This is a genomic window from Ruegeria marina (assembly GCF_900101475.1).
In the GTDB taxonomy this organism is placed as follows: Bacteria; Pseudomonadota; Alphaproteobacteria; order Rhodobacterales; family Rhodobacteraceae; genus Ruegeria_B; species Ruegeria_B marina.
In genome coordinates this window covers 1-113,136 of record NZ_FMZV01000009.1, presented here as the reverse complement: position 1 = coordinate 113,136, position 113,136 = coordinate 1, and the positions used below count along the sequence as shown (strand labels likewise).

The window sequence follows — 113,136 nt, the reverse complement described above, 5'->3', positions numbered from 1 at the left end:
GCACCAGAAGGCAGTTGAGCGGGGTGGCGACCAGCGTACCCACGCGTTTCAGGGGCAGCCCCTCGTGGATTTGCAAGTGCAGTTGCGGCTGATAGCTGACCGCCAGATCGGCCTGACCGGCCGCCACCAGGCGCGGCGGGGCCGATGGGTCGGCCGGGGCGACGACCTCGACCTCCAGACCCTGTTCCGCAAAATATCCCTTTTCCTGCGCGATGATGATAGGGCCGTGATCGGGGTTGACGAACCAGTCCAGCAGCAGGGTCATCTTGTCCTGCGCCAAGGCGGGCGTCGCGGTCAGCAGCGCCAATGCGGTTACCAGGTGTTTCATGTCGCGTTTCCTTTCATGATGTGGCGGCCGCGACGAGGACGATCTCACCGGGCCAATCCGGTTGCAACCGCTCTGCCATGCGCCAGGCCCGAAGGCCGGTGGCGCAACACAGAGCCAGTCTTTTTCCTTTGTTAGTGTCTGATATCGTGATCTCGGGCGTTGTCATCCGCAGGGCGGATGGGTGCGCAGGACGTGGCGCTTCGTCCTCGGATCGCAACTCAATAATGAGGTCCTCGGTCGTCAGCTCCGAGGGCGCGACAAAGCGGAAGGCGGTCACGGGTTCTGGCGCGTCGTCGAAACGGAACGCGCTGTTCCGCCAGGTTTGCGCGTCGACCTGCACTATCTGGCCCAGCGGCGAAGGTGCCAGCCCCATAAGCACCGAGAGCGCCATTTGTGCCTGTATAGAGCCTAATATGGAAACAACCGGCCCCAACACGCCAGCCGTTGCGCAACTGGCCGTACCATCTGGCGCGTCGGGAAAAACCGCGCGCAAGCTGGGTGCCCCGCCGCAGAAGCCGCCGGCATAACCGCCGAGCCCCAGAACCGAGGCGCTGATCAGCGGTTTGCCCAGCGCAAGACAGGTGTCGCTGAGCAGATAGCTGGCGGCGTAGCTGTCGGCGCAATCCAGCACCAGATCGGCGTTTTGACCGTTTTGCACCACGTTTTCCGGGGTGATTGACCGTTTTGTACCGGTCAGGACACTTTCCGAATTGAGCGCGCGACAGCGTTCGGCGGCGACCTCGGCCTTGGCCCGGCCAACATCCGCCTCGGTGAACAGCGTCTGGCGGTGCAGGTTCGACAGCTCGATCCGGTCGCCGTCGAAGATGTCGATCCGCCCCACCCCGGCGGCGGCGAGCAAGGGCAGCGCCGAGGCCGCGAGACCACCGGCGCCGACCACCAGCACGCGGGCGGCGGCAAGCCGGGCCTGCCCCTCGGTCCCGACCTGCGGCAGCATCATCTGGCGGGTATAGCGATTCATCGGGTGACCTCGATCCACTGGCGCACCCGTGCCTCGGGGTCGGGGTTGAGGGTAATGTCGGTGACGACCGAGACGATATCGGCCCCGACGGCCAACACGCCCGGCGCACGCTCGACGCTCATCCCGCCAATGCCGACCAGCGGGATCGCTCCCACGCGGGCCTTCCACTCGGTGACACGCGGCAGGCCCTGCTGGTGCCATTTCATCTGTTTCAGGATGGTCGGATAGACCGGACCCAGCGCGACATAGTCGGGATCCATGCCCAGAACTCGCTCCAACTCGTCATCGTCATGGGTGGAGACGCCCAGTTTCAACCCTGCCTTGCGGATCGCGCGCAGGTCGGCCTGATCCAGATCCTCTTGCCCCAGGTGCAGCCAGTCGCAGCCCGCGTCGATGGCCGCCTCCCAATAGTCGTTGACCACCAGCACCGCCCCATGCGCGCGGCAGAGGTCGCGCGCGATGGCAATCTCGGCGCGGATCAGCGCGTCGGGCTGGTCCTTGATCCTAAGCTGCACCAGCCGGACCCCCAGCGGCAGCATCCGGCGCAGCCAGTCGGTACGGTCGAAGATCGGATAGAACCGGTCGAGCGTCATGACAGGAAAGCCTTTCCGATAACAGGGGTCGAAGCGCTGGCCATATCGCGCGCTTCGATCGGGTCGGCGCGATGGGCCAGTTGCCCGGCCTCGATGGCCAGCGCCATGGCGCGCGCCATATCCACCGGGTCGCCCGCGCGGGCCACGGCGGTGTTGAGCAGAACCGCGTCATAGCCAAGCTCCATGGCGCGGGCGGCATGACTGGGCAGACCGATGCCCGCATCGACCACCAGCGGCACATCGGGAAATTCGGCCCGCATCGCGCGCAGCGCATATTCGTTGTTCAGCCCCCGGCCCGAACCGATGGGCGCGCCCCAGGGCATCAGCACCTCGCACCCCGCCGCCAGCAGCCGTTCGCCGACGATCAGGTCGTCGGTGGTATAGGGGAACACCTGGAACCCGTCGTCGGTCAGGATGCGCGCGGCCTCGACCAGTTGGAACACGTCGGGTTGCAGGCTGTCGGTATGGCCGATCAGTTCTAGCTTGATCCAGGGCGTGCCGAACACCTCGCGCGCCATATGGGCGGTGGTCACCGCCTCTTTCACCGTGTGGCAGCCGGCGGTGTTGGGCAGGATCAGCACGCCCAGATCACGAATCATCGACCAGAAGGTCTGTCCCGCCCCGGATTCCCGTCGCAGCGACACGGTGGCCACACCCGCCCCGCTGACGCGGAACGCCTGTTCCAAGATGGCGGGGCTGGGATATTGCGCGGTGCCCAGCATCAGCGGGTTCGGCAATTCAGTTCCGTAGAATGCACGCATGTCTCAGCCTCCCTGCATCGGGGCGAGAACCTCGACCCGGTCGCCATCGTTCAGCTGGTGACCCGCGCGCAGGGATGAGGGCACGAAACTTTCGTTCACGGCAGTAGCCACCCGACCCGTCAGGCCGCATTCCAACAGCAGCGCGGCCAGGGTTTCGGCCTCGACCTCGCGCGATTCTCCGTTAAGCACGATCTTCATCGACCAACTCCGTATGTGTGTTGCTGAGCGCCAGGTCGGCCACCCCTTGCGCCAGCGCAGGCGCTAGCAGGTAGCCGTGGCGATAAAGGCCATTGGCATAGATCGTCCGCCCCAGCCGCCGGATGCGCGGCAGGTTGTCGGGAAAGGCCGGGCGCAGATCGACGCCGATTTCCAGCACCTCGGCCTCGCCAAAAGCGGGGTTCAGCGCATAGGCGGCGCTAAGAAGTTCCAGCATCGAGCGCGCCGTGATGCGGCCGCTGTCCTCACTCTCGATCATCGTTGCGCCCAGCATGTAGACATGATCGCTGCGCGGCACGACATAAAGCGGCATGCGTGGGTGCAACAGGCGAACTGGCCTTGTTAGAGCCACATCTGGCGCGCGGATCACCAGCATCTCGCCCTTGACGCCGCGCAGGTCATGCAGCACCTCGCGCGCGTGCAGGCCACGGCAGTCGATGGCGTTCTCCAGCCCGGTGGGGGCAGGTTTGCAGTGAAAGGTGACGCCCTTGTCAATGAGGCCGCGATAAAGGTCCGAGAGCGCGCGGCGCGGATCCAGATGCGCTTCGTCCGGGAAAAACAGGCCTTTGGAGAAGAACGCAAGATCAGGCTCTAACTGAGCAATTTCCGCGTGATTGACCTCGGCAAACCCTTCGGTCCGGCGGGCAAAGCGGCGCAGGTCCGGCAAGTCGCGCGGGTTGGCCACCACCAGTGTGCCGCACCGGGTGACGGTAGTGTGTTGCGCCCACCATGCGATGGCCTGCTGGCCCAGGCGCAAAACCGGCTCCTCGGCGTTTTCATACTCGCACCAGGGGGCAAGCATGCCGCCTGCCCACCAACTGCACCCATGCGGGCCGGGCGGTCCGGAGGGATCGAACACCTGCACCTGTGCGCCGCGCGCGACCAGCTCGGTCGCGACCGCCAGGCCGGCAACCCCCGCACCTATGACCGACCAGAGCATCATGCCGGCCAGACCCGGTGGAAATGATGCACCGGGCCGTGACCCTGCCCCACACCCAACCCATCCGCCGCCACGATGGCACCTTGCAGATAGGTATGCGCCTCTTGCACCGCGCTCTTCAGGGACAGACCTTTGGCCAGACCGGCGGCAATCGCCGAACTGAGCGTACAGCCGGTGCCATGGGTGTTCTTCGTTGCCCGGCGCGGTGCGGTGAACTCGGCCAGTACTCCGGCCGGTGTCACCAACAAATCATGACACACCGTGCCCCGGCCGTGCCCGCCCTTCATCAGCACGGCCCCCGCCCCCAGGGCAAGCAACGCCTGCGCCTGAGTGGCCATATCCTCTGGCGTGTCGGCATCTGTCTCCTGCAACAGGCGCGCGGCCTCGGGCAGGTTCGGCGTCAACAGGGTCGCGCGCGGCAAGAGCCGGTCGCCCAGGCTGGCCACTGCCGCCTCGGCCAAAAGCGCATCACCCGATTTCGCCACCATCACCGGGTCCAGCACGATGGGCCCGTCAAACCCGGCAATGGCATCGGCCACGGCCCCGATGATCTCGGGCGTCGCCAGCATGCCGATTTTGATCGCCTTTACGTCAAGATCATCCAGAACCGCATCGATCTGTGCCCGGATAACCTGCGTTGGGATGCCGTGTACCGCCGTCACCGCGCATGTGTTCTGCGCGGTCACCGCCGTGATCACCGAGGCGCCATAGACACCCAGCGCCGACATCGCCTTCAGGTCGGCCTGGATACCGGCGCCACCGCCACTGTCGGACCCCGCAATCGTCAGGGCAATCGCCGCCATATCCGCTACTCCGGTTCAGGGGCAACGGGGGCATGGAAAACGTCCGAAAGTGCGAGACCGTTCCCTACGCCGGTATTGCCCGGATCAGGTTCGATGGGTTGACGCATCCGCGCCTCTCAGCCCCACACGGGGCACCCCAACGGTTGGCGCGCACAATCTCAGGTGACGCAATGACAATCAAGAGGAAATCTCAAACAAAAACGGCAGACGCCCGCGCGCCTGCCGTCTTCATCTTATCAAAAATACTCCAGGGGAGTCGCCGCCCCGCGGCGACGAGGGCAGCGCCACCTACCCTTTCATCCCGTCCCAGAACGACTTGACCGAGGAGAAGAAGCTCTTGGTCTCGGGATTGTTGTCCTCGCTCAGCTCCTCGAACTCGCGCAGCAGGTCCTTTTGCCTGCTGGTCAGGTTGACCGGGGTTTCCACCGCCAGTTCGATGAACATGTCGCCGATACCGCCGCCTCGCAGCGCCGGCATACCCTTGCCGCGCAGGCGCATCTGCCGGCCCGACTGGCTGCCGGCGGGCACCTGCACCCGGCCCCGGCCGCCGTCGATGGTCGGCACCTCGATGGCGCCGCCCAGCGCCGCCTTGGCCATGCTGACCGGCACCCGGCAATAGAGGTTCACACCGTCGCGTTCGAACAGATCGTGCTTGGTCACCTCGACAAAGATATAGAGATCGCCCGGCGGGCCGCCACGCATCCCCGCCTCGCCCTCGCCAGCCAGGCGGATGCGGGTGCCGGTCTCGACACCGGCGGGAATGTTCACGCTGAGCGAGCGGTCTTTTTCGACCCGGCCCGCGCCGCGGCAGGATTTGCACGGGTTCTTGATGATCTGACCGAGGCCCGAGCAGGTGGGACAGGTCCGTTCGACGGTAAAGAACCCCTGTTGCGCGCGCACCTTGCCCATGCCCGAACAGGTCGGGCAGGTGGTGGGTTCGACCCCGCCCTCGGCGCCGGTGCCTTCGCAGGCCGAACAACTGACGGCGGTGGGCACATTGATCGTCTTTTGCATGCCCGAGAAGGAATCCTCGAGCGTGACCCGCAGGTTATAGCGCAGGTCCGACCCGCGCGCGGCGCGCCGGCCACCGCCGCCGCCGCGCTGGCCCATGAAATCACCGAACAGATCCTCGAACACGTCCGAGAACGCGCTGGAGAAATCGCCGGACCCGAAGCCGCCGCCCGGCCGCGCGCCCGCGCCGGTGCCGTTTTCAAACGCGGCATGGCCGTACCGGTCATAGGCCGCCTTTTTGTCGGCGTCCTTGAGAATGTCGTAAGCCTCGTTCGCTTCCTTGAACCTGGCCTCGGCGTCCGGATTGTCCTTGTTCCGGTCGGGGTGCAATTCCTTGGCCTTGGTGCGGAAGGCCTTCTTGATCTCGTCCGCCGACGCGCCCTTGGACACCCCGAGCACGTCGTAATAGTCGCGTTTTGACATCCGATTTTCCTTCTGCCTCAACGAATGCGGGCCGGTCCGGTGAACGGACCGGCCCGTTCTGGCCCGGATGACCGGTTACTTGCGCTTGTCTTCGCCCAGATCTTCGAACTCGGCATCGACGATATCGTCATCACGACCTTCGGCATCGGCCGCAGTCGGCTCGTCATCGCCGCCTTCGCTCTGCGCCTTGTAGATCGCTTCGCCCAGCTTCATGGCCGCTTCGGTCACGTTCTGGATGCCCGACTTGATCTTTTCGGCGCTGACGCCATCCTTTTCGAGATCATCCTTGAGCGCGGCAATAGCCAGTTCGATCGCCTCGACGGTGGTCGGGTCGACCTTGTCGCCGTGCTCCTCGATCGACTTCTCGGTCGAGTGGATGAGGCTTTCGGCCTGGTTGCGCGCCTCGACCAGCGACTTGCGCGCCTTGTCGGCTTCGGCGTTTTCCTCGGCGTCCTTGACCATCTTTTCGATGTCCTCGTCCGAGAGACCGCCCGAGGCCTGGATGGTGATCTTCTGTTCCTTGCCGGTGCCCTTGTCCTTGGCCGAAACCGACACGATGCCGTTGGCGTCGATGTCGAAGGTCACCTCGATCTGGGGCATGCCGCGCGGTGCGGGCGGGATGTCTTCCAGATTGAACTGGCCCAGGATCTTGTTGTCGGCGGCCATTTCACGTTCGCCCTGGAACACGCGGATGGTCACCGCGTTCTGATTGTCCTCGGCGGTCGAGAAGACCTGAGACTTCTTGGTCGGGATCGTGGTGTTGCGGTCGATCAGGCGGGTGAACACGCCACCCAGGGTTTCGATGCCCAGCGACAGCGGGGTCACGTCGAGCAGGACCACATCCTTGACATCGCCCTGCAGAACGCCGGCCTGGATGGCGGCACCCATGGCGACCACCTCGTCGGGGTTCACACCCTTGTGCGGCTCCTTGCCGAAGAACTTGGTCACTTCCTCGATGACCTTGGGCATGCGGGTCATGCCGCCGACCAGAACCACCTCGTCAACGTCCGCAGCCGAGATGCCGGCATCCTTGAGCGCGGCCTTGCACGGGTCCATCGACTTCTTGATCAGGTCGCCCACCAGGCTTTCCAGCTTGGCGCGGGTCAGTTTCATGACCATGTGCAGCGGCTGGCCGTTGGCGCCCATCGAGATGAACGGCTGGTTGATCTCGGTCTGGGTGGTCGAGCTGAGCTCGATCTTGGCCTTTTCGGCGGCTTCCTTCAGGCGCTGGAGCGCCATCTTGTCCTTGCTGAGATCGACGCCATGCTCTTTCTTGAACTCCTCGGCGAGGTAGTTGACGATCCGCATGTCGAAGTCTTCGCCACCCAGGAAAGTGTCGCCGTTGGTCGACTTGACCTCGAACAGACCGTCGTCGATTTCCAGGATGGTAACGTCGAAGGTACCGCCGCCAAGGTCATAGACCGCGATGGTCTGGCTGTTCTTCTTGTCGAGCCCGTAGGCCAGCGCGGCGGCGGTCGGTTCGTTGATGATCCGCAACACTTCAAGTCCGGCGATCTTGCCGGCGTCCTTGGTAGCCTGCCGCTGGGCGTCGTTGAAATAGGCGGGCACGGTGATCACGGCCTGGGTCACGTCCTCACCCAGGTAGGATTCCGCAGTTTCCTTCATCTTACCCAAGATGAAGGCCGAGATTTGCGACGGCGAAAACTTCTCGCCACGGGCTTCGACCCAGGCGTCGCCATTGCCGCCGTTCACGATGGTGAAGGGCACCATCTTCTTGTCCTTGGTGACCTCGGCGTCGTCGACCCGGCGGCCGATCAGACGCTTGACGCCAAAAATGGTGTTCGAAGGGTTGGTGACCGCCTGGCGTTTTGCCGGCTGCCCGACCAGTCGCTCGTCTTCGGTGAAGGCGACGATCGAGGGCGTGGTCCGCGCCCCTTCGGAGTTTTCGATGACCTTCGGCTGGGCGCCGTCCATGATGGCAACGCAGGAGTTGGTGGTGCCGAGGTCAATACCGATTACTTTTCCCATTGTTCGATCCCTTTCTGTTCAAGGCGATGGCTCGAGACCCGAACCCGTTTTGGCATTCCGGCCCCGATCTGTTTGCGCAATGGCACTACTCCACGGCGCGTCCCGGCGTATATAGGGGGCGAAAACAGGGCCTGCAAGCATGCTGAATTGCAGGTTTTCGGGAATCTGCGTGGATTGTGGCAAGGGTTCATCAACCAAGGGATGCGGATGGAATGACCAGGCTGATGGTGAGAGGGGTCGAGATCCGCAAGGGCGTGCTGGATGGCGCGGCCCAGGCCCGGCTGATCGAGGCGCTGCGTCCTGTGCTGAAGGCAGCGCCGCTGTTTTCTCCGGTCACCGCCAGCGGCAAGGCGATGTCGGTGCGGATGACTTCGGCCGGGGAGCTGGGCTGGGTGTCGGACAAGCGCGGCTATCGCTATCAGCCGATGCATCCGCGCGGCAGCGCATGGCCGGCGATCCCCGACCCGATCCTGGCCATCTGGCACGAGGTGACCGGGCATGACCGCGCGCCTGATTGCTGCCTGATCAACTATTATGGCGAGGGTGCGAAGATGGGCCTGCACCAGGACCGCGACGAGGCGGATTTTTCCTGGCCGGTGGTGTCGGTGTCCCTGGGCGACGACGCGCTGTTCCGCATCGGCGACACGATGCGTGGCGGCAAGACGGAATCGGTCTGGCTGAGTTCCGGCGACGTGGTGGTGATGGGGGGTCCGGCGCGGCTGGTCTATCACGGGATCGACCGAATCCGGTTCGGCTCGTCCCGGCTGCTTCCCAAGGGAGGGCGGATCAACCTGACGCTGCGGGTCGCCGTCTAGTCTGCCACCAGCGAACAGCAACCGGAATAGAGCGTTCCGTCCAGCACAAGGGAAATGTCCAGCCCAAAAGCGCGGTCCGACATGCCGTCGTGACATTGCTCCTGTCGGATGACGGCGAGGTTGTCGCCCAGCGCGATCATGAACCGGTTGATGACGCCGACCCCCGGTTGCAGGGTTCCGGCCGGAACGGTCCGGGGTTGATCAGCCAACGGCTCGAACCGGGCGGAATCGCCCTGGTCGATGGTCAAGGACCAGAACGGTTCGGTCCCGAAACACGCCAGCCGGGGAGTCATCCAAAGCGTCGGGTGATCCGGCCGCCGGGCAAGATAGCGCATCGCGACCCAACCGCTGCCCTCGCCCGCATTTACCCGGCCCCATGTGCCGTCAAGGGTGAGGTCCACAACCTCGACCCCGGTCGCATCATGCGCGAGTTCGCCCAGTTTTTCAGAACTGCCGGACGGTTCGGCGCGCATGTTCAGGACATCATTGAAGGCAACACCCGTCACGTCATAGAGCGCGGGCACCGGATCGGCGCGCAGGACGGAGCCTGCCCCCAAAAGAAACGCGAGGATCAGTAACCGGATCATCGCCGCGCGTACCAGCTGGCCGAGACATGGCGCCGGGTGTAGAATTCGCCCATCAGCCCGATCATGATCAACACGATCCCGACCCACAGCGCATAGTGCCAGTCGCTGTTGTGCGGAAAGTAGTTCTTGAACACAAATCCGCGGCACTGGTCGATCGCATGAAACAGCGGGTTCCAGTCGAACATCGCCAGCATATAACCCGGCAGGGTGTTGGCCACGAACATCTTGCCCGAGGCGATCATGTTGGCCCGCTGGTAGATCGTGGTCATCACCCCGACAACCGTGGGCGCCCAGGGCTTGATCGACAGAAAGACCAGCCCCACGGCAAAGCCCGTGAACCAGGACAGCATCAGCATGGCAAAGGCGCCACCCCAATCGTCGATATAGACCGGGTTGAAGGCGACATGATAGCCGAACAGGATCAGGATCAGGGTCAAAAGCTGGGTATAAAGCGAGGCCAGCGCCGCCGACAGGATGGCGACGATCGTGTTCATCGGCGCGTGTTTCATCATCGCGCTGTTCGGCCCCTCGGCCCCTGCGACGGCGCCGACCGTCTTGATATGGACCATGAACAGGAAGATGCCCGACATGATGTAGAGCAGGAAATCGCCCCGGATCGCAGAGCCGCGCAGGCCGAGGATCGAGAACATCATGTAAAAGACCAGCACGAAGACCAGCACCTGCATCATGTTCTTGGCCAAGGCCACAAAGGCGTTTGAATGGCCCTGGCGCACGCTTCGGACCACGTTGTGAAAGATGAGCTCGGCCATGGTGAAGGCGCCGCTCAGAAGTGAATTGTGCTGCCTGAATTTGAACACGCTGCCAGTTCCTGTCGCTCTGCCTTTGAAAATTCCATGGAATTCTTGCCGATCCCTTGCCATCACAGCATAAGGGCAGCTGCATCGCGGATCAACAAATCACGAAATAGGAGCAAATTTGTGACCTATACCGACCTTATTCCAGTCATTAGGCGCCTTGCGTTGGAGGCAGGTGACAGGATCATGGAAATCTACAACGCCGATGATTTCGACGTGAAGGTGAAGTCGGACGCCAGCCCGGTGACCGAGGCCGACGAGGCTGCGGATGCGCTGATTTCGGCCGGATTGCGGGTGGCATTCCCCGATATCCTGCTGGTGACCGAGGAGCAGGCGGCCTCGCACAGCGAGACGGGCGATACGTTCCTGATCGTCGATCCGCTGGACGGGACCAAGGAATTCATCAACCGGCGCGGTGATTTCACGGTGAACATCGCGCTGGTGGAGAACGGCACGCCGACGCGCGGGGTGGTCTATGCCCCGGCCAAGGGGCGGATGTTCTACACGCTGGCCGACGGCACGTCGGTCGAGGAGACCGGTGCGCTGGACAAGGAAACCCCCGGTGATCTCTCTCCGATCCGGGTGGCCGAAGCGGACAATGCGGCGCTGATGGTGGTCGCGTCGAAATCGCACCGGGATCAGGCAACCGAGGATTACATCGGCAAATACAGCGTCAAGGACAGCAAGAGCGCAGGGTCCTCGCTGAAATTCTGCCTTGTGGCCACGGGCGAGGCGGACCTGTACCCGCGTGTCGGCCGCACGATGGAATGGGACACCGCCGCCGGGCACGCGGTTCTGGCCGGGGCCGGCGGCAAGGTGGTACGGTTCGACAATCACCAGCCGCTGACCTATGGCAAGGAAGGCTATGCCAACCCGTTCTTCATTGCCTACGCCCCCAGCGTTGATCTCAAGGAAGCCTGAATGTCCGTCCTGATCGCCATTCCCGCCCGCTATGCCTCGACCCGCTATCCGGGCAAGCCACTGGTGCCGCTGACCGGCGCGACCGGCGTGTCGATGACCCTGATCGAACGGTCCTGGCGGGCGGCGATGGCGGTTGCTGGGGCCGACCGGGTTGTCGTCGCTACCGATGAAGACCGCATCCGCGAAGTGGCCGAAGGGTTCGGCGCCGAGGTGGTCATGACCTCGTCCAGCTGCGTCAACGGCACCGAGCGATGCGCCGAGGCGCATCAGGCGCTGGGCGGTGGTTTCGACATTGTGGTGAACCTGCAAGGCGATGCGCCGCTGACGCCGCATTGGTTTGTCGAGGGCCTGATCACGGGGCTGCGTGCGGCGCCCGAGGCCGATATCGCCACGCCGGTCTTGCGCTGTGACGGGATGGCGCTGAACGGGTTTCTGAACGACCGCAAACATGGCCGGGTCGGCGGCACCACGGCGGTGTTCGCCGCCGACCGCAGCGCGCTTTATTTCTCGAAAGAGGTGATCCCCTATACCTCGGAGACCTATGCCGACGATGACCCGACCCCGGTGTTTCACCATGTCGGTGTCTATGCCTACCGTCCCGGCGCGCTGGCGGACTATCCGGGCTGGCCGGTCGGGCCACTGGAAACGCTGGAGGGGCTGGAACAGCTCAGGTTCATGGAGAACGGGCGCAAGGTCCTGTGCGTCGAGGTCGAGGCGCGCGGGCGGCAGTTCTGGGAGCTGAACAATCCCGCCGACGTGCCCCGGATCGAAGGCATGATGGCCGCCATGGGGCTGGAATAACCCGAGACGCCGATGACCGACAGCCCAGCGCCCCCGTTGCAGCCGATCGGATGGACCGATGCCTATCGGCTACGGTGGAAACGGCGGCGGCTGCTTTGGCGGTCATTTCGCAGCCGCCATGCGCTGCGGTCGCTGGCGGATCGGACCGCGGCGATCCGGCCGGGACATGTGCTGGCTTTCACCACGCTCAGGAACGAGGCGCTGCGCCTGCCCGGCTTCCTGGACCATTACCGGCGGCTGGGGGTCGACCACTTTCTGATGGTCGATAATGGCAGCGATGACGGCAGCTTGGAGATGCTGGCCGCGAAGCCGGATGTGTCGCTCTGGCAAACCGCTGCCAGCTATCGGACCGCACGCTTCGGGCTGGACTGGCTGACCTGGCTGCAGATGCGTCACGGGCATGGGCACTGGTGCCTGATGGTGGATGCCGACGAATTGCTGGTCTATGCCCATCACGACACCAGCGACCTGCACGCGCTGACCGGTTGGCTGGAGGGACAGGGCCGCACTGCTTTTGGTGCGCATATGCTGGACCTTTACCCCAAGGGCCCGGTTGGCGCACAGTCTTTCCTGCCCGGGGACGATCCGCTGGACCTGCTCGGCTGGTTCGACGCCGGCCCCTATCGCGCCCGGCGCCAGCAGCCGCTGGGCAATCTTTGGGTGCAGGGCGGCGCGCGCGAACGGATGTTCTTTGCCGATGATCCCCGCCGGTCGCCCACATTGAACAAGATCCCGCTGATGCGCTGGAACCGGCGCTATGCCTATGTGAATTCCTGCCATTCGGCCCTGCCCCGGCACCTGAACGGCGCCTATGACGGGCCGGGCGGCACATCCCCGTCGGGGGTGCTGCTGCACACCAAGTTCCTGCCCGATATTGTTTCCCGTTCAGAAATAGAAAAATCTCGTCAGCAGCATTTCCACAGCCCGTCGGAATTCGACCGCTACTATGACGATCTGGTGGCCTCTCCCGATTTCTGGACCTCGTCCTCGGTCCGGCTGAGCGGGTGGCGGCAGTTGCAGGAACTTGGACTGATCACACCCGGTGGTTGGTCCGGCTAGGCGGCCAACAACCGACTGCAGGGAAATTCGTGGCAGATATGTCAACCCTGGCGTAACCATTTCTAAATTCGTTGCCCTCAAGGATGTTTCGGTGACATAACCGGTCTGTACCACTTGGTTTTCCGGTGTTGTGGTGTTTGACGTGCTCGCGTCGCTTGATGGTTGGATGACAGCGTGAGCCTATGGGAATCGTATAAGATGCGAGTGCGGCGCAAGCGCCGTCTTTTGCGTTGCATGCGAAAGTCGCGCGAGTTGCAGTCGGTGCAGAACAATACCGCGGCCATCCGGCCAGGTGACGTCCTGTTGGTCAGTACAGTACGCAACGAGCGCATTCGCCTTCCCTATTTTCTGAACTACTATCGCGATCTTGGGATTGACCATTTCCTGTTCGTCGACAACGACAGCAGCGACGGCACGCTCGATTTTCTTTCAGGGCAGCGTGACATTTCCGTCTGGCACACCAGCAAAAGTTACAAGTCGGCCACCTTCGGCGTCGACTGGATGAACTGGCTGAAACGGACCTATGCCCATGGGCATTGGGTGCTGGTGGTGGACCCGGACGAGTTCTTCATCTACCCGTTCTGCGACACCCGCCCGATACAGGCGCTGACCGACTGGCTCGACAACTCCTCGATCCGGTCGTTCAGCGCCATGCTGATCGACCTCTACCCCAAGGGCAAGATCGACGAGATCCCGTATGTCGAGGGGCAGAACCCGTTGGAAATCGCCAACTGGTTCGACAGCGGCAACTACACGATCAAGAAGAACCCCGAATACGGTAACCTGTGGATTCAGGGTGGCCCGCGCAGCCGGGTGTTTTTTGCGGACCAGCCCAAGAAGGCCCCGGCGCTGAACAAGATTCCACTGGTCAAGTGGAACCGGCGCTATGCCTATGTCAGCTCGACCCATACATTGCTGCCACGTGGCCTGAACCAGGTCTACGAGGAATGGGGGGGCGAAAAGGCTAGCGGCGCGCTGTTGCACACCAAGTTCCTCGATACCTTTACCCAGAAGGCCGCCGAGGAACTGACACGCAAACAGCACTATGCGAACTCCATCGAATACAAGGCCTATGCCGAAACGGTGAAATCGCAGCCAGACCTGTGGTGCAAATGGTCCGAGAAGTACATCAACTGGCGCCAGCTCGAGATCCTGGGCCTGATGTCCAAGGGGAACTGGGCATGAGCACGGTCGGCATCGTCATGCTGGTGCACACGGCGCTGGACCGGGCGCAGCAGGTGGCGCATCACTGGACGGCCTCGGGATGCCCGGTTGTCATTCATGTCGACAAGAAGGTGCCGCGCCGCACCTATCGCGCCTTTCACGACGCCTGCATGAAGGACCCGCTGATCCGGTTCAGCAGCCGCCATCGCTGCGACTGGGGCACATGGGGGATCGTCGCCGCATCGCAATCGGCCTCCGAACTCCTTCTGTCCGAGTTTCCCGACATACGGCATGTCTACCTTGCCTCGGGATCGTGCCTGCCTCTGCGGCCGGTACAGGAGTTGATCGACTACCTCGCCAGCCGCCCGCGCACCGATTTCATCGAAAGCGCCACCACGGCGGACGTTCCCTGGACCGTGGGCGGTCTGGATCACGAGCGGTTTACCCTGCGGTTCCCGTTCTCGTGGAAAAAGCAGCGCTGGCTGTTCGACAGATACGTGAACCTGCAACGGCGGCTGGGGATCAAGCGCAAGATTCCCGCCGGCATCGTCCCTCACATGGGCAGCCAGTGGTGGTGCCTGACCCGGCAGACACTTTCGGCGATCCTGCAAGACCCCGAGCGCCCGATGTTCGACCGCTATTTCAGCAAGGTCTGGATTCCCGACGAAAGCTATTTCCAGACCCTGGCGCGGCAATATTCGACGAATATCGAAAGCCGGTCCCTGACCCTGTCCAAGTTCGATTTCCAGGGCAAGCCACATATATTCTACGACGACCATCTACAGTTGCTTCGGCGGTCGGACTGTTTTGTGGCGCGCAAGATCTGGCCGCGCGCGCATCGTCTGTATGACGCGTTTCTGACCGACAAGGCCGGCGCCATGAAGCGCACGGAACCCAATCCGGGCAAGATCGACCGGATCTTTGCCAAGGCGGTCGAGCGCCGGACGCGCGGGCGCGACGGGCTCTACATGCAAAGCCGTTTTCCCCGACACGGCAACGAGAACGGGCTGACCTCGAATCCCTATTCGATGTTCCAGGGATTCACCGAACTGTTCGAGAATTTCGAACCCTGGCTGGCGCGCGCCACAGGCGCACGGGTACACGGCCACCTGTTTGGCCCGGATCGGGTGGAATTCGCCGGCGGACAGACAATGATCAACGGCGCGCTCAGCGACAGCGCGGCGATCCGTGACTATAACCCGACCAGTTTCCTGACCTCGCTGATCTGGAATACGCGGGGCGAACGGCAATGTTTTCAGTTCGGTCCCGCCGACAACCAGGAAATCAACTGGCTACTGGCGCGCGACCCGAATGCGCAGGTCTCGGTGATCACCGGGGCCTGGGCGGTGCCGCTGTTCCGGTCGAACCGGAATTTCGCCGATCTGCGCAAGGAAGCAGCCCGACTGCAACAGATCGAAAGCAAGCATCTTGAAATCCTGCGCTCGGTCTGGACCAAGGCGCGCGTACGCATCTGGACGATGGCCGAATTCGTCGAGGCGCCGATGGAGCCGATCCAGACCATTGTGGACGAGATCGGCCCCGCCAACCCGCGCCGCCTGACCGAGGTGCCGACCATGGTCGACCTGACCGGGTTCGGCCAGTTCCTGCAGAACCTGAAGAACCAGGGGATGCACCCCTATCTGATGGGCGATTTCCCGGTCGAGCAGGCGCCAGTCAATGCGCCGAAAGAAAAACGTAAACCCTATCTGGTCCGATAAGCCCGAATGAGCAGTTCCTTTGATTACTTCGTCGTGTTCGCTGAAATGCGGACCGGCTCGAATTTTCTCGAAACCAACCTGAACGCGCTTGAAGGCATCAGTTGTTTCGGGGAGGCATTCAACCCGCATTTCATTGGTTATCCGAACAAGACCGAGATTCTGGAAATCAGCCAGGCGATGCGCGACGCCGATCCACAATGCCTGCTGGACGCGATCAGAAACGCGCGCGGCATCCTGGGGGGATTCCGGTACTTCCACGACCATGATCCGCGCATTCTGGAAACGGTCATGACCGATCCGCGCTGCGCCAAGATCATCCTGACCCGCAACCCGCTGGACAGCTATGTCTCGTGGAAGATCGCCAAGGAAACCGGTCAGTGGAAACTTACCAACATCAAGAAACGGAAAGAGGCGCAGGCAAGGTTCGATGCCGAGGAGTTTGCCCGCCATGTCGAGGAATTGCAGGATTTCCAGGTATTCCTGCTGAACAGCCTACAACGCAGCGGGCAGACACCGTTCTACATTGCCTATGAGGATCTTCAGGATCTGAGAGTCCTGAACGGGTTGGCGAAGTGGCTGGGCGTGACTGCAAGGCTGGAGGGCCTGGACGACAGCCTGAAGCGGCAGAACCCCAGCCCGGTGACATCGAAGGTGATCAACGCACAGGAGATGATCGAGGCGCTGAGCGGCCTGGACCGTTTCAACCTGACCCGTACTCCGAATTTCGAACCCCGCCGGGGTCCGGCGGTGCCGACCTATGTCATCGGCGCGGTGACACCGCTGATGTACCTGCCGACCCGAGGTGGACCCGAGGACCAGGTGATCCGCTGGATGGCCGATCTGGATGGGGTGATCGAGGCGGCGCTGGGCACCGGGCTGAACCAGAAACAGGTCCGCCAATGGCTCAAGGGCAACGAGGGGCACCGCTGTTTTACCGTGGTGCGGCACCCGCTGGCCCGTGCGCATTCGGCCTTTTGCCACCGGATCCTTAACAAGGGACCGGGGTGCTACACCAAGATCCGCAATACCCTGCGGCGACAGTTCAGCCTGCCCATCCCCGAGGATACGCCCGGCGTCGATTACGGCCGTGCGGATCACCGCGCCGCGTTCGAGGCATTTCTTGAGTTTCTGCGGATGAACCTGGCCGGGCAGACCGCGATCCGCATCGACGGATCATGGTGCAGCCAGGCGCAGGCAATCGCCAGTTTCTCGGATTTCGTCAGTCCTGACGTCATCTTGCGCGAGAATGAGATGGCTGAAGCCCTGCCCGCACTGGCCAAGCGGTTCGGACATGCCGAACCGCCGGTTCCGGCAATGGCGGCGCCGGACACGCCATTTGCCCTGGCCGATATCTACGACGACGCGCTGGAAGCGCTGGCCGCCGATATCTACCAGCGCGACTATGTGGTCTTCGGTTTCGGCCCCTGGCGCAAGGCCTGACCGGTCAAATCAGGCGCGCAGCGTAATCACGGTGCCGTCGCGCACCATGGCATAGATCTCTTCGATCTCTTCGTTCTTCACGGCAATACAGCCCGCGGTCCAGTCCTGTGTCTTTTTCGCCCGCTTGCGTTCACGCAGCTGGTTCGGCTCGCCATGAATGAAGATCTCGCCACCCGGTTTCTTGCCCAGCGACCGGGCATAGGCGATGTCTTGCGAATTCGGGTACGAGATGCCGAGCGACAGGTGATAGCTGCTGTTGGGGTTGCGCCGGTCGATCAGGTAAGTGCCTTCGGGCGTCTTGCCATCACCTTCGAACTGCTTGTGGCCGCTCGGGGCAAAGCCGAGATCCACCCTGAATTCCTTGAGTACATTCTGGTCGTTCAGAAGGTACATCTTGCGCGCACCCTTATTGACCACGATCGACGTGACCGCGGGCCCGTAGTACCGGCGAAACTTGCTGTCCCCGCCGCTACCGCAGGCCGACAATCCCAAGGTGGCGATTGCGGTCAGACCGAAATGCCGACGATCCATTTTTCACTGCCCTATGTCTGTTTTAAGACGATCAGATACCGGCGAATCCGCCAATTGCAAAATCACTTTTTGGTTTCGCCGAGCATCTTTATTCGATTTTCGATCTGTTCCAAACGGGTAAGCACCTCGTCGCGATAGGCGTCGGTGCGCACGCCGTCCTCGGCATGGTGGGCGTCCTGCATGGAATTGACGATGAGACCCACCAGCAGGTTCACCACTGCGAAGGTGGTGATCATGATGAAGGGAACGAAAAACATCCATGCGTAAGGGTAAACCTCCATCACCGGGCGGACGATGCCCATCGACCAGCTTTCCAGCGTCATGATCTGGAACAGGGTGTAGGCGGACAGGCCGAGGTTGCCGAACCAGTCGGGAAAACTGCTGGCAAACAGCTTTGTGGCGATCACCGCACCGATGTAGAAGATGATGGTCATAAGCAGAAAGACGCTGGCCATGCCCGGCAGCGCGGTGATGAATCCTTCGACCACGCGCCGCAGGCGGGGCGCCACCGAGATCACCCGGAGCACCCGCAATATGCGCAGCGCCCGCAACACCGAGAGCCCGCCGGTGCTGGGCACCAGGGCAATGGCGACAACGGTGAAATCGAAGAGGTTCCAGCCGTTGGTAAAGAACCGCCGCCCCTGCACCGCCAGCTTCAAGACAATCTCGATGATGAAGATCGTGAGGCAGGCATTGTCGATTGCCAGGATCAAGTCGCCCCAGCGCTGCATCAGATAGGGCGAGGTTTCCATCCCCAGCACCACGGCATTGACCATGATGACAAAGGTGATGAACTGCCCGAATCCGGGCCGGTCGATGACTGCCTGCAATTGCTGGCGAACCTGCATGCCAAGTGCTCCTTTTCCTCAGCCGCCCATATGGGTTAGCGAGAGGGAGGCTGCAAGCTCCACATGCGCCGACCAGCGGAACTGATCGACCACCTGCACCCAATTGAGGCGATACCCGGCCTGGATGAGGATTCTGGCATCGCGCGCAAAGGTGACCGGATTGCAGCTGACATAGGCGATGACCGGCGGTTTCGCGCGGGCCAGCTCGGTCACCTGCGCCTCGGCCCCGGCGCGGGGCGGGTCGAGCACCACGGCGTCGAACCGCTTCAACTCGTCCGGCAGCAGCGGGCGGCGGAACAGGTCGCGCGCCTCGGTGGTCAGGCGTTTCAGCCCCTGCGCCCTGCGCCAACCCTGGTCGAGCGCTGCGGTCATCGTGGCCTCGCCTTCAACGGCGTGCACCTCGGCAGTTTCGGCCAGCGGCAGCGAGAAGGTGCCACAACCGGCAAAGAGGTCAGCCACACGTTTCGCATCGCCCACGATTTCGCGCACGGCCGAGAGGAGCGCCGCCTCGCCGTCTTTCGTCGCCTGAAGAAAGGCGCCGGGCGGTGGCACGACCGCCGCCTTGCCGAACCGCTGCACCGGGGCGTGGCGGCTGGCGATCACCTCGCCCTCCCATGCCAGGCGGGCAAGCCCGTACTGTTCGGCAGCCTGGGCCAGTGTCGCCTCGAACGGGCCGTCAAGTGGCTTGCCGCCGCTGACCAACACGTCGAGCCCGGCCTCGGACAGGGTCAACGTGACCGCCAGCACTCCCTTGCGGCTGCCCCCCAAAAGGGCCAGCGCCTGGGCCACCGGGATGGCGGCGAGCAGTGCGGGGTCGAGCAGCTGGCAACCGGGGATTTCGGTGATCACATCCGAGGCACGGCCATGGAACCCGGCCAGCGTTCCCTTTTTCGTGCGGCGCACGGCGATGGTGGCGCGGCGGCGGGACTGCGGTGGCGAGGTGTGGATCGGGCGCAGCGGGGCCTCGACCCCCTGCGCGCTGAGCGCGGCGCGCACCACCTCCTGTTTCCAGCCGGCCACAAAACCGTCCGAGGCATGTTGCAACTGGCATCCGCCGCAGGCGCGGTAATGGCGGCAGGGCGGCGCCACCCGGTGCGGCGAGGGGGTGACAACCCGCATCTCGGCCAGCGTGTCGCCCTCGAGCGTGCCGCTGACCACCTCGCCGGGCAGGGCGCGCGGCACATACAGCGGTCCGGGGGCGATGCCGTCGCCCTGATAGCCCAACCGGGTGATGGTGATTTCCTGTGTCATGGCTGCCTGATACAGGGGCGCGCGGTGCCGGGAAAGCCCCTACTCGGCCGCCTCGGTCCGGATGAACCCGCCCGACTGGCGATGCCAGAACCGGGCGTAGAGCCCATCCCTGGCCAACAGCGCATCGTGACTGCCGCTTTCGACGATGCGGCCCTGATCCAAAACCACGATCCGGTCCATTTCCGACAGGGTCGACAGGCGATGCGCGATGGCCAGAACCGTCTTGCCCTCCATCACACGGTGCAACGCCGTCTGGATCGACGCCTCGACCTCGCTGTCAAGCGCACTGGTCGCCTCGTCCAGAACCAGGATCGGCGCGTCCTTGAGGATGGCGCGGGCCAGGGCGATCCGCTGCCGCTGGCCGCCGCTGAGCTTGACCCCCCGTTCGCCCAGATGCGCGTCATAACCGGTGCGTCCGCGTGCATCCTCCAGCGACAGGATAAACTCATGCGCCTCGGCCTTTTCAGCGGCGGCGATCATCTGCTCTTCGGTCGCGTCGGGGCGGCCATAGAGGATGTTGTCGCGGGCCGAGCGGTTGAACATCGCGGTTTCCTGCGTGACCGTGCCGATCTGGCGGCGCAGGCTGTCTTGCGTCACCTGCGCGATATCCTGACCGTCGATGCGGATGACACCGGTTTCAGCGTCATAGAGCCTGAGCAGCAGCGACACGAGTGTCGATTTGCCCGCGCCCGAAGCGCCGACGATGCCCAGTTTCTCGCCCGGCGCGATGGTCAGTTGCAGCCCCTCGACCCCGCCGGTTTCCCGGCCATAGGCAAAGCCGACATCGTCGAACACGATCTCGCCACGGGACACATTCAGATCGGTCGCGCCTGCGGCATCCTCGATCCGCACCACCTTGGCCAGTGTGTGCATGCCGTTCTCGATCTCGCCCACATTGGCGTAGAGCCCCATCAGCGTGAAGCTGACCCAGCCGGTCATCTGCGCGATCCGGACCGAGACAGAGCCCGCCGCCACGATATCGCCCGCGCTGGCCTCTCCACCCTGCCACAGGAACAGCGTCGCCCCGATCAGCAATACTGGCAGGACGCCCGCCAGGAACATCAGGATGAACCGGAACCCGGCAGAGAGCCGCCCGAAATCCAGCGAGCGTTCGCGCAGCTCGACCATGGTTTCACGGGCGGCGCTGTCTTCTTGTGTGGCATGGGCGAACAGCTTGACCGTCTTGATATTGGTGATCGTGTCCACCACCTGCCCCGACACCATCGCCCGCGCCCCCGCCCGTGCCGACGACCGCTTGCGGATACGCGGCAGATACCAGCAGACCAGGGTGAAATAGACCCCCAGCCACAGGACAAAAGGCAACATGACCAAAGGATGGATCGCCCCCAAGAGTGCAAGGCTGCCCGCCAGAGAGGCAAGGGCAAAGACGACGGCGCTGATGGTTTCCGACACCACCGAGGCCAGGGCATTGGCCGTCTGCATCTGTTTCTGGGCGATGCGGCCAGCGAAATCGTCGTCGAAATAGCTGACCGACTGGCCCAGCGTCCAGCGGTTCAGCCGCGCCAGCACCAGCGGCGTGATATTCGGCATGACGATGTAGTTGTTCGACAGGGCCGAGAGGCCAAAGGCTGCCGGGCGTATCAGCATGAAGAATGCCGCCGCCCACAGGACCGGACCAAGGTTTTCGGCACTGAAGAATCCTCCAGGCCCGCTGTCGACGGCAGTGTCGATGACCCGGCCCAGAATCCAGGCCGTGCCCGCCTCGAACATGCCAGCCAGGGCCGAGAAGGTGGCCGCGGCAAACAGCGCGGGCCAGGCCCCGGTCAGGCACCAGCGGATGAACGCCCCGAGCCGCTGCGGCGGGGGCGTGTCCATTTCGTGGAACGGGTCGATGACGTCCGCCAGCCTCATTCCGCGGCCTCGGTGTTGAGGAACCCGCCCGACTGACGCGCCCAGAACTGCGCATAGACCCCGCCGCGCGCCAACAGGTCGGCATGGGTGCCTTCCTCGACGATGTGGCCCTGATCCAGCACCAGGATACGGTCCATCTGCGCGATGGTGCTGAGCCGGTGCGCGATTGCGATCACCGTCTTGCCCTGCATCATGCCATAGAGCGTGTCCTGAATGGCGGCTTCGACCTCGGAATCGAGCGCACTGGTCGCTTCGTCCAACAGGAGGATCGGCGCGTCCTTGAGGATCACCCGCGCCAGCGTCACCCGCTGCCGCTGCCCACCGCTCAACTTCACGCCCCGCTCGCCGACGTGCGCGTCATATCCGCGCCTGCCCTGCGGGTCCTCAAGATCGAGGATGAACTCATGCGCCTCGGCCTGTTTGGCGGCGGCAAGCATTTCCTCCTCGGTCGCGTCGGGGCGGCCATAGAGGATGTTGTCGCGCACCGACCGGTGCAACAGCGCGCTGTCCTGCTGCACCATGCCGATATGGCTACGCAAACTGTCCTGTGTCACTTGGGAGATATCCTGACCGTCGATCAGGATCCGGCCGCTGTCAGGGTCGTAAAACCTGAGCAGCAGCTTGACCAGCGTCGACTTGCCCGCGCCCGACCGGCCGATCAACCCGATCTTTTCGCCCGGCGCGATGGTCAGGTCGATCCGGTCGAGACCGCCCGCGCCGCGCCCATAGTGGTGCGAAAGCTGCTGCAACTCGATCCGGCCCTCGGTCAGCCGCAACGGCGCCGCGTCGGGCGCATCGACCAGGTCGATCGGTTGGGCAATGGTCTGCATCCCTTCGGCCACCACGCCCAACTGCCGGAAAAAGCTGGTGAGCGCCCACATGATCCAGCCGGTCATCGCATTCAGCCGCAGGGTCAGCGCCGAAGCGGCGGCGACCACGCCGACGCTCGCCTGTCCCTGCATCCAGAGCGTGATGGCCCAGCCGACGACGCCGACGATCAAGAGCCCGTTCAGCGTGACCAGCACCACGTCCATTATGGTAAAGATCCGCATTTCCACCTGGAAGGTGCGGCGGGTTTCCTCGATCGCCTCGCGGGCATAGACGAGTTCATGATCGCTGTGGGCGAACATCTTGACCGAGTGGATGTTGGTATAGCTGTCCACCACCCGCCCGGTCACGGTCGAGCGCGCGTCCGATGCCGCCTGCGATGCAGGCCCCACACGCCGGATGGTCCAGCGCACCAGCAGCGCATAAAGCGCGAACCAGATGAGCAGCGGCAGCAACAGCCGGATGTCGGCAGCCATCAGCAAGATGGCCGCACCCAGAAGATAGGCCAGCGAAAAGGAGATGGCGTCGAACACCTGAAAGATCACCTCGCCCGCCGCTGGCGGGGTCTGCATGATCCGGTTGGCGATGCGCCCGGCAAAATCATTCTCGAACCAGCCGACCGACTGGCGCAACACGTGCTTGTGCGCGCGCCACCGGATCAGGGTTCCAAAATTGGGCAGGATCGCGTTGTTCAACAGCAGCACGTCAGCCACGTGCAGCGCGGGCCGGATCAACAGCACGAACAGCGCGAGCACGATGAACTCGGTGCCGTACTGGGCCCAGACCTCGGCCGGTTCACCTTTCAGCACATCGACCACGCGGCCCATGTAATAGATCAGCGCGATCTCGACCCCGGCCACGATAACGGACAAGAGCGCGGTCCAGAAAAAGACGCGCATGAACGGGCGGGAGTAGTCCAGCAGAAATGGCCACAGACGGGTGGGCGGTGTGTCGGTCTCGTCATAGGCGACAAAGGGGTCGACGAGGTTCTCGAAATAGCGAAACATGACGATGCTCCAACTGAGCGGCAACGGTCTAAAATGCGAAGCAGGCGGCGTGCGGAACACCAACCTGAACGGGTCGGTTATTCCGGCTTAGCCGAACCAGAGCCCGTAATTCATTCGCACCCCTCCTGTCAGGTTTCCGGTTTGACCCTAGTTGGAACTGGGCCGGTCTGTCACGAGGGAAAGTATTGACCTTACGTCAACCATGCTCGGACAATAGCGCCGCCCGGTCCAGAGTGAAGCCCGAAACGATCCAACGTCTCTTGAGTTGCGCCAGTTTTTCGCCCAGCGCCTTGCCGCTATAGGCGGGCATCAGGTCTTTGGCGGATATCGGGAAAACGGCACGCGCGCCGTGTTCCACCTCGGTCAGGCAGGCGGGATCGAAGGGCATTTCCAGAAGGGCCGCCCGCAGCAGCAGCGCATCGCGGGCGGCATCGAACCCCAACTCGTGACCGAGTTCGCCGGGGCCAGCAGTGCCCGAGGCGGCCGCCCGCAGGCGGGCCAGCATGGTCATCTGCGCCTTGCTGAGGCGCAAGTTTTCCATCAGTTCGGGTTCGCCCAGCGCGGCAAGACGGCGGATCGGATCGGGGGACAGGTCGCCCTCGAGATGCATCAGAGGGGCGAGCGCCCGGTCATCCGCGCCCGGAAGGATCCGCGCCAGCACCCCGATCGTTCGCATCGTCGCCACGGCGGACGCCGGATCCGGCGCGGCCAAGAGCTTCAGCAACTCGGCCCCGACCCGTTCGCGCGACAGGCGGCTCAGCCCTTCGAGGTTGGCGGTAATCGCGGCCAGCGCTTCCGCATCGAACCCGGCCCCTTCATCGCCATACCATGCATGAAACCGGAAATAGCGCAGCGAGCGCAGGTAATCCTCGCGGATACGGTCCGTGGCATTACCGATGAACCGGACCCGGCGCGCGTGCAGGTCGGGCAAACCGCCGAGCGGATCCAGAATGGTGCCATCCGGCCGGGCATAAAGCGCGTTCATGGTAAAGTCGCGCCGGGCCGCGTCCTCGTGCAGCGAGTCCGAAAACGCGACCACCGCGCGACGGCCATCGGTTTCCACATCGCGGCGAAAGGTCGTGACCTCGTGCGGGATGCCGCCTTCGACCAGTGTCACTGTGCCATGTTCGATACCGGTCGGAACCGCCTTGATCCCGGCGGTCTCGGCCAATTCGATCACCCGTTCGGGCCGGGCGTCAGTGGTGATGTCGATGTCGCTGACCGGCGCGCCCAGCAGTGCATTGCGCACGCAGCCGCCGACGAACAGAGCCTGCGCGCCGGCATCGGTCAGCGCCCGGCAGACCGCCTGCGTCGCCTTGTGCGTCAGCCACGGGTCGGTGATCCGCATCAGCCCTGCATCCTTGCCGCCAGCCCGCGCAACATCCGCGCGGTCGCGCCCCAGATGTAATAGGGTCCCCAGGGGACCGTGTAATAACGCCGCCATTGTCCGCGCCAGCGGCGCGACTGGACCGAGTAGTTGGCCGGTATCATCAGATGAGACAGGGGCACCGAAAATACCTCTTCCACCTCGCCCGGCTCAGGGCGGATGTCGAACCCGCGTTCGATCACCGCCACCACCGGCGTCACCATGAAGGACGTGACGGTTTCATGTGCGGGCAGGGTTCCGAGAACCTGCGGCAAGTCGGACGGCAGGCCGATTTCCTCCTGCGCCTCGCGCAGGGCGGCGGCGATGACGTCGGCATCGCCCTCGTCCTGCTTGCCGCCGGGAAAGGCGATCTGGCCGGGATGGTGCTTCAAGGCCGACGACCGTTTTGTCAGAATGACCCGTGGCACGCCATATGCCAGCGTGACAGGCACCAATACCCCGGCAGGTCGCAACTTGCGTCCTTCCGGCAGGACGATGCCGGGGTTCAGGTCGAAATCGCTCGACCCGGGTCCCGGCCGCAAAAGGGCCGCCCGCAGAGAGGCGACCGTTTCACTCACTCTTGTTGGCCTCGAAGCCGAGGCTCTCCGGGTCCATCACGTAATGGGCACCGCAGAACTGGCAATCGGCGGTGACCATGCCGTCTTCGGTGGTCATGTGGCCGATATCCTTTTGCGAATAGATCGACAGGCTCTGGCGCACCCGGTCCTCGGAACAGGTGCAGCCAAAACGGACCGGTTGCGAGTCGTAAACGCGCGGCTGTTCCTCGTGGAACAGACGCACCAGCAGGTCGGTCGGCGGCAGCGCCGGCCCGATCAGTTCCAGTTCCTCGACCGTATCGAGCAGGATGTTGACCCGGTTCCAGTTCTCTCCCTCTTCGCCGTCGACCAGATCGGCGGCGGTCAGGATGTCGCCGGTTCCCTGCCCGCTGGCGGCAAAGGGCGATGCCTTGGGCATGTGTTGCAACATGATACCCCCGGCGCGCCAGTGTTCCGGGACGCCCGGTTCGATGGACTTGCCAAAGCGCAGGACGAACCGCGTGGGCAATTGCTCGGACTGGGCGAAATAGGCCTCGGCGCAGGTGCTGAGCGACCCGCCCGCCAGCGGCGTGATGCCCTGGTAGGGCTGGGTGCCCTTGCCCTGGTCGATCAGGATCGCGAAATAACCCTTGCCGATCTGTGCGAAGGGCGGTGCGTCGGTCAGGCGGTCCCGGTCGAAACTGGCATAGGCGCGGATGCGCGCCGGTTCGCCCTCGACCTTGGGCGCGTAGTAATCGGTCGCGATCATCCGCACAGGACCATTGGACTGCACCTGAAGCGACAGTTTCCAGCGCAGCTTGATGGTCTGGCCGATCAGCGCGGTCAAGAGGGCCATCTCGGCCACCAGCGCCTCGACCACGGGTGGGTAGTCGTGCTGTTTCAGGACGCCTTCGAGAACCCCGTCGAGTCGGGCGATACGGCCGCGCATCTGGGGCAAATCCAGTTGGAAGGGCAGGACCGTGTCGTCCCACGCGATTTTGGTTCCGATGGTCATGGGGTTTCCTTGTCCGCCAGGTCTTGGCATATCGCGACCATATAAGGTCGGACAAGCCGCGTTGAAAGGGGCCTTACATGATCAGACGTTTCGGCGAAACCCCGGAACCGGGCCGGAAATATGTCCGTCGGGTTGGCGCCTATGCGCTTTTGCCACGCGGCGATGCGCTATTGTTGACCTGTCAGGCCGAGCCGGGCCCCGACCTGCAATTGCCAGGCGGCGGGATCGATCCGGGCGAATCGCCGATCACCGCCCTGCACCGCGAGGTGTACGAAGAAACCGGTTGGCTGATCGCGGCACCGCGGCGGCTCGGAACCTTCCGGCGCTTCACCTACATGCCCGAATACGACCTCTGGGCGGAAAAGGTCTGTCTGATCTACTCCGCCCGTCCCGTCCGCCGCCTGGGACCGCCGACCGAAACAGGTCATACGGCGCTGTGGTTGCGCGCCGAAATGGCGGCTGAGGAACTCGGCAACGCCGGCGACCGGCATTTCGCCACCCTGCACCTGAAGCGGCTCAAGGACCGTTGAACTCGAAAAATGCGGCCGAAACGTCGTCTTCCAGCCCGAATTCAGGCGAAATGACCTGTGTCAGCCGCCAGAACAGGTCATCCAGAAACTCCTGCCCTGCCTGCCGCGGGTCGCAGTCGCGCACAAGCCGCAACAACCCCTCGGGTTCCAGCATGTCGCCGTTTTCGAGACGGCATTCGGTGAAACCATCGGAATAGAGCAGCAGCCGGTCGCCCGGATACAACTGCGCCTGGTACTGCGTATAGGGAATGTCCGGCAACAGACCGATCGGAACGCCACCGTCGCCGATGAATTCAGTGCTACCGTCCGCGCGTATCAACAGCGGATGCGGGTGGCCGGCCTGCACCATCCTCAAAAGCCCGCTGCGCAGGTCCATGATGACGTAGACCATGGTGAAGTATTCTTCGATCCCGGTATCGGCGATCAGGCGAGAGTTCAGCGTGCTGGCCACCTCCTGTGGCGGGCGCAGGGCATAGAACTTGCCGAACCTCTTTTCCATCGCGACGTTCTGATCGAAATATCGGCTCGACAGATAGCCGCCAAGCCGCGCGGTCATCATTGCCGAGGTGATACCATGACCGGACACGTCGATACTGTAGAACCCCAGCCGGTTGTCCCCGGGCGAGAACATGCCCACCAGGTCGCCACCGATATGTCCACAAGGTTTCAAGAGCAGGCTGACCCGCGAACGACCAAAGTCGCGGCTGAATTCCGGCACCAGGGATTCCTGTATCTTGCGGGCCTGGATCAGATCCTTGTCTATGGCATCATGAGCAACCTTGAGCTCGTCGAGCGCGCGGGCGATCATCTTGTTCTTGCTCGACAATTCCCGCTGCATGCCCAATATCCGCGCGCCCGCCGATATCCGCGCCCGCAGTTCGTCGGAATCGACCGGCTTGATCAGGAAATCGTCGGCACCCGCATCCAGGCCCTGCGCCACTTCGTTCTTTTCGCTCTTCGACGTCAGAAGGATGAAATAGCAATACTTGTCCGAATTCAGCTGTCTGAACGTGCGGCAGAAATCCAGCCCGGTCATTCCGGGCATGACCCAATCGCTGACAATCAGGTCCGGCATGTCCCTTGCGCAGATCTCCATCGCCTGCTCGCCGCTGTCGGCCTCGATCACTTCAAAGCCCCATTTCTTGAGCGAACTGGACAGAATCCTTCGCTGTAGTCGGCTATCGTCGACAACAAGAACCTTGCGGATCGCCCCCAGTTCCATCTCGGTCTGGGCCTCCATTTCTGTCGCCTGCAACACTTCCCCCGACCCCGAACGCACCTGGATTTCGACGAAAGGCAAATTAGGGACACGCCTCTTAACATCGGATGAAACGAATAATTCGATGAAACCAGCCGGGTTTCTTAACCCTGCGTTTACCGCCGATGTCCTAAGCAAGAGTAAAGGAGAGGCTTGATCGGAGGCACGTGATGATCAATTGGCCCCGCGTTGCACAGTTGAAAGACGAAGTTGGCACCGAGGATTTCGGTGAAGTGGTGCAACTGTTCCTTGAAGAAGTGGACGAAGTCATTGACCGTTTGCGGAACAACTCGGATCCGGCAAGCCTGGCGGGCGATCTGCACTTTCTCAAGGGCAGCGCGCTCAGCCTCGGGTTCGAGTCCTTCTCGGCCATGTGCCAGGACGGCGAAAGGATGGCTGCCGCCGGACAGGCTTCCGAAGTGGACCTGGGAGCGATCATCCGAAATTTCGAACAATCGCGCGACACGTTCCAGGCGGACCTGGCGCAGGTGTGACCGCGATCAGATCACGAATTGCGCCAATGTCTCGTTGCGGGTGATGTCGGTATAGGTGAACCCCGCCTCGTCCAGACGAGCATAGAGCCGTTCGAAATTCTCGGGCTTGCTGGTCTCGATACCGATCAGGACCGATCCGAAGTTGCGCGCCGATTTCTTCATGTATTCGAACCGGGCGATATCGTCATCCGGGCCGAGGATGTTCAGAAACTCCTTCAGCGCGCCGGGTCGCTGCGGCAGACGCAGCAGGAAGTATTTCTTGACCCCTGAGTAGCGCTGGGCGCGTTCCTTGACCTCGGGCAGGCGTTCGAAGTCGAAATTGCCGCCCGAGGTGACACAGACCACCGTCTTGCCCCGGATGAAGCTTTGCACATCGGCCACCGCCTCGACCGAGAGCGCGCCGGCGGGTTCCAGCACGATACCCTCGACATTCAGCATCTCGATGATGGTGGTGCAAATCCGGTCCTCGGACATCACCAACACATCCGACATGTGCCGCGACTTCAGCAGCTCGAACGTCTTTTCCCCGATCCGGCCCACCGCCGCGCCATCGACGAAATTGTCCACATGATCGAGCGTCACAGGATGCCCCGCCGCCAGCGCCGCCCTCAGACACGCGCCGCCCTCGGGTTCGACAAAGATGCAATGGCTGCGGTCGCCGAACCAGGTGGCCACACCCGCCGACATGCCGCCGCCACCCACCGGCAGCACCACGTGATCGGGCACGCCGCCCAACTGCTCCTCGATCTCGACGGCAAGCGAAGCCTGCCCCTCGATCACGTCGGCATCGTCAAAGGGCGACAGGAAATGTCCGCCTTCCTGCGCGCACCAGGCCTGCGCCGCCGCCAGCGTCTGGTCGAAATAGTCGCCGGTCAGGTGGATCTCGACCTGATCGCCGCCGAACATCCGGGTTTTCTGGATCTTCTGCTGCGGCGTGGTCACCGGCATGAAGATCACGCCGCGCACGCCCATGTGCCGGCACATAAAGGCCACGCCCTGGGCATGGTTGCCGGCGCTGGCGCAGACAAACAACCCCTGCTCCGGCTGCTTGCGCATCGCGTTGAAGGCGCCGCGGATCTTGTAAGACCGCACCGGGCTCAGATCCTCGCGCTTGAGCCAGATATCGGCACCATAACGCGCCGACAGGTGGTCGTTGCGCTGCAACGGGGTGGCGGGAAAGACATCGCGCATCGCCTGTTCGGCGGCGCGGGCACGGGACATGAAATCGGTCATGTCCGCCTGACTGCCGCAACCCCGCGCCCGAGGCAAGGAATACATTGGTGTGCCGCGATCGGCCCTCCGATTTCGTCGCACATCCGACGCCGCAACTTGCCCCCAACCGCAAAACCCGCTAGGCCGCTTGCGTCATGCGTTTAAGGGGAATTCCGATGTCCGCGCCCAAGAAAGTTGTCCTGGCCTATTCCGGTGGCCTCGATACCTCGATCATCCTGAAATGGTTGCAGACCGAATATGGCTGCGAGGTTGTCACCTTTACCGCCGATCTCGGCCAGGGAGAGGAACTGGAACCCGCCCGCAAGAAGGCCGAACTGCTGGGTATCAAGCCCGAGAACATCTATATCGAGGACGTGCGCGAGGAATTCGTCCGCGACTTCGTCTTCCCGATGTTCCGCGCCAACGCGGTGTACGAAGGGCTGTATCTGCTGGGCACTTCGATCGCGCGGCCGCTGATTTCCAAGCGTCTGGTCGAGATCGCCGCCGAAACCGGCGCCGATGCGGTGGCCCATGGCGCCACCGGCAAGGGCAACGACCAGGTGCGGTTCGAACTTTCCGCCTATGCGCTGAACCCCGAGATCAAGGTGATCGCGCCCTGGCGCCTGTGGGACCTGACCAGCCGCACCCGCCTGTTGCAATTCGCAGAACAGAACCAGATCCCGATCGCCAAGGACAAGCGCGGCGAGGCGCCGTTCTCGGTCGATGCGAACCTGCTGCACACCTCGTCCGAGGGCAAGGTGCTGGAGGATCCGGGCGTCGAGGCGCCCGATTACGTCGCACAGCGCATCGTGGCGGTAGAAGACGCCCCCAATACGCCCGAGTTCGTCGAAATTACCTTTGAAAAGGGCGACGCGGTGGCAATCAACGGCGAGGCGATGTCGCCCGCGACCATCCTGACCAAGCTCAACGAGTTGGGCGGCAAGCATGGCATCGGCCTCCTGGACTTCGTCGAAAACCGTTTTGTCGGGATGAAATCGCGCGGCGTCTACGAAACCCCCGGCGGCACCATCCTGCTCGAGGCGCATCGCGGCATCGAACAGATCACGCTGGACAGTGGCGCGGGTCACCTGAAGGATTCGATCATGCCGCGCTATGCCGAGCTGATCTATAACGGTTTCTGGTTCAGCCCCGAGCGCGAGATGCTGCAAGCCCTGATCGACAAGAGCCAGGAGCATGTCACCGGCACTGTCCGGCTCAAGCTCTACAAAGGGTCGGCGCGCACCGTCGCCCGTTGGTCGGATCACTCGCTCTATTCCGAAAAGCACGTGACGTTCGAAGAGGACGCGGGCGCCTATGACCAGCAGGATGCCAAGGGTTTCATCCAGCTGAACGCGCTGCGGCTGAAACTGATCGCCACCCGCAACCGCCGCGTTGCGGACAAGTGAGCGGCGAAGACGACTTTGACGAAGACGACGAACTGGAGATGTTCGTCGAGGCGCAGGACACCGTTTGGCCGGATGTCCTGCGCGAACTGACATTGGGACAAAAGACGAGCCACTGGATGTGGTTCGTCTTTCCGCAACTGGCCGAACTGGGCCGGTCGCATATGGCGCAGCTTTACGGGATCGGGGATCTGGAAGAGGCTGCTGCCTATCTGGCCCATCCCGAACTGCGCCGTCGTCTGGTCGAGGTCAGCCGCCTGATGCTCGGCCACGTCGGTAAACGGCCCGAGGATATCCTGGGCGGGATCGACGCGAAGAAACTGCGCTCGTCGATGACCCTGTTTGCCGCCGTGCCGGATGCGCCCGAGGAGTTTCGCGCGATTCTGGAGGCGTTTTACGACGGGTCGCCCTGTCCCCTGACCCAACGCGCGATGGGCGGCTGACCCTGCCCCTTGGTCAGGCTTGCTAAGCGCGGGCCTTGACCCTACCGCTTGGGCCAGAAACGAGGGGTGCGGGACATGCTTCAGGACATCGCCGACAGGATGCAGGCCGGGCTGGCGGGCAAGAGCTTTCACGGATCGCTGAAATTCGACTGCGGCCCGGATGGCGTGATCGTCCTGGCCGACAACACCGCCAGCACCCGGGACCGCGACACCGATTGCACCATCCGGCTGAGTCAGGACAATCTGGTAAAGCTGCTGACCGGCAAGCTGAACCCGATGACCGGGGTGATGATGGGCAAGCTCAAGATCAGCGGCAACATGGCGGTAGCGATGAAGCTGGGGCAGCTGCTGGGGTAGAACCGCCTCAGAGCTTCTCCGCACGCATCCGCTCGTAATAGGGCAGCGCCGCATCCAGCACCGGCTGCAACGCCTCCGGCACCTCGGGCAGGTCGCCTTCGGGACCGGCAAACCCGATCGAATTCCACACCGAACCGTACCAGTGCCGCGCCCAGACGCCATCGTCCTTGTGGCCGCCTTTTGGCCAGCTGAGCATATGCGGCGACCAGGGCACGCCGATCCGGTCGCAAAGCCGTTCCAGCATGCGCGCCGGATCCTCGCGAATGTCATGGCTGTCGATCACCACCGGATCGCCGCCCCAACCTGCGACTTCTTCGAACAACTCGGCCTGCTGTCGAAAGCCGATATCCTCGAGCGTCGGGTTTTCACGCTTTTCGACATAGCTGGCGATCACCCGAGCGGGATGGCGGATCAGGAACACGTTGCGTGCCGCCCGCATCCAGTCGCGCGGGATGCCGGGGATCATGTGCTGGGTCATGTGTTTCTGGTACCAGAACGGCCGCGCGCCGGGGTTGGGGCCCACCAGCATCGCGGCCACGCTGTCCGGGTCCTGCGACTGCGCGGCCAGAACCTCTTCGCGCATCGGGTGGTCCAGCCCGGTCATCGCCAGATAGGCCGCATAGAACGGCTCGTCGATCACCGCGCAATCGGTCCGGGCGCCAAAGGCGTACATCATCGCCGTCGACAGGTTGCGCGGTCCCGACCACATGGCGATTTTCATTCCGGCCCCCTTTCACGTGCGCAGTCGCGCGCAAGCTATCGGTCTCGCCATCCGGTTCCAAGGGGTAAACGCCGGATCAACAGAGCGTGACAATCCATGTCGGCGGCTTGCCGTCAGGACAGGATCGCGGCAGCCTATGGATTCAAGTCAGAGGAGGTTCGAAATGTTCCCGATCCAGACGCTCAAACTCTTCATCCTTGTCGCCGCCATGGCACTGGCCTTTGTCCTTCGGCCATCCCAGGTGCAGGCCGCCGGCCCCGAAACCCTGACCGTTGCGGGCGGCTGTTTCTGGTGCGTCGAGGCCGATTTCGAACAAGTGCCCGGCGTTCTGGGCGCGGTTTCCGGCTATACCGGGGGCAAGACCAAGGATCCGACCTACAAACAGGTTACGGGCGGCGGCACCGGTCATTACGAGGCGGTCCAGATCACCTTTGATCCCGCGAAGGTGTCGCGCGAACGCCTGCTCTATCTTTTCTTTCGCTCGATCGACCCAACCGATGCGGGCGGCCAGTTCTGCGACCGGGGCGACAGCTATCGCACCGCGATTTTTGTCTCTGACAAGGAAGAATCCGCGCTTGCGGCTCAGGCGAAAGCCCAGGCTCAGGCAGAACTGGGGCAACCGATCGTGACCCCGATCCTGAACGCCGAAACATTCTATCCGGCCGAAGAGTTTCACCAGGACTATTACAAGGGCGGCAGACTGGTCTTCACCCGTTTCGGGCCGGTGCCCCAGAAAAAGGCCTATAAGCTCTATCGCAAGGGCTGCGACCGGGATGAACGAGTGAAACAGCTTTGGGGCGATGCGGCGCCGTTCACGGACGGCTAGAATCGCGCTTCCAGCACGTCCTTGAGGTCGGGGATGACGTCGGCCGTGCCGTGGCGCATCACCATCAGCGCCGCGGCGCGCATCGCCTGGGCAATCGCCTGCGGCATCGGCAGGCCCCGGTCCATCCCCGACAGGACATAACCGGTAAAGGTATCGCCCGCCCCCGTGGTATCGACCGCCTTCACCTTGTGGGCCGGATATTCTGCCGAATTCCCCTGTTTAGTGTCGAAATGGCGTGCGCCTTTCGACCCCAGGGTCACGATGACATGGCGCACCGGCAACTGCTCGGGCGACAGGCCGGTCGCCTGTTGCAACTGCTCGGCTTCGACCGCATTCAGGATCAGGAAATCGAGCCAGGGCAGCACCGCGCGCACCGTCTGCGCATCAAAGGGCGCGGCCGCATAGCAGACGGTCAGACCCCGTTCCCGGCCCAAACGCGCGGCCTCTACCTGGGCGCTGGTTTCGTTCTGCATCACCAGCAGGTCACCGGGTGCGGTATCCGTCAGCACCTGCGCCACCCGGTCGGGTGAAATCGCCCGGTTGGCGCCGGGCAAAAGGATGATCTGGTTCTCGCCCCCCGGTTCCACCGCGATGATGGCATGACCGGTCGGCGCATCAAGCGTCGCGATATGGCGGGTATCGACGCCATATTCGGTCAGCCGGTCGATGGCCCAGCTCCCGTCCGGCCCCACGGCGCCGATATGGCGCACATACGATCCGGCACGGGCGGCGGCCACCGACATGTTGGCGCCCTTGCCGCCCAGAAACCGCTCCATCCCGGATGCGGCCAGCGTCTCGCCCGGCCCGGGCAGATGCGGCACGGCATAGACCATGTCCGCATTGATCGAGCCGAGGTTCCAGATCGCCATGACCTAGCCGATCTCGGCCGAGGCCAGCACCGCCATGTTCAGGATGTCATTGGCGGTGGATACGGTCGAACAGATCTGGATTGGCTTATCGACGCCGGTCAGGATCGGGCCGATCACCGTTGCCCCCGCCATTTCCTGCATCAGCTTGGTCGAGATCGAGGCCGAGTGCCGCGCCGGCACGATCAGGATATTCGCCGGACCGGTCAGGCGCGAGAAAGGATATGCCTCTTTCGAACGCGGGTTCAGCGCCACGTCGACGGTCATCTCACCCTCGAATTCGAAACTGACCCCGCGTTTTTCCAGGACCTTCGGCGCCAGCGTCAGCTTTTCGGTACGTTCCGACAGCGGATAACCGAAGGTCGAGAAGCTGACAAAGGCCACGCGCGGCTCCAGCCCCATGTGGCGGGCGACATCGGCGGCGCGTTCGGCGATGGTGGCCAGGTCGTGTTCATTCGGCCATTCATGCACCAGCGTATCGCCGATCAGCACGATCTTGCCCTTGTGCAACAAGGCAGTGATCCCCGCCGCGCCATGCGCCGCATCAGCGTCGAACACGTGGTTGATCTGATCCAGAACGTGTGCCGACTTCCGGGTTGCCCCGGTCACCAGCCCGTCGCCATGCCCATGCGCCAGCATCAGCGCCGAGAACACGTGCCGGTCGCGCGCAGCCAGCCGGTGCACGTCCTTCTGGTCGACACCCTTGCGCTGAAGCCTGCGGTACAGGAACTCCTTGTAGGTCTCCAGATGCGTGGTATTGGCGGCATTGACCACCTCGATCTCGCGCACCGCATCCTCCAGACCGGCGGCTTCGAGCTTGTTTCTAACGTCTTCCTGCCGGCCCACCACCAGCGCCTTGCCATACCCCGAGCGCTGGTACATCACCGCCGCGCGCAGCACGCGCGGATCGTCGCCCTCGGCAAAGATCATCCGGCTCTGCGCCTTGCGGGCGCGGGCGTTGATGCCGCGCAGAATGCTGGCGGTCGGATCCATCCGCGATTTAAGGCCCAGTTCGTAGGCGTCCATGTCGATGATCGGACGCCGCGCCGCGCCGGTATCCATGCCTGCGCGCGCCACGGCGGGGGGAATGCGGTGGATCAGGCGCGGGTCGAACGGGGTCGGGATGATGTAATCCCGGCCAAAGGTCAGGCTCTTGCCATAGGCCATGGCAACCTCGTCGGGCACATCCTCTCGCGCCAAGGCGGCCAGCGCATGGGCGCAGGCGATCTTCATCTCGTCATTGATGGCGCGGGCGTGAATGTCCAGCGCCCCGCGGAACAGATAGGGAAAGCCCAGGACGTTGTTGACCTGGTTGGGATAGTCACTGCGCCCGGTGGCGACGATAGCGTCTGGGCGCACCTCGTGCGCCTCTTCGGGCGTGATCTCGGGGTTGGGGTTGGCCATGGCAAAGATGACCGGGTTGTCGGCCATGCTCTGCACCATCTCCTGCGTCACCGCACCCTTGACGCTGACCCCCAGGAACACGTCGGCGCCCTTCATCGCCTCTTCGAGGCTGCGCAACTCGGTCTTGACCGCATGGGCCGATTTCCACTGGTTCATACCCTCGGTGCGGCCCTGGTAAATCACGCCCTTGGTGTCGCAGACGATGCAGTTCTCGTGCCGCGCGCCCATGGTCTTGAGCAGTTCGATACAGGCGATGCCCGCCGCGCCCGCTCCGTTGAGGACGATCCTGACATCCTCGATTTTCTTGCCCGAGATATGCAGCGCGTTGATAAGCCCCGCCGCGCAGATCACCGCCGTGCCGTGCTGGTCGTCGTGAAAGACCGGAATGTCCATCTCTTCCTTGAGCCGCTGCTCGATGATGAAACACTCCGGCGCCTTGATATCCTCAAGGTTGATGCCGCCGAATGTCGGCCCCATCAGCCGCACGGCGCGGCAGAATTCGTCCGGGTCCTCGGTATCCAGTTCGATATCGATCGAGTTAACATCGGCAAAGCGCTTGAACAGCACCGCCTTGCCCTCCATCACCGGCTTACCGCCCAACGCGCCCAGGTTGCCAAGGCCCAGAACCGCCGTCCCGTTCGAGATCACCGCCACCAGGTTGCCCTTGTTAGTATAGTCATAGGCCAGACCGGGATCGGCCGCGATCGCCTCGCAGGGGACCGCCACGCCGGGGGAATAGGCAAGCGACAGATCGCGCTGCGTCGTCATGGGAACGGTTGCCTGCACCTCCCATTTGCCGGGGGTGGGTTCCAGGTGAAAGGCAAGCGCCTCTTCGTTGGTGATCTTCGCTTTGGGCATGGGATGGGTCGTTTCTCTGCTAGTGCGGGCTTTGGTTTCTTAGCGCAGCCTATCGCGCGCCTCAATGACAATGCGTTTTCGCCTTTAACCGAACAGGGCGGATTTGTAAGGTCTCGGCCAATACCGGGGGAGACGTCAGCCTTGACCACAGTCACGCCGATGATGGCGCAATATCTCGACATCAAACAGGCCCATGCCGACGCCCTGCTGTTCTACCGGATGGGCGATTTCTACGAGATGTTCTTTGACGATGCAGTGGCCGCGGCCGAGGCGCTGGATATCGCACTGACCAAGCGCGGCAAGCACGAGGGCGAGGATATCCCGATGTGCGGCGTTCCGGTGCACGCGGCCGAAGGGTATCTGCTGACCCTGATCCGCAAGGGATTCCGGGTTGCTGTCTGCGAACAGATGGAAAGCCCGGCCGAAGCGAAAAAGCGCGGCTCGAAATCCGTGGTCCGGCGCGATGTAGTACGCTTGGTCACTCCCGGCACCCTGACCGAGGACGCGCTGCTCGAGGCACGCCGCCATAACTTCCTCGTAGCCTATGCGGTGGTCCGCAGCGGTGCGGCGCTGGCCTGGGCCGATATCTCGACCGGCGCGTTTCACGTGATGCCGGTGTCCCGCGAACGGCTCAGCCCGGAACTGGCGCGGCTTGCACCGTCGGAACTGTTGGTGGTCGACGAACCGGTGTTCCAGCAACTGCGCCCGCTGGCCGACGACCACCGCATCCCGCTGACGCCGCTGGGCAAGGCCAGTTTCGACAGCATGGCCGCCGAAAAACGCCTGTGCGAACTGTACAAGGTTGGATCGCTCGAGGGGTTCGGCAATTTCAGCCGCGCCGAGCTTTCGGCCATGGGCGCGCTGATCGACTACCTGGAGATCACCCAGAAAGGCAAACTGCCGCTGCTGCAACCGCCCCTTCAGGACGCCGAGGACCGGTTGATGCAGATCGACGCCGCCACCCGGCGGAACCTGGAGCTCACCCGATCGCTGTCGGGCGAGCGTTTCGGGTCGCTCCTGTCGGTGATCGACCGCACGGTCACCCCCGGCGGGGCGCGGCTGCTGGAGCAACGTATCGCCAGCCCATCGCGCAATCTCGATGTGATCCATGGCCGACTCGCCGCGATCGATTTCAGCATCGAGAACGCGTCACTGGCCGGCGAACTGCGCGCAGCCCTGCGCAAGGCGCCCGATCTCGACCGCGCGCTGTCGCGCCTCGCGCTCGACCGGGGTGGCCCACGCGATCTGGCCGCGATCCGAAATGGCCTGGTCCAGGCCGCAGCGATTGCCGATCTCTGCGACGGGCTCGATCTGCCCACCCTGGTCGCGACCGCCACCGCCGACCTGCGCGGGTTCGACGATCTTCTCTCCCTGCTGGATGCGGCTCTGGTGGCGGAACCGCCGCTCCTGACCCGTGACGGCGGTTTCATAGCAGCGGGCTACGACCCCGAACTCGACGACGCGCGCGAGTTACGGGACAAGGGCCGGGGCGTCATCGCCGGGTTCCAGCAGAAATACATCGACCACACCGGCATCGCCTCGCTCAAGATCAAGCACAATAACGTGCTGGGCTATTTCATCGAAACCACCGCCACCCACGCGGCCAGGATGCTGAACCCGCCGCTGAGCGAGACCTATATCCACCGTCAGACCACCGCCAACCAGGTCCGCTTCACCACCGTGGAACTGAGCGAACTGGAAACCCGCATCCTGAACGCCGGAAATCTGGCGCTGGATATCGAAAAGCGGCTCTATTCCAGCCTTTCCGGCGCGGTTTTGAATCAGGCGGCCCGACTCAACCTGGCTGCGCGCGGGCTGGCCGAGCTGGATCTCGCCACCGCGCTGTCAGATCTCGCACGCGGCGAGAACTGGTGTCGGCCCACGGTCGACCAATCCCGCAGCTTCCTGATCGAAGGCGGGCGTCACCCGGTCGTGGAGCACGCGTTGCGCCGGCAGGGGGGCGACCCCTTCGTAGCCAACGATTGCGATCTCTCGGCGGAAAAAGGCGCCGCCATCCGTCTGCTGACCGGTCCGAACATGGCCGGCAAATCGACCTATTTGCGGCAGAATGCCCTGATCGCGCTGCTCGCCCAGATGGGCAGCTATGTGCCCGCCGACCGCGCCCATATCGGCGTTGTCAGCCAGCTGTTCAGCCGAGTCGGCGCCTCCGACGACCTGGCGCGCGGGCGCTCGACCTTCATGGTCGAAATGGTGGAAACCGCCGCCATCCTCAATCAGGCGGACGAGCGCGCGATGGTCATCCTCGACGAGATCGGCCGCGGCACCGCCACCTATGACGGGCTGTCCATCGCCTGGGCAACGCTGGAACACCTGCATGCCGCCAATCGTTGCCGCGCCCTCTTTGCCACTCATTACCATGAACTCACCGCGCTCGCCGGCACGCTCGACGGAGTCGAAAACGCCACGGTCGCCGTGCGGGAGTGGGAAGGCGAAGTAATCTTCCTGCATGAGGTGCGCAAGGGCGCCGCCGACCGCTCCTATGGTGTGCAGGTGGCGCAACTTGCCGGCCTGCCGCCTTCCGTCGTGGCGCGCGCGCGCGCAGTTCTGGACCAGCTCGAAAAATCCGAACGCGAAGGCGGCAAACAAAAAGCGCTGATCGACGACCTGCCGCTGTTCTCCGCTGCGCCTCCGCCGCCCCCTGCGCCGAAAACCTCGGCCGCCGACACGATGCTCAAGGACATCCACCCCGACGAGCTTACGCCGCGCCAGGCGCTGGAAATGCTCTATAAACTGAAAGAGGCGGTCAGATCCTGACCGCCCCTTCATCTTTTCGACAAATACTCCTGCCGAAGGCTTGGCTTCGCCCTGGCGAAGCCAAATCACTTCGCCGGCATCGAGGAAACACCAACCTGCGCGGGTCGAAGCAGACGGTCGTGCAGCATGAAGCCTTCGGCGGAAACCTGGATGATGTCGCCCGCCTTGGTGCCCGGAACCGGCGCCTCGAACATCGCCTCGTGCATCTGCGGGTCAAACCGGTCACCGACCTGCGGCGTGATGATCCGGATGCCGTGTTTGGAAAACACGTCCAGCAACGCCCGCATCGTCAATTCGATCCCTTCGATCAACGCACCCGACACGGCCCGTTGCTCTTCGGTCATCGCTTCGAGCGCGCGCTTCATGTTGTCATAGACCGGCAGCATGTCGCGCGCCAGTTTCGACCCGCCATATTGCTCGGCCTCGCGCCGCGCCCGTTCCCCGCGCTTTCGGATGTTCTCGGCATCCGCCAGCGCGCGCATGAACTTGTCCTTCAACTCGTCCCGCTCGGCCCGCAGCGCGTCGACCTCGGCGTCCTCGCCGCTTATTTCCGCCATGTCCTCGGCATATTCCTCGGCCTCGGCGGTTGCTATATCGTCCAGGAAATCTTCGTTCTTAGGCTCTGCCATACTTCTACCTCTAACTCCGGTCGGAAATCAGCCGCCCGACCAGTTGTGCCGTGTAATCCACGATCGGCACGATCCGTCCATAATTCAGGCGCGTGGGTCCGATGACCCCGACCGCTCCGATGATCTTTCGGTCAGCGTTCATATAAGGAGACACCACCAAAGAGGAACCCGAAAGTGAGAAAAGTTTGTTCTCCGAGCCAATAAAAATGCGCACACCCTCGCCCTGTTCGGTCAATTCCAAGAATTCGGCGATGTCCCGCTTGCGTTCCAGGTCGTCGAACAACGTCCGGATCCGTTCCAATTCTTCTTCCTGACCGGCGCCGCCCAGCAGATTCGCCCGCCCCCTGACAATCAGCCGCGCCGAATCCGCGCCTTGCCCCTCCCAGACGGCAAGCCCGCTTTCGACCATCTCACGCGCCAGTCCGTCGATCTCCTGCTGACGTTCACGGATCTCGGTCTGCATCATCCGCCGCACGTCGCTCAGCGTCTTGCCTTCGATCAGCGCATTCAGGAAATTGGCCGCCTCGCGCATCGAACTGGGCGTCTGTCCCGGCGGCGGCGTGAACAGCCGGTTTTCCACGTGACCGTCGGAAAAGACCAAAACCACCAGCGCGCGGTCATGCCCCAGAGAGACGAACTCGATATGCTTGATCTCGGTTTCGTGCTTGGGTGTCAGCACCAGCGAGGCGCCCTGGCTGACACGGCTGAGCGCCGCACCGATCTTGTCCAGCGCACCCCCGACATCGCCGGCATTCCCGCCCAAGGTGGCGTCCAGCTTTTGCCGGTCATCCATATCAAGGTCGCCGATCTCCAGAAGCCCGTCCACGAACATCCTGAGACCCATCTGGGTCGGGATGCGCCCGGCGCTGACATGCGGGCTGTCCAGCAGGCCCAGATATTCGAGGTCCTGCATCACGTTGCGCACGGTGGCTGCACTGACCTTCTCGCTCAACGTGCGGGTCAAGGTCCGGCTGCCGACCGGCTCGCCGCTGTCGAGATAACTTTCGACGATCAGACGAAACACCTCGCGCGAGCGATCGTTCAGATCGTCCAGGATTTTGCGTGCGTCACTCATCTGTATTCCCTGACTGTCAGGTCATTAAATCCGCTGCCCTGAAAAGGTCAATCGGGCTTGCATCGCCGCCCCTGCGGGCGGTATCCCCTGCGCAACAGCAAAGGATGACCCATGCGACCCTCTGGACGAGATCTAAGCGAAATGCGCCCGGTTTCAATCGAGACCGCCTTCACAAAACATGCCGAAGGCTCATGCCTGATCAAGATGGGCGACACGCATGTCCTGTGCACCGCCACTATCGAGGACCGCGTACCCCCCTTCATCAAGGGCTCGGGCCTGGGTTGGGTCACCGCCGAATACGGCATGCTGCCGCGTGCCACCAACACCCGGATGCGGCGCGAGGCCGCCAGCGGCAAGCAAGGCGGCCGCACGGTCGAGATCCAGCGCCTGATCGGCCGCGCCCTGCGCGCGGGCGTTGACCGGGTAGCCCTGGGCGAACGCCAGATCACCGTCGACTGCGATGTGATTCAGGCCGATGGCGGCACCCGCTGCGCCTCGATCACCGGAGGCTGGGTGGCGCTGCGGCTGGCCGTGAACAAGCTGATGAAGGCGGGCGATGTCATCACCGACCCGCTGGTCGATCCGGTGGCCGCCGTGTCCTGTGGCATCTACGCCGGCCAGCCGGTGCTGGACCTCGATTACCCCGAGGACAGCGAGGCAGGCGTCGACGGCAATTTCATCATGACCGGATCAGGTAAACTGATCGAGGTGCAGATGAGCGCCGAAGGTTCCGTCTTTAACCGCGCGCAGCTCGACCAGCTTCTGGGCCTCGCCGAAAAGGGTGTGGGCGAACTGGTGGCCGCACAAAAGGCCGCCACCGCATGACCCGCAGGTTCGAAGGCGATACGCTGCTGATCGCGACCCACAACAAGGGCAAACTGGAAGAGATGGCGCATCTCCTCCAACCTTTTGGGGTCAAGGTCGTTGGCGCCGCCGAAATGAACCTGCCCGAGCCTGAAGAAACCGAGGACACCTTTGTCGGAAATGCCCGGATCAAGGCCCATGCCGCCACCCGTGCCACCGGCCTGCCGGCCCTGTCCGACGACAGCGGCATCACCATCGACGCGCTGGATGGCGCGCCGGGCGTCTTTACCGCAGACTGGGCCGAAACCGGCAACGGGCGTGATTTCATGATGGCCATGACCCGCGCCCACAACGAACTAGAGGCCAAAGAAGCCCCTCATCCCCGTCTGGCGCAATTCCGTTGCACGCTGGTGCTGGCCTGGCCCGATGGCCATGACGAAGTGTTCGAAGGCGTCGCCCCCGGTCACCTGGTCTGGCCCATCCGCGGTGCGGCCGGGTTCGGCTATGATCCTATGTTTGTACCCGATGGCTACGACCTGACCTTTGCCGAGATGGACCGCTGGGAAAAGAACAAGATCAGCCACCGCGCGCGGGCGGTGGAGAAATTCGTGAAGGGCTGTTTTGGCGGATGACTGGCAACATGGGGGCTTTGGCCTCTACGTGCATTGGCCCTTTTGCCAGGCCAAGTGCCCCTATTGCGACTTCAACAGCCACGTTGCCCTTGAAATCGACCAAAAAGCCTGGGTTAGAGCCTATGTCTCAGAGCTTGAACGCTATGCATCTGAACTTCCCGGAAGAGTTCTGAACACGATATTCTTTGGTGGCGGCACTCCGTCGCTGATGATGCCGGAAACGGTTGCGGCGGTGATCGAAACCGCCCGCCGCCTCTGGCCCACCTCCAATGACATGGAAATCACGCTCGAAGCCAATCCCGGTTCGGTCGAGGCCGGACGTTTTGCAGCCTATCGCGACGGCGGGGTCAATCGCATTTCGATGGGTGTACAAGCGCTGAATGAACGTGACCTGCAGCGGCTGGGCCGTATTCACACCGTCGCCGAGGCCCGCGCGGCATTCGACATTGCGCGGCGCTGTTTCGACCGGGTGAGTTTCGACCTGATCTATGCCCGGCAGGACCAGACGCCCGATGCCTGGCGCGCGGAGTTGAACGACGCACTGGCGATGGCCGTTGATCACCTCTCGCTCTATCAACTGACGATCGAGGACGGCACCGCTTTTGGCGACCGCTACGCGCGCGGCAAGCTGCGCGGCCTTCCAGCCGATGACGACGCCGCCGACATGTACCTGATCACGCAAGAGGTCTGCGCAGCACACGGCCTGCCTGCCTACGAGGTCTCGAACCATGCCCGGCCAGGAGCGGAGTCGCGGCACAACCTGATCTATTGGCGTTACGGCGATTACATCGGGATCGGCCCCGGCGCGCATGGGCGCGTTACGATTGACGGCAAAAGGTTTGCCACCGAAAGTCCGCTCAATCCCGGTGCCTGGCTGTCTGCGGTGACCAAGGGCTCCGGTGAATCGGTCAGAACAGCGCTTGATCTACAAGAACAGGCAGATGAATACCTGATGATGGGGATGCGAATACGCGAGGGTCTAGATATTGACCGCTGGCAAACCCTGTCGTCGCGTCCTTTGTCATCGCATCAAGTTTCTCACCTCGCCGATCTGGGCATGATCACGGTGGAAAACGGACGCCTGCGCGCCACATCCAAGGGGCGGGCCGTCCTGAATGCGGTCATCCTGGAATTGATGGCGGAGTAAGCCGATGCAATACATCTGGGCGGCATTGGGGTTGGTCTGCGTCGGACTGGCTCTTATCGGCATTATCCTGCCGCTTCTCCCGACCGTTCCCTTCCTCTTACTTGCCACATTCTTCTTTGCCCGCTCATCGGAACACCTGCACACTTGGCTTCTGACTCATCGGCTGTTCGGCCCGATGATCAACGACTGGCAGACGTTTGGCGCCATTCGGCCGACGGCAAAAAAGGCGGCAACCTTGTCGGTGGCCGCCGTTTTCGGATTATCGGTCGTCTTTTCCGCGCCATCCCATGTCCTGATCATCCAGGCCGTGGTTTTGGGCTGTGTACTTGTGTTTATCTGGACGCGCCCTAACGGCTGAGTTTTGCGCAAAGGTCATCCAGTTGATCTAGGTTCTCATAGGTCAGGATCACCTGCCCTGTTTCCGTTCCGGGTTTGTGGTTGATCACGACTTTCATTGCAAGGATAGCTGAAAGATCCTTTTCCAGCGCTCGTGTATCGGCATCCTTGTCATCTCTGATGGTCTTCGGGCGTACTGGTGCGGCTGGCTTATCCCCTTCGGCCTGTTTCTTGACCAGTGCTTCGGTTGCGCGCACCGACAACCCATCACGGACGACAATTTTCGCTAGTTCCAACGGATTGTCGCTGGTGATCAGGGCACGGGCATGACCCGCCGATAATTTACCTTCGACCACCATCTGCTGCACGTCATCCGGCAGCGACAGCAACCGCAGCAGGTTCGCGATATGGCTGCGGCTTTTGCCAAGCGCCTCAGCCAGCTTTTCCTGCGTGTGACCGAACCTGTCCATCAACTGCCGGTATCCGGCCGCCTCTTCCACCGCGTTCAGGTCGGCGCGCTGGATATTCTCGATGATGGCGATTTCCAGGACTTCGGTATCATCCAACTCGCGTATCAGTACCGGAATGTCATGCAGTTGCGCCAACTGAGCCGCGCGCCACCGCCGCTCGCCCGCGACGATCTCGTACATTCCACCTTCGACCGGGCGCACGATCAATGGCTGAAGAATCCCTTTTTCCTTGATCGACGCCGCAAGTTCGTCCAACGCCTCCTGAGTGAAACTCCGGCGCGGCTGGTTCGGATTTGCCCGCAGCTTTTCAATCGGAACCGCGCGATCCGGGCGTCGAGGAGAATCCGCCGCCTGCGTTTCGGCAGAGTGAGTGACATCCGCCATCAAGGCCGACAAGCCACGTCCCAATCCCCTAGGTTTGTTGGAAACCATGCGTCGCTCCTCTCTGCCGCTTAGGCGGCAATCTTGTTATGCTTCTTCAACAGTTCAACCGCCAGGTCCCGGTATGCAATAGCGCCCAGAGAATTGGGATCATAGCTCAGAACCGGCATTGCATAAGATGGCGCCTCGCTGACCCGGACATTTCGCGGAATCCGGGTTTCAAACACCAGTTCGCCCAGATTGTCGCGAGCGTCCTTTTCCACCTGTTGGGACAAGTTGTTGCGTTTATCATACATGGTCAACACAACACCTTCGATCCGGAGGTCCGGGTTGGCCGCCTGACGCACTTCTCGGATGGTCAGCATCAATTGTGACAGACCTTCCAGTGCGAAAAATTCGCTTTGCAGGGGCACCAATACCGAATGTGCGGCCACCATGGCATTGACGGTCAGAAGGTTCAGTGACGGTGGGCAATCTATCAGGATGTAGTCCCAGCCAAAGGCATCCATCGCCGTCTGCCGCAGGGCATCGTGCAACAGAAAGCTTCGCTTTTCATTGGCCATCAACTCGATATCCGCCGAACTGAGATCAACGGTTGCCGGCACGATGGAGAGACCGGGAATACTGGTCCGCTGAATTACTGCATTGAGAGGTGCGTCGTCTACCAACAATTCGTATGTCGTCACATCGCGGTCTTCGATACCAAGTCCGGTCGACGCGTTCCCTTGCGGATCAAGATCCACAACCAGCACGCGCAAACCGGTTTCGGCCAGCGCCGCCGCCAGATTTATGGCGGTTGTCGTCTTCCCGACCCCGCCCTTCTGATTTGCGACCGCTATGATCCGGGGGCCTGCAGGACGGGAAAGATCAGACACGCGCGATTCCTTTGAGTTTCAAAACAACGGCTTGAGGCTCGGTCAAACTAGTAACGGGATCGACCTGGAAATTCCATTGCTTCCGCGCATTATCCACTTCTTTTTTCCAGCTTTCACCTTTTGGAAACAAGGCGATGCCGTCAGGTTTCAGATGCCTTTCGGCAAATTCCAGCAATCCGGAAAGATCCGTTAATGCACGGGCAGACAGAACGTCGGCTTGCTGCGGTAGGGCTTGTTCAATTCTTTCATTGATGATGTCGCAGCGAACGTCGCACTCGCGCACTACGGTTCGCAAGAAAGCCGATTTCCTTTGGTCGCTTTCTATACAGACAAACCGGGCTTCGGGCATTTTCTCTCGTCCAAGAATGGCGCAGACCAGTCCCGGAAACCCGCCGCCACTTCCAAGGTCAACCCATTTTTCTACTGGTGCCGCCAGGTCGAACAACTGAACGGAATCAGCAATATGCCTTTCCCAGATCTCATCCAGACTTCGGCGGGATACCAGGTTTATGCGTGGATTCCACTTGCGAACCAACTGCACATACTGATCCAATCGATCGAATGTTTCACGTGAAACATCGAGGGAAAGTGTAGACAATGGCCAGTTCATGCAGAGCGAACCTTGGCGTCCCGCCGGAGGCGAGCCAGAATCAAGGCAAGTGCCGCGGGAGTCACCCCGTCAATTCGGGCAGCCTGAGCAATGTTCTCTGGTCTGGCGCGACCCAATTTCAGCTTCAGTTCGTTTGAAAGGCCATCAAGTTGCTCGAATGGAAAATCACGCGGGATTATATAGGTCTCGTCCCGCTTCATGGCTTCTACATCCCTTTCCTGCCGGGCAATGTAGTTCGTGTAAAGCGCATCACGTTCAACTTGTTGACGGATCTCGAGCTCGGTATCGGCCAAGTCGGGTACAAGGCTGACGATCGTGTCAAAGCTGACATCGGGAAACGCCAGGACTTGCAAACCGGTCCGTCGAGTTCCATCCTGATTCAGCTGAACGCCGGCCGCCAGTATTTCCTTCGGTGTAAATGTCCTGTCTTCCAGTGTGCGCCTTGCCGCAGCGAGTTTTTCCGCCTTTGAACTGAACACCTTACTCCGCTCTTCGCTGACGCAGCCCAGTTCCATACCGATCGGCGTCAGGCGTTGATCGGCATTATCCGCCCGAAGAGACAGGCGGAACTCGGCCCGCGACGTGAACATCCGATAGGGTTCAGAAACACCGCGCGTGGTCAGATCATCGATCATTACGCCAATATAGCTATTGCCGCGACTGAACTGGACTGGATCGCGCCCGAGCACCCGGCAAGCCGCATTCAAACCGGCAACAAGCCCTTGTGCCGCGGCCTCTTCATATCCCGTGGTCCCATTGATCTGGCCGGCAAGATACAGTCCTGGAACATCCGGCAAGCTCAATTGCGAGGTTAAGGCACGCGGGTCGACATAATCGTATTCGATTGCATAACCCGGTTGCAGAATGGTCACGTTTTCCAACCCGAAAATCGAACGGACATAGGCCTCCTGCACATCCACCGGAAGAGAGGTCGAGATTCCATTTGGATATACGGTATGGTCCTCCAAGCCCTCTGGTTCCAGAAAGACCTGATGTGACTCCTTATCGGCAAAACGGACAATCTTGTCCTCGATCGAAGGACAATAGCGTGGACCTACACCTTCGATGTGACCGCCATACATCGCCGATCTGTTTAGGTTCTTTTCGATGATCTCGTGGGTGCGCGAGTTCGTATGCGTAATTCCACAAGCTATCTGCCGGGCGTAAACCGATTTCGACAGAAATGAAAAAAGAACAGGCTCTTCGTCTCCTTCCTGCCTTTCCAGCACATCCCAGTTTATGGTCCGGCCATCCAGTCTCGGCGGCGTACCAGTCTTGAGGCGACCCGTCGGCAAGCCGTAGCCGTCCAACCGTTCCGCCAACTGCACCGACGGGCGATCACCCATTCGCCCACCTGGACGCGATACATCGCCAATATGAATCACCCCACGCAAAAATGTGCCCGAGGTCAGAATCACCGCTTGAGAGCGCAATTCGGAACCGTCCGCCAGAATGACACCGCGCACCGAATCTCCATCCAAAAGGAAATCGACAACTTCTCCCTCGACAAGCTCCAACCCCTTGCGCGCGCGTGTTTCGGCCAGCATGGCAGCGCGATACAAGGCGCGGTCAGCCTGTGCCCTTGGTCCCTGGACGGCCGGCCCTTTCCGGCGATTCAACAAGCGAAACTGGATACCGGCCCTGTCGGCAACCCTCCCCATGACGCCGTCCAGAGCGTCGATCTCACGTACCAGATGCCCCTTACCCAAACCACCAATTGCCGGATTGCACGACATCACGCCAATGTCGCGTTCGGAAAGCGTGACCAATGCTGTACGCACGCCCATTCGCGCCGCAGCATGTGCGGCTTCCGCGCCGGCATGCCCGGCTCCAATCACGACCACATCGAAATCCGAATGTTTCACGTGAAACACTCCTTATTTTCCCAAGCAGAAGGATGCAAAAATCTCATCCAACAGGTTTTCCACATCTATCCGGCCAACCAGAGATTCCAGGGCGCGGATCGCGGTTCGAAGTTCTTCCGATGCAATATCATACAGGTCCGGACCCGATTCCAGAATGCCCTCTGCCCGCATCAGTGCATCCGAAGCAACCATCATAGCCGCACGATGGCGTTCGCGGGTTGCAATTCCGGCGCTGGCCGAACGCGTTTTTAGCACCGCGGCAATCCGATCGACCAACTGGTCGATCCCCTGCCCCGTCACACCCGAGATGGCCCCGTCCGGCGTCTTGCGTTGATCGGCCTTGGGAAGAACATGGATATCGCTCTCCCTTATTTCAATTCCAGTCGCCAAAGGATCATCGGTCAGGAAAACACGCAGATCCGCCGCCTCCGCCCTGCGACGCGCCAGAGCAATTCCCATGCCTTCGACAACATCTCCGGTATCGCGCAGTCCTGCGGTATCCAGCAGGGTGACAGGCAATCCGCCTAGGTCCATTCGAACCTCGATCACATCCCGTGTCGTACCGGCAATTTCGGAAGTCAGGGCCGCCTCGCGCCCTGCCAAAGCATTCAAAAGCGTGGATTTCCCCGCATTCGGTGGACCGATGATCGCAACCTCGAACCCCGTCCGAATACGCTCGGCAATGCGCACCCCCGAGATTTCCCGTTGCAACTGCCCTCGGACACTGGTCAGCAGGTCCCGTACTTCGGGAGATACGTCTGTAGGCACTTCTTCGTCGGCAAAGTCGATCACGGCCTCCAGCAAGGCGGCCGCGCGGATCAGTTTTCGCCGCCAGCTTTCGGCAAGTTGGCCAAGCGCACCGGATAGAACTGCCTGCGCCTGTTTCCGTTGCGCCTCGGTTTCGGCGTCGATCAGGTCGGCAAGACCTTCGACCTGGGCCAAGTCGAGTTTTCCGTTTTCCAAAGCCCGCCGCGTGAATTCCCCCGGTTCAGCCAAACGCAGCCCATCGTACTGCCCCAGGCAGCGCAGGACAGCCTCGGTCGTCGCCAGGCTACCGTGTATCTGGAATTCGACAACATCCTCGCCGGTGAAACTCGCCGGTCCCCGAAAGGACAAGACAACCCCATCATCCAGCCGAAGGCCTTTGGAATCACGCAAGGTGCGCAAAACCATGCCCCTGTCTGGCACGGGGGACCCCGTCAATATTTCGGCAGCCTTGTGCGACAGCGAACCGGACAAGCGGATCACCGCCACGCCTGCCTTTCCCTGCGCGGTGGCCAGGGCGAATATCGTGTCCATCTCCAGCCCCTAACCCCGATGTGAACCGGATCAGGTATTCATTGAATCGAAGAATTCGCCGTTGGTCTTGGTCTGTTTAAGCTTCGACAACAGGAACTCGATCGCATCTGTCGTCCCCATCGGGTTCAGGATGCGGCGCAGAACAAAGGTCTTTTGCAGGTCGCTCTTCTCGACCAACAGGTCCTCTTTCCGGGTGCCGGACTTGAGGATGTCGATGGCCGGGAACACCCGCTTGTCGGCAATCTTGCGGTCCAGCACGATTTCCGAGTTGCCGGTGCCCTTGAACTCTTCAAAGATCACCTCGTCCATCCGGCTGCCGGTGTCGATCAGCGCGGTTGCGATGATGGTCAGCGACCCGCCTTCCTCGATATTCCGTGCGGCGCCAAAGAAGCGCTTGGGTCGTTGCAACGCGTTTGCGTCCACACCACCAGTCAGAACCTTGCCCGAGGACGGCACCACGGTGTTGAATGCCCTACCAAGTCTTGTGATCGAATCGAGAAGGATAACAACATCTCGTTTATGTTCGACTAGGCGCTTGGCCTTTTCGATCACCATTTCCGAAACTGCCACGTGACGCGCCGCCGGTTCGTCAAAGGTCGAGGATACCACCTCGCCCTTGACCGAACGCTGCATGTCGGTGACTTCCTCGGGGCGTTCGTCGATCAACAGAACGATCAGATAGCACTCGGGGTGGTTCTTCTCGATCGAATGCGCGATGTTTTGCAGGATCACCGTCTTGCCGGTCCGCGGCGGCGCCACGATCAGCGACCGCTGCCCCTTGCCGATCGGCGCGACCAGATCGATGACCCGGGCCGAGCGGTCCTTGATGGTCGGATCCTCGATCTCCATCTTCAGTCGCTCATCCGGATAGAGCGGTGTCAGGTTGTCAAAGGCGATCTTGTGACGCGCCTTTTCCGGGTCTTCAAAGTTGATCTTGGTGACATTGGTCAGGGCGAAATACCGCTCGTTGTCGTCGGGCGCCTTGATCTCTCCCTCGACCGTGTCGCCAGTGCGCAGTGAATACTGGCGGATCATATCGGGCGAAACATAGATATCGTCCGGACCCGGCAGATAGTTCGCCTCGGGCGAGCGCAGGAACCCGAAGCCATCCTGAAGGACTTCCAGCACGCCATCCCCGCCGATGGTCCAGCCCTCGTCAGCGCGTTCGCGCAGGATCTGGAACATCATCTCGCCCTTGCGCATGGTCGAGGCGTTTTCGATCTCCAGATCCTCGGCCATGGCCAGAAGGTCCTTGGGGCTCTTGGCTTTGAGGTCGGCAAGATTCAGGGATTCGATCGTCATCGTATACGGTCCTCTGCCGCTTGCAGAAGCGGCTCAAACGGAATTGGCATCGGGAATTGCACGGCTGCCCGGACGGGCGCTTGCGGCCTAGATAAGGCGGCTGGCGGCGAGAGTCAAAGGGGGATCAGAATTTCACGATCACCGCCAGCACGATCACTACCATCAACAACGTCGGCACCTCGTTCATCATCCGGTACTGCCGGCCGGTCAGACGGTTGCGGCCCATCAGGAAATCCTTGCGCCGCAGTCCCAGCCAGTGATGAAACCATGTCATCCCGATCACCGATACGCCCTTGGCCCAGGGCCAGACCGCGCCCCAGTCGATGATACCCGGCGTGACCACCATGATCAGGCCGCAGACCCAGGAAACCACCATCGCCGGGCGCATGATCACCCGGATCAGCTTCTCCTCCATCTCCTGGAATATCACCGGTGCATCCTGCACCTTCCCGGCCTTTTCGACGTGATAGACGAACAGACGAGGCAAGTAGAATAAACCGGCCATCCAGCTGATCACCGCCATGATATGCAGGGACTTGACCCAGGGGTAGATCACGAACAGCAGGTCTTCCATCTCGTCTCGCTCCGGTGTGCCGGGTCGGGTCTAATCATAAATATAGAAAAGAAGAAAGGATGTTGGTTTTGTAGGGAACCCTGATCCCGTGGATAACTGCGCCATCCCGGCCTTTTCCCCAATGTGAAAAACGCGCGACAGGTTTTCATACAGATGTGGAGAAGATAAAAATAATTGAATTTAAACAGATATTTACCTGAAACCTGACAAGGTGGAAAATTACAGGATCATCTGTTGATCCGCTGGGAAAACCCGGTTTATCCCGCAGGCCCGAGTTATCCTTGTCCCGAAAGGATGGATCGCGGGCGACTCCCGCGGGTTTTTCGCGTTCTCCATGGGGTTGCGTGTCAACCCGAAAAGAATGAAAAACCATGCAAGTCAAACCAACGCCTTGCCCACGGGGTTTTCCACATGACTGTCCCCCTGATCCTGGCATCGGGTTCCGAGATACGGGCCCGGTTGCTGGAAAACGCCGCCATTCCGTTTACCCGGATCGTGCCGCGGGTCGATGAAGAAACCGTAAAAGCGGCGCTGCTTGCAGAGGGCGCCCCGCCGCGCGACATCGCCGACGCCCTGGCTGAGCTGAAGGCGCGCAAGGTCAGTGACAAACATCCCGGCGCCCTGGTGATCGGCTGCGATCAGGTGCTCGACTTTAAAGGCAGGATGCTGTCCAAGCCCGACAGCCCGGATACCGCGCTGGGGCAACTCAAGGAGATGCGCGGCCAGTGGCATATGCTGCTCTCCGCGGCGGTCATCTATCAGGACGGCCAGCCGATATGGCGTCACGTCGGGCAAGTGCGTCTGCGAATGCGCGAACTGTCCGACGCCTACCTGACGGGTTACGTCGCCCGTAACTGGAACAGCATCCGCCACGCCGTGGGTGGCTACAAGCTCGAGGAAGAGGGTGTTCGTCTCTTCACCGCCATTGACGGCGACTATTTTAACGTTTTGGGTATCCCCATGTTGGAACTACTCAACTTTCTGGCGTTGCGGGAGGTGATCGAGACATGACGGACAGCCGAATTCCATTGGCCGGGGTGATCGGCCATCCGATCGCCCATTCGAAATCGCCACGCCTGCATGGCCACTGGCTCAAGACCTATGGCATCAATGGCCATTACATCCCGATGGATGTCGCGCCGCAGGATCTGGCGCAGGTGATCCGAACCCTGCCCAAGGCTGGCTTCGTGGGTGTCAATGTCACCATTCCGCACAAGGAAGCGGTGATGTCCTGCGTCGACCAGATCAGCGACAGGGCTACCCTGATCGGAGCGGTGAATACGCTGACTTTTCGCGAGGACGGCCGCATTCTGGGTGATAATACAGACGGATACGGATTCCTCGAAAACCTGCGCAGCGGTGCCCCTGATTGGGATCCCAAGGCAGGTCCGGCCGTCGTGTTCGGCGCTGGCGGCGCGGCGCGGGCGGTGATCTCGGCCCTGGCCGAGGCCGGTGTGCCGGAAATCATCGTGACGAACCGCACCCGCCCGCGCGCCGAGAAACTGCGCGATGATTTCGGCCAGCGTGTGACCGTGGCCGACTGGGTGCAGGCCGGCAACGTGGTCGAAGACGCACGACTGGTGGTCAACACGACCTCGCTCGGCATGGTCGGCAAACCCGAACTGCGCGTGCCGCTGGACGGGTTGCGCCCCGATGCCGTGGTGACAGACCTGGTTTATACCCCGCTCAAGACCCGTCTTCTGGCCACGGCCGAAGAGATGGGATGCACCACCGTCGATGGTTTGGGCATGTTGCTGCACCAGGCGGTCCCTGGTTTTGAACGCTGGTTCGGGGAACGGCCCACGGTCGATGCGGCAACGCGGGCGGCCGCCCTCAGATGACATTTTTACTTGGCCTGACCGGCTCCATCGGCATGGGCAAGTCGACCACGGCGCGCCTTTTTGTCGAAGAGGGATGTGCGCTCTGGGATGCCGACGCCGCAGTGCACCGGCTTTATGCGCCCGGTGGCGCGGCGGTCGAACCCATGCGCGCCGTTTTTCCCGAAGCCATTTTGAATGACGCGGTCAGCCGCGATGCGCTCAAGGCGATCATTGCGGCCGACCCATCGGCGCTGAAACGGATCGAATCCATCGTACATCCCCTTGTGGCGCAGGACCGCGCGCGGTTCCGTGAAACCGCAACCGCCGACATCCTCGTCTTTGACATCCCGCTGTTGTTCGAAACCGGCGGCGATGCGGCGATGGATGCGGTGGCTTGCGTTTCGGTTCCGCCCGAGGTGCAAAAAGACCGCGTGATGGCGCGCGGCACCATGACCGAGGCGCAGTTCGAACAGATCCGCGCCAAGCAGATGCCCAACGACGAAAAATGCGCCCGCGCCGATTTCGTCATCGTCACCGACACGCTGGACCATGCCCGCGCACAGGTGCAGGATGTGGTCAGGCAGATACGGGCAAGGCAAAGCGATGCGTGAGATTGTTCTAGATACGGAAACAACAGGTTTCGATCCGGAAACAGGCGACCGAATTGTCGAGATCGGGGCCATTGAACTGTGGAACCATGTCGCCACCGGCGAAACCTATCACCAGTACATCAACCCCCAACGGATGATGCCGGCTGAGGCATTCGGCGTCCACGGCATCGGCCCCGATCTGCTGGACCCGCCGCAACAGCCGCAGCCCGGACAGGTGACACTCAAGGACAAGCCCGTGTTTTCGTTGATCGGCCAGACCTTTCGCGATTTCATCGGCGATGCGAAACTGGTCATCCATAACGCTGCCTTCGACATGAAGTTCCTCAATGCCGAACTGCGCTGGATTGGCCTGCCGGAAATTCCCTTTGAGCGGGCCATTGACACGCTAGCCATCGCCCGGCGCAATTTTCCCGGTTCACCTGCGACATTGGATGCGCTCTGCCGCCGCTTCGGGATCGACAATTCGAACCGGGTGCTGCACGGCGCGCTGCTCGACTCGGAAATCCTAGCCGAAGTCTATCTGGAACTGATCGGGGGAAAGCAGCCGGATTTCGGCCTGTCCGCCGTCGTCAGCAGCGGTGCAGGTACGATCGAGAGCTGGCGCCCGCATCCGCGGCCGACCGCTTTGCCGCCGCGTATCACCGATGACGAGCGCGCTGCGCATGACGCTTTTGTCGAAAAACTGGGGGAAAAGGCGCTGTGGAAACGCGCCTGACGCAGGTCAGGCGCGTTTACAGGATCAGGCATCGGCCTGCTGTTTTTGCGATTGTGCGGCGGCTTGCTGACGCGCCAGTTCGTTGCGGTAGAGCGCCATGAAATCGATGTTGTCCAGGTTCAGCGGCGGGTAACCGCCGTCACGGGTCACATCGCTGACGATGCGACGCAGGAACGGGAACAGCATCCGCGGGCATTCGATCAGCAGGAAGGGATGCAGTTGCTCGTTCGGTACGCCCTCGACATGGAAGATACCGCAATAATCCAGTTCCAACACGAACAGAACGTCGTCCATGCCTTTTGCCTTCGAGGTGATGTTCAGCTTGATGGAAACGTCGTACTGGTTTTCCGCCGAACGCTTTTTGGCGTCCAGCGAAACCTGAACGCTGACGTCCGGCTGAACATCTCCGGATGCTCCGCGCTGGGCCATGACGTTTTCGAACGACATGTCCCGGATAAATTGGCCCAGAACACGCATCTGGATTTGCGGCGGTTGCTGGGGGGTGGCAGCGTCGGTTTCGGCCATGGAGTTCCTCCAAAATATGGTTTTTCTTTTGCTTAGCAGCTTGGCTGCCCCACCTCAATGGCGGTCCGGCCCTTCGACCCAGCCGGACGGGCCGCTATCGCGCCGGTGCGGTTTCGGCGCTTCTTCCCATTCGCCATCTATCACGTCGCCACTGCCGCCATAGGTGCCTTTGGGGCCACCGAAACCTGCCCCCGGTCCCATCTGGAACTGTGTCACCGTGATGCGCGATCGCAGATAGCGGAATACCGCCACCCGCACGGCCGGAACCAGCAGGGCAAACCCCAGCGCATCGGTAAAGAACCCGGGGGTCAGCAGCAGCGCCCCGGAAAACAGGATCATCGCGCCATGCGCCAAAGGCTCGGTCGGGTCGTCCAGATCAGAAAAGGCGCGCTGCAACTGGGCGAGAGCCATGCGACCTTGTGTCCGCACCAGCCAAGTTCCCAGAACCGCGGTCAGAACCACGATGGCAAGCGTCGGCCACAGCCCGATCAGGCCGCCAATCTGAATAAACAGGGCGATTTCTATGATTGGAACCAGCAGAAATGCCAGAAACAGGTACATTTGCCTTTTCCTTTCCCTTAACCTCGGCTGTGGACTTGACGGGATCGGTTCCCTACATAGTGACCGAACGGGAAACTTACAAAGTTTCTGGCCTGAGATGAGGACATAATGAATTCTCCCCTGATCCAGCTTCTTGTGCTGGCCGGCATCGCGATTTTCCTGATTCTGCGCCTGAAGAGCGTGCTGGGTACACGTGAAGGTTTTGAAAAGCCGCCCGAGGCTCAGAAACCCGAAAACAGGACCCGCCGTGATTTCGAAGTTATCGAGGGCGGACCCGATCGCGACATCACCGATCATGTTCCCGAAGACAGCCCGCAAGCTCAGGAACTGGCTGCAATGAAACGCATCGAACCGGCGTTTTCCGTCGGCGATTTCGTTCAGGGTGCCCGCGGGGCCTACGAGATGATCGTGATGGGTTTCGAACGTGGTAATCTGAAGGAAATCGAACCGTTTCTGGCCGAGGACGTGTTCGAAACCTTCGTCGGCGTTGTCGCCGCCCGCGAAGATCAGGGCCTGACGATCGAGGCTGAATTCGTTGGCGTGCGGGAAACCGCCATTCAGGACGTGCATTTCGACAAGGACAGCAACCGCGCCGAGATCACCATGCGTTTTGTGGGCGAACTGACCTCGGTCGTCCGCGACCGTGGCGGCGACATCGTCGAGGGCAGCCCGACCTCGGTCAAACGTCAAAAGGACGTCTGGACCTTTGCCCGCGTCATGGGCACCGACGATCCCAACTGGTTGCTTGTCGCAACGGACGCATGATTGGCGCGCTCCGGTCGGCAGTTCTGGCAGGCGCCATCCTGACCGCTCACACCGGAGCGGCGGAGACGATGCATACGATTCTCACCTTCGACATGCTGGATGGATGGGCCGCGGACGATCACGCCGCGGCCCTTTCGGTTTTCACCAACACCTGTGACTTGTTCGATGATCCGGACTGGCGAACGCTCTGTGCCGTGGCCCGCGAACAGACACCGGACACGGCGCGGGGCTTCTTTGAACTGTTCTTCCGCCCGGTCCTGATCGAGGACGGTCAGGATTGCCTTTTCACGGGTTATTTCGAGCCGGAACTGACCGGATCCCGGTTTCCTTCAGCGCAGTTCCGTTATCCACTGTACAAGATGCCGCCCGAGGCACTCGAATCGAACCCTTGGCTCGACCGTCGGCAGATCCTGACCTCGGGCGTGATGGACAACCGGGGGCTGGAAATTGCCTGGGTCGACGATCCGGTCGAACTCTTCTTTCTCCAGATCCAGGGTTCGGGCCGGATAAGCCTGCCGGATGGCCAGACCCTGCGCGTCGGATACGGCGGCGCCAACGGTCACCCCTATCGTTCGATCGGGGTGGAACTGGTCCGGCGCGGAATATATTCGGCACACCAGGTCAGTGCCGAAGTGATCAAGAACTGGGTCCGCCGAAATCCCGAGGCCGGTCAGGAACTGTTGTTTCACAACCCTTCCTATGTCTTTTTCCGCGAACTTCGCCATCTGCCTGCCGATCGCGGGCCTCTGGGCGCGATGAACCGCTCCGTCACGCCGCTGCGCTCGATCGCGGTTGACCCGGCCCACACGCCGCTTGGCGCACCGGTCTGGATCGAGAAGGACGGTCAGGGCAAGATGCGCCGCCTGATGGTGGCGCAGGACACCGGGTCGGCGATCAAGGGCTCGCAACGGGCCGATATCTTCTTCGGCACCGGCGATGCGGCCGGACAGGCGGCCGGCACCCTGCGTGATACCGGGCGCATGGTCGTGCTGCTGCCGATTCAACGGGCCTATGCCCTGTTGCCGGACGGGTTCTGATGACCCGGCGGAAACTGACCAGGGAAGAGGTGGACCTCTGGCGCAAGGTGGTCCGGCAGGCTGACAGGCTGCACCCGGAACGCATGGATTCGACACATCCCAAGCCGCTGCCGAAACCGAACCCCGCCAAACCCCTGCCAATGTCGCTGGACCCGTTCGAAATCGGCCAGAGCGCGCGCGCCAGGCCGCAGCGCCACGTCTTGTCGCCATCGATCACCGACCGTCTGGGACATGCGCCGGTCCAGATGGATGCCAAGGTCTATACCCGGATGCGGCGCGGCAAGCTGAAACCCGAAGGCAAGCTCGATCTGCATGGCATGCGGGTCGATACCGCCCACCCCGCGCTGGTGCGATTCATCCTCGCATCGCAGGCGCAGGGCCGGCGGCTGGTGCTGGTGGTGACCGGCAAGGGTAAGGATCGGGACGATCCCGGACCGATTCCCACACCTCGTGGCGTGCTGCGGCATCAGGTGCCGCAATGGCTGTCATTGCCGCCGCTGGCGCAGGCGGTTCTACAGGTCACGCCTGCCCATGTCAGCCACGGCGGCGAAGGGGCTTATTACGTCTATATCCGGCGGGCGCGAAACTAGCGCGCCCCGCCGGCCAGGTCGATGCCTAGATATTCACGCGAATAGCTGACGATGCCCGGAAAGGCCCGTTCCAGCGGCAGCCCGCCGGCTTCGAACAGGTTGGTCATGTTTCGGGCATCGGCGATCATGGCCAGCAGCGTGGGTGACGTCGCGGCCACGAAATGAGCGGACTCCGCCTCGTCCGAGAAGCGGCTTGTATCTATCACCGTCACCGGCAGATCGGCGATCAGCGCGGCCGAGCTGATCTGTCCCAGCCGTTCGCTGCTTTGCAGGCCGCGCAACCGCCGCGACAGGTTCAGCACGTTGTCCTTTTCCGAAGCCATAACGATGAACGGCTGCGGTACTTCCTTCAGTCGTGTCACCTGGCTGCGGAAAATGTCCAGATCGAGATCGGGAGAGATCAGCACGACACCATCGAGATTGCGCGACGTCCAGCCTGGTTGCTGCAGGTCGATCTGGCGCAGCGTTTCCATCAACAGAAACGATCCCATTGAATGCGCCACCACGGTTAGCCGGTCGATTCCGGACGCTCCCAAACGCAACAGCACGTTTTCCAGCCCGTCGCGGGCAAAGACCACGCTGTCACCGTCATAGGCATACCCCAGTGCATGGCCCTTGCTGGGCCATGAATAGATCATCAACACTCCCGGCATCTCGATATCATGCGCCAGTTGCGCCGCGCGATAGGCGGTTTCGGTCTGGGTCGAGTTGAACCCATGGATGAACAGCGTCAGTTCGCGATTGCCTTGAGGCTGGCGCGCCAGCTCCTCGCGCAGCCGTGCGGTGAATGCATCGGGCCGGTTGAACACCTTCTGCCCGGCTAGGATGAACTGCTTCTCCGGGTTGGCCTGACCGTAGCCGAAATCCAGCCGCCCCGGCCGGCGATCCGGCGGGATCGACACGGTCAGTTCCAGCAAGCTCAGCCGTTCCGTGCGTTCGGGGCCGAAAGACCCGTCCTGTTCCTGTTCACGGGTCGTCGCCGCAAACACGGTCGCCGGAGAGCCGATCTCCAGCGCTTCGGGTGTTACCGGCGTAAAAGAGCGATCGGTGCAGCCCGCCAGCAGCGCGACACATGCGAAGATCACGATCCGCAACCGAGTGTCAAAACCTCGACCTGGCAGAACCCCGGCCACTACAACACGTACCTGCTCAGATCCGTCGACCGAACCAATTCCCCCAGGTTCTCTTCGACAAATGCCGCATCGACGGTGACCGCCTCGCCCGACCGGTCCGGCGCGGTAAAGGACAGCTCCTCGAACACGCGCTCCATCACGGTATAGAGCCGCCGTGCGCCGATGTTCTCGACACTGCGGTTCACTTCGGCTGCGATCTGCGCCAGGGCGGCGATTCCGTCGGGGGTAAACGCGACCGTGACCTTCTCGGTGCCCATCAGCGCGGTATATTGCCGGGTCAGCGCATTGTCGGTCTCGGTCAGGATGCGCACGAAATCCTCCTCGGTCAGCGCCCGCAGTTCGACCCGGATCGGCAGGCGTCCCTGCAATTCGGGCAACAGATCGCTGGGCTTGGCGATGTGGAACGCACCGCTGGCGATGAACAGGATGTGGTCGGTCTTGATCGGACCGTATTTGGTGCTGACGGTGGTGCCCTCGATCAGCGGCAGCAGGTCGCGCTGCACACCTTCGCGGCTGACATCGGCGCCGCGTGCGTCCGAGCGGGCGCAGACCTTGTCGATCTCGTCGAGGAAAACGATGCCGTTCTGCTCCACCGCCTCCAGCGCGGTACGGGTGACCACTTCGTCATCCAGAAGCTTGTCGGCTTCTTCCCCGATCAGAACGTCATAGCTTTCGGCAACTGTCATCTTCTTGCGAGTGGTGCGGCCCGCAAATGCTTTTCCGAACAGGTCACCCAGGTTCATCATCCCCATGTTCGCGCCGGGCTGGCCCGGGATCTCGAACATCGACATCGGGTTCGAGCTGTCGGCCAGTTCCAGTTCGATCACCGTGTTGTCCAACTCGCCCGCTTTCAGTTTCTTGCGGAACATCTCGCGCGTGCCCTCGCGGGCGTCGGTCCCGGCGATGGCCTCGATCACACGATCCTCGGCTGCCTTCTGCGCCCGTGTCTTGACCTCGTCGCGCATGTATTCGCGTGTCTGCATGATCGCGGCATCGGCCAGGTCGCGGACGATCTGTTCGACATCACGCCCGACATAGCCCACTTCGGTGAACTTGGTCGCCTCGACCTTGATGAAGGGCGCCCGCGCCAGTTTCGCCAGCCGCCGGCTGATCTCGGTCTTGCCGACGCCGGTGGGGCCGATCATCAGGATGTTCTTGGGATACACCTCGTCGCGCAGGTCATCCGACAACTGCTTGCGCCGCCAGCGGTTGCGCAGCGCCACCGCCACGGCGCGCTTGGCGTCCTTCTGGCCGATGATGAAACGGTCAAGCTCCGAGACGATCTCGCGCGGGGTCAGGTCGGTCATGTGCTCTCAATCTCGTTGTTGCGCCCCGGAACCTAAGCATGAGGATCGAAAACACAAGCGGGTCCCGTGTCGCGGCGGCAGCGCACTGATCACACACGCAGGATCAGAGACCTGTGAAGGCATCTTTTCGCCCAAAGGGATACACAGCATTTCAGACCTGTAACACCGGGCGTCACCACTCACTTTTTCCGCCCACGAGGCCGCGTCTTTATCCGCGGCCTCTGTTCATTTCGCGATTTTCTCCACCGTCAGGTTGCCGTTGGTATAGACGCAGATATCGGCGGCGATCGCCATGGCGGCGCGGGCGATCTCTTCGGCGCTCCTGTCGCTGTCCATCATCGCCCGTGCGGCGGCCAGCGCAAAATTCCCGCCCGAGCCGATGGCGGCCACGTCATGTTCGGGTTCCAGCACATCGCCCGCGCCGGTGATCACGAACATGTCCTGCCCGTCGCTGACGATCAGCATCGCCTCCAGCTTTTGCAGGTATTTGTCGGTGCGCCAGTCCTTGGCCAGTTCGACCGAGGCGCGCGCCAGCTGTCCGGGTGTCGCCTCCAGCTTGGCCTCCAGCCGTTCCAGCAGGGTGAAGGCATCCGCCGTCGACCCGGCAAAGCCCGCAACCACATGGTAACCGCCAGGGCTCAGCCGCCGCACCTTGCGCGCGGTGCCCTTGATAACGGTCTGGCCCAGGCTGACCTGCCCGTCGCCAGCAATCACCACCTCGCCACCCTTCTTGACGCCGATGATCGTGGTTCCGTGCCAGCCGGGAAAATCGCTGCGAGAGTTGCTGTCCGCCATAAGTGCCTCCGTTCTGCCCTGCGTTCCCGTATATGGTCCGGCAAAAGCACAAGAGCAAGTTTTGCATTCTGCGCGTTTGTTATGCACTGGATGCAATTCGGGACTGTAAACCGGGCATTTGTAAGACTCGTACCATTCTCCTAGATGAGCCTCACAACCGACGCAGGGTCGGCTGTTTCAACCCAGGAACGCGCAAATGGCACATACCGCAAGCACCACAGCGCCGCTCGGAGCAGTCACCGTTCTCCGCGTGGTGGACTTTTTCATCTCGGCAAGAAACGCCGTCGTCTCGTGGAACGAGAGCCGCCTGACCCGCAATGCGCTGTCGGCCCTGACCGACACCCAGCTGGACGACATCGGCCTGAACCGTGGCGACATCGCCAATCTCTGATCCAGTCCCATGGCAGACCGATAGAAGAGCCGCTCAAACAGGGCGGCTTTTTCTTTTGCTTGCCCTTCGAAAGGATGCCGGTGAACGCCCGGCGCACATCAGGCCTTGCAGATATAGCTGACGGTCAGTATCCGCCGCTCCTTCAATCCGCGCAGCTGGTTTTGCGTCATTTCCCGAAACTCCGGCCCGAACAATAGCTCTGTCGTAACCGGCAGGGGCTTTGCCGCGCCGGTTTGCGCGGTTCTGGCCTCCAGCCACTGAAGGCTGTCTTCGGTTGAATCGATCACCCGCACAATTTCAAACCCGGCATCGGCAAGCAGAGTTTCCATCTCGTCCGGGGTTGCCAGATGGCTGATCGACGGGTCCCGCGCCCAAGGTACGGGATACAGAATGTCCTCGCCGGCTCCCCGCAGAATGTCGTAGACTGCAAAAGTCCCGCCCGCCGACAAGATCCGGCGGGCTTCCTCGTACATCCGCATCTTGTTTTCGATGTTCATCGCGACATGCACAGTGATCGCTGCATCAAATTCGCAATCGTCAAACGCAAGGTTCAACGCGTCACCTTGCTGAAACTTGGTCTTGTCAGAGAGACCAACCCAGCGTGACAACTCCGTGGCCGCGTCGCAGAATTCGGCGGTCAGATCGACACCGACAACTGACAACCGACCACCTCGGCAATCGTGCGTGACACGCCCCCCAGGTCCGAGCCAATGTCCAGAACCCGCGACTTACACTCAGACCCATGTGGTCGATCAGGTCCAGCGTCGCCGCCCTGCCGCGAAAATGAAACTCATCAACCGACTCCAGATCCGACGGTCGCAAGGCATGCGGCTCCAACCCGTTTCGCCGCAAGCCTTCGGCAATTTTCGCGGCCAGGCCGCCGCCACCGCTGTAGGTGTTGAAATTCGATCCGTCATACCGTGGGCCTCCCTGAAAGGCCCGCACAAAAGGAACGCGCCGAAGTGGGAAATTGTCTCAATACACCCGATCCTGACCTATGACGCGCCGGTTGCCAACGCCAGAACCAGCTATTCGATGGGGCCAATCCCTCTGTACAAAACGGTCAATTTGGGTTCCGGACCGTCTACAAAATGGCCAAAACGAAAGAAGCGCCCGAATGGGGCGCTTCCGAAATCCTGGTCTGGCCGGGCTCAGATCGAGCTGTCGATCCAGTTCTGCAGCGCCGCCTTGGGCGCCGCGCCGGCCCGGTTCGACACCACTTGCCCGTCCTTGAAGATGAACAGCGCCGGAATGCCCCGCACGCCCATCGCGGCGGCCGAGTTCGGGTTGCTGTCCACGTCGACCTTGGCGATCTTCACCTTGCCGGCGTATTCGGCCGCCAGCTCTTCCAGGGCCGGGCCGATCTGCTTGCAGGGGCCGCACCATTCGGCCCAGAAATCCACCACCACGGGGATGTCGGAGTTCTTGACTTCGGCGTCAAAGGTTGCGTCGGTGACGGCTACGGTGGACATGATCTGTCTCCTCAATGGGATGCAATGCGCTTGGGTGTCGAAGTTAGGAGCGCCAACGGGCAAGGTCAAGATATCTGGGTGCGACCCAGTGCAGCCGTCACAAGATCGTGTGGCAACCACATCATCCGAGCCGTTCGTGTCCACAGGAAACCGGTGCGGATCTGATGGGCCGGATATATCTGCGCCAGCGCCTGTGCATAGGCGCCCATCTGTCGCAAAAGCCCTTCCGGACAGGCTTCGGGCGTATCGGGAACCACGGCATTGCTTTTGAAATCAATCACCTGAACCTCTGTCGCGGTGATGACCAGCCGGTCGATCACCCCGTGCATCCGGCGCGCTCCGATGGTTGCGCTCACGGGAACTTCGGCCAGCGTTCCGGCTGCGAATACTGGTGCCAGCTCTGGGCTGGTCAGCACGGCATGCGCCTCTGCCAGCAGCTTACTGCGCTCTGCTTCCTGCATATCCGGCAGAAGCCGCGCGCAGATCTCGGCCCAGGCGGTCTGATCCACCGGCGGAAGGTGTTCCAGCAACAGGTGAAGCCGTGTGCCTCGCAGTTTTGCCGCTTCCTCGTCCAGTCCCGCTTCGCCGGGCAGTGCCTTGGCGCCGCCAAGATCCGAGGGCGAAACAGGCTTTATTTCGATGCGTTCCGGCGCCAGATGGTGGACCCAATCGGGCAATGGCTGCGTGCCTGTGTTCAGGGTTCTGGCCTCGGTCAGCTGCGCGCGTTCCCATTCGCCATGTTCCAGCCGCAGAAAATCCTGACCCTCGACCTGCGCCGCCCCAGCCCGCGCCATCGCATCGGCGACCATGCTGTACCAACTGCTGCCATCCTTGCCGATATCGCCCGCAGCTGCCACGATCAGCCATTTTTCAGCCCGGGTCAGTGCCACGTACAGAAGCCGCAGCCTTTCGTTCGTTTCGCGGGCCTGCGCCGAATCGCGCGCGGCGGACAGAACGGAGGGCGAGTCGTCCCTGGAGACGCGCCACAAAGGCAGATCGCCCGCCTTTATGATCTCGGCGTCGCGCTGCGCCCGGCGCTGGGCGGTATCGGGCAGGATCACGATCGGCGCTTCCAGACCTTTCGAGCCATGCACCGTCATCACCCGCACCATGTTGCCGACGCCGGTCATCTGGCGCTTGATTTCCAGATCGTCTGTCTGCATCCAGACGAGAAATCCGGTCAGGCTTGGGATATCCGAGCGTTCATAGGCAAGCGCCTGGCTGAGCAGCGCGTTGATCCCGTCTTCGGCCTCCGAGCCCAGACGGCCAAGCAGCTTCCGCCGTCCATCGTGGCGAGTCAGGATCCGTTCGATGAGATCGTAGGGCCGCAGGAAGTCGGTCTGCGACCGAAGGTCGTCCAGGACTGCAAGTGTCCGGGGAAACTCGTTTTTGCGGGATCGCAGAGCCGCCCACAGATACCGATCCGTGCGCCTGTGGGCCAAGTCGAACAACTGCTGCTCGCTCCACCCAAAAAGGGGCGATTTCAGCACTGTGGCCAAAGACAGGTCGTCCTCGGGCGTGGCGAGGAAACTCAACAGCGCGGCCAGATCCCTGACGGCAAGTTCCGCGCCGACCTTCAACCGGTCTGCCCCCGCAATGGGCAGGCCGGCGGCCTTGCAGGCCCGAATGATTTCGGCAAACAGGTCGGATCGGCGCTGTACCAGGATCAGGAAATCGCCCGGTTGCACCGGGCGTCGCAAGAAGGTTCCCGGTGTCTCGCCGTCGATGGGGATGGTCTCGCCATTGTCGATCATCGACTTGATCTGGCGGGCCACGCGTTCGGCGAGGATCACGGTGTGGTGGCGCGAGCCGGGCCGGTCCACCGGGTCGGTCCAGTCTCCATCCTCGTCGTCCTCGACCTTTTCCACCACTGGCCAGAGATCCACGCGGCCGGGCATGTCGGACTTGAAGGCGCGGTGCAGCGACTCTTTGCGGAATCCGGCCTCGGCCCGGTTTTCGAACACCAGATCGACAAGGCCAAGAATGGCGCTGGAGGAGCGGAAGGAGTATTCGAGCGTTAAATCTTCCAGATTAGAGCCTGATTCACGCAGCTTGCGGCCGAATTCTTCCTGCATCCGGTCAAAGGCGTCCGGGTCCGCGCCCTGGAAGGAATAGATCGACTGTTTCTTGTCCCCCACGACAAAGATCGTGCGTTCGACCCCTGCCCGCGCGCCCTCGCCGCTGGTGAATTCCTGCGCCAGTTTCTCGATCACGCCCCATTGTTCGGGGCTGGTGTCCTGCGCCTCGTCGACAAGTATATGGTCTATGCCGCCGTCGAGCCGGTAGAGCACCCAGGCCGCGACGCCGGGATCGCTGAGAAGCTGCCGCGCCTTCTGGATCAGGTCGTCAAAATCGAGCCAGCCGCGCAATTGCTTGCGCCGCTCGTATTCCGGCAGAAAGGCCGCGGCGAACCTGTGCAGCGCCAGCGACTTGCGCGCGGCCGTCAGGGCCAGTCTGCGGTCGCGGGCTGCTTCGACCCGCAGCATCAGCGCCTCGAGTTGCGGCATCTGCCCCGCCAAGGCCCCCTGGCGCGGGCCTTTGGTCGGGAAACCGCCGATCTTGGCGGCAAAGGGTTCCTTGGCGGTTGCTCCGGTCAAAAGCACGTCTTCCAGTACGGTCAGACCATCCAGTGTCGGGCCATCGAACCGGGCCAGTTTTGCGCCGGCTTTCTGGTCGTTAGGCCCACTGCCTGCCAGCGCCGGCAGGATCGAGCGGATCAGTTCCATCTCGCCGCCCAGATAGACCTGCTCCAGCAAAGCGCCCTCGTCGAACGCGGGTGGCAGACCGAACGCCTCGGCCAGGTGCTCCCAGTCCATCGGGTGTGCGAAGCCCGCGCGGTGCTGGCAAATGGCGGCGGTCAGGCTGTCGAACCCGGTATCCGTGATATAGCGGGCAACCATTTCGACCAGCGGGGCCTGCGGCCCTTGGGCAAGATCCTCGACGATTTCCTCGCGCAGCAGCGCCGCGGCGCGGTCCTCCATCTCGGCGAATTGCGGGCTGACGCGCGCCTCTAGCGGAAACCGGCGCAGCAATGCCGCGCAAAAGGAGTGGATGGTCTGGATCTTCAGCCCGCCGGGCGTCTCGATCGCGCGGGCGAACAGGGTCCGGGCATGGGCCAGACGTGCGCTGTCGATCGAGCCGTGAACACCCAGGTCCGAGAGTTGCGCCCTGAGCGGCACGTCACCCAGCATCGCCCATTCGCCCAATCGTTTGAACAGGCGGTTCTGCATCTCGCTGGCGGCCGCCTTGGTATAGGTCAGGCACAGAATGTGTTGCGGCTCGACCCCGTTCAGCAGCAGGCGCGCCACGCGGTCGGTCAGCACCTTGGTCTTGCCCGAGCCCGCATTGGCCGCAAGCCAGGTCGAGGCGGCCGGATGCGAGGCGCGAAACTGCGCCTCGGTCGCTTCGTTACGCTGTGTCATGTCAGGTCCTCGGGCTTGGGCGTGGCGGTGCGGTCCCATTCGCCGAACCGGGCAAGGTGGTCATAATCCCCGATATCGCTGTCCTTGTGCAGCATGCGGCGGGCAGTAAACCCTTGATCAGGCTCGAAATAGGCGGCGATCAATTTGTGCAGTTCGGCCCAGACCCGGGCTGGCGGCTCGTCTGTCAGCGGCGCCGGAACCTCCTTGTAGCTGCCACCCATCCCGATGAAGGCCGCCCGCGCGACCGGCGTGGGGTCTATCCCTTCGAACCCGCCCTCTTCGGCCAGCGCGGCCTCGATCAGCAGTTGCTTGTCGAACCTGGCCTGCTGCTTCTCGCTGGGTGGCGCGCCGGTCTTGTAGTCATAGATGCAGAGCGATCCGCGTTCCGTCATGTCGATCCGGTCGGCACGCCCTGTCAGGGTGAAATCAAGCCCGTCGAGCCGACGGTCCATCTTCACTTCGAAGGCGACCGGCCCGCCATCGGCGCGGCGCTCCGCCTCGGCCGCCAGAAACGCATCCGCCACCCGTTCCAGCCGTGCCTGCCACAGCGCGCGGGCGGTCGGCCATGCAACCAGTTCGTCCAGCAGTGTGGCAGAGCGTTTAAGGAAATGGTCACGGGTCAGCAAAGCACTGTCCAACACGCTGTCCTTGACGAAGCTTTCCAGGATCTCGTGGATCACGATACCACGTAGCAGCGCATCCGGAGCCTGTACCAAAGGGTCCAGCGGTTTCAGCCGAAGCACGTGGCGGGCGTAGATGGCATAGGGATCGCGGATCAGTTTCTTGATCTCGGTCACCGAAAGCTGCCTTGGCCGCGCGGCGACCGGCGGCCGGGGCGAGGGGCGTGGCGCAGGATCGGTGTGTGGGGCGTATTCCAGCGCTTGGGCCCAATCCAGCCAGTCGCGGCCCCGTGCACGCATTCCAGCCAGCGCCACACCGCCGCCCTGCTCCGGCAAGCCCTGCAACAGGTTGGTCAACCGGTTCAACCAGCGCGAAGGTACGGTTTCGGCATCGTCCGAGCGTTTCGAGCGGGTCAGCCAGACTTCGGCGGCGCCGATGGCCTGCTGGAAATCATGCGCCGACAGGCCGATCCGGCGTTCCGGCAACAAAAGGCCTGCATCATGGCGCATACGTCGATTCAGCCAGGGATCGGGGGCAGGAGATTCGGGCCAGCTGCCTTCGTTCAGCCCCCCAAGGATCAGCAGGTCTGCGCCCATGACCCTTGCTTCGAGCGTGCCCCAGATCATGATGCCTGTGTGCGGCGCGTCACGGTCACGAACCTCTCCGGTGGACAGGAGACCACCCAGGAGGTCCGTAAAATCCCGGGCGGACATGTCACCGCCATGCGGGGATTCGTTTTCAAGCGCGGTAACGATGGCCAGGGCTTCTTGCCCGGCCTTCTGGTCCCACAAGGTTCCGGTTCCCCCGGCCGATCCGGCGGACAGCGTTTCGGCAAGGTTTCGCAACCGGCCAATCCAGTCTGTCAGCGACAGCGTTCCAGTGACTTGTTGCCCGCAGAAACTGTCGGCAACCCAGCGCGCCCAGTCATCAGGGACATCGCGGCGGATGGCAAAGTTGGCAATATCCTCTGTCTCGGGAAACGGCGGACCGTTGCGGCGAAGATCCAGTTCCAGATCGCGGGTATGCAGCAAATGTTCGTTGCGGCCAGCGCCGGTGTGGCACAGCGGGTGTTTGAGCAAGGTCAGCAGCGCCTCGCCATCCAGCCGGGCCGCGAACAACCCGGCCACGTGGCGCAGGAACCGGCCCGGAGGCGACAGCTGCAACGGCAAGCCGGCGCTGTCGTCCGGCAAAAGGGTCCAGCGGTCGAGCGCGGCACTGACCTGGCGGGTGAGCATACGATCAGGCGTGATCAATGCGGCGGTCTGCCCTTGTTCTGCCGCTTGCCGCAGACGCAGGGCGATGGCCAGCGCTTCATCCCGAGGCGAGGGCGCCTCGACCAGGGTGATGTCGCGCGTCGCGGTATCCAGCCCGGTCAGTTGCGGACCCTCGGACATCCAGGCATCGGTGACGGGTGCCGGTCTGAGAGCGAGCGACACCAGCCGGTTCCTTGCAGGGCAGGGGGCAGGTTCGCTTGTCCAGGGCGTGATCTGATCTGGCGAGAGCGAGAGCTGCTCCATCAACCTGGCAAATCGGAATTGAGGGTGATCCTCGGCGGTCAGAGCATCGCCGAGTTCGGGCCAGACATGGTCCGGCTGGTCGAAATCGAAGCCCGGCAATACAACGGCCCCTTGCGGAAGACGGGCCACGGCCTCCATCAACAGCATGGTGGTGCCGCGCGATCCGGTCGAACCGGCAAGGACGATCGGGTGTTGCGGCGGGTTGGCCTGCCATTCGGCAACCAAGGTCTCGACAATGCGCCGCTGCCGGGCCTGAACGTCCAGCGCATCATCGGTGGCGCCCAGATACCTCGCGGCGATCGAAATGAATTGCTGCGCCCGCGCCCAGTGTCCGGAAAGGTCCGTCACGTCCAGCGCGTGTATCTTCTCGGCCGCGACGCCTTCACCCTGCATTTCGTCGATCAGCGCGGCCAGGCTGTCGGAAAGGTCGAAGATCGAGGCACGTGCCGCCAGATCGGGCTGCTGGTCCAGAAGGCGGGAAATCAGTTGCACCAGTTGCAACCGGCGACGCAGGGGCGGCAAGGCCGGTGGCAGGTGCGCGGACAGGCCCAGAGCGCCCAGGTCGGTGACCAACGAGATTCGGGGCAGGAGGCTGGCCGGTCCAGTATCGAACAGCCCGGCGATGCGTCGCTCCATCCTGCGGGTGTTTACCACCAGATGCACCCGCGCCAGCGCATGCGGAGGCAGATCCGCGCACCTCTGGCGCAGCCCGTCAACCAGCGCACGGGGAAAATCGACGCCAGGGGGCAAGGCAAAGACGCGGGGATGCGAACAGGGGTCAAACATTCGCCAGCATTTCCTCGGCCTGCGCAATCCCGTCAGGATGGCCCACGTCGCACCACCGACCAGGATAGGTCAGACCGAAAAGCCGCCCCGCTTCGCCGATGCGATTCCAAAGACGGTTCAACGAAAAGACATGATCCGGAATGTCCGCCAGCCCATCCATCCTGACGATCTGCACTCCGCCATAGACCAACCCCGCTCCACGGGTGATCTTTCCTTGCGCGTCACGCGAGAAATCGCCCTGACCCGTGTAACCCACGGTCTGGGCCACGGGTATGCACATCAATAGCGCGTCCATCCGCTCGGGCTCCCAGGCCCGGGCAAGGAGCGCCAGGGGATTGGGGCCGGACCAGATCGCATCCGTGTTCATGGTAAACACGGTTTCCGCCCCCAACAGCGGCCACGCCTGCCGCAGGCCACCGCCGGTGTCGAGTATATCGGGCTGCTCGTTGGACAGAAGCACACCCCGTGGCCCGAGGTGGTTGGCCAGTATCGGCGCCAGATAATGGGTATTGGCGACGATCCGCGGCGGCTCGACGGCCTGTGCGAGATCAAGCGCATGGTCGATCAGCGGACGCCCGGCGACCTCGATCATCGGTTTCGGTCTGGATCGGGTCAAATCGCCCATGCGGGTTCCGAAACCGGCAGCAAACAGCATCACGGGAAAACGGGTCTGGTTCATTTGGGGTTCAATCGGTTCAGGTTTTCCGGTGTTGGCGGAGGCAGCGTTTCCCGCAGCAGGTCGGCGACACCGGCAAGTGCGGGGTGTTCCAGATCGCGCATCAAATGCGCCCAGACGGCGGGCATCAGCGCCAGGTAACGCGTCTTTCCCATTTCGCGGGACAATCTTGCAAACACACCGAGAATGCGCAGGTTGCGCTGGACGCCAAGCACCGGATAGGCGGTGCGAAACTCATGATCGTTTGCGCCGGTGGCCTCGATGAACCGGCCGATCATGTGCATTTCGGTCGCAATCGAGACATCGCGCCGGATGTCCTGCAACAGGCTGACCAGATCATAGGCCGGGTGGCCGATCACGGCATCCTGGAAATCGAGGAGGCCGACCCGGGCCAGACCCGAGCGCTCGGGCAGCCAGATCAGGTTTTCGGCATGGTAGTCCCGCAGGATCAGGACCTCTGGTCCCTGCATCGTCTCGAACAGAAGGTTTTCAAACCGCTCCACAAACCGCGCCATCGCCCCTGGTCGGGGGTCGCCGATCATACCGGCAACATAGTGCTCGAAGGCGATCCCGGTTTTTTCGGCCATGGATGTCGGGCCATAACTTTCCAGTCCCGCGGGCAGGGGTGCATCCCGCAAGGAGACCAGCAGATCGGTCGCTGCCTCGTACAACGGGCGCTCCGTATCCGGTTGACGTTCGATCACCCGGGCAAACAGATCGTCGCCCAGGTCTTCGAGCAGCAGGAACCCGTTTTCGGTATCTTCTGCGAGGATTTCGGGCGCGCTCAGGCCGAGCGAACGCAGGTGATGCGCCAGTTCGACAAACCCGCGCACCGTTTCCCCGTGTTCCGGCGGCGCGTCCATCAGGACCGCTGTGCGGCCGGTCTTGCGATCGGTCAGACGCTCGTAACGTCTGGCCGAAGCATCGCCGGCCAGTGGCATGTGCACGGCATCGTCCCACGGGGTTCCCGCAATCAATGCTCGGGCGAGAATGGTGCGCTCCGTCATGTCTGCACCTCGATGCGGGAGGTCCATTTCGGATCTGTCCAGCTGAGCGTCAGGACGCGGCGGGATTCGTGAATGGGATCGGCTACGAAATTCACGGACAACGCATTTTCGGGCGCAAGAGAGCCAAGCCGGTCGGGCCATTCGATCAATGTGATCGCATCCGTGAACGCGTCGGTCAGCCCCAATTCCTCTATCTCTTCGATGGCGGTCAGACGGTAGAGGTCGGAATGCCAGATTTCTCCACGGTCGGTTTCATACACTTGAACCAGCGTGAAGGTGGGCGATGGCACGTCTTCGGGCGAGGGCAGGAGAGACTGGATCAGACTTCGGGCGAAGTGAGTCTTTCCGCAGCCGATTTCACCTGCCAGCAGGATGCAATCTCCGGGCCGGAGAGTTGCTCCTATGGCCACGGCGAGGCGGGCGGTTTCCTCAGGCGATTCAAGGGACAGGATCAGGGGCGAAGCGGTCATGCCGACACAATGGCGACAGGGCTTTCCGGCTGCAAGCCACGATCAGGTTCTGGCCTGCGCGACCGCCTGTTTGGATACCCTTTTGATAATGGTGAAGGAAACCAATGTCGCGCCATTCTGAATGGGGCTGACGGCGCAGTTCAGCATCCTTCCATCCCGCATGTGTACGCGCCCTTCCCAATCGGCGCGATTTTCACGGTTCTCGACAAAGTCGCGGATATCGCCCCAGATAGGTGTGGCGGCGCATGTGTCCTGCCAGACCCGTATCGCGTCCAGAACGGTGACCTGCGCAAAACTGCGGTCCGGGTCACAGTTCCATAGCTGGTGATAGGCTGCGTTCGATAGGGCCAGCGTACCGTCGGCGGAGAATACGGCAATCGCCCTGTCGATCTGATCCAGTGCCGCCTGTCCAAGTTCTAGTTCAGAACGGAACCTGCGCGTCAAGGTGACTTCTGCGGTGATATCCTCGAACAGAAAGGCCACTGCGCCATCCGGATGTGGCCTGCCGCTGACGGAATACACGGAGCCCGACGGCAGGGACCAGGTTTCACGGTAATTGCCATCCGTTGCAGCCTGTACCAGATCGTTCATCTGCTGTCGCCATCCGCCGTAATTCTTCGGCTCGGGCATCATGTTGAGATTGCGCAGGCGATCGAAAAAGCTCGACACCGAAGGTCGGCTGCTCAGGAAATCCACCGGCAGGGACGTCAGATCAACAAGAGCCGGATTGAACAGCGCCAGTTGCCGATTCCTGTCGAATATGGCCAGGCCCGTGGACAACTGGGCAAATGTCTTTGGCAGTGTCTGTACAAAGTTCCGCTGTGCGATTTCGGCATCGACAACGGCATTGATGTCCATGGCGTAGCAGAGACATCCGGCGTCATGCTGCACGAGCAGAACATCGAACCAGAGTTTTGCGCCGCTGGGTTCCATCGAAATCGAGACCCGGTTCTTTTTACCGGGTCCGATTGTCTCGACGGGGTTCGGAAACAGCGGCTTGCACAGGTCGGGGACGCCATCCCGTACCTTGCGGGTCAGTTTGACATAGGCGGCGTTGCACCACCGCAATGCTCCGTCGTTATCCAGAAACCAGACGGGATAGGGAGCCTTGTCCATCGCCGAGCGAAGCGGGTCGGTGCACCCGTCGCAGGAAGATGCAAGCCCGAGGCTCATGCCATTGCGCAATTCCACCCGCACGATACCATCCAGCCATTCGCAAAAGACGTCTCGACCTGTGCGTCCGTCGATCGGGCCAACGATGATTTCACCATTTTTCTCAACCTGTTCGGGGTCGGCGGGAAAGCCGGGAAAGTCGGCCGCCAACCGGTCGCGCAGATCGTTCCAGACGTGAATGCTCCGATCGGCGCCTGAATGAGAGGTCCCCACAAGGTCGTGCCCGTCGAAGAGGAACACATGATTGGGAGCCTTGGCGTGCGCCAGATGACCGTGGCCGACAACTTTCGAAAGCCTGGGACCTGAAAGCATCCACGCTGCAAGCATCGCCGAAGAAAGGCAGATCAAAGCCAATGCCAACCATTCTGCCATGAGTGTTTCCTGACCTGATGAAAAACCGGTCTGGCTAGGTTCCTCTCCAAAAGTTAACGATCATTTAAGTCAAACTCGAAATTGTTCGTTAAGTCCGACAAGCACGGCGTTCTGGCCGGTTTGCGCATCAATCTGGCTGCGCGGCCAGACGACCTGAACGATCGCACCGCGACATTCGGCACGATCGGTCAGGGTTTGATAGGGATCCGAGCCATTGGCGAACTCCAGTTCCGCTCCGCTGCGTTCAAGCAAGGTCTTTGCAATGAACAGACCCAGTCCCATCCCCTCGTATTCGGGGCGCGTGCGGTAATCTGCCTCGACCCGTCTTCGGCGGACAAAGGGGTCTCCGATCCGTCCGATCATATGCGCCGGATAGCCGCGGCCATCGTCCATGATGGTGACCTCGATCTTGTCGGCAGTCCATTCCGCCTCGACCCATACCGTGGACCGTGCGAAATCGACGGCGTTCTGGACCAGGTTGCGCAAGCCGTGAATGATCTCGGGTTTGCGCAGGATCGAAGGTTGCTGCATATCCCCGCCCTCGCCGGGGCCCTCGTGGAAATGGAGCGTCTTTCCCCGGTTGACATGTGGTTCCGCCGCTTCGCGGATGACGGTCGACAACGGTGCCTGACGCAAGTGCAGGTCGTCCTTGCCGGCCCTGCCCATGTTTCTCAGGATATCGCGGCAGCGATCAGCCTGTTCGCGGATCAGAGCCGCGTCCTCGCGTAGGTCGGGCCTGTCGTCCAGCTCTTCGACCAGTTCGGAACTGGCCAGCTTGATTGTTGCAAGCGGGGTTCCGAGTTCATGCGCGGCGGCTGCCACCACACCACCGAGATCGGTCAGCTTCTGTTCCCGCGCCAGTGCCATTTGCGTTGCGGCAAGCGCTTCGGACATGGACTGAACTTCGGAGCTGATGCGGAAGGAGTAGGCGCCAAGGAACACCATGGCGATGACAATCGCGGTCCAGTGGCCGAATACGAAAACATCCGGGATACGCAGGATGAAGCCCATTTCGGTTCTGAGCGGCAGATGATAAAGGCCGAGCAGGGTCACGAGCACAATCGCGGTCGTGCCGATGATCAGTGTCGAGCGCAAACCCATCACGTTTGCGGAAATGATTACCGGACCGACCAGCAACAGGGCGAAGGGATTGTGCAATCCGCCGGTGAGATAGAGAAGTACGCCCAGTTGCAGAAGGTCGAAGAGCACGAGCAGGAAGTTTTCGAACTCGCTGAGGCGCTTGTTGCCCGGAAAGACGAAGATCGCAAGGGTGTTCGCGACCGCTGAAACGCCGATGACCAGATAGCACAGGCCGAGGTTCAGCTGCAGGTGATAGGTCTGTTGCGCCACCGTGATCGCCACGATCTGGCCGGCGATGGCAACCCAGCGCAACAGGATCATGGTGCGCAGACGAATCCAGCTGCTGCGTTCTTGTCCAAGCACGAGGCTCATGTTGGATTCAGGCATCGTGCACTTATGTCCTGTTGCAATGGTCGTGTATCTTGATAGGTCTCCGGCCCGACACGATCAACCACCCTGTCCGCGAGGCCCGTAATGACCCGTATTTATGCCATTCTTGCCGTAACGGTAGCCGCAGCCGCGCTGGGTGCAACCTGGATTGCGACGCGCGGCGGAACTGATGACAGGTTTGCACAGTGCCGGTCCAGTCAGATTGCCGGTGGCGCCGACACGATCGGCGGGCCGTTCGAACTTGTGAACTCCAGGGGCGAGACGGTAACCGACAAGGATGTGATCACCGAACCGTCGCTCCTCTACTTCGGTTACACTTTCTGCCCCGATGTCTGCCCGCTCGACACGTCGCGCAATGCGGACGCTGTGGATATTCTGGAAAGCCGGGGAAAGATGGTGACTCCTGTCTTCATCTCGATCGACCCGGACCGGGACACGCCGGAGGTGGTGGGCGATTTCGCGGCCAACCTGCACGAGCGGATGGTGGGGCTGACGGGCTCACCAGAACAGGTCAAGGCTGCAAGCCAAGCCTACAAGACCTATTATCGCGCGCAGGACAAGAGTGATGAATACTATCTGGTGGATCATTCGACATTCTCCTATCTCGTTCTGCCCGAGCTCGGATTTGTGGAATTCTTCCGCCGTGACGAGACGGCCGAGCAGATGGCGGACAAGATCGGCTGTTTTCTGGATGCGATGTAAGCACGCCAGAGCAGTTTGACCTTGGCGTGGGTGCTGATAATACTTGCGTCCAGGCAAAAGAACGAGAAACAGCGGAAAGACAGAGCATGACGGATAGCCCCCTGCCCGATATCGGCCCCGACAAATCGCTTTTGCTTGTCGATGACGATGAACCGTTTCTGCGCCGTCTCGCGAAAGCCATGGAAAAACGGGGGTTCGAGATCGAGACGGCTGGATCCGTGGTCGCCGGGCGCGCAATTGCCACGGCGCGGCCGCCAGCTTATGCGGTGGTAGATCTGCGGCTTGAGGATGGCAATGGCCTTGACGTCGTCGAAGTGCTGCGCGAACGCCGGCCGGATTGCCGCATTGTCGTGCTGACCGGATATGGCGCGATCGCCACGGCGGTTGCCGCAGTCAAGATCGGAGCAACGGACTATCTCTCCAAACCGGCGGATGCGACAGATATCACCAATGCCTTGCTGGCCAATGGGGATGCGCTTCCGCCCCCGCCGGACAACCCCATGAGCGCGGACCGGGTACGTTGGGAGCATATTCAGCGAGTATACGAGCTGTGCGATCGTAACGTCAGCGAAACGGCTCGGCGGCTAAACATGCATCGCCGAACCCTGCAAAGGATTCTGGCGAAACGAAGCCCGCGCTGAGAGGTTCGCGATGGCGGAAACGCCTGACCTGGATCCTGATGATCCCAATTCGCAGCCGCTGCCCGAAGGGGGGTGGTCCGAAACGATAACGCGGCTGGCAGAAGCGGTTGTCGTTCCTCCGGAAGCAAGCGGTTTCACCCAGGCCGCGGGTGTGCTGTATTTCGACGGCAGCTATTGCCCCGAAGCCGCGCTGTGGCGCAGATATCGCCCACTGACCACGCGGCCCGAAGTACCGAAAGAGATTGGCCAGACATTGCCTGGACGTTGGGTCTGGGGTGGCGTGTTGTGGGCCCATTTTGGCCATTTCCTGGTGGAAAGCACCTCCCGGCTATGGGCTCTGGACCATGTCGGCGGCCCGATCGACGGCGTCCTGTTCATACCGAAACGCCCCAAGGTGGGTGATCAGATCCGTGGGTATCAGCGCGACTTCATCGACCTTATGCGGCCCGGTCTGCCCATTCATGTCGCTACCGAACCGACCCGTGTCGAAGAGCTGATTGTGCCCGGTCAGGGGTTCGGGCTGGGTACGATCACCCAGGGGACGAAAAGGTTTCGGGACGCAATTCACAACAACTTTGCAAAATCGGTCGAACCGGATGGACCGAGCAAGCTCTATATTTCCCGCTCGGCGCTGGGTCTGGGCAAGGGCGGTCTGCTGGGTGAAGAGCGGCTCGAGGATCTGTTGCGTGCTGAAGGGTACGACATTTTTCATCCAGAGAAGTTCTCGCTCGAGACGCAGCTTTCCCGTTACAAGGCCGCAAGCCATGTCGTGGCTGCTGATGGCTCTGCCCTGCATCTCTACGCGATGGTGGGCCGGCCCGATCAGGACGTCGCGATGATCCTGCGGCGCAAGGCGGGACCCAACAACCTGCTGGCCAAGAACGTGGCGCATTTCTGCCGGTCCAAACCGCTTGTCATCGACGCATTGTATACCGAGTGGGTGCGCGGGAAATCCGGAAAGTCGAACCGCCTTTCCTTTGGCGAACTGGATCACGCGGTCATTGGCAGAGGGCTGGTTGCGGGCGGGTTCGTCCGCCGCGACATCGACTGGCAGCGTGCCACTGACGCAGAACGCGCGCAGATGTTCAAGGACAAGGGGCTGGACCAGGCCGGCGATTTTGTAGAGAGCGCCGACTACCAGAAACGTCGTCGTCGAAAGATGCGGCAGGAACGCCGCGCCCGGCGCGCGCAGCGCGAAGAGGTGGATCAGAGCTCGGAAATCAGCGTCAAGTAACGCGCGGTGTAGGCTTTTCGGGTTTCGACCGGCGGTCTTAGCAGAATATCGAGCCCGTCCATCAACGCCGGGTTCGGTCGCCCGAAGAACCGGTTCGCCTCGGTCTCGGAGAACCCGGCGATGCGGGTTGCCTCCATCCAGGCGCTGATCCGGTCGGCGCGCTTGATCTGTTTCTTGATTTCGGTAGGCAGCTGCGCTGGCAAGCCAAAGCGGATGTGGATTGCCGCTGTAAGCCGTGTGTCGAGATGTCCGTAGTCCGACCCGATCGCGGCCTTTACCGGCGAGATCATGTCGCCGATCACGTATTCCGGGGCATCGTGCAACAACGCGGCCAGGCGCCATTTCGGCCCCGCTGTCGGAGCGATGCGGGCAAACAGGGTTTCGACCAGCAGCGAGTGCTCGGCAACCGAATAGGCATAGTCCCCGTGTGTCTGCCCATTCCATCTCGCGACAAAAGCCAGACCATGCGCGATATCCTCGATTTCGATATCCATCGGGGTTGGGTCCAAAAGATCCAGCCGACGTCCCGACAGCATTCTTTGCCAAGCTCTGGGTTGTGTTGCCATTCCGCCACGTCCCTTTTTTCGTGCCTTTTTTCCGCCACATTCCGGGCGCAGCCTGAAGTTCATTCCGAGTACATGCTGCCAGCCGTTACAATTTGCGTCGTGGGTCACACCTGGCGGCATGATCGGGATATCAAGTGTCGGGGGGCGTGTTTTCCTCCCTGCACGCCCCCCCTTCAGCCCTGAATCTCTACCGAAAGGAGCTTGTCGTGATCAAGCATCTGATGGGGATGGGAATAACATTCGGCCTGATCGCATCGGCGAATCCGATGCTTGCACAGTCCTGAGCGGAACGCGAGGCGGTAATCGGCAAGTTGCAGGAGAAATACTCCGAGCAGTTGACCGCTGGCGGCCTGCAACCCACGCGAAGCGGGCAGTCGGTGATCGAGTTCTGGGCTTCGACGGAAACAGGGACGTTCACCGTTCTCCTGACCGATGCCAATGGTGTCAGCTGTATCGTAGCCGCCGGAACCGACTACTTCCAGGCCAGCCCTGTCCCGGTCGTCGGTGACATACCCAGCTGAAGTCGTGACACGAAAACCCGCTCTGCCGGAACGAAGTTGCCACTTGTCGCCATGAATGGTAGGGCGTCTGGCGACCGATTGTACCGGAATGGAGTGAAGAATGGCCGGGGATTATATCGTCAAGGACATTGCACTGGCCGATTACGGCCGCAAGGAACTGGACATTGCCGAAACCGAAATGCCGGGATTGATGGCGCTGCGTGCCGAATATGGTGAAAGCAAGCCCCTCAAGGGCGCGCGGATCGCCGGCTCGCTGCACATGACCATTCAAACCGCAGTTCTGATCGAAACGCTGGTGGCTCTGGGCGCCGACGTGCGCTGGGCGTCCTGCAACATCTTCTCGACACAGGATCACGCCGCCGCCGCGATTGCGGCCAGCGGCACCCCGGTTTTCGCCATCAAGGGTGAGACGCTGGAGGAATATTGGTCCTATACGGACAAGATCTTCCAGTTCCCCGAGGGTGGTGCCAACATGATCCTCGACGATGGCGGCGATGCCACGCTGTACATCCTGATGGGCGCCCGCGTCGAAGAGGGCGAGGAAGACCTGATCGCGGTTCCGACCAGCGAAGAGGAAGAATACCTTTTCGCCCAGATCCGCAAGAGGATCGCCGAAACGCCGGGCTGGTTCGTGAAACAGCGCCACATGATCCAGGGCGTCTCCGAGGAAACCACCACCGGCGTGCACCGGCTCTACAAGATGATGGAAAAGGGCCACCTGCCTTTCCCCGCGATCAACGTCAACGACAGCGTGACCAAGTCCAAATTCGACAATAAGTACGGCTGCAAGGAATCTCTGGTCGACGGCATCCGCCGCGCCACCGACACCATGATGGCCGGCAAGGTCGCGCTGGTTTGCGGCTATGGCGACGTGGGCAAGGGCTCGGCCGCTTCGCTGCGCGGCGCTGGCGCACGGGTGAAGGTGACCGAGGTCGATCCGATCTGCGCGCTTCAGGCGGCGATGGACGGCTACGAGGTCACCACGCTGGAAGATGAGGTCGCGAGCGCCGACATCTTTATCACCACCACCGGCAACAAGGATGTGATCCGCATCGAGCACATGCGCGAGATGAAGAACATGGCCATTGTCGGCAACATCGGCCATTTCGACAACGAGATTCAGGTCGCGGCGCTGAAGAACCACAAGTGGATCAACATCAAGGACCAGGTGGACATGATCGAGATGCCCTCGGGCAACAAGATCATCCTGTTGTCCGAAGGCCGCCTGCTGAACCTCGGCAACGCCACCGGCCACCCGTCGTTTGTGATGTCCGCTTCGTTCACCAACCAGGTTCTGGCGCAGATCGAGCTGTTTACGAAGGGCGATCAGTACCAGAACGAGGTCTATATCCTGCCCAAGCATCTGGACGAGAAGGTGGCGCGCCTGCATCTTGACCGGATCGGTGTAAAACTGACCAAGCTCAGCCCGGAACAGGCCGATTACATCGGGGTCCATCCCGAAGGCCCGTTCAAGCCGGAACACTATCGCTATTGATTTGACACAATGAGCGAAGGCTCATTTGTGAATCGGTGCCGCCCCGTCAACCTCGGGGCGGCTTTTTCATACTGTTCGAAATTGTTTGTATGAAGCTTGTATCGCGATATCATTCAACTACTGATTGTTCATGAAGTGCAAATCGTCATTTAAAGCGTTTTGCGGAGTGGGATATCGTGAAAGAGCCTTTCCTTTTTGGGGGTTTGACGAAACTGCTATTCGCTTTGACCCTGAGCCTTTCCATTGCCGCTATGGCGGTCGAGGCAAAACCCCAGGTTTCGATCGAGCACAAAACCTATTCTGTGGACGCCACCACCGCTAAGGATCTGGTCCGGCAGATGGATCAGCGAGGTCCGAATGAGTTTTGGGCCTATACCGATTGGTACGTGAACTGGACGGGCAGTTGCGACCTGTCGGTCCGGATCACCTATACAATGCCCAAGCACAAGAACGAGGCCAAGCTTGATCCGGCCCTGCGCAAAAGCTGGAAATCCTTTACTGACGCGCTGAAGAAGCACGAAGAGAAGCACGGGGCGCATGGCATTCAGGCCGCTCGGGAAATCGAAGAGACCAACTGTGCCGATGGCAATGCCGTGATCAAGAAGTGGAGCAATCAGGACAATGTTCTCGACAAGCGCACCGACCACGGCAAGAAGGAAGGCGTTGTTCTGAAGTAACCCTCGACAGGATTAAGGGCCTCTTTTTCGTTCGCGCCGTTGCGCTAGAATCTGAGAAGATCACCTTTGGGGGGCATCTAATGCATCGTCTCGCGAAACTGGTATCAAGTATCGTGCTGTCTGGGCTACCGTTCATCGCGTGAGCGCAGGAAGACACGGAACTGGCTCAGCAGCTGGCGAACCCGGTGGCATCGCTTATCAGTCTGCCTTTCCAGTTCAACTACGACAACGGCACTGGGCCAGGCCAGCGCAGCCGCTGGGTGGCCAATGTCCAGCCCGTTGTATCGGTTTCCATCGGTCAGAACTGGAATCTGATCTCGCGGACGATCATTCCCTCCATTGCCAACGACGGTGTCGTTGCCGGAACCTCGCCCTCGGGCGTCGGCAACGTCGTCCAGAGCTTCTTCTTCTCGCCCAAGCAGCCGACTTCGGGAGGGCTTATCTGGGGGCGGGTCCCGTTTTCCAGTTGCCGACCTCGACCGATCCGCAGTTCGGCCCCGACCAGTTCGCCGCAGGGATCACCGGTGTGGTGTTGAAACAGAATGGCCCCTGGACCGTGGGCGCGCTGGCGAACCACCTGTGGAACCTGGGCGGCAGCACCGACATCAGCGACACGTTCTTCCAACCTTTTGTCACCTATACGACGCCTACGGCCTGGACGTTCAGCCTGAACACCGAAACGAACCACAACTGGATTTCCGACGAAGCCTCGGTGCCGATCAACGCCGTGGCTTCGAAACTCGTCCGGATCGGTCGCCAGCCGGTCAGCATCGGTGCCGGCGTGCGATACTGGGCCGATACGCCCGCCGGAGGGCCGGAGGGCTGGGGCCTGCGTCTGACGGTGACCTTGCTCTATCCCAAGTGACCGCTGCCGGATGCGCAAGAATGCCTGGATTTTCCCCTTGCCCGGGCAGGCCGGGCGGGTAATCTTACCAACATAAATCGGACTTGGGAGGAACACCGAATGGGCAAACGCGACGATCTGATCGCAAAATACGCTGATGACCTGAAGAACAAGTGCGGGATGAACCCGGACCTGGATCTGCTAACCAAGGTTACGATCGGCTGTGGCCCGGCGATCTACGATGCCGATGCCTCGACTGTGGCAGCCAGCCAACCAGGCGAACTGGAAACCGTAAAGAACAATTTCCTCATCAAGAAACTCGGTCTGTCCGATGGTCCGGAACTGGATGCGGCCATTGCCACGGCGATGGAAACCTATGGTCAATCCGAGCGCAACAAGTACCGCGCGGTAGTCTATTACATGCTGACCAAGCATTTCGGCAAGGAATCGGTCTACGGCTGATATGCTTCTACGAAAGGAACACGAAGCGCCCGCGGTTTCGCGGGCGCTTCGTGTTTTAGGATAATTCTTTGGGCTTCGTGTTTGTATCGACCGGGTTTCAAGCGCTATAAGGATCACATGACCAGGACGGTCAGAACCTCGGAATTCGTTCGCGTGTGGTGAGTAGGGAGCACGCGGGGTAGGGGAGGGTTCTGAACTGTCAGGGCCTTCCCCGAATTTCCGTTATCCGATCACTAGAATACGGTCAGGATCAGGCCCATTGCGGCGCAGGCCACCGTTGCATATCCGCCGTCGATCAAGCTGAGCCGCAGCGGGCGCATGGCGAAAAGATTGTTGAGTGCGACCCACGGCGAAATGAAGAAAAGTCCGACGCCGATACCAGCGACAAGACCTGCCCCCGGAGACTCGATCCCGGACAGGGCAAAGACATGCCGCATCATTCCGGCGACGATCAGTTGCAGCACGAAACTCATTGCAAGGACGGCCGGCTTCATCCCTCCTTTGGGTTTGCCATCTTCGTCGCGGGGAACGCCCGATGCCTGCATCCACGGCTCTGCCAGGACCATGTACCAAACAAACCCCAAGAAAAAGGCGACCAGGGCCGCTGCGAATACGTTGAGGATTTCCATTCCGTGCCCATCGAAGAGTTGCGACGGGCCAAGGATGCCCGATCAATCCGCAGCTGTCTGCCCCAAAGCGCAGATTATCTTCCATTCATCCACGCTTACCGGTTGTACGGAAAGGCGCGAGTTCTTCACAAGGACCATCTCTGCAAGCCGCGGATCCGACTTGATCTGCTCAAGCGTCACCGGCCGTGCAAACGGGCGCACCGCCTTGATATCGACGCATTCCCAGCGCGGGTCGCCAGCCTTGCTGTCCGGGTGCGCCTCGGCGCAGACCTCGACAATGCCGACAACCGCCTTTTCCGATTGCGAATGGTAGAAGAAACCCCGGTCGCCCAGCTTCATGTCGCGCATGAAATTGCGTGCCTGATAGTTGCGCACGCCGTCCCATTCCTCGCCTTTGTCGCCCTTGGCGATCTGATTGTCCCAGCTCCAGGTCGAAGGCTCGGACTTGAACAGCCAGTAGGCCATCAGATCACCTTTTTCCAGGGGATGAGTTCGACCGACTGGAACAGTCCCGCCTTGGCATAGGGATCATTCGCCGCCCATGCCTCGGCTGCGGCCATGTCTTCTACGTCGAGGATGACAAGCGATCCTATCATCGTCTCGCCATCAAGCAACGGGCCCGCTTGCGATACGACGCCGCCGGTATCCTTGAGATAGGCGATATGCGCGGGGCGATTGTCGAGACGGGTTTGCAGGGCGTCGTTCTTGTCCTTGGCGATCAGGGCTACCAGCATGTCATTCCTCCTTGAGCGGTCGTGCCAGCAATTGAGCCATCGCCTCGTCCAGGGTCAAGCTCTGGTTCAACAGGCCGGTCACGCAGGTCGTGATCGGCATGTCCAGATGCGTGTGATCGGCTTTTTCCGAGACGGCAACTGCGGTTGCGGCGCCTTCAACTGTAATTGACCGGTCAAATGCCTGGCCGCGCCCGATCGACAGGCCCAGCCGAAAATTGCGCGAAAGCTCCGAGGTGCATGTCAGAGCAAGGTCACCGAACCCGCTGAGCCCGGCCAGTGTTTCGGCCCGTGCTCCCAGCGCCAGCGCCAGGCGCTGCATTTCGGCATAGCCGCGAGTCATCAGCGCTGCCCGGGCGCTGTCTCCCAGCCCGGCGCCGATCACGGCGCCGCAGGCGATCGCAATCACGTTCTTGAGTGCGCCGCCAACTTCGGCGCCGATGGTGTCGGTCGTCCGGTAAAGCCGCAGATTGACCGTGGACAGCTCGACCTGAAGCGCCCTCACGATATCCGGGTCCGCACAGGCAAGGGTCAGCGCTGTTGGCAGACCGCGGGCAATGTCCGCAGCAAAACTTGGCCCGGTCAACAACGCCGGAGTCGCATCGGGAAGGACTTGTGAAATCACGCTGACCGGACCCAGCCCGGTACCCAGTTCGATTCCCTTGCAACAGGCGACCAGCCGACGGCCCGACAGAAGGGCTGCATGAGAGTGCAGAGTGGCGCGCAACTGCTGCATGGGAACTGCCAGGAGGATGGTTCCCGATCCGGCCGCGATGCTCAGGTCGGATGTGGTTTCTAGGCGGTCAGGAAACGAGGTGCCGGGCAGGCGCCTGTCATTGCGACGGCTTTCACGCATCTCCTCGGCATGGTCCGGGTCGCGGGACCACAGGGTAACTGGAGTCTGGCGGGCCAGCGAAACTGCCAGCGCGGTGCCAAAGGCCCCTGCACCGAGAACCGCGACGCTCATGCCTTTGCTCCCTTCTTGCCGCTACCCAGCAAAGCGGGACTGTTCTGATCCAATGGCCAGCGCGGCCGGGCCGACAGATCCATACCGTCGACCTTGCCGGAACGGAACCGTTCCAGACCGGCATAAGCGATCATTGCGGCATTGTCGGTACACAAATTCAAAGGCGGGGCGACGAACAGCGCCCCCTGATCGGCACAAACCGACTCCAGGGCAGCTCGAATTGCGGTATTCGCGGCAACGCCTCCGGCAACCGCGACGACAGGGTGTTGCGGCCGTTGTTCCATGTAGATGGCAAGCGCCCGGCGAGTCTTCTCAGCCAGCGTGTCGACCACCGCTGCCTGGAAGCCGGCACAGAGGTCGGCGCGGTCCTGCCTGGTCAGGCCGCCCTGATCCATGACCAACTGGTCGCGCATGCGCATCAGCGCGGTCTTGAGACCGGAAAAGGATAGATTGCAGTCTGGCCGGTCCAGCAGGGGCCGGGGAAAGCGGAAGCGTTTGGGATCGCCCGCCCTCGCCTCGGCCTCGACCGAAGGTCCGCCCGGCTGAGGCAGACCCAGAAGTCGCGCTGTCTTGTCGAACGCTTCTCCCGGCGCATCGTCGATCGTCCCGCCGAGCCGTGTGAAGGTCTCCGGTCCCTGCGTGATCAGGTATTGGCAGTGTCCACCGGAAACCAGAAGCATCAAGTAAGGGTAGTCGATCTGGTCCGTCAGGCGCGGGGTCAGCGCGTGACCTGCCAGGTGGTTCACTCCGATCAGCGGCAGACCGGTTGCCGCCGCGATCCCCTTGGCGCACATCACGCCGGACATCACCCCGCCGATCAAGCCGGGCCCCGCCGTGACGGCGATGGCATCCAGCTCGCTCAGGCTGATGGCGGCAGCGTCCAGAGCTTGACGCACGCACAGATCGAGCTTTTCCGCATGCGCGCGTGCGGCGATTTCCGGCACCACGCCACCATAGGCGCTGTGCAATTCGGTTTGCCCGTGAACGACCGACGACAAGATCTCGGGTACCGAGTCGCCACTCTGCCGCACCACGGCGGCGGCTGTATCATCACAGCTGCTTTCCAAACCGAGAATGGTTAAAGTGGTAGCCATTGCTTACAACCGTTGCATCCTGTTCAGGACGCGGGGTATCACCGCGGGCATTGGCAAACAATCCCAGCCAGCGGGAGACAACCGTGATCCACCTGTTGATGACCCGCCCCGCAGAAGCCTCGGCACGGTTTACAACCCGGCTTTCTCCGGAAATTCGGGCCTCGGTAAGCGTAATTCATTCCCCACTTCTCGAAATCGAGCCATTGGACGCTGCTCTTGATCTTCGAAAGGTACGAGGCCTCATCTTCACGTCGTCCAACGGTGTTGCGGTGGCTTCGGACCTGACTGACTCGCGAGAGTTGCCTTGCTATTGTGTGGGAAGAGCAACCACCGAAGCGGCCCGACGCGAGGGCTGGACTGCAACCATGGCTGGGGAAAACGCCGAAACCCTGACCGCTTTTCTTTTGGTTGCCCGGCCAGCGGCGCCGCTTTTGCACCTGCGCGGAGAGCACAGCCGCGGAAATGTCGCACAAACCCTGTCCAGCGGAGGATTGGTCACAAGCGAACGCGTGATCTACCGGCAGAAGCTCCTGCCGCTGTCGTCCGAAGCGGCCTCGGCTCTGGCGGGAACATCACCCGTCGTCTTGCCCTTGTTTTCGCCCCGAACAGCGCGACAATTTGCCGATATGGCGTTGCCGAACGCCCCGCTGTTCATGGTTGCACTGAGCGATGCTGTCAGGGAACCCGTTGAAAAAATGGTAAATTCCAAAGTGATCACGGCAAGCCGGCCAGATGCGGACGCGATGCGAGAGGCGGTCGAAATGCTTGTGAGGCAGGCTATGCGGGTTGAGGGGCCGTCGCGCGCGCATTAGTCTTCATAGATATCCGGTACTTGAAGAATTTCAGAATCGAAAGGGACACCGCGGTGGCTGGCAAGAAAGACCCAGAGTTGGAACCCGCAGTCGAGGCGAATTCCGAGACCGGAACGGAAACAGGGGTTGGGCCTCGGGTGGACGACAAAAGCGAAGCGGTGATTGACGCCGGACAAGAGGCCGAACAGGTCTTGTCCGAAGCCGAAGCCGAAGCCGAAGCCGAAGCCGAAGCCGAAGCCGTTCCGGCTGCCCCCCAGCGTCGTGGAGGATTCGGCGCTGCCCTTTTGGGCGGCGCGTTGGCGGCTGTTCTCGGATTTTTTGCGGGACGGGCGGAATTTCTCGACTCGTTCCTTCCACCTGCATGGCGTTCGGTGAACGTCGAAGAAGCCTTGGCCGATTTCGATACGCGCCTGTCGGCGCGGGAAAACTCTCTGGCCGAACTGAATTCGGCGCTTGAAAACCTGGAGATCCCCGATGTTTCCGGGTTGGAAAGCCAGATTGCGGACTTGACTCAGGTATTGACGACCGCCTCGGAACGGCAAGCGGCCCTAAACGATGACCAGACTGCGGCTGTTGCCGCATTGACCGAGCGGTTGACCGAGCTGGAAAAACGACCTGTTACCGAAGCTGCTTCGCCTCAGGCAGTGGCGGCATACGAGGCCGAACTGACCCGTATGCGTAATGCATTGGCAGAGCAGAGGGCAGAAGTCGAAAAAATGGTCGCGGACGCTCAGGCGCTGAAAGCCAGCGCAGCGGCGGATGCCCGGGCTGCGGCAGTTCGGGGATTGATGACCCGGCTGCGTACCGAACTGGAGGGTGGCGCACCATATGGCGACATTCTCGAACAGCTGGACCTGTCAGGCGTCGAGGCGCCTGAGCAGTTGACCGCGCCCGCGGCAGATGGAGTGGCCACGCTGGCGGAACTCAGGGCGGCCTTTCCCGCCGCCGCCCGCACCGCCTTGGCGGATCTGCGCGAAACAAGCAAGGGAACGGGTTTCCTGGCATTCCTTGAGCGCCAGACCGGAGCCCGGTCGGTCGTCCCGAAGGAAGGTGATGACCCCGACGCGGTTTTGTCCCGCGCCGAGGCTGCAGTTACTGCCGGGGATCTTTCAACTGCGCTTGCCCTTCTGGCCTCCCTGCCGGAACCGGCCCAGAGCGCCATGGCGGATTGGATGGCGCAGGCCCGCACAAGGCACGAGGCTCTATCGGCCGCGGACTCGCTTGCACAAAGTCTGAACACGAACTGAAGGACAGCCCATGCTGTGGTCATTGCTCAAGATCCTGGTTTTTGTCGCGATTGTAGCCCTGCTGGCATTGGGTGCGGGGTTCCTCATGGAAACCAGCGGTGGTGTTCAGATCACGGTGTCGGGAATGGAATACACCCTTGGCCCGCTGCAATCGGTTATCGGGTTTGCTGTTCTGGTTTGCTTGGTATGGCTGTTCTTCAAACTGTTGTCATTGCTGGTGGCGACGCTCAAATTCCTCAACGGGGACGAAACCGCCCTGTCCCGGTTTTTCGACAGGGGCCGGGAAAGACGCGGTTACCAGGCGCTGTCCGAAGGGCTCATGGCGCTGGCGTCGGGCGAGGCGCGTCTGGCAATGGCCAAGGCCGCCCGTGCGGAAAAGCTCCTGCAAAAGCCTGAACTGACCGATCTTTTGGTAGCCCAGGCCGCAGAGTTGACCGGCGATACAAGGAAGGCATCCGAGACGTATCGCAAGCTGATCGGGAATCAGTCCACCCGGTTTGTCGGCGTCCGGGGAATCATGAAGCAGAAGATCGCGGAAGGAGACGAGGAGACCGCGCGCAAACTGGCCGAAAAGGCTTTGGCGCTCAGGCCCAAGCACGAAGAAACACAAGACGTCCTGTTGCAACTTCAGACGCGGGCTCAGGATTGGGCCGGCGCGAGAACGACGCTGGGCACCAAGCTCAGGACCGGCACATTGCCTCGCGATGTCTACAAGCGGCGCGATGCTATTCTGGCCCTGTCCGAGGCAAAGGACCTGCTGGCGGACAATGCATCCATGGATCAGCAGGAACGCGCGATCGAGGCCAACCGGCTTTCGCCGGACTTGATTCCCGCCGCAACAATGGCCGCCCGTGCGCATATCGCCAAGGGCAAACCCCGGAATGCCGCCAAGATCCTGACCAAGGCCTGGCAGGTGCGTCCACACCCCGATCTGGCGCATGCCTTTGCCGAGATCGCACCCGACGAGTCGCCCGCCGAACGCGTCAAACGCTTTTCCGCCCTGGCAAAGGTCCATCCGGACCACGCCGAAACCCGGCTGATGATGGCGGAACTCAACATCGTGGCAGAAGATTTCCCCGAAGCCCGTCGGGCGCTGAGCAATTTGCTGGATCGGCAACCGGACGCGCGCGCATACACTTTGATGGCTGCGATCGAGCGCGGAGAAGGCGCTTCGGACGCCGTGGTGCAGGGATGGTTGGCCCGAGCGCTGACCGCACCGCGTGGACCGCAATGGGTCTGTGAGAATTGTCGTCACGTTCATGCAGAATGGGCGCCGATCTGCGAAAACTGCAACGCATTCGATACGCTGACATGGTCAGCGCCCCAGACGCCGGAAATCGCTGCGGTCACGGCGGCCAACCTGCTGCCGCTGATCGTCGGTTCTGCGGGCAGCCGCGAAGACCTGGCCGAGCCCGCAGCGGAAACCGATCCGGAGATGGTCGAATCGGACGATATTCAGGACTCTGCCTCCGAAGCGGGCGAAGACGTCGAGCGCAGGTAGCCTCTGTTGTTCAACGCAACCTGCTTGCCGTGCTGGTTGTGGCAGGAAGGATCCCGGCAAGTGGAATCATCGAGAGTGAAGAACCCGCCGCGATCCAGTTCTGTCTGAAGTTGATGGCGCCGTTCGGGATTGGATCGAACGCAAGTCGTGCCTTCTCCTGCCGGCGCACTCATTCCCACAGTACAGGCAGGTTCAGAACAGGGCCGGTTTTCGTTGAAAATCAGGCAATTTGCTGTTTTTAAGAAGAACTGGTGCCGCTGAAGGGACTCGAACCCCCGACCCCATCATTACGAATTTTGCCGTCCATATGTTGTACGTGACCGGACCAGGCCCGCCTAGGCCCTATAACTCATTACGATTAAATCACTATTTTAACCCGCGCTCTTGGACGGAGCCGGACAGAGCCGGAGAACGTTTGACGTACATTCCCTACTAATCCCCTATTAAACTGCGGTTGTGATCCAGCTGTCCGACAAAGAGCAAAGCGTGGCGTACTGGTATGTGTCTTAGGAAACTCTAGGAGCACCGTATCAAGTGCTACGCGTGGTTTTTTGTGGGCTGCCTTTGCACCAGTCGATCCGACCTTGCCGGATCCAAAAGTGACACCGACATTCGTTCGTCTGCCGGACCGAAGGCGAGATCGTTGGCCGTTTTAGCCAATCCGGGACAGCAGTCCACCTGGGCCTTCGGTTCTTACCGAGGGACAGCTTGATGGTCTCGCCGCACCCACCGGGACATTGGAAACAGGCCCACTTGTCGACGACGTCGCGGACGATAATCATCTCCCCCGGCACGATCTGATCTGGCGTCGGGTGTGTCGGTGTTACCCTGGCGACCAGGTCACTTCGCGGAATGAGACGGAAGAGCTCGAGGCTCTTCCGCATTATGTCGATCATCATAATGCCACTTACCCGATACGATCCAGGAAGGGGTCGACGTCGCCGAGGCCCCAGTATTCCTCGCTGCCACAGACCGGGCAGTCCGGCCGGGGCTGCGCCGCCTGCGAACGCTCGAAGCCCTTGTCGAGCTTGCGATAGCGTTGCCATTCCCATCCACCGCCGCCGCGGAAGTCGACGAGACCAGCAAGGAGTTCGTTCACCGCCATGGTGGCCGCCTCGGAGGTGAAGGTAACCACGGCCGGTGCCGGATTGCCTCCGCCGCGAACGTAGGCCTCGGTCTTTTGCCGTTCATATTCCGTGGGGTCCGATCGCTGGAGATCCTCCTCGCGAGCCCTGACGCGATCGACCGTGCCGCGGCAGCCGTGACACGCCGATGTGGGAAACAGCACGCTGACCCTCGCGGCCATCTCGAGGAGGCCGGACTCACCATCGTCACGTGGCATCAGGACCAGCCCGACATCGATGACCGGGATCAGATAGAACTGCGCGACGCGGTTCAGGTAGAGGCGGCCGGCGTGATCGTCCGTGCATCCGAAGATGACATCGCAGGACTTCAGCGCGTCACGGATATGCGGTGCATCCACCCAGCCGTTCATCGACCGGATCTCGACGTCAAGACCCATCCTTGTCACCTCACGCGCCATGACGTCGACTTTGGGCACCGCGTTGTCGGCATCCTCCCGGGTCGCGCCTTGCAGGCGGTTCAGGTTGGAATGCTCGACCACGTCCTCGTCTATGATAACGAGGCGCCCCACGCCTAGGCGGGCGAGGAGTTGGATTACCGGGCTGCCGGTTCCACCGCACCCGACGACGGCAACGGATAGCTGTTGGAGGAGGCCGTTGACCTCGGGCCCGAAGGCCAGTGCCTGCCGAGCCAAGGCTTCCGACGGAGCCGGCACCTCGGTCGAATGGACCTCGATCCGGGTACCGACGACGGTGACGCGATGACAGGGCAGGGGTACAACGTTGTCTTCCCAGACCCGCGCCCGATAGAGGCTGTCGCCGACCTGCACAACGCTCACCAGGCGCGTCCCGGCACCGTTCCGGTTCCGGGCCATGGTGAAGAGGTCGCGCTCGTTGCGATCGTCCTGGGTCGAGAAACCATCGAAGCCGCCCGGGTGACTGTGAACGATCGCCGGCACCAGGTCTTCTTCCTTCGCCCGGCGGCAGAGCTGGGCGAAGGAGTTGGTGTTCCAGGTGACATGCTTGTCGCTGGCATCGACCCGGTCTTCCTGCGGGATCGCGATGACCTCATAGGAGGTGTAGCGGGTCCGCGGCTCGAGGTCCCAGGGGTCGTGCGCGATCTCGCTCTTGCCGAGCAGCATGTAGGCGGCGCCTTCGTGCCCCCGGGGGTGCGCGAGCAGCGCCTGCAGCTTGTCGCGGTGACGGGCGTGGAGAGTGATGTCGCTGCGCTTCATGCTGCTACCTCCAGGGCCTCTTCGACCCGCTTCAGCATGGTCCAGATGCCGTCAGTGCCGGGACGCCACTGGTTATTGTGGCGAGACCAGCGCTGCCAGGTCTGGCCATCGAACGCCTGGCGTGCCTGCGTGCAGCGGGGCTCACGCTGGCCGGCAACGAGCTTCAGATGCGGCACGGCGTAGAACATGTCGGGCGGGACCTCGGGATACGAGGGTGGCAGCAGGATCAGGATATCCGCCTGGGCGACCTGATACTTGCCTTCCGGCAGCGTGATCCCGGTGAGGATCACGCCCTTGTTTGCGCCTTCGACGACCTCGCGAAAGGCCATGCCGCGACCCTCGAGGTAGCGGCGATCCTGGCGGGGGAGGATGCTCATACCGTATCCCCTTCCGTGGTCTGGTGCACGCCGGTGAAGAAGTGCTCCAAACCTGCATCCGCGAGGCAGATGAGGTCTGTGTCTTCGACCAGGATGTCGTCCTTGCCGGGGATGACCTGCCAGACGGCGAACTTGGCGGGATCGACCCCGGCAAGCTTCTTGAGTACGCGCCCGCTGATGACCTTATGGCCCCACTCGAGGCGCTTACCGTCGATGTCGAAGCGGAAGGACTCCGCGCTCGAAAATACCAGGAACCGCTCGACCTGGCCGGAGCGCAGATCCGTGGTTTCCTCAAGGCGCAGTTCCTCAAGTTCGCCGTTGCGCAGCACCTGAAACACCAGATGTTCTTCAGCTTTGCGGAAACCGGCAGCCTCGATGACCTGACGGCCCGTGGGTTTCGGATCGTCGATGACGGCGTCGATGAAGTTCAGGTTGTTGTCGCCGACCTTCACCTTATAGGGCCCGTGATCGCGGGGCTTGCGGCCCGATTTCAGTGTGGTCATCAGGTCTTCGTATTCGATTTGTTCAGTAGTCATGGCAGCATTCCTTTGCTCGATATTGCCGCAGCGGCTGGTTTCACTTGCATTTCGAGAAATCTGGACTGATAATCCAGAAGAGTCCCGATGTGGACAATCTACATTTGGACTAAACAAGACGTCAAGTCTATTTTTGGACTGGGAGGCCATATCTATGCCACAATCAGGACCCGGGTCGGCTGCGGCCACGGGCGGAGATAGGATTCAAGCCGCCATGGAAGCATTCTCAAAACTGTCGGATGCTTGGGAGCTATCTACAGATGAGCAGATCACCCTGCTTGGAACGCCGGGGCGCTCTACGTTTTTCAAATGGAAGAAGTCCGGAGGAAACTTGCCAAATGATGCCGTCGAAAGGATTTCGCATTTATTGAGCATTTATAAAGCTTTAGAGATACTTTTGCCGGACCCCAAGGCTGCCGATAACTGGATTAAGCGGAAGAACAGGTACTTCGGCGATCAGTCGGCACTGGAAGTTATGCTGGGTGGACAGGTCGCAGATATCTATCGTGTCAGGGAGTATGTGAATGCCCAACGTGGCGGCTGATCTTCCACTTCGTGACATAAATGACGATTTTTTCCTTCTGATACCGTCGCGATTCCCGCCGGTGGAACTCTTTGATCGACTGTCAGTAACCAGTACCCAAGAGGTTGCAGACATTGAAAGCCTTACCAACCCCAGGCTGCGGGCCAAGGAAAGGCTTTCTCATCGGCCTGACGGGTATGTCGACGACCAATCTCCAAAGTTGCAGAACTGGAATTTGGCACCGTTTACGTACCCAAATCCTGAGGGCACTACACTCTTCCCTAGTTCTCTCAGGTGCCTGGAGATGTCGGGAGACATACAAACGGCGCTAGCGGTTGCCGTCGCTAAGCGAGAAGCATTTTTGGGCCGAACTCATGAAGATGCGATTGGGCTGGATATGCGAATGCTTAAGCGGAAAGTGCTTGGCCGGTTTATCGATGCGCGAGGCTTAACACTAGCTCAGGCTGAACTGAATTACCGAGAACTGGGACAACAGATCCTGTCCCTGGAAGAAGAGATCCGTTTCGACGGCGTGTTGTTCCATTCCAATGAAAGACCCTCAGGAACTCGTGTCGTGGTACTCAACGGGGACGTTTTGGATCGCGCCATCCAATGCGAGCATTATAGGTTTCATTGGGACGGTAGTCGCATTTCGAGAATCTACAACTTTGATAGCTCCTTACCGACAGCAAAGAACTCGATCGACCCCTCTGCACTTGTAGGCGAAGAGAATCTATTTTCTGACTAGCTGCTCCAAGAGCTGATCCCTTTTTCGATCCTCGACGTTTGTTGGATCGCAAAAGCGACCAAGATCTTGTCCTTTGTGGTTTTTTTGCTTTACCTTCGTAGTCGAGAGACTGCACTTGTCACATCGCGGCTCATACGGCAATGCCGTACTTCCCACTTGCAAAAGGTGCGGCAATGCCGTATATGACATGACGTACTCACTGCCGCCGCACTGTCTAGCTGCTACTCCAACGTTCGAAGCCCAAGCCCGCAAGGCTGGCATCAGTGAGGACGAGATGAAGGAGATATGTGATCGTATCGCGAGTGATCCGCAAGCCGGAGACATAATTTCTGGGACCGGTGGCGCAAGGAAGTTGAGGCACCCGGCGCCAGGCGGCGGAAAGAGTGGTGGGTGGAGAACAATACATTACTGGGGTGGCAATGATGTTCCAGTATTCTTACTCGCTGTCTACGCGAAGTCGCAGAAAGATAATATTTCGCAGGCTGAAAAGAACGAACTGAAGAAGATTTTGCCACTTGTCGCGGATGCATACCGGAAGAGCACGAAACTGGCGGCCAAACGCAAGTAACTGGCTGTAGCTATCTAGGAGACTAAGATGTCAACGTTTGGCGAAGAGCTGATCAAAAGCGCGCAAGAGGCACTGCAAATTGCAGAGGGCAATGCGAAGCCTGCATTCGTTCACGTTCCTGAAAGAGTTGATGTGGCTGCAATCAGAAAGCGGAAGAAGATGTCGCAAAAGCGCTTCGCTGAGACCTTTGGGCTTGCTCCTTCCGCTGTACGTGATTGGGAACAGGAACGTCGAGCGCCTGACCGTACTGCACGGATATTGCTCACCGTGATTGATAAGAACCCTGAAGCTGTTTCTACTTCCTTAGAAGCGGTAGCGAGTTGAGAAATCACTAAAAAATACGTCTGAAAAAAGATTCTGCCTCCAACTCGGCTAAGTTGAAAAATATCTAACTTTGCTTGCCTACGACGTCAGTGCTCAAGGTCCGTTATGTTAGATGTTGGTTTTGCGCACTGCAGGTGGCCCAACCAAACCCGGCAAACACGGCGCGCCTAGTGCTCTTTAGCCAACGAGACCCTCGACCCAGGCTGAAACTGCCGCGCCCATAGACGTGATGTGATCCGCATGTGTATGGCCTGAGACGCGCTTGCGCGGCTTTAGATCGTGATCGCCGTCTTCAAACCAACGCAACTGGATCGCCGATGACAGCTCGTACTCGCTGAATTCATCCTTCGAGCCAAACTGGTCGCGTGTTCCCTGACAGATCAGTGTTGGGTTTCGCAGGTGTTTTAGGTGCTCAGTGCGAAGTTTTTCAGGTTTCCCAATCGGGTGAAATGGATAGCCCACACAGAGCAACCCGGCGATGCGATGCGCTTCAAACAGCTCATCCGCAATCATACTAGCAACGCGCCCGCCCATGGATTTTCCGCCTATGATCAGCGGACCATCAACTTGCAGCGCTTCGATTGCGGCTAGATACTCTGAGTTCAGCTTTTCAGCGCGTGGCGGGGGTTTCCGGGTGCCTTCAGTTCGGCGGGCAGCCATGTAGGAGAATTCAAAACGAACAACTCTTAGACTCTGTTCAGCCAATGCATCCGCGATTGCTGTCATCACAGAAGAGTCCATTGGCGCACCGGCGCCGTGTGCAAACAGGATGGTTGCGCTTGATGATTTTGGTCCAAGCTCCAGGAATGCGGCCGGCATAGGGTTTCCTATCAACGGCTCAATGGGGCCAAACGGCCGGTCCGGAGTGCTCGCGACGATGGCAGTTTGGGCAAAGCGCAACGGCGTTCTCAACCGTGTCAGCGCCATCCTTTGCAAGTGGTATCTTGTGGTGGACTTCGAGGTAAGGCGTCCCATCAGACAGGCGGTCGAATGGGGCTGGTTCATGACATGCTTCGCAGATGCCATTGGCGCGGAATAGCACCTCCGCGATAACGTCTGGGTTTCGCTTGAATATCGTTGTTGTCGCCTTTTGCTTCTCCGGCTGCCGTGGAGCTGAAGCGAGGCGCTTCCGCCGCGCCTCTGGGTCAAGTTTCATCGACTGTTGAACTTGTTCATCCAGGGATGTTTGCGCCGCACTCATGGCCGGAAGCTCGCCCAAGCCGTTTGACCAATCGACCAGCTCAAACCATTTCGAGCCGTCAGTTTCCGTGTGAATTGCAAACGGGAAGAAGCGACCCCAGTAGGTAAATTTCTCTTTATCTGTATCGCGCACAAAGACGAGAACTGGGTTTTGGGGATTGTTGATGATCGCAGCGTTGTCCTGATAGGTCTCTTTAAAGGTCCCGCTTATTGCCTTCATGAAGTATTTCAGCTTTCGGCCTCGCTCGAGCCATTCATTAGGATAGGTGCCACCACTGAGGGTGGCCTTTATTGCAACGAACTCTGCTTCTCCGTCATTACCGAGTACGGGCAGAATTCCACCACTTCTGAGGTCATAGCTGCCGCATATGGCGTGTATCATATGCGTTGGGTACGTCTCTCCAACTTGCAACCCGTCTGCATCAAGGCGGTCAGCTAGTTCGTTGGCAAATCTCATCTCGAAATCAGAGATCAGTTCAGTAATTGTCTTCAGTCCGAGGCGCGATTGGTTAGAGAACACTACCGTGTCGGAGGCACCTTCCAGGAATTTGAGAAAGTCATACATATTCCCAGTGTGTGTGAATGCACGTGCCCAGGCTCGGTAATTTCTAGCAATGTTCCGTACTTTTTCGTCGCAAGCTGGGTGCTCGATCGTTGGATCGAAGAAGACGTCGCAGACAAATTCGATGGCTTCGGAGACAGACATGAATGACCTTTTCAAGACCCCAGTACACTTCGAGTTCTGACCATGCCCTTCGGCCAGGATCGGGTAAAGTCTCGAACAAGGTCATCTTTCAGCGGTCCGCACCGAAGCATGTTGGCGCTTTTAAACAACTGTTGAGCCAGTGGCACTGGCGTCAAAACTCGGCACACCCAACCCCATGCACGGCTCTTCGGTCCCGGGGCTGATTGCGCGCTCCCGGTCCGCGCTCTCTCGCTGTTGTCTCCGAGCCAGTTAGAAACAGGTGCGATGAATGATCTTAACCCGCTGAAGCTTTCTTTGAGTTCTTCCCAACCCGCGAATCGGTTCGCTGTATGACCGTCTCAGGTCGCTAGTTCGAAGGATCTTGGAACAGCATTCTTCTGTAGCTTTCCCGGACAGAGCCAGCTTAAGCCGGACCATGCTGGACAAGAAAAAATGTTTTTTGTCAGTGACTTGACCAATGCCCCAGTCCGATGTCCGGTGAAAAACACCAAGGTTAAATGGACGCTCGTTGCGAGACACACATCCCGCGGGCGGCCGTTCGCTTCCTGGGTAACGCAGACCTGAAACAGGAAAGGGAAACCAATGTTTCATCTCAATCCAAACGGCCTAGCCATAACTCGACTGGACTCTTCGGCACTTGACGCGGTTGAAGCCCTGCAATTGGTCGATGGCCTTTACGTAGTGTCGGGCGCCGTCCAGGTGATGATCTTCCACGAGCGCATTGGACAGCTCGGTGGCCTCAGCACGGATCGGTGCGGTCAGTACATCCTCGCGTCCGCAGTTGCTGGGCGGATCAGCGTTGAGCGCCTTCGAGAGTTGGGTTTTCGCTACGCGACCCGCAATGACGGCTCTCACTACTGGTATCGTCCTGGTCACGTGGACTTCCACGGCCTGTTCAAGGCCCTGGGAGAAATCACAGGACTCGCCATCTGACACGCGGCTCACCCGCAGGACAGAAGATCGCAAAAGATTACGGGCCGGCATCGACCGGCCCGTTTTCTATTTTCCGGTCAGGAATTCTGGCAGGGCCTCATGAGGCCTCGTAGCTGGCGTCGAACAGCGGTTTAGCTCGCTCGAAATCGGCTTCACTTGAAATCGTTACTTCAAGGTCGCCGGTGCCGAAGTGACCGATCTTTCGAACATCGCGTGTGAACCCGTCCTGCAGGTCTACGGTGTCCGGATTAACCTTCAAGTAGACCAGCACCTTGCCGGTCTGAGGCCGAACCTCGACGCAGGCGAAGTTCTTGATCCGCCGAAACGCAAAATAGAACTTAAGGGTTTTCTCCTGAACGTCGTCCCCTAGTGCCAGGAGATAGGCCCTTACCGCTTCAAAACGGTCCTTCAGCCCCTGGTCGCTCTGCGCCAGATATTCGCTTGCAGTCTTGTACACCGTGTTGCCGGGCTTCGGCTTGCCGTTGTCGGGTAAGGTGGTTTTCGTCGGCTCGGCCGATGCTGCAGTCAGCTGCTCTAGGAGCAAAAGATCGTCGCCAAAGCGCAGGTATCGGATCAGCTCGATGTTGCGGTTCATCTGATTGACGGCATGTGTGTCGTACTTGGTGAAATCCCCGGCGATGCAAATCAAACGCGGCGCTGACCACTCGATCTGATCGGAGACCTCCTTGCCCAGAGTGTCCATCACCAGGATCCGAAAATCGGCCTGATGGTCCATCAACCAGTCGAGGTAGAACAAACCTTGGTTGATGACGTTTTCGTTTGTGCTGCGCTTGTACTCGATGATGACGGGACAGTTGTTTTCGTCGATGCCAAGCGTGTCCATGCGGCCGCGATTGGACGTTCGGTATTCGGACGCCAGAAAGCGGACCCCCAACAGCGGCTCCAAATTTCGCTCAAAGATATCCTGCAGTGACTTTTCGAGTGCCACTGCCCGGCCATCGAGTTCGTCGACCGAATTCGCCCCGAGCTTGAAAAGCTTAATGTCTGCCATCGCCTCAACACGTCCTCAAGAATCTCGTTTCCCGCTTATTCCTTTCGCGGTTCTCTCAAACACCTTAGCCGCGCTTTTCGTTTGAAAAAAGGCGGTTAGGCGGTGACCCCGCCCCATGCACGGCGATGGACGTGAAGGCGCCTCAGGCCTCTCTTGGTCTACCGTCTCTGCCGACCTACTTGGAACCATCTGCACGGGTCTGGAACAGCACCAGCCAGTGTCGGCTCCGAAGACACGTTCGAGGAAGCTAACTCTATACCCGGTGATCCTGCAGGCCTTTGCTCATGCGCGCGCACGTAGGATGGCGCCAGATGATACAAGATAAGTATCTGATAATGATTGTTTTTTCGAGATTTCATGCTTAAGTTGAGTTGAGGCCACAGGAGGTCTCAATGCCATCACTTCGTTTCACCAAACGCGCCGTTGAGGCGCTGCCTCATCCCCACAAGGGCCAAGTCCTTTACCGTGACGAGCTACTCCGCGGGTTCGGAGTCCGTGTCGGAGCTCAGTCAAAGGTCTTCTATGTTGAAGGTCAGGTGGCAGGTCGTACACGCCGCGTAACCATCGGCCGTGCTGACGCCGTACCGGTGGATGAAGCGCGCAAGCGAGCGCTGGGCATCTTAAGCGAGATGGCAGCCGGCGTGGACCCCAATGCTGAAAAGCGGCGGATCGCGCAGGAAAGTCTGACCCTCGGCCAAGCCTTTGATCGCTTCTTTGAAACCCGCAGCAGTCTCGCGGACAGTACCCGCGAAAGCTACCAGCGTACTGCAGACCTGTACTTGAAGGACTGGAAACGCTCGTCGGTCACCAGCATCACCCGTCAGATGGTGCTCAAACGCCATCAGCGCATTGCCAAGGAACACGGCGAAGTCACTGCGAACAATGTCATGCGGCACCTGCGGTCGGTCTATAATGTAACGGCCGCGGCGCATGACGAATTCCCGCCGAACCCGGTCAATATCCTGACCCAGGCACGCGCCTGGTACCCGGAGCGGCGCCGGCGTGGTGCAGTCTCTGCAAATGATCTGCCGGCTTGGTGGGCGGCGGTGATGGAAGAGCCCGACTACGCGCGCGACTTCCTGCTGATCGCGCTGTTTACCGGCATGCGGCGGAATGAGATCGCCGCCTTGCGCTGGGAGCAAGTGAACCTGGAAGAGCGCGCGTTGCATATCCCCAGGACCAAGAACGGTGATCCTCTCGACCTGCCGTTGGCCGACTATCTGGTGACCCTGATGCGCAACCGGAAAAAGCAGGTTGGTCGATCGCCCTGGGTCTTCCCGAGTTCGGGCAAGAAAGGCCATATCGTCGAGACCAAGAAATTCACCGCGCGCGTCACGGAACGGAGTGGCGTCAGTTTCACGCTGCACGACCTGCGCCGAACTTTTATTACTATCGCGGAAAGCCTGGACATTCCGCATTACGCCTTGAAGCGGCTCCTTAACCACCGGCTGTCGGGTGACGTCACGGCTGGTTACATTGTCAGTGATCTTGAACGGTTGCGCGGACCTGTGTCGCTGGTGGCGGCCAAGATACTGAAGAGTGTCGCCGCAGCAGAAGAACATGCAGAGCGCAGAGCTGGCTAGTGGTGCGGCTTGATCCAAGACCTTCCAAGTAAATTAGACGGCTAGAAAGCTTGATTGCCGCTTTGCCCTGATATACTTGAGGAATTGTGGGAGTTGACAGGCCTGCACCCGGGACATCCTGGGACGTGGCGTGCGGGGTACACCTCAAAGAGGTGCCGCAGCATCGGGTGAAACCCCCGGCGAACCCGTCTAGTACCGACGACCGATCAACGACGGCCGATCGCCCTTTTGGCATCCTTTGAAACTCGAGCAGTGGCTTACGGGTAGTGGCGTATCCGTGCATGAGCCGACGCTCAAGAATCAGAAGGAGCGCCGTTATGCGTTCTCATGAAGACGTGCTGCTGAACACAAAAGAAGCAGCAAAGTACCTCGGACTCAGCCCCTACACGTTGGAGAAATGGAGGTCCAAGGGTATTGGACCGGGTTGCGTTCGGATCGGCAGCAAAGCCATCCGTTATTGGCGGTCTGATCTCGACGCCTTCATTCTCGGAGGCGCCAATGGCTGACAAAGAGTATCTGAAGCAGCGCCGGTTTGACCTTGTCGCAGGTATCGTTTCGAAAGTCCGGCAAGACGCGTATGCCGCGTATCAGAAGACGGGCAAGCAGAAGTATCGCCTTGTTGATGAACCGGTAACACCAGAAGTAGTTGTTGGGCACCTTACCGGTGCCCAACCGATTGCCTGCTATGCGGTGTTCGACGATCAGACCTACACAGCGGTTCTTGACTTCGATGATCACGACAAGACGCTCAGTTGGGATGTCTTGGTGGCTGCAGCACAGCCGATAGTTGATGAGCTCCGGCGCCTCGGGCTTAAACCGCTGTGTTGTCGCTCGGGCGGCGGTTCAGGATTGCATATTTGGATCGTCTGGGACGCTTCCCAGTCAGCCAAGCTGGTCAAACAATTCCTGCGCCATCTGCTGGAGACACAGGGCTTTAAGCATGGCACCGGTGGCGTCCAGAAGAAGGAGATCGAAGTTTTTCCTAAGAATGATCGCGTGAAGGAGGGAAGTTACGGCAACGCCGTAGCTCTTCCCTATAGCCGGTCATCGGTTCCTCTCGGCGATGATCTCCAACCTCTTGATTGGTTGGAATTTGAACCGCCGGAATTGGAAGATCTGCTGTCTCCTAACGTTTCGGAAGTATTCACAGCCCCACCGCCCCCGAGACCAGCACGGACGACGCTCCTTCAGACGGGCGCGGGTTCGGGCTTCGGCAACGATGCCCTGCCTGGCGACGAGGAAGAGGTGAAGGCGGCGCTGAAGGTCGTGGGGTCAGATGACTACGAAACGTGGATCAATTTCGGCCTGGCCATGAAACATAGCCTTGGCGATGACGCATTCGACATCTGGGATGATTGGTCGAGCAAGTCTGCCAAGTATGAGGGCAGCGCCGCATGCCGCGAGGTGTGGGATAGCCTCAATCCGGATGGCAGTTTGACCATTGGGACGGTCTTTCACGTGGCGAAGCAGCGGGGCTGGAACGGACCGAGCCATCCCCACATCCGGCGTATGAATGCGCAATTCGCCATATACACCAGCGGCAAGTCGACGATGATCATCGAAAAGAACCTGGCGCCCGACGATCTTGAAGTCGTTCGTATGGTCGGGAAAGGGGCATTCGCGGACCGTTTCGCCTGGGATCGCATAGAGATGCAGGATGCCAACGGGAATCTTACACGGCCCAAGGTCGTCGATCTCTGGATGAACCACCCTCTAGCAGCGCACGTACACCGCTTGGACTTCGACCCCGAGGGCCGTCCGGGACAAACTGCAACGACATGGAACGTATGGAGCGGGTTCGGCGTGGAACCTAGACCGGGTGAATGGGGCTTGATGCAGGCGCACATACGCAACGTCGTGGCGGATGGTGATTCTGAGCTCAGCGACTGGTTCTTCAACTGGATGGCCGTCGGCGTTCAACAGCCTGGTCTCGTCATTGGAACCGCCCCGGTTCTCATGGGATTGCCGGGTGTCGGGAAGGGTATTGTGGCCAACGCCTATGGACGTCTTTGGGGGCGCCATTTCTTGACGGTCACACATGCGACCCATGTTCAAGGCAACTTCAGCGGTCACTTCTTCGGGAAACGGTTTGTGTTTGTCGACGAAGGTATGTTTGGAGGCGATCGGTCTTCGGCCGGCATCATCAAGACGCGCATGACCGAACCCTACACCCTCTTCGAGCGGAAGGGCGTCGATGCCGAGCTGGTGCGTAACCGCCTTATCTTTATGGTCGCCTCCAATGAGGATTCAGTGGTCCCCGCCGACCTTGCAGATCGACGCTGGCAGGTGCTCCGCGTGAATGACACACACAAAGAGGATCGGCCATATTTCCAGGCAATCGTGGAACAGATGGAAAATGGTGGGCACGAAGCGATGCTATTCGACCTTTTGCACCGCGATGTTTCCAAGGGCCCTGATCCGCGGCGCACGATCAAAAACGAAGGCATCTTTGAGCAAGCGCTCCGCGCGGCTGGGCCGGAGGTTCGATACCTGTTTGCACTTCTCGACGAGGGCGAGCTGCCTCAACCATCCGCACCCGGAAATGGGCCCGGAAAGACGACAATCCGGGCGCTCTACGCCGACATGTGTGACCGCGATCAGCGAGCGCGCTACGTCCCGCAGAGTGCGTTTGGGCAGAAAGTTTCCCGGATCTTTCCTACCGTCTCGAAGGTTCAGAGTGGTGTGTTCATGGAGCGAGGCCCATCGGGCTACGAACGTCGGCGCTCGACCCGCTACGAGTTCCCAGAGCTCAGCATATGCCGCCGGCAGTTTGAGGCGTTCGTCGGATTACCTGTGCCGTGGACATTCGAAGAGCTCGAGTGGCAAGAGGTGGAAGACCACAAACTCGACCCGCCATTTTGATGGCCGAATGATATGGGAGAGCTAGGGCATACCGGCGTTTTGGGTCTACTGTTCGGTTCGCCGCGGCTCTCCCTACTTACTTGTACCCCATACACCCCATACACCCCATTTCGGGGTCCAAGTGCACCCAAGTGGCACCAATCAAGCCTTGGAAATGGTGCCGAGTGATCGCAACGTGACGCCAGGGCTAGGCCTCATGCTTGCTTCCAAGCCAAGTTCTTATGGCCGCGAATGTTTCGCCAGTATCCTCGCTCTCGTCGATGTCGGCCATTGCATCGCCGATAGTACGCCCCGCTTGCACGCCTTCGCGGCCGTGCAACCGATTGTGAAGCCAGGTCTCAAGGCTCTGACGAAGCTCGGGCCGTAGCACCTCCGGATGTTCGAGAAACACGATGCGCCGCCCGAGTTCGCGCAGGCGGTCGTCTTCGAGGGTCTCGACTATCTCCGCGCGCTCCGGCCAGGTCGCCGCGTGAAAAGCCTGCATGCGCCCTTCGTCCGCCCGGCTGGGGAACCCTTCATACATCCGCGCCTCGACCACCTCAGCGGCCGGCCAGGGCGGGTAGCGCTGGGCTAGGGCTTGCCCCACCCGCGCGGCAAAAGGGCCGTCCTGGGCGATATCCGAAGCTCTACGGACGACCTCCGAAGAGGTAATACCAAAGTCAGGCCCGAGCGACATCTCCACCACTGCCGGCATCTTGTTCGACGTGACGATCCTTATGGCCCTATCGGGCCCTTGCATCGCCTTCACCAACCCGTCGACATCCAGTCGCAGAATCGGTTCGGGGTCCTTGGTCAGATCGAAGACCCCGAGCATGGTCGGATTGTCGGGGCTCTGGCCGCAGCCCACCACCGGAAGCACGGTCGGACGGCCCATGTGGTACTGGACGAGACATAGCGGCTGACCCGACAGCACCCGCGCCTGCACTTCCGCCTTGTCGACCAGCGGCATCAGGGACGCCCAGACAGCCGGCGCGCGGTCGCGGATCAGACGGGCCATGAAGATGGTCGCCTCAACGTCCGCCAGCGCATCATGGGCGTTCTCATGAGCAAACCCGTTGGCCGGGGCCAACATGTCGAGCTTCAGGGTGGGCCGCTCATTGTGGTTGATGGGCACGGTGATGGCGTTGGGCGCCAGGGCTGCCGTGGCCTGTGCCAGGCGCAGCACATCCGCCCGCTGATTGCCATTCGTGTTGGTCAGGTAGATCGGCTGCAGGGTCTGATAGAATGCTTGCCGCAGCAGCGGTTCGTCGAAGGCGAGGGTATTGTACCCGATGAAGATCGCCGGCGACCACTCTCGCACCTTCTGGGCGATGGTCAGCATAGCCTGGTAATGTGTCGGCAGGCTGGGGTCCATCAGCATCGCTGGCGTCACCCGCGTGGCCAGCAGAGCGCCTGGTGCCGGAACGACATGGGGCAGCAGTCGGCAGCGGATTTCGAAGCGGTCGAGCTCGTTCAGGTCGTCGTCCGTCCGGATCGCTGCAAACTGCAGAATCTGGTCGAACGTGTTGTCCGTGCCGGTGGTTTCGGTGTCGTAGAAGACGCAGGTCATCTTTTTTTCAAATGGTTGTCGCAGTTAAGCCGTTACCAGGTACACGAACCAACGCGACATTTCTGCAGAGCGCAACGCAGCTAGACCTGTCCGCCGACGCCTTTGTATTTCTCTACAAATGATGCGATTTTCTCAAATACTGTCCTCTTCTTAGATCGAAACTTCGGGTTCAGTGGGCTCATCTTCGGTAGAATGGCATTCAGATCCGCACCGTTCTCGCTAGCGAACTCTCTCTTGATAGATGTCGAGATATAGCGCTTTGCTGCTTCCACATTTAGATCCTCGGAATCGATGAGCTCTTTAGCTTCACGACGCTGCTCTTCTTGGGCAAAGACGAAAAAGGCGTCAATTACACTTGCCTTGTCGTCAAGCTCATCGAGATCGGTTTGGTTGATGAAATCAACAATCAGGCCTTCTTTCGCTCGGTTACCTAGGCTAGCGCGGATAATCCGTCTAGTTTCGGAAATCAGGTCCCCCTTATCTGCACCCTTCCTATTTTTTTCAAATATCAGCTCAAGGATATAGTCTAGATTGATCTCCTGAGACTTGAGCAGATCCACCTCGAAGACGATATCGTCCCAATCGATGTTGGTCTGCTCCTTCTCGACCGACGACTTCTCTCGGCGCAACCAATCTCGAATGTCGTTGTAGGTAGATCTGTAGTCTTGAATCTTCCTCTCAGGCGGCAATTTTATTGCCCCCAACTCACGAAGGTCATCGTCACTTAAATAGTGCTCTTCCATAAAGGCTTTGACCTCGTCGGCATTGCTGCGATCAACGTCTTGAAAGGCCTTCAGTGCAGAGAATTCATCATAATTTCGAAGAACGTTTTCGACCCTCAGATACTCTCCAAAGAGTTTGGCAAAATCTTTCTTGTCTTCTTCCCTGAAAATCTCATCTGGATTTGGAAAGCGCTCTTCAAGTTCATTTAGGATACTGATGAACCCGCGACGCGCGTCACCAGTTTCCTGATCCTGAAAGCCTTTCATGTATTCATTGTAGCTTTTCTCTAGCACTACATTTTTTGTATTACTGTCGCCAAACAGCGTAATCGCATCGACGGTGGCTTGTTCGAGATCACGGAATGCTACGATATTCCCAAACGTCTTCGTGGCATCGTAAATTCGGTTGGTCCTGGAAAAGGCCTGCAACAGACCGTGGTAGCGTAGATTCTTGTCAACAAACAATGTGTTGAGCGTCGGGGCGTCAAAACCGGTAAGGAACATTCCAACCACAATCAGCAGATCAACTTCTTTAGATCGAACGCGGTTAGCCAAATCGCGATAGTAATTCTGGAAGCCGTTACCATCCACGCTGAAATTGGACTTGAAAAAGGTATTGTAGTCAGAAATCGCCGCGCTAAGAAACTCCTTCGCGCTACTATTCATAGCAGACACGTCAAAGCTTTCATCCAGAATATCGCCGACTGCGCTCTGCTCCTCGTTCGCTGCAAAAGAGAAGATCGTTGCTATTCTTAATGGCTTGTCACTGCCCGCTTGCAGCGCGTTCAACGTCTCATAATAGAGTTTTGCAGCATCTACACTGCTAACAGCGAACATGGCATTGAAGCCGCTGTTGCCGGCTTGCATCCGGTGTGTCTTTTGACGGTAATTGCGCAGAATGTATTGTGATACTTCCCTGATACGTTCTGGGTGGAGTAGCGCGTACTTATTTTCTGCGGCGCTAAGCTTTCTCTCATCCTGCTCGGTTTCAATGTCCTTAAACATTGGTCGGACATCATTATAATCCACCTTAAACTTCAGAACTTTTTCGTCACGAATAGCATCCGTAATCACATAGGAATGCAGCTCGCGTCCAAACACGCTTGCTGTAGTCTCGGAGCCGAGCGCGTTCTCCGGAAAGATTGGGGTCCCCGTAAAGCCAAACTGGTAATATCGCTTGAACTTCTTCTTAATGTTCTTCTGGGCTTCGCCAAACTGGCTGCGGTGGCACTCGTCGAAAATCAATACAACTTGCCGTTCATAGACGGGCAAGTCCCCTTCGCTTTTCATCAAATTATTGAGCTTCTGGATGGTAGTGACAATGATCTTGTTGTCATCTTTTTCCAAGTTGCGCTTGAGACCAGCTGTACTATCGGAACCGTTGACACTGTCAGGGGAAAACCGCTGATATTCCTTCATTGTTTGGTAGTCGAGATCCTTTCGATCAACGACAAAGAAAACCTTATCGATGAAATCTAGCTCGGTCGCCAAACGGGCAGCCTTGAAACTCGTCAGCGTTTTGCCAGAGCCCGTGGTGTGCCAAATAAAGCCGCCGCTCTCCGGCTTGCTCCAGGTTCTGGCTTCATACGAGCTTTTGATCTTCCACAGGATGCGCTCTGTTGCGGCAATCTGATAGGGCCGCATTATCAACAGCGTATCACTGGCATCGAAAACGGAATATTGTAACAAGACGTTCAACACAGTGCGCTTCTGCAGGAAGGTCGCCGTGAAGTCCTTTAGGTCCTTGATCAGGCTATTGTCTGACTTCGCCCAGTTCATAGTGAAGTCAAAGCTGTTCTTGTTTCGCTTCGTCGTGTTTGCAAAGTAGCGCGTGTCTGTGCCGTTCGAAATCACGAAAAGCTGCAGAAACTTGTACAGTGAGTTTTCGCTGTTGAAGCTCTCCTTGCTGTAGCGGTGAATTTGGTTGAACGCCTCGCGAATGGCCACTCCGCGCCGTTTCAGCTCGATTTGCACCAAGGGCAGACCGTTAACCAAGATCGTCACGTCATAGCGATTGGCATGGGTTCCGGCTTGCTCGAACTGCTTGATCACCTGCAGCTTGTTTCGCGCGATGTTTCCTTTGTCGAACAAGTAGATGTTCTGGATGTGCCCATCATCAAAAACAAAGTCGTGAATGTAGTCATCATGAACCTTGCGGGTCTTGTCGACGATGGTGTCACTGGGTCTGTCCAAGTAGGTTTCGACAAAGCGCTTCCACTCGTCATTCGAGAAGTCGACGCTGTTCAGCTCCTCCAGCTGGCTCCGAACGTTCGCAAGCATCGCATCAGGGTTCGTGAGGTCTGGAAGAAACTCATAACCTTGATTCACGAGGTCCTGAACTAGCTCGCGCTCCAGGTCGTCTTCGCTCTGATATTGTCCAGCGGCGTCCCACTCTTTGGTGTACCTGTCTAGGACGATGAAGTTCTTCGTCTCCGCGATGGTTTTCGTGTGCTCAACCATTCTGTTCGTCCTGCCGCCAATAGCCGTAGTTATCGATCAGATTGTCCAGAAGGAGCTTGACCGTCTGCTTCTCTGGCGCCGTCGGGTCACGCACTTCCTCGGTGGAGAGCCTGGAGTGGCTTGAAAATTGAATAATGCGGTTCAGGTACGCTTGCTTTTCTCCTGGTGCGGTGTCCAGAAGATCGCCCCATTCACGGTGCCCCAAGAAACCGGCTGTTTTTTCATAAAGATTGCGCAAGAGAGTGAAGTGGTAGCGCTCGATCTTATTTTCGGCGATTGCCTCTTCCAACACTCTCTTTAGGTGCAAGTGGTAGGAAAAACTCTTATTTGAGTCGCCGTACTTTACATTCAGGTTGAAAGTTCCGTCTTCAAATCGTTCCAGTAGGTAGCACCCTTCCTTCTTGCCCTGTTTCTTCAGGCCAAGCTCGTTGTGCAACACATTGTAAAATAGGGGGCTATGCGTGGTGATGACAAATTTCAACTGCTGAGGAGCGACCTTAACCAGGGTCGCCAGGTTTACCGCCAGCTCTATCAGGTGGTTTTCGTCCAGCGAACTAACGGGATCATCAATGAATATGTACCGTAGCTGGTTGAATTGATCGGTTGTTCGATCCTCTGGTTCTGCGACGTTCAGTACGGAAATCACCTCTTCCAGTAGCGTATAGAAAACACTCCAGATGAAGTTGCTTTCCTCGCCCTTGGAGATCTTGAAGTTGCCCGCTGGGTCGTCTCCGCCCGTACCAAGCGAGAACGTCACTTCGGAGAATGCCGGAACGACCGTCTCCTTTCCGTCTAAGTCTTGGCGCGTGTACTCTGCGTTGAACCTCGGTGTCAGCTTGTCGTTCGTGTAGCGCTGGAAGTTGGTGATGATGTTAAAATCTTGCCCCTGCTCCTTCAAAATCCAGTCGGTGAAGGAGTTTGGCTGGATCTTTAGTTTGGGCTCACCGCCGCCCAGAAGATCATTGTCCCAATAGAATAGGTCTTCCGTGAAAGCGTTGTAGTACAGGATTTTTTGGCGCGAGGGCTCTCCTTCCTCACCGTTTTCAGGCTTGGGGGCGACGAGATCTCGTAAAGCCCGGGACAGACGAGTTTTCCCCGTACCGTTGAAAGCGTAGATAAGCTGAATCTTGTTGTCGGCCGCGTGCAGCTGCTCTGCGATCTGTTCGAGGGTTTGGCTCATTTACGCCGCCTCGTCGGGCTTGGGGAAGCTCAGGAGAAGGTCGCGGTAATATTCATACTGCTGCTGCCGTAGCTTGATCTCGCGCGGCAGGCCTTCGCTAAGCGAGGTGGTCAGCGTGTCGAACGTGTCGAGGATGGCGACGATGCGGGCCTGCTCTTTCAGAGATTTCTCGGGGTCATTCGGGTAGGGCACCGGCAGCCTGACCTTCCTGATGCCATCAATCAGGAGCCTTTTGATCTTGCCGCTGGAGACGTGTTTCGCCTTCTCATCATGGAAGGCGTCCGTTTGCATTGCATACGCGATGAACTTGGGGTTCATCTTGTGGCGAAAGGCGTAGCTGTCATCATGAATAGCCACCTTTTCGTCTCCGAGCCACGCCACAGCCTTGCCGACGTCTTCGACCGTCTCGCTGACGCCGGCGATGACGACATCGTTCGGTTCGGCGTATCGCAATGAGTCGGCCATATTGCTTCTGACTTTGGACAGCGTTTCATGGGCATAGACACCGTAATGCGTGTAGATCTCACCGTAGTGGATGGCGGGAATTCCATTTTCGACATAGTCGGCCTTCGTGAACCGCTTCCCTCGGACGAACTCGCCAATTTCTTCCAAGGTTCTCCATTCGACATCTCCACTTCCCGGGATAAGAAGTCGATCACGATAATAGTTGTATTGCTTTCTGCGGGCCTTAAGCTCGGTTGTCAGCTCGGAACTAAGTTCGACGTTGAACTCTTTTAAGGCGTCCAGGATACGGACGATTTCTTGTTGAACAGTTATGTGGGGAACAGGAATGAAGTATTCTTCACGTATGACAGACGGGTGGGCCTTTTTTGTATAGTCGAAAGACTTTCTGGACCAAGCATTTGAGAGTGCGTGGAAAACAAAACGTGTAGACAGAATATTCTGATCGGCAACCTTCAACCATCCGCAAACGTTTGTAACCGAGTATCTATGCGGGTGTCGGTAAAAGAAACGCCCACCGCCGTCGATGGACCAACTAATACGCTCATCATCAAACATAAATTCGCCGTAGCGCCCAAACTCTCCGCTACCCACCGCAGAAGAAGAATAGACAGGATATTCGCCTGGAGAATTGGCCAAGTCATATTTGGAGATGACCTTACCTCTACCCAACTTCACTATTCCCGCGTCTTCTAAGTCGCCAAGCTTCTTCCAGTTGATGCCATCGGGGCAATATTGGAAAATCAGTCTGTCGACTTCGTTCATGCCTCAATCTCCGCGATGATCGCGTCGATCTCCGATCGCAATTCATTAATTCTGGATACCGTCGTTTCCAACTGTGAATTTAATGTTGATATGTCGATTTCTTCGCGAGTGTTTTTCGCTTCCACATAGGAAGTTACGGACAAATTATAGTCTCCGTTTACAATCCTGTCGTAAGCTACTGTTTCAGCTACATGAGGTACATTGTCCTTCTTGTCGAACATCTCGACTATCGCAGCGATATGCTCGTCTTGCATGATGTTGATGTTGACGCCTTTCTTGAAAAATTCCGCACCAGTGGCATCGATGAACTGTACCTTGGTGTCGGGCTTGTTCTTAGCCAGCACGAGGATGTTCACCGCAATGGTGGTTCCGAAAAACAGGTTCGGCGCAAGCGCGATTACGGTTTCGACATAGTTGTTGTCCACCAGATATTTGCGGATCTTCTGCTCTGCACCGCCGCGGTAGAAAATACCGGGGAAGCACACGATCGCGGCGCGACCTTTGGCCGACAGATAGTGCAGCGCATGAAGGACAAAGGCGAAATCGGCCTTGGACTTCGGGGCCAGCACACCCGCGGGCGCAAAGCGGTCATCATTGATCAACGTCGGGTCATCTGAGCCCTTCCACCGAACGGAGTAGGGCGGGTTCGACACGATGGCATCGAAGGGCTTCTCATCGGCGAAGTGGGGGTCCTCGAGCGTGTTGCCGTACTGGATATTGAACTTGTCGTAGTTGATGTTGTGCAGGAACATGTTCATGCGTGCGAGGTTGTAGGTTGTGTAGTTGATTTCCTGCCCGAAGAAGCCGTCTTCGATGATGTGCTCGTCGAAGTGTTTTTTCGCTTGTAGAAGCAGCGAGCCGGAGCCTGCGGCCGGATCGTAGATCTTGTTGACGCTGGTCTGCTTGTGCATCGCCAGTTGGGCAATCAGCTTGGACACATGCTGTGGCGTGAAAAATTCGCCACCCGACTTGCCAGCATTCGCTGCGTAGTTCGAGATCAGGAACTCATAGGCATCGCCGAAGAGGTCACCTTCGCTCTCCTCGAATTTCAGGGGGAGGCCCGCTACGCCCTTGAGTACCTTCGCCAGGCGTTCGTTCTTTTGCTTGACCGTGTTGCCAAGTCGATTGCTGGTGGTGTCGAAATCGGCGAAGAGGCCTCGGATGTCATCTTCTGAGGGGTAGCCCCTGGCGGAAGATTCAATGGCAGTGAAAATGGCGGCCAGGTCGGTGTTCAGGCTTTCGTTGGTACTGGCTGATTTCGCCACGTTCACGAACAACTGGCTCGGGTAGATGAAATACCCCTTGGTCTTGATGGCATCGACTTTCACTTCATCTGGTATGTCGGTGTCCGACATGCTCGCATAGTCAACGCTCTCGTCTCCGGCCTCGATATAGCTGGTGAAGTTCTCGCTGATGAAGCGGTAGAAGAGTGCGCCAAGCACGAATTGCTTGAAGTCCCAGCCATCTACGGCCCCCCGCACCTCATTTGCGATGCTCCAGATTTGGCGATGCAATTCGTCCCGTTGCTGCTGACCTGTCATTCTTGACCCCCTTCTTGTTTTTGTTCCTGCTCAGAAATCCAGCGCTCGATCTCGCTTTTTCGAAAGCGCCACGCACTGCCCACCTTAAACCCCGGGACTTTGCCATCGGACGCGAAGCGATACGCCGTTTTCTCCGCGATCTTGAGATACTCGGCGAGCTCTTTCACAGTCAGAATGTCATCGATAGGCATTCCGTATGGTCCTCTCCAATGGAATAGGATTGAACCTAGAGGCAGTGGAGGTAACGAACAAGCTTCGTGCCCTGCTAGCCAGCGTTGCATCTTACCACGAAGCGATAGGTCAAAATACGCGCAGGTTTCGATCCAGACCGAAGAAGTTTCGATGAGCGGCCGGTCAGCCCGCCCGGAAACTACCTGTTGAGCCAAGCATTCACGGGCACACCAAACCCCCCAAGGCAGCATGGCTTTGGGGTTTCAGCGTCAAGGTCTTGATTTTTCTCGAGAAGGATGGTGCCGGTGAAGGGACTCGAACCCCCGACCCCATCATTACGAATGACGTGCTCTACCAGCTGAGCTACACCGGCATCCTTCTCTGTCGCGGCCCTACTATGGCCCTACTAGTTACAGCGCGCCGCGCCTAACCAACTGGTGTCAAACGCAGTTTGCGAGCGGACCCGCTAATTACGAATGACGTGCTCTACCAGCTGAGCTACAGCGGCCTTCCGGACCCTGCGTAGGGCCTGGTCGTTCTTCTCCATTGCCTTTACCGTTTGATTTCGCATGTCATTCCAGCGAAGATCCGCGAATGAGGAATGACGTGCTCTATCAGCCAGGCCAAAGTGGCAACGCGAAGGTTCGTTTAAACGGTAGGAGCTGTTCGTGCAAGAGGATGATTGCTGTTCGACGCCGGGTTGGCATGCCGGTGAGGGCCTCTTGATCAAATCAATGTGGCGACGGTGTGCGAGAACCGTCGCTGCGACCCTCTTGGAGCGTCTGGTTACTGTCGTTTTGCCTTCACTGAACCTCGTCTCGGTGCGTCCAGGACGTCAGAGATATCGAGTTTGCGATCGACTCAGATGGATTCGTTTCATTCAAGACAAAGCTGCCAGCTTTTTCACACTCGCACTCTGCCGCGAGTCGGGTGCTGAAATATCGGGCAAATTGTGGATCTATGTCTGCGCGCTACAAGATGTTGATGGACCGCCGTAGAGTTGCAGCAAGTTCTCCGGCATTGCCTTGCCTAGGCCGATGCAATTCCAGTGGAAAAAGCAGGAAGATACCTTATAAGTATTTGAAATAAATAACTTAAAATATAATTCGAGCATTTTGTGAACTTTTTGCAAAAAGGCCCTTGCGGCTGATTGAGAGAAGACGTAGATAGCCCCTCACCGGCGGCGCTGAGGTGCTGTTGGTGGTCTGAGAGAGGGCCGGACGCGCTGGAGAGACGGCGGCATTCGAGGGATGATCGGGGCGGGCGCGCTGAGGTATTGGCGCAACGGTCTTGTTTTTGGCCTTCGGGATGCAGTGTTGTTTGACATTGATGGATGACTGAAGAGATATGCGGGCGGTTTGGTTCGTTTCGACGAGCGAATGTCTGTATATCGCACTGGTAGGGTTTTGGCCCGATGATCCAGTGTCAGCTTCACTGTTTGAGCGTGCAACGTTTCTTTTGGAACGATGTACATC

111 protein-coding genes, 1 tRNA gene, 1 pseudogene and 1 riboswitch (1 of these 114 only partly in view) are annotated in these 113,136 nt (G+C 60.4%); of the genes and pseudogenes, 45 read left to right on the top strand and 68 right to left on the bottom strand.

Annotated features, from left to right (window positions below):
* From BLT75_RS13680 to dnaK, 9 genes are all read right to left on the bottom strand, one after another.
* Positions 1–328, bottom strand: the 5' end (the start) of a protein-coding gene (locus BLT75_RS13680; RefSeq protein ID WP_093032563.1) for an ABC transporter substrate-binding protein. The gene continues 608 nt to the left of window position 1, outside the view; 328 of the gene's 936 nt are visible here — the first part of the coding sequence; the start codon lies at positions 326–328; its stop codon lies beyond the left edge, outside the window.
* Positions 329–341: 13 nt separating this feature from the next.
* The gene (locus BLT75_RS13675; RefSeq protein WP_093032554.1) at positions 342–1,307 is read right to left on the bottom strand and encodes a ThiF family adenylyltransferase; all 966 of its coding nucleotides are present in this window, start codon (positions 1,305–1,307) and stop codon (positions 342–344) included.
* Complete coding sequence (locus tag BLT75_RS13670) at positions 1,304–1,900, bottom strand: thiamine phosphate synthase (protein WP_093032542.1); 597 nt, start codon at positions 1,898–1,900, stop codon at positions 1,304–1,306. The genes BLT75_RS13675 and BLT75_RS13670 overlap by 4 nt, the downstream gene beginning before the upstream one ends.
* Complete coding sequence (locus tag BLT75_RS13665) at positions 1,897–2,661, bottom strand: thiazole synthase (protein WP_093032539.1); 765 nt, start codon at positions 2,659–2,661, stop codon at positions 1,897–1,899. The genes BLT75_RS13670 and BLT75_RS13665 overlap by 4 nt, the downstream gene beginning before the upstream one ends.
* A 3-nt stretch (positions 2,662–2,664) precedes the next feature.
* Positions 2,665–2,859: a sulfur carrier protein ThiS gene (thiS, locus tag BLT75_RS13660; protein ID WP_093032529.1), complete on the bottom strand. Its 195-nt coding sequence runs from the start codon at positions 2,857–2,859 to the stop codon at positions 2,665–2,667.
* Positions 2,843–3,820, bottom strand: a complete 978-nt coding sequence (locus BLT75_RS13655) for an FAD-dependent oxidoreductase (RefSeq protein ID WP_093032526.1) — start codon at positions 3,818–3,820, stop codon at positions 2,843–2,845. The genes thiS and BLT75_RS13655 overlap by 17 nt, the downstream gene beginning before the upstream one ends.
* On the bottom strand, positions 3,817–4,620 hold the full coding sequence (gene thiD / locus BLT75_RS13650; RefSeq protein WP_093032522.1) for a bifunctional hydroxymethylpyrimidine kinase/phosphomethylpyrimidine kinase: 804 nt from the start codon (positions 4,618–4,620) through the stop codon (positions 3,817–3,819). The genes BLT75_RS13655 and thiD overlap by 4 nt, the downstream gene beginning before the upstream one ends.
* Before the next feature lie 44 nt (positions 4,621–4,664).
* A riboswitch (TPP riboswitch) is annotated at positions 4,665–4,769 on the bottom strand.
* A 139-nt stretch (positions 4,770–4,908) separates the two neighbouring features.
* Entirely contained in the window at positions 4,909–6,054 is a 1,146-nt protein-coding gene (gene dnaJ, locus BLT75_RS13645; protein ID WP_093032519.1) for a molecular chaperone DnaJ, read from the bottom strand.
* A 75-nt stretch (positions 6,055–6,129) separates the two neighbouring features.
* Positions 6,130–8,043: a molecular chaperone DnaK gene (gene dnaK / locus BLT75_RS13640; protein ID WP_093032517.1), complete on the bottom strand. Its 1,914-nt coding sequence runs from the start codon at positions 8,041–8,043 to the stop codon at positions 6,130–6,132.
* Between the two features lie 212 nt (positions 8,044–8,255).
* Between dnaK and BLT75_RS13635 the strand changes: the two genes are divergently transcribed.
* On the top strand, positions 8,256–8,858 hold the full coding sequence (locus tag BLT75_RS13635; RefSeq protein WP_093032516.1) for an alpha-ketoglutarate-dependent dioxygenase AlkB family protein: 603 nt from the start codon (positions 8,256–8,258) through the stop codon (positions 8,856–8,858).
* Here the strand turns inward: BLT75_RS13635 and BLT75_RS13630 are convergent.
* Both BLT75_RS13630 and BLT75_RS13625 read right to left on the bottom strand, forming a co-directional pair.
* Positions 8,855–9,445: a COG3650 family protein gene (locus BLT75_RS13630; protein WP_143028560.1), complete on the bottom strand. Its 591-nt coding sequence runs from the start codon at positions 9,443–9,445 to the stop codon at positions 8,855–8,857. The two genes, BLT75_RS13635 and BLT75_RS13630, sit on opposite strands and share 4 nt — an antisense overlap.
* Positions 9,442–10,263, bottom strand: coding sequence for an ABC transporter permease (locus BLT75_RS13625; protein ID WP_425441138.1), 822 nt, complete (start codon positions 10,261–10,263; stop codon positions 9,442–9,444). The genes BLT75_RS13630 and BLT75_RS13625 overlap by 4 nt, the downstream gene beginning before the upstream one ends.
* Before the next feature lie 120 nt (positions 10,264–10,383).
* Here BLT75_RS13625 and cysQ point away from each other — a divergent pair, with 120 nt between their 5' ends.
* The 6 genes from cysQ (at position 10,384) to BLT75_RS13595 (ending at position 17,363) form a co-directional block, all read left to right on the top strand.
* Complete coding sequence (cysQ, locus tag BLT75_RS13620; protein WP_093032515.1) at positions 10,384–11,181, top strand: 3'(2'),5'-bisphosphate nucleotidase CysQ; 798 nt, start codon at positions 10,384–10,386, stop codon at positions 11,179–11,181.
* Entirely contained in the window at positions 11,182–11,982 is an 801-nt protein-coding gene (locus BLT75_RS13615; RefSeq protein WP_093032514.1) for a 3-deoxy-manno-octulosonate cytidylyltransferase family protein, read from the top strand.
* Between the two features lie 12 nt (positions 11,983–11,994).
* On the top strand, positions 11,995–13,041 hold the full coding sequence (locus tag BLT75_RS13610) for a glycosyltransferase family 2 protein (protein ID WP_093032513.1): 1,047 nt from the start codon (positions 11,995–11,997) through the stop codon (positions 13,039–13,041).
* A gap of 198 nt (positions 13,042–13,239) precedes the next feature.
* The gene (locus tag BLT75_RS13605; RefSeq protein ID WP_093032512.1) at positions 13,240–14,226 is read left to right on the top strand and encodes a glycosyltransferase family 2 protein; all 987 of its coding nucleotides are present in this window, start codon (positions 13,240–13,242) and stop codon (positions 14,224–14,226) included.
* On the top strand, positions 14,223–15,923 hold the full coding sequence (locus BLT75_RS13600) for a DUF5927 domain-containing protein (protein ID WP_093032500.1): 1,701 nt from the start codon (positions 14,223–14,225) through the stop codon (positions 15,921–15,923). Before BLT75_RS13605 ends, BLT75_RS13600 begins: the two co-directional genes overlap by 4 nt.
* A gap of 6 nt (positions 15,924–15,929) precedes the next feature.
* Entirely contained in the window at positions 15,930–17,363 is a 1,434-nt protein-coding gene (locus BLT75_RS13595) for a sulfotransferase family 2 domain-containing protein (protein ID WP_093032488.1), read from the top strand.
* Between the two features lie 9 nt (positions 17,364–17,372).
* On the opposite strand, the gene BLT75_RS13590 is transcribed toward BLT75_RS13595, so the two are convergent.
* The 8 genes from BLT75_RS13590 to hslO all read right to left on the bottom strand — a co-directional run bounded on the left by BLT75_RS13590 (position 17,373) and on the right by hslO (position 26,617).
* The gene (locus tag BLT75_RS13590; protein WP_093032486.1) at positions 17,373–17,894 is read right to left on the bottom strand and encodes a L,D-transpeptidase family protein; all 522 of its coding nucleotides are present in this window, start codon (positions 17,892–17,894) and stop codon (positions 17,373–17,375) included.
* A gap of 62 nt (positions 17,895–17,956) precedes the next feature.
* On the bottom strand, positions 17,957–18,742 hold the full coding sequence (locus BLT75_RS13585) for an ion transporter (RefSeq protein WP_093032484.1): 786 nt from the start codon (positions 18,740–18,742) through the stop codon (positions 17,957–17,959).
* A gap of 18 nt (positions 18,743–18,760) precedes the next feature.
* On the bottom strand, positions 18,761–19,993 hold the full coding sequence (locus BLT75_RS13580) for a class I SAM-dependent RNA methyltransferase (RefSeq protein WP_093032483.1): 1,233 nt from the start codon (positions 19,991–19,993) through the stop codon (positions 18,761–18,763).
* Between the two features lie 39 nt (positions 19,994–20,032).
* On the bottom strand, positions 20,033–21,865 hold the full coding sequence (locus tag BLT75_RS13575; protein ID WP_093032482.1) for an ABC transporter ATP-binding protein: 1,833 nt from the start codon (positions 21,863–21,865) through the stop codon (positions 20,033–20,035).
* Positions 21,862–23,700, bottom strand: a complete 1,839-nt coding sequence (locus BLT75_RS13570; protein ID WP_093032481.1) for an ABC transporter ATP-binding protein — start codon at positions 23,698–23,700, stop codon at positions 21,862–21,864. Before BLT75_RS13570 ends, BLT75_RS13575 begins: the two co-directional genes overlap by 4 nt.
* A 196-nt stretch (positions 23,701–23,896) precedes the next feature.
* Complete coding sequence (locus BLT75_RS13565) at positions 23,897–25,048, bottom strand: CCA tRNA nucleotidyltransferase (RefSeq protein WP_093032480.1); 1,152 nt, start codon at positions 25,046–25,048, stop codon at positions 23,897–23,899.
* Positions 25,048–25,644, bottom strand: a complete 597-nt coding sequence (locus tag BLT75_RS13560) for a CoA pyrophosphatase (protein ID WP_093032479.1) — start codon at positions 25,642–25,644, stop codon at positions 25,048–25,050. The genes BLT75_RS13565 and BLT75_RS13560 overlap by 1 nt, the downstream gene beginning before the upstream one ends.
* Positions 25,637–26,617 (bottom strand): Hsp33 family molecular chaperone HslO, encoded by a 981-nt coding sequence (gene hslO / locus BLT75_RS13555; RefSeq protein ID WP_093032478.1) that lies wholly within the window; start codon positions 26,615–26,617, stop codon positions 25,637–25,639. Before hslO ends, BLT75_RS13560 begins: the two co-directional genes overlap by 8 nt.
* Before the next feature lie 77 nt (positions 26,618–26,694).
* Between hslO and BLT75_RS13550 the strand changes: the two genes are divergently transcribed.
* Positions 26,695–27,147 (top strand): NUDIX hydrolase, encoded by a 453-nt coding sequence (locus BLT75_RS13550; protein ID WP_093032477.1) that lies wholly within the window; start codon positions 26,695–26,697, stop codon positions 27,145–27,147.
* Here BLT75_RS13550 and BLT75_RS13545 read toward each other — a convergent pair.
* Complete coding sequence (locus BLT75_RS13545) at positions 27,134–28,387, bottom strand: PP2C family protein-serine/threonine phosphatase (protein ID WP_093032847.1); 1,254 nt, start codon at positions 28,385–28,387, stop codon at positions 27,134–27,136. The two genes, BLT75_RS13550 and BLT75_RS13545, sit on opposite strands and share 14 nt — an antisense overlap.
* Before the next feature lie 188 nt (positions 28,388–28,575).
* Between BLT75_RS13545 and BLT75_RS13540 the strand changes: the two genes are divergently transcribed.
* Complete coding sequence (locus tag BLT75_RS13540; RefSeq protein ID WP_093032476.1) at positions 28,576–28,899, top strand: Hpt domain-containing protein; 324 nt, start codon at positions 28,576–28,578, stop codon at positions 28,897–28,899.
* 6 nt (positions 28,900–28,905) lie between these two features.
* Here BLT75_RS13540 and ilvA read toward each other — a convergent pair whose 3' ends face one another.
* Complete coding sequence (gene ilvA, locus BLT75_RS13535) at positions 28,906–30,132, bottom strand: threonine ammonia-lyase IlvA (RefSeq protein WP_093032475.1); 1,227 nt, start codon at positions 30,130–30,132, stop codon at positions 28,906–28,908.
* 155 nt (positions 30,133–30,287) lie between these two features.
* Here ilvA and BLT75_RS13530 point away from each other — a divergent pair, with 155 nt between their 5' ends.
* The 3 genes from BLT75_RS13530 (at position 30,288) to BLT75_RS13520 (ending at position 32,314) form a co-directional block, all read left to right on the top strand.
* The gene (locus BLT75_RS13530) at positions 30,288–31,517 is read left to right on the top strand and encodes an argininosuccinate synthase (protein ID WP_093032474.1); all 1,230 of its coding nucleotides are present in this window, start codon (positions 30,288–30,290) and stop codon (positions 31,515–31,517) included.
* Positions 31,514–31,957 (top strand): DUF1810 domain-containing protein, encoded by a 444-nt coding sequence (locus BLT75_RS13525; protein WP_245706527.1) that lies wholly within the window; start codon positions 31,514–31,516, stop codon positions 31,955–31,957. Before BLT75_RS13530 ends, BLT75_RS13525 begins: the two co-directional genes overlap by 4 nt.
* A gap of 75 nt (positions 31,958–32,032) precedes the next feature.
* Complete coding sequence (locus BLT75_RS13520) at positions 32,033–32,314, top strand: SCP2 sterol-binding domain-containing protein (protein WP_093032473.1); 282 nt, start codon at positions 32,033–32,035, stop codon at positions 32,312–32,314.
* 7 nt (positions 32,315–32,321) lie between these two features.
* On the opposite strand, the gene BLT75_RS13515 is transcribed toward BLT75_RS13520, so the two are convergent.
* Positions 32,322–33,035 (bottom strand): sulfotransferase-like domain-containing protein, encoded by a 714-nt coding sequence (locus BLT75_RS13515; protein ID WP_093032472.1) that lies wholly within the window; start codon positions 33,033–33,035, stop codon positions 32,322–32,324.
* 208 nt (positions 33,036–33,243) lie between these two features.
* Between BLT75_RS13515 and msrA the strand changes: the two genes are divergently transcribed.
* Complete coding sequence (gene msrA / locus BLT75_RS13510) at positions 33,244–33,861, top strand: peptide-methionine (S)-S-oxide reductase MsrA (protein WP_245706530.1); 618 nt, start codon at positions 33,244–33,246, stop codon at positions 33,859–33,861.
* On the opposite strand, the gene BLT75_RS13505 is transcribed toward msrA, so the two are convergent.
* Together BLT75_RS13505 and BLT75_RS13500 are read right to left on the bottom strand one after the other, a co-directional pair.
* A complete protein-coding gene (locus tag BLT75_RS13505) occupies positions 33,858–34,730 on the bottom strand; it encodes a ribokinase (protein ID WP_093032455.1) in 873 nt (290 codons plus the stop codon). The two genes, msrA and BLT75_RS13505, sit on opposite strands and share 4 nt — an antisense overlap.
* Before the next feature lie 3 nt (positions 34,731–34,733).
* On the bottom strand, positions 34,734–36,989 hold the full coding sequence (locus tag BLT75_RS13500) for an NADP-dependent malic enzyme (RefSeq protein WP_093032453.1): 2,256 nt from the start codon (positions 36,987–36,989) through the stop codon (positions 34,734–34,736).
* Positions 36,990–37,148: 159 nt separating this feature from the next.
* Between BLT75_RS13500 and mutS the strand changes: the two genes are divergently transcribed.
* On the top strand, positions 37,149–39,764 hold the full coding sequence (gene mutS, locus BLT75_RS13495; RefSeq protein ID WP_176828025.1) for a DNA mismatch repair protein MutS: 2,616 nt from the start codon (positions 37,149–37,151) through the stop codon (positions 39,762–39,764).
* 65 nt (positions 39,765–39,829) lie between these two features.
* Here mutS and BLT75_RS13490 read toward each other — a convergent pair whose 3' ends face one another.
* Both BLT75_RS13490 and hrcA read right to left on the bottom strand, forming a co-directional pair.
* Positions 39,830–40,393, bottom strand: a complete 564-nt coding sequence (locus BLT75_RS13490; protein WP_093032449.1) for a nucleotide exchange factor GrpE — start codon at positions 40,391–40,393, stop codon at positions 39,830–39,832.
* 10 nt (positions 40,394–40,403) lie between these two features.
* Positions 40,404–41,468, bottom strand: a complete 1,065-nt coding sequence (gene hrcA, locus BLT75_RS13485) for a heat-inducible transcriptional repressor HrcA (protein ID WP_093032447.1) — start codon at positions 41,466–41,468, stop codon at positions 40,404–40,406.
* 111 nt (positions 41,469–41,579) lie between these two features.
* Here hrcA and rph point away from each other — a divergent pair, with 111 nt between their 5' ends.
* Genes rph through BLT75_RS13465 form a run of 4 tightly spaced genes read left to right on the top strand, consistent with a single transcriptional unit; the run spans position 41,580 to position 44,409 of the window.
* Positions 41,580–42,293 carry a ribonuclease PH gene (gene rph / locus BLT75_RS13480; RefSeq protein ID WP_093032436.1) on the top strand — a complete coding sequence of 238 codons (714 nt, stop codon included), beginning with the start codon at positions 41,580–41,582 and terminating at the stop codon, positions 42,291–42,293.
* A complete protein-coding gene (gene rdgB, locus BLT75_RS13475; protein ID WP_093032433.1) occupies positions 42,290–42,904 on the top strand; it encodes an RdgB/HAM1 family non-canonical purine NTP pyrophosphatase in 615 nt (204 codons plus the stop codon). The genes rph and rdgB overlap by 4 nt, the downstream gene beginning before the upstream one ends.
* Positions 42,894–44,051 carry a radical SAM family heme chaperone HemW gene (hemW, locus tag BLT75_RS13470; protein WP_093032430.1) on the top strand — a complete coding sequence of 386 codons (1,158 nt, stop codon included), beginning with the start codon at positions 42,894–42,896 and terminating at the stop codon, positions 44,049–44,051. The genes rdgB and hemW overlap by 11 nt, the downstream gene beginning before the upstream one ends.
* 4 nt (positions 44,052–44,055) lie before the next feature.
* Positions 44,056–44,409, top strand: coding sequence for a YbaN family protein (locus tag BLT75_RS13465; RefSeq protein ID WP_093032427.1), 354 nt, complete (start codon positions 44,056–44,058; stop codon positions 44,407–44,409).
* On the opposite strand, the gene BLT75_RS13460 is transcribed toward BLT75_RS13465, so the two are convergent.
* The 7 genes from BLT75_RS13460 to BLT75_RS13430 form a co-directional block, all read right to left on the bottom strand.
* A complete protein-coding gene (locus BLT75_RS13460) occupies positions 44,399–45,289 on the bottom strand; it encodes a ParB/RepB/Spo0J family partition protein (RefSeq protein WP_093032424.1) in 891 nt (296 codons plus the stop codon). The genes BLT75_RS13465 and BLT75_RS13460 overlap by 11 nt on opposite strands.
* Positions 45,290–45,309: 20 nt before the next feature.
* Positions 45,310–46,113: a ParA family protein gene (locus tag BLT75_RS13455; protein ID WP_093032421.1), complete on the bottom strand. Its 804-nt coding sequence runs from the start codon at positions 46,111–46,113 to the stop codon at positions 45,310–45,312.
* A complete protein-coding gene (rsmG, locus tag BLT75_RS13450) occupies positions 46,106–46,723 on the bottom strand; it encodes a 16S rRNA (guanine(527)-N(7))-methyltransferase RsmG (RefSeq protein WP_093032418.1) in 618 nt (205 codons plus the stop codon). The genes BLT75_RS13455 and rsmG overlap by 8 nt, the downstream gene beginning before the upstream one ends.
* Complete coding sequence (gene mnmG / locus BLT75_RS13445; protein ID WP_093032841.1) at positions 46,720–48,588, bottom strand: tRNA uridine-5-carboxymethylaminomethyl(34) synthesis enzyme MnmG; 1,869 nt, start codon at positions 48,586–48,588, stop codon at positions 46,720–46,722. Before mnmG ends, rsmG begins: the two co-directional genes overlap by 4 nt.
* 12 nt (positions 48,589–48,600) lie before the next feature.
* A complete protein-coding gene (gene mnmE, locus BLT75_RS13440; protein WP_093032414.1) occupies positions 48,601–49,887 on the bottom strand; it encodes a tRNA uridine-5-carboxymethylaminomethyl(34) synthesis GTPase MnmE in 1,287 nt (428 codons plus the stop codon).
* A gap of 30 nt (positions 49,888–49,917) precedes the next feature.
* The gene (gene rho, locus BLT75_RS13435; protein WP_093032411.1) at positions 49,918–51,189 is read right to left on the bottom strand and encodes a transcription termination factor Rho; all 1,272 of its coding nucleotides are present in this window, start codon (positions 51,187–51,189) and stop codon (positions 49,918–49,920) included.
* Positions 51,190–51,313: 124 nt separating this feature from the next.
* Positions 51,314–51,763: a CopD family protein gene (locus tag BLT75_RS13430; RefSeq protein WP_093032408.1), complete on the bottom strand. Its 450-nt coding sequence runs from the start codon at positions 51,761–51,763 to the stop codon at positions 51,314–51,316.
* Positions 51,764–52,174: 411 nt separating this feature from the next.
* On the opposite strand from BLT75_RS13430, the gene BLT75_RS13425 reads away from it, so the two are divergent.
* Genes BLT75_RS13425 through dnaQ form a run of 4 tightly spaced genes read left to right on the top strand, consistent with a single transcriptional unit; the run spans position 52,175 to position 54,909 of the window.
* Entirely contained in the window at positions 52,175–52,774 is a 600-nt protein-coding gene (locus BLT75_RS13425; protein WP_093032405.1) for a Maf family protein, read from the top strand.
* Complete coding sequence (locus tag BLT75_RS13420) at positions 52,771–53,604, top strand: shikimate dehydrogenase (RefSeq protein WP_093032402.1); 834 nt, start codon at positions 52,771–52,773, stop codon at positions 53,602–53,604. Before BLT75_RS13425 ends, BLT75_RS13420 begins: the two co-directional genes overlap by 4 nt.
* Entirely contained in the window at positions 53,601–54,194 is a 594-nt protein-coding gene (coaE, locus tag BLT75_RS13415; RefSeq protein ID WP_093032398.1) for a dephospho-CoA kinase, read from the top strand. Before BLT75_RS13420 ends, coaE begins: the two co-directional genes overlap by 4 nt.
* Complete coding sequence (gene dnaQ / locus BLT75_RS13410) at positions 54,187–54,909, top strand: DNA polymerase III subunit epsilon (protein ID WP_093032395.1); 723 nt, start codon at positions 54,187–54,189, stop codon at positions 54,907–54,909. Before coaE ends, dnaQ begins: the two co-directional genes overlap by 8 nt.
* A 24-nt stretch (positions 54,910–54,933) precedes the next feature.
* Here the strand turns inward: dnaQ and secB are convergent, their stop codons facing one another.
* Both secB and BLT75_RS13400 read right to left on the bottom strand, forming a co-directional pair.
* Positions 54,934–55,434 (bottom strand): protein-export chaperone SecB, encoded by a 501-nt coding sequence (gene secB / locus BLT75_RS13405; protein WP_093032392.1) that lies wholly within the window; start codon positions 55,432–55,434, stop codon positions 54,934–54,936.
* 54 nt (positions 55,435–55,488) lie between these two features.
* On the bottom strand, positions 55,489–55,995 hold the full coding sequence (locus BLT75_RS13400; protein ID WP_093032390.1) for an FxsA family protein: 507 nt from the start codon (positions 55,993–55,995) through the stop codon (positions 55,489–55,491).
* A gap of 108 nt (positions 55,996–56,103) precedes the next feature.
* On the opposite strand from BLT75_RS13400, the gene BLT75_RS13395 reads away from it, so the two are divergent.
* Genes BLT75_RS13395 through BLT75_RS13385 form a run of 3 tightly spaced genes read left to right on the top strand, consistent with a single transcriptional unit; the run spans position 56,104 to position 58,387 of the window.
* Positions 56,104–56,760 carry a Tim44/TimA family putative adaptor protein gene (locus BLT75_RS13395; protein ID WP_093032388.1) on the top strand — a complete coding sequence of 219 codons (657 nt, stop codon included), beginning with the start codon at positions 56,104–56,106 and terminating at the stop codon, positions 56,758–56,760.
* Positions 56,757–57,797 (top strand): murein transglycosylase A, encoded by a 1,041-nt coding sequence (gene mltA, locus BLT75_RS13390; protein WP_093032385.1) that lies wholly within the window; start codon positions 56,757–56,759, stop codon positions 57,795–57,797. Before BLT75_RS13395 ends, mltA begins: the two co-directional genes overlap by 4 nt.
* On the top strand, positions 57,797–58,387 hold the full coding sequence (locus tag BLT75_RS13385) for a Smr/MutS family protein (protein WP_093032381.1): 591 nt from the start codon (positions 57,797–57,799) through the stop codon (positions 58,385–58,387). Before mltA ends, BLT75_RS13385 begins: the two co-directional genes overlap by 1 nt.
* Here the strand turns inward: BLT75_RS13385 and BLT75_RS13380 are convergent.
* The 3 genes from BLT75_RS13380 to hslV all read right to left on the bottom strand — a co-directional run bounded on the left by BLT75_RS13380 (position 58,384) and on the right by hslV (position 61,622).
* Positions 58,384–59,472 carry an alpha/beta hydrolase gene (locus BLT75_RS13380; RefSeq protein WP_245706526.1) on the bottom strand — a complete coding sequence of 363 codons (1,089 nt, stop codon included), beginning with the start codon at positions 59,470–59,472 and terminating at the stop codon, positions 58,384–58,386. The two genes, BLT75_RS13385 and BLT75_RS13380, sit on opposite strands and share 4 nt — an antisense overlap.
* 47 nt (positions 59,473–59,519) lie before the next feature.
* Complete coding sequence (gene hslU, locus BLT75_RS13375) at positions 59,520–60,827, bottom strand: ATP-dependent protease ATPase subunit HslU (RefSeq protein ID WP_093032378.1); 1,308 nt, start codon at positions 60,825–60,827, stop codon at positions 59,520–59,522.
* Between the two features lie 225 nt (positions 60,828–61,052).
* Positions 61,053–61,622 (bottom strand): ATP-dependent protease subunit HslV, encoded by a 570-nt coding sequence (gene hslV, locus BLT75_RS13370; protein ID WP_093032376.1) that lies wholly within the window; start codon positions 61,620–61,622, stop codon positions 61,053–61,055.
* Between the two features lie 196 nt (positions 61,623–61,818).
* Here hslV and BLT75_RS13365 point away from each other — a divergent pair, with 196 nt between their 5' ends.
* Positions 61,819–62,013: a DUF1127 domain-containing protein gene (locus BLT75_RS13365; protein WP_093032373.1), complete on the top strand. Its 195-nt coding sequence runs from the start codon at positions 61,819–61,821 to the stop codon at positions 62,011–62,013.
* Positions 62,014–62,111: 98 nt separating this feature from the next.
* Here BLT75_RS13365 and BLT75_RS13360 read toward each other — a convergent pair.
* The 9 genes and pseudogenes from BLT75_RS13360 to regB all read right to left on the bottom strand — a co-directional run.
* Positions 62,112–62,696: pseudogene (locus BLT75_RS13360) on the bottom strand (class I SAM-dependent methyltransferase); the annotation flags it as partial.
* Between the two features lie 468 nt (positions 62,697–63,164).
* Positions 63,165–63,485 carry a thioredoxin gene (trxA, locus tag BLT75_RS13355; protein WP_093032370.1) on the bottom strand — a complete coding sequence of 107 codons (321 nt, stop codon included), beginning with the start codon at positions 63,483–63,485 and terminating at the stop codon, positions 63,165–63,167.
* A gap of 65 nt (positions 63,486–63,550) precedes the next feature.
* Positions 63,551–66,907, bottom strand: a complete 3,357-nt coding sequence (gene addA, locus BLT75_RS13350) for a double-strand break repair helicase AddA (RefSeq protein ID WP_093032368.1) — start codon at positions 66,905–66,907, stop codon at positions 63,551–63,553.
* A complete protein-coding gene (addB, locus tag BLT75_RS13345) occupies positions 66,904–69,831 on the bottom strand; it encodes a double-strand break repair protein AddB (RefSeq protein ID WP_093032365.1) in 2,928 nt (975 codons plus the stop codon). Before addB ends, addA begins: the two co-directional genes overlap by 4 nt.
* Positions 69,824–70,510 (bottom strand): nucleotidyltransferase family protein, encoded by a 687-nt coding sequence (locus tag BLT75_RS13340; RefSeq protein ID WP_245706524.1) that lies wholly within the window; start codon positions 70,508–70,510, stop codon positions 69,824–69,826. The genes addB and BLT75_RS13340 overlap by 8 nt, the downstream gene beginning before the upstream one ends.
* A complete protein-coding gene (locus BLT75_RS13335; RefSeq protein WP_093032362.1) occupies positions 70,507–71,514 on the bottom strand; it encodes an aminoglycoside phosphotransferase family protein in 1,008 nt (335 codons plus the stop codon). The genes BLT75_RS13340 and BLT75_RS13335 overlap by 4 nt, the downstream gene beginning before the upstream one ends.
* Positions 71,511–71,984, bottom strand: a complete 474-nt coding sequence (gene tsaE / locus BLT75_RS13330) for a tRNA (adenosine(37)-N6)-threonylcarbamoyltransferase complex ATPase subunit type 1 TsaE (RefSeq protein ID WP_093032359.1) — start codon at positions 71,982–71,984, stop codon at positions 71,511–71,513. The genes BLT75_RS13335 and tsaE overlap by 4 nt, the downstream gene beginning before the upstream one ends.
* Before the next feature lie 42 nt (positions 71,985–72,026).
* A complete protein-coding gene (locus BLT75_RS13325; protein ID WP_093032357.1) occupies positions 72,027–73,529 on the bottom strand; it encodes a PAS-domain containing protein in 1,503 nt (500 codons plus the stop codon).
* Positions 73,530–73,598: 69 nt separating this feature from the next.
* A complete protein-coding gene (gene regB, locus BLT75_RS13320) occupies positions 73,599–74,996 on the bottom strand; it encodes a sensor histidine kinase RegB (RefSeq protein WP_093032354.1) in 1,398 nt (465 codons plus the stop codon).
* Between the two features lie 87 nt (positions 74,997–75,083).
* Between regB and BLT75_RS13315 the strand changes: the two genes are divergently transcribed.
* The 3 genes from BLT75_RS13315 to BLT75_RS13305 all read left to right on the top strand — a co-directional run bounded on the left by BLT75_RS13315 (position 75,084) and on the right by BLT75_RS13305 (position 77,576).
* Positions 75,084–75,701: an SCO family protein gene (locus BLT75_RS13315; RefSeq protein ID WP_093032351.1), complete on the top strand. Its 618-nt coding sequence runs from the start codon at positions 75,084–75,086 to the stop codon at positions 75,699–75,701.
* A gap of 86 nt (positions 75,702–75,787) precedes the next feature.
* Complete coding sequence (locus BLT75_RS13310) at positions 75,788–76,342, top strand: ActR/PrrA/RegA family redox response regulator transcription factor (protein ID WP_093032348.1); 555 nt, start codon at positions 75,788–75,790, stop codon at positions 76,340–76,342.
* Positions 76,343–76,352: 10 nt separating this feature from the next.
* Positions 76,353–77,576, top strand: a complete 1,224-nt coding sequence (locus tag BLT75_RS13305; protein WP_093032345.1) for a glycosyltransferase family 61 protein — start codon at positions 76,353–76,355, stop codon at positions 77,574–77,576.
* Here BLT75_RS13305 and BLT75_RS13300 read toward each other — a convergent pair.
* Positions 77,549–78,142, bottom strand: coding sequence for an HD domain-containing protein (locus BLT75_RS13300; protein WP_093032833.1), 594 nt, complete (start codon positions 78,140–78,142; stop codon positions 77,549–77,551). The two genes, BLT75_RS13305 and BLT75_RS13300, sit on opposite strands and share 28 nt — an antisense overlap.
* Before the next feature lie 311 nt (positions 78,143–78,453).
* Between BLT75_RS13300 and BLT75_RS13295 the strand changes: the two genes are divergently transcribed.
* The 5 genes from BLT75_RS13295 (at position 78,454) to BLT75_RS13275 (ending at position 82,141) form a co-directional block, all read left to right on the top strand.
* Positions 78,454–78,663, top strand: coding sequence for a hypothetical protein (locus tag BLT75_RS13295; protein WP_245706523.1), 210 nt, complete (start codon positions 78,454–78,456; stop codon positions 78,661–78,663).
* Positions 78,664–78,763: 100 nt separating this feature from the next.
* Positions 78,764–80,158 (top strand): adenosylhomocysteinase, encoded by a 1,395-nt coding sequence (ahcY, locus tag BLT75_RS13290; protein WP_093032342.1) that lies wholly within the window; start codon positions 78,764–78,766, stop codon positions 80,156–80,158.
* Positions 80,159–80,361: 203 nt separating this feature from the next.
* Complete coding sequence (locus tag BLT75_RS13285; protein ID WP_245706522.1) at positions 80,362–80,835, top strand: DUF922 domain-containing protein; 474 nt, start codon at positions 80,362–80,364, stop codon at positions 80,833–80,835.
* Positions 80,836–81,301: 466 nt separating this feature from the next.
* Complete coding sequence (locus BLT75_RS24625; RefSeq protein ID WP_245706521.1) at positions 81,302–81,700, top strand: hypothetical protein; 399 nt, start codon at positions 81,302–81,304, stop codon at positions 81,698–81,700.
* A 99-nt stretch (positions 81,701–81,799) separates the two neighbouring features.
* Positions 81,800–82,141, top strand: coding sequence for a DUF2853 family protein (locus BLT75_RS13275; protein WP_093032336.1), 342 nt, complete (start codon positions 81,800–81,802; stop codon positions 82,139–82,141).
* Positions 82,142–82,374: 233 nt separating this feature from the next.
* Here BLT75_RS13275 and BLT75_RS13270 read toward each other — a convergent pair whose 3' ends face one another.
* From BLT75_RS13270 to tsaD, 5 genes are read right to left on the bottom strand one after another with little or no spacing between them, the layout of a single operon-like run.
* Entirely contained in the window at positions 82,375–82,770 is a 396-nt protein-coding gene (locus BLT75_RS13270; protein ID WP_093032333.1) for a DUF1761 domain-containing protein, read from the bottom strand.
* A gap of 42 nt (positions 82,771–82,812) precedes the next feature.
* Positions 82,813–83,235, bottom strand: coding sequence for an EVE domain-containing protein (locus BLT75_RS13265; protein ID WP_093032330.1), 423 nt, complete (start codon positions 83,233–83,235; stop codon positions 82,813–82,815).
* The gene (locus tag BLT75_RS13260; protein WP_093032327.1) at positions 83,235–83,504 is read right to left on the bottom strand and encodes a YciI family protein; all 270 of its coding nucleotides are present in this window, start codon (positions 83,502–83,504) and stop codon (positions 83,235–83,237) included. The genes BLT75_RS13265 and BLT75_RS13260 overlap by 1 nt, the downstream gene beginning before the upstream one ends.
* A gap of 1 nt (position 83,505) precedes the next feature.
* Positions 83,506–84,468 (bottom strand): NAD(P)H-dependent glycerol-3-phosphate dehydrogenase, encoded by a 963-nt coding sequence (locus BLT75_RS13255; RefSeq protein ID WP_093032324.1) that lies wholly within the window; start codon positions 84,466–84,468, stop codon positions 83,506–83,508.
* Positions 84,465–85,562: a tRNA (adenosine(37)-N6)-threonylcarbamoyltransferase complex transferase subunit TsaD gene (gene tsaD / locus BLT75_RS13250; protein ID WP_093032322.1), complete on the bottom strand. Its 1,098-nt coding sequence runs from the start codon at positions 85,560–85,562 to the stop codon at positions 84,465–84,467. The genes BLT75_RS13255 and tsaD overlap by 4 nt, the downstream gene beginning before the upstream one ends.
* A gap of 83 nt (positions 85,563–85,645) precedes the next feature.
* Between tsaD and BLT75_RS13245 the strand changes: the two genes are divergently transcribed.
* The 3 genes from BLT75_RS13245 to BLT75_RS13235 are packed head-to-tail and all read left to right on the top strand — an operon-like array spanning position 85,646 to position 89,122.
* Positions 85,646–86,374 (top strand): uroporphyrinogen-III synthase, encoded by a 729-nt coding sequence (locus BLT75_RS13245; protein WP_245706520.1) that lies wholly within the window; start codon positions 85,646–85,648, stop codon positions 86,372–86,374.
* Positions 86,375–86,427: 53 nt separating this feature from the next.
* Positions 86,428–87,621: a COG4223 family protein gene (locus BLT75_RS13240; RefSeq protein WP_245706519.1), complete on the top strand. Its 1,194-nt coding sequence runs from the start codon at positions 86,428–86,430 to the stop codon at positions 87,619–87,621.
* 10 nt (positions 87,622–87,631) lie between these two features.
* A complete protein-coding gene (locus tag BLT75_RS13235; RefSeq protein ID WP_093032317.1) occupies positions 87,632–89,122 on the top strand; it encodes a heme biosynthesis protein HemY in 1,491 nt (496 codons plus the stop codon).
* 530 nt (positions 89,123–89,652) lie between these two features.
* On the opposite strand, the gene BLT75_RS24850 is transcribed toward BLT75_RS13235, so the two are convergent.
* The 4 genes from BLT75_RS24850 to BLT75_RS13215 are packed head-to-tail and all read right to left on the bottom strand — an operon-like array spanning position 89,653 to position 92,352.
* Positions 89,653–90,006 (bottom strand): ubiquitination-like system serine protease family protein, encoded by a 354-nt coding sequence (locus tag BLT75_RS24850; RefSeq protein ID WP_483880119.1) that lies wholly within the window; start codon positions 90,004–90,006, stop codon positions 89,653–89,655.
* Positions 90,007–90,029: 23 nt separating this feature from the next.
* Entirely contained in the window at positions 90,030–91,439 is a 1,410-nt protein-coding gene (locus tag BLT75_RS13225; RefSeq protein ID WP_093032314.1) for a ThiF family adenylyltransferase, read from the bottom strand.
* Positions 91,436–91,816, bottom strand: coding sequence for an E2/UBC family protein (locus BLT75_RS13220; protein WP_093032311.1), 381 nt, complete (start codon positions 91,814–91,816; stop codon positions 91,436–91,438). Before BLT75_RS13220 ends, BLT75_RS13225 begins: the two co-directional genes overlap by 4 nt.
* Positions 91,813–92,352 (bottom strand): multiubiquitin domain-containing protein, encoded by a 540-nt coding sequence (locus tag BLT75_RS13215; RefSeq protein WP_176828017.1) that lies wholly within the window; start codon positions 92,350–92,352, stop codon positions 91,813–91,815. Before BLT75_RS13215 ends, BLT75_RS13220 begins: the two co-directional genes overlap by 4 nt.
* Before the next feature lie 214 nt (positions 92,353–92,566).
* Here BLT75_RS13215 and BLT75_RS13210 point away from each other — a divergent pair, with 214 nt between their 5' ends.
* The 4 genes from BLT75_RS13210 to BLT75_RS13200 all read left to right on the top strand — a co-directional run bounded on the left by BLT75_RS13210 (position 92,567) and on the right by BLT75_RS13200 (position 94,515).
* Positions 92,567–92,896 carry an MbcA/ParS/Xre antitoxin family protein gene (locus BLT75_RS13210; RefSeq protein ID WP_093032305.1) on the top strand — a complete coding sequence of 110 codons (330 nt, stop codon included), beginning with the start codon at positions 92,567–92,569 and terminating at the stop codon, positions 92,894–92,896.
* Entirely contained in the window at positions 92,877–93,623 is a 747-nt protein-coding gene (locus BLT75_RS24100) for an RES family NAD+ phosphorylase (protein WP_143028559.1), read from the top strand. The genes BLT75_RS13210 and BLT75_RS24100 overlap by 20 nt, the downstream gene beginning before the upstream one ends.
* A 187-nt stretch (positions 93,624–93,810) precedes the next feature.
* On the top strand, positions 93,811–94,191 hold the full coding sequence (locus BLT75_RS25295) for a type II toxin-antitoxin system RelE/ParE family toxin (RefSeq protein ID WP_093032302.1): 381 nt from the start codon (positions 93,811–93,813) through the stop codon (positions 94,189–94,191).
* Between the two features lie 27 nt (positions 94,192–94,218).
* Positions 94,219–94,515 (top strand): helix-turn-helix domain-containing protein, encoded by a 297-nt coding sequence (locus BLT75_RS13200; protein ID WP_093032300.1) that lies wholly within the window; start codon positions 94,219–94,221, stop codon positions 94,513–94,515.
* Between the two features lie 177 nt (positions 94,516–94,692).
* Here BLT75_RS13200 and BLT75_RS13195 read toward each other — a convergent pair whose 3' ends face one another.
* Positions 94,693–95,334, bottom strand: a complete 642-nt coding sequence (locus tag BLT75_RS13195) for an alpha/beta family hydrolase (protein ID WP_093032297.1) — start codon at positions 95,332–95,334, stop codon at positions 94,693–94,695.
* Between the two features lie 19 nt (positions 95,335–95,353).
* Positions 95,354–96,421, bottom strand: coding sequence for an HNH endonuclease (locus BLT75_RS25085; RefSeq protein ID WP_281243160.1), 1,068 nt, complete (start codon positions 96,419–96,421; stop codon positions 95,354–95,356).
* Positions 96,422–97,003: 582 nt separating this feature from the next.
* Between BLT75_RS25085 and BLT75_RS13185 the strand changes: the two genes are divergently transcribed.
* A complete protein-coding gene (locus BLT75_RS13185; protein ID WP_093032295.1) occupies positions 97,004–97,354 on the top strand; it encodes a hypothetical protein in 351 nt (116 codons plus the stop codon).
* Positions 97,355–97,451: 97 nt separating this feature from the next.
* Here the strand turns inward: BLT75_RS13185 and BLT75_RS13180 are convergent, their stop codons facing one another.
* Complete coding sequence (locus BLT75_RS13180; RefSeq protein ID WP_093032292.1) at positions 97,452–98,366, bottom strand: DUF5655 domain-containing protein; 915 nt, start codon at positions 98,364–98,366, stop codon at positions 97,452–97,454.
* A 392-nt stretch (positions 98,367–98,758) separates the two neighbouring features.
* Between BLT75_RS13180 and BLT75_RS13175 the strand changes: the two genes are divergently transcribed.
* The 3 genes from BLT75_RS13175 (at position 98,759) to ligD (ending at position 102,811) form a co-directional block, all read left to right on the top strand.
* Positions 98,759–99,949 carry a tyrosine-type recombinase/integrase gene (locus tag BLT75_RS13175; RefSeq protein ID WP_093032289.1) on the top strand — a complete coding sequence of 397 codons (1,191 nt, stop codon included), beginning with the start codon at positions 98,759–98,761 and terminating at the stop codon, positions 99,947–99,949.
* A 317-nt stretch (positions 99,950–100,266) separates the two neighbouring features.
* Positions 100,267–100,455 carry a helix-turn-helix transcriptional regulator gene (locus BLT75_RS13170; RefSeq protein WP_093032286.1) on the top strand — a complete coding sequence of 63 codons (189 nt, stop codon included), beginning with the start codon at positions 100,267–100,269 and terminating at the stop codon, positions 100,453–100,455.
* A complete protein-coding gene (ligD, locus tag BLT75_RS13165; RefSeq protein WP_093032283.1) occupies positions 100,448–102,811 on the top strand; it encodes a non-homologous end-joining DNA ligase LigD in 2,364 nt (787 codons plus the stop codon). The genes BLT75_RS13170 and ligD overlap by 8 nt, the downstream gene beginning before the upstream one ends.
* 187 nt (positions 102,812–102,998) lie before the next feature.
* Here ligD and BLT75_RS13160 read toward each other — a convergent pair whose 3' ends face one another.
* From BLT75_RS13160 to BLT75_RS24620, 8 genes are all read right to left on the bottom strand, one after another.
* On the bottom strand, positions 102,999–104,360 hold the full coding sequence (locus tag BLT75_RS13160; RefSeq protein WP_093032280.1) for an exonuclease domain-containing protein: 1,362 nt from the start codon (positions 104,358–104,360) through the stop codon (positions 102,999–103,001).
* An 80-nt stretch (positions 104,361–104,440) separates the two neighbouring features.
* Positions 104,441–107,542, bottom strand: coding sequence for a type I restriction endonuclease subunit R (locus BLT75_RS13155; RefSeq protein WP_093032277.1), 3,102 nt, complete (start codon positions 107,540–107,542; stop codon positions 104,441–104,443).
* Positions 107,535–108,722: an AAA family ATPase gene (locus tag BLT75_RS13150; RefSeq protein ID WP_093032274.1), complete on the bottom strand. Its 1,188-nt coding sequence runs from the start codon at positions 108,720–108,722 to the stop codon at positions 107,535–107,537. Before BLT75_RS13150 ends, BLT75_RS13155 begins: the two co-directional genes overlap by 8 nt.
* On the bottom strand, positions 108,723–109,949 hold the full coding sequence (locus BLT75_RS13145) for a restriction endonuclease subunit S (protein WP_093032271.1): 1,227 nt from the start codon (positions 109,947–109,949) through the stop codon (positions 108,723–108,725).
* Complete coding sequence (locus BLT75_RS13140) at positions 109,946–111,490, bottom strand: type I restriction-modification system subunit M (protein ID WP_093032268.1); 1,545 nt, start codon at positions 111,488–111,490, stop codon at positions 109,946–109,948. The genes BLT75_RS13145 and BLT75_RS13140 overlap by 4 nt, the downstream gene beginning before the upstream one ends.
* Positions 111,487–111,681, bottom strand: coding sequence for a helix-turn-helix domain-containing protein (locus BLT75_RS13135; protein WP_093032265.1), 195 nt, complete (start codon positions 111,679–111,681; stop codon positions 111,487–111,489). The genes BLT75_RS13140 and BLT75_RS13135 overlap by 4 nt, the downstream gene beginning before the upstream one ends.
* 277 nt (positions 111,682–111,958) lie before the next feature.
* Positions 111,959–112,034: transfer RNA gene (locus BLT75_RS13130), tRNA-Thr, on the bottom strand.
* 721 nt (positions 112,035–112,755) lie between these two features.
* The coding region (locus BLT75_RS24620; protein WP_218128912.1) for a hypothetical protein at positions 112,756–113,136 on the bottom strand (381 nt) is incomplete at its 5' end.

Coding starts and splice junctions, on each gene's coding strand:
- BLT75_RS13675 (WP_093032554.1), bottom strand. CDS start 1,307: ATGAATCGCTATACCCGCCAGATGATGCTGCCGCAGGTCGGGACCGAG.
- BLT75_RS13670 (WP_093032542.1), bottom strand. CDS start 1,900: ATGACGCTCGACCGGTTCTATCCGATCTTCGACCGTACCGACTGGCTG.
- BLT75_RS13665 (WP_093032539.1), bottom strand. CDS start 2,661: ATGCGTGCATTCTACGGAACTGAATTGCCGAACCCGCTGATGCTGGGC.
- thiS (WP_093032529.1), bottom strand. CDS start 2,859: ATGAAGATCGTGCTTAACGGAGAATCGCGCGAGGTCGAGGCCGAAACC.
- BLT75_RS13655 (WP_093032526.1), bottom strand. CDS start 3,820: ATGATGCTCTGGTCGGTCATAGGTGCGGGGGTTGCCGGCCTGGCGGTC.
- thiD (WP_093032522.1), bottom strand. CDS start 4,620: ATGGCGGCGATTGCCCTGACGATTGCGGGGTCCGACAGTGGCGGTGGC.
- dnaJ (WP_093032519.1), bottom strand. CDS start 6,054: ATGTCAAAACGCGACTATTACGACGTGCTCGGGGTGTCCAAGGGCGCG.
- dnaK (WP_093032517.1), bottom strand. CDS start 8,043: ATGGGAAAAGTAATCGGTATTGACCTCGGCACCACCAACTCCTGCGTT.
- BLT75_RS13635 (WP_093032516.1), top strand. CDS start 8,256: ATGACCAGGCTGATGGTGAGAGGGGTCGAGATCCGCAAGGGCGTGCTG.
- BLT75_RS13630 (WP_143028560.1), bottom strand. CDS start 9,445: ATGATCCGGTTACTGATCCTCGCGTTTCTTTTGGGGGCAGGCTCCGTC.
- BLT75_RS13615 (WP_093032514.1), top strand. CDS start 11,182: ATGTCCGTCCTGATCGCCATTCCCGCCCGCTATGCCTCGACCCGCTAT.
- BLT75_RS13610 (WP_093032513.1), top strand. CDS start 11,995: ATGACCGACAGCCCAGCGCCCCCGTTGCAGCCGATCGGATGGACCGAT.
- BLT75_RS13605 (WP_093032512.1), top strand. CDS start 13,240: ATGCGAGTGCGGCGCAAGCGCCGTCTTTTGCGTTGCATGCGAAAGTCG.
- BLT75_RS13600 (WP_093032500.1), top strand. CDS start 14,223: ATGAGCACGGTCGGCATCGTCATGCTGGTGCACACGGCGCTGGACCGG.
- BLT75_RS13595 (WP_093032488.1), top strand. CDS start 15,930: ATGAGCAGTTCCTTTGATTACTTCGTCGTGTTCGCTGAAATGCGGACC.
- BLT75_RS13590 (WP_093032486.1), bottom strand. CDS start 17,894: ATGGATCGTCGGCATTTCGGTCTGACCGCAATCGCCACCTTGGGATTG.
- BLT75_RS13585 (WP_093032484.1), bottom strand. CDS start 18,742: ATGCAGGTTCGCCAGCAATTGCAGGCAGTCATCGACCGGCCCGGATTC.
- BLT75_RS13580 (WP_093032483.1), bottom strand. CDS start 19,993: ATGACACAGGAAATCACCATCACCCGGTTGGGCTATCAGGGCGACGGC.
- BLT75_RS13575 (WP_093032482.1), bottom strand. CDS start 21,865: ATGAGGCTGGCGGACGTCATCGACCCGTTCCACGAAATGGACACGCCC.
- BLT75_RS13570 (WP_093032481.1), bottom strand. CDS start 23,700: ATGTTTCGCTATTTCGAGAACCTCGTCGACCCCTTTGTCGCCTATGAC.
- BLT75_RS13565 (WP_093032480.1), bottom strand. CDS start 25,048: ATGCGGATCACCGACCCGTGGCTGACGCACAAGGCGACGCAGGCGGTC.
- hslO (WP_093032478.1), bottom strand. CDS start 26,617: ATGACCATCGGAACCAAAATCGCGTGGGACGACACGGTCCTGCCCTTC.
- BLT75_RS13550 (WP_093032477.1), top strand. CDS start 26,695: ATGATCAGACGTTTCGGCGAAACCCCGGAACCGGGCCGGAAATATGTC.
- BLT75_RS13545 (WP_093032847.1), bottom strand. CDS start 28,387: ATGGAGGCCCAGACCGAGATGGAACTGGGGGCGATCCGCAAGGTTCTT.
- BLT75_RS13540 (WP_093032476.1), top strand. CDS start 28,576: ATGATCAATTGGCCCCGCGTTGCACAGTTGAAAGACGAAGTTGGCACC.
- ilvA (WP_093032475.1), bottom strand. CDS start 30,132: ATGACCGATTTCATGTCCCGTGCCCGCGCCGCCGAACAGGCGATGCGC.
- BLT75_RS13530 (WP_093032474.1), top strand. CDS start 30,288: ATGTCCGCGCCCAAGAAAGTTGTCCTGGCCTATTCCGGTGGCCTCGAT.
- BLT75_RS13520 (WP_093032473.1), top strand. CDS start 32,033: ATGCTTCAGGACATCGCCGACAGGATGCAGGCCGGGCTGGCGGGCAAG.
- BLT75_RS13515 (WP_093032472.1), bottom strand. CDS start 33,035: ATGAAAATCGCCATGTGGTCGGGACCGCGCAACCTGTCGACGGCGATG.
- msrA (WP_245706530.1), top strand. CDS start 33,244: ATGGCACTGGCCTTTGTCCTTCGGCCATCCCAGGTGCAGGCCGCCGGC.
- BLT75_RS13505 (WP_093032455.1), bottom strand. CDS start 34,730: ATGGCGATCTGGAACCTCGGCTCGATCAATGCGGACATGGTCTATGCC.
- BLT75_RS13500 (WP_093032453.1), bottom strand. CDS start 36,989: ATGCCCAAAGCGAAGATCACCAACGAAGAGGCGCTTGCCTTTCACCTG.
- mutS (WP_176828025.1), top strand. CDS start 37,149: ATGATGGCGCAATATCTCGACATCAAACAGGCCCATGCCGACGCCCTG.
- BLT75_RS13490 (WP_093032449.1), bottom strand. CDS start 40,393: ATGGCAGAGCCTAAGAACGAAGATTTCCTGGACGATATAGCAACCGCC.
- hrcA (WP_093032447.1), bottom strand. CDS start 41,468: ATGAGTGACGCACGCAAAATCCTGGACGATCTGAACGATCGCTCGCGC.
- rph (WP_093032436.1), top strand. CDS start 41,580: ATGCGACCCTCTGGACGAGATCTAAGCGAAATGCGCCCGGTTTCAATC.
- rdgB (WP_093032433.1), top strand. CDS start 42,290: ATGACCCGCAGGTTCGAAGGCGATACGCTGCTGATCGCGACCCACAAC.
- BLT75_RS13465 (WP_093032427.1), top strand. CDS start 44,056: ATGCAATACATCTGGGCGGCATTGGGGTTGGTCTGCGTCGGACTGGCT.
- BLT75_RS13460 (WP_093032424.1), bottom strand. CDS start 45,289: ATGGTTTCCAACAAACCTAGGGGATTGGGACGTGGCTTGTCGGCCTTG.
- rsmG (WP_093032418.1), bottom strand. CDS start 46,723: ATGAACTGGCCATTGTCTACACTTTCCCTCGATGTTTCACGTGAAACA.
- mnmE (WP_093032414.1), bottom strand. CDS start 49,887: ATGGACACGATATTCGCCCTGGCCACCGCGCAGGGAAAGGCAGGCGTG.
- rho (WP_093032411.1), bottom strand. CDS start 51,189: ATGACGATCGAATCCCTGAATCTTGCCGACCTCAAAGCCAAGAGCCCC.
- BLT75_RS13430 (WP_093032408.1), bottom strand. CDS start 51,763: ATGGAAGACCTGCTGTTCGTGATCTACCCCTGGGTCAAGTCCCTGCAT.
- BLT75_RS13425 (WP_093032405.1), top strand. CDS start 52,175: ATGACTGTCCCCCTGATCCTGGCATCGGGTTCCGAGATACGGGCCCGG.
- BLT75_RS13420 (WP_093032402.1), top strand. CDS start 52,771: ATGACGGACAGCCGAATTCCATTGGCCGGGGTGATCGGCCATCCGATC.
- coaE (WP_093032398.1), top strand. CDS start 53,601: ATGACATTTTTACTTGGCCTGACCGGCTCCATCGGCATGGGCAAGTCG.
- dnaQ (WP_093032395.1), top strand. CDS start 54,187: ATGCGTGAGATTGTTCTAGATACGGAAACAACAGGTTTCGATCCGGAA.
- secB (WP_093032392.1), bottom strand. CDS start 55,434: ATGGCCGAAACCGACGCTGCCACCCCCCAGCAACCGCCGCAAATCCAG.
- BLT75_RS13400 (WP_093032390.1), bottom strand. CDS start 55,995: ATGTACCTGTTTCTGGCATTTCTGCTGGTTCCAATCATAGAAATCGCC.
- BLT75_RS13395 (WP_093032388.1), top strand. CDS start 56,104: ATGAATTCTCCCCTGATCCAGCTTCTTGTGCTGGCCGGCATCGCGATT.
- mltA (WP_093032385.1), top strand. CDS start 56,757: ATGATTGGCGCGCTCCGGTCGGCAGTTCTGGCAGGCGCCATCCTGACC.
- BLT75_RS13385 (WP_093032381.1), top strand. CDS start 57,797: ATGACCCGGCGGAAACTGACCAGGGAAGAGGTGGACCTCTGGCGCAAG.
- hslU (WP_093032378.1), bottom strand. CDS start 60,827: ATGACCGACCTGACCCCGCGCGAGATCGTCTCGGAGCTTGACCGTTTC.
- hslV (WP_093032376.1), bottom strand. CDS start 61,622: ATGGCGGACAGCAACTCTCGCAGCGATTTTCCCGGCTGGCACGGAACC.
- BLT75_RS13365 (WP_093032373.1), top strand. CDS start 61,819: ATGGCACATACCGCAAGCACCACAGCGCCGCTCGGAGCAGTCACCGTT.
- trxA (WP_093032370.1), bottom strand. CDS start 63,485: ATGTCCACCGTAGCCGTCACCGACGCAACCTTTGACGCCGAAGTCAAG.
- addA (WP_093032368.1), bottom strand. CDS start 66,907: ATGACACAGCGTAACGAAGCGACCGAGGCGCAGTTTCGCGCCTCGCAT.
- addB (WP_093032365.1), bottom strand. CDS start 69,831: ATGTTTGACCCCTGTTCGCATCCCCGCGTCTTTGCCTTGCCCCCTGGC.
- BLT75_RS13340 (WP_245706524.1), bottom strand. CDS start 70,510: ATGAACCAGACCCGTTTTCCCGTGATGCTGTTTGCTGCCGGTTTCGGA.
- BLT75_RS13335 (WP_093032362.1), bottom strand. CDS start 71,514: ATGACGGAGCGCACCATTCTCGCCCGAGCATTGATTGCGGGAACCCCG.
- tsaE (WP_093032359.1), bottom strand. CDS start 71,984: ATGACCGCTTCGCCCCTGATCCTGTCCCTTGAATCGCCTGAGGAAACC.
- BLT75_RS13325 (WP_093032357.1), bottom strand. CDS start 73,529: ATGGCAGAATGGTTGGCATTGGCTTTGATCTGCCTTTCTTCGGCGATG.
- regB (WP_093032354.1), bottom strand. CDS start 74,996: ATGCCTGAATCCAACATGAGCCTCGTGCTTGGACAAGAACGCAGCAGC.
- BLT75_RS13315 (WP_093032351.1), top strand. CDS start 75,084: ATGACCCGTATTTATGCCATTCTTGCCGTAACGGTAGCCGCAGCCGCG.
- BLT75_RS13310 (WP_093032348.1), top strand. CDS start 75,788: ATGACGGATAGCCCCCTGCCCGATATCGGCCCCGACAAATCGCTTTTG.
- BLT75_RS13305 (WP_093032345.1), top strand. CDS start 76,353: ATGGCGGAAACGCCTGACCTGGATCCTGATGATCCCAATTCGCAGCCG.
- BLT75_RS13300 (WP_093032833.1), bottom strand. CDS start 78,142: ATGGCAACACAACCCAGAGCTTGGCAAAGAATGCTGTCGGGACGTCGG.
- ahcY (WP_093032342.1), top strand. CDS start 78,764: ATGGCCGGGGATTATATCGTCAAGGACATTGCACTGGCCGATTACGGC.
- BLT75_RS13275 (WP_093032336.1), top strand. CDS start 81,800: ATGGGCAAACGCGACGATCTGATCGCAAAATACGCTGATGACCTGAAG.
- BLT75_RS13270 (WP_093032333.1), bottom strand. CDS start 82,770: ATGGAAATCCTCAACGTATTCGCAGCGGCCCTGGTCGCCTTTTTCTTG.
- BLT75_RS13265 (WP_093032330.1), bottom strand. CDS start 83,235: ATGGCCTACTGGCTGTTCAAGTCCGAGCCTTCGACCTGGAGCTGGGAC.
- BLT75_RS13260 (WP_093032327.1), bottom strand. CDS start 83,504: ATGCTGGTAGCCCTGATCGCCAAGGACAAGAACGACGCCCTGCAAACC.
- BLT75_RS13255 (WP_093032324.1), bottom strand. CDS start 84,468: ATGAGCGTCGCGGTTCTCGGTGCAGGGGCCTTTGGCACCGCGCTGGCA.
- tsaD (WP_093032322.1), bottom strand. CDS start 85,562: ATGGCTACCACTTTAACCATTCTCGGTTTGGAAAGCAGCTGTGATGAT.
- BLT75_RS13235 (WP_093032317.1), top strand. CDS start 87,632: ATGCTGTGGTCATTGCTCAAGATCCTGGTTTTTGTCGCGATTGTAGCC.
- BLT75_RS24850 (WP_483880119.1), bottom strand. CDS start 90,006: ATGCGGAAGAGCCTCGAGCTCTTCCGTCTCATTCCGCGAAGTGACCTG.
- BLT75_RS13225 (WP_093032314.1), bottom strand. CDS start 91,439: ATGAAGCGCAGCGACATCACTCTCCACGCCCGTCACCGCGACAAGCTG.
- BLT75_RS13220 (WP_093032311.1), bottom strand. CDS start 91,816: ATGAGCATCCTCCCCCGCCAGGATCGCCGCTACCTCGAGGGTCGCGGC.
- BLT75_RS13215 (WP_176828017.1), bottom strand. CDS start 92,352: ATGACTACTGAACAAATCGAATACGAAGACCTGATGACCACACTGAAA.
- BLT75_RS13210 (WP_093032305.1), top strand. CDS start 92,567: ATGGAAGCATTCTCAAAACTGTCGGATGCTTGGGAGCTATCTACAGAT.
- BLT75_RS24100 (WP_143028559.1), top strand. CDS start 92,877: ATGCCCAACGTGGCGGCTGATCTTCCACTTCGTGACATAAATGACGAT.
- BLT75_RS25295 (WP_093032302.1), top strand. CDS start 93,811: ATGACGTACTCACTGCCGCCGCACTGTCTAGCTGCTACTCCAACGTTC.
- BLT75_RS13200 (WP_093032300.1), top strand. CDS start 94,219: ATGTCAACGTTTGGCGAAGAGCTGATCAAAAGCGCGCAAGAGGCACTG.
- BLT75_RS13195 (WP_093032297.1), bottom strand. CDS start 95,334: ATGCCGGCCGCATTCCTGGAGCTTGGACCAAAATCATCAAGCGCAACC.
- BLT75_RS25085 (WP_281243160.1), bottom strand. CDS start 96,421: ATGTCTGTCTCCGAAGCCATCGAATTTGTCTGCGACGTCTTCTTCGAT.
- BLT75_RS13185 (WP_093032295.1), top strand. CDS start 97,004: ATGTTTCATCTCAATCCAAACGGCCTAGCCATAACTCGACTGGACTCT.
- BLT75_RS13180 (WP_093032292.1), bottom strand. CDS start 98,366: ATGGCAGACATTAAGCTTTTCAAGCTCGGGGCGAATTCGGTCGACGAA.
- BLT75_RS13175 (WP_093032289.1), top strand. CDS start 98,759: ATGCCATCACTTCGTTTCACCAAACGCGCCGTTGAGGCGCTGCCTCAT.
- BLT75_RS13170 (WP_093032286.1), top strand. CDS start 100,267: ATGCGTTCTCATGAAGACGTGCTGCTGAACACAAAAGAAGCAGCAAAG.
- ligD (WP_093032283.1), top strand. CDS start 100,448: ATGGCTGACAAAGAGTATCTGAAGCAGCGCCGGTTTGACCTTGTCGCA.
- BLT75_RS13160 (WP_093032280.1), bottom strand. CDS start 104,360: ATGACCTGCGTCTTCTACGACACCGAAACCACCGGCACGGACAACACG.
- BLT75_RS13155 (WP_093032277.1), bottom strand. CDS start 107,542: ATGGTTGAGCACACGAAAACCATCGCGGAGACGAAGAACTTCATCGTC.
- BLT75_RS13150 (WP_093032274.1), bottom strand. CDS start 108,722: ATGAGCCAAACCCTCGAACAGATCGCAGAGCAGCTGCACGCGGCCGAC.
- BLT75_RS13145 (WP_093032271.1), bottom strand. CDS start 109,949: ATGAACGAAGTCGACAGACTGATTTTCCAATATTGCCCCGATGGCATC.
- BLT75_RS13140 (WP_093032268.1), bottom strand. CDS start 111,490: ATGACAGGTCAGCAGCAACGGGACGAATTGCATCGCCAAATCTGGAGC.
- BLT75_RS13135 (WP_093032265.1), bottom strand. CDS start 111,681: ATGCCTATCGATGACATTCTGACTGTGAAAGAGCTCGCCGAGTATCTC.